The following is a 112806-nucleotide window of genomic DNA, read 5'->3' on the forward strand; positions in this document are numbered from 1 at the left end:
AGGATTTGGATCACGAGCGAAGTGACTGCAAAAAATCTCACTCGAGCGTCGACAGAGTGGGGCAATCGTGCGATGACGGCTTTCACGGCCGTACCTCCTGTTATTTCGGTCTTCTGCCTGTAGAATGGATCGCGTTCAGGAACACAGCCCATGCCGGGAAGTCAATGTTGACGGCGGGATAATCTCTCGCTTGTCCTGTTTCAGTCTAAGTTCGCCCGCGCAGTGTTATGACACAGCGCACGCGCACCTCCCGAAATATTCCCGGCAATGTGCTGTGCGAAGGAATGCCAACGCAGCCACCTTGGTTGATAGGGGTAGGAAAAGAGGTACCAATGTCTGACGTGCTGATCGATCGTCCGGAACTCAACGGCTTAGGCCAGTACGAGTTTGGCTGGGCTGACTCCGACGTTGCAGGAGCCTCTGCACGACGGGGCATCAACGAAGAAGTCGTTCGCGACATCTCTACGCTCAAGAACGAGCCCGAATCCATGCTCAAAATGCGCCTCAAGGGCCTTGAGCTATTCGGCCGTAAACCTATGCCGAAGTGGGGTGCCGACCTGTCGGGCATCGACTTCGACAACATCAAATACTTCGTGCGCTCGACCGAGAAGCAAGCCCAGACCTGGGAAGACCTTCCGGCTGACATCCGCGATACTTACGAAAAGCTAGGAATTCCGGAAGCCGAGCGCAATCGCCTCGTTTCCGGTGTTGCCGCTCAGTACGAGTCAGAAGTCGTGTTCCACTCCATCAACGCTGAGCTTGAAGCTAAAGGCGTTATCTTCATGGATACCGACACGGCGCTCCGTGAGCACCCCGAGTTCTTCGACGAGTACTTCGGCTCCGTTATCCCCGCCGGCGACAACAAGTTCGCGGCTCTCAACACGGCCGTATGGTCGGGCGGTTCCTTCGTCTACGTCCCGAAGGGCGTCCACGTAGAAATCCCACTGCAGGCTTACTTCCGCATCAACACGGAAAACATGGGCCAGTTCGAGCGCACTCTGATCATCGCTGACGAGGGTTCTTACGTTCACTACATCGAGGGTTGCACCGCACCGATCTACAAGTCGGACTCCCTGCACTCCGCAGTCGTAGAGATCATCGTGAAGAAGGACGCTCGCGTTCGCTACACGACGATCCAGAACTGGTCGAACAACGTCTACAACCTCGTAACCAAGCGCGCAATCGCTCACGAGGGCGCCACCATGGAATGGATTGATGGCAACATCGGGTCCAAGGTCACCATGAAGTACCCGTCGATCTACCTGGTGGGGGAGCACGCCAAGGGCGAGACTCTGTCCGTCGCGTTCGCTGGCCCCGGTCAGCATCAAGATGCTGGCGCCAAGATGATCCACATGGCTCCCTACACGACGTCGTCGATCGTTTCGAAGTCTGTCGCCCGTGGTGGAGGCCGAGCTGGTTACCGTGGAGAAGTCCGCGTTGACGAGAAGGCCCATCACTCGGCTAATACTGTGCGTTGTGACGCCCTGCTGGTTGACACTATTTCGCGTTCCGATACGTACCCTGCCATCGACATCCGAGTGGATGACGTACAGCTTGGACACGAAGCTACGGTCTCGAAAGTCAGCGCTGAGCAGCTCTTTTATCTCCAGTCTCGCGGTATGGAAGAAGACGAGGCCATGGCGATGATCGTCCGCGGCTTCATCGAGCCCATCGCGCGCGAGCTGCCCATGGAGTATGCCTTCGAACTCAATAAGCTCATTGAACTGAGCATGGAAGGATCCGTCGGCTAAATGACCGTCGTCACACCAGAACAACACGGACTCACAGCTCACAGCGACGGCGGATGGGACGCAAGCGACAAAGGCTTCGTTCCCGTCCAGACTCGCTCCGAGCGCCCCAAGTCATTCGCACACGGCGATTTTGCAGCGGTCAACGGGCTAGAAGCAGAGTGGAAGCTGACTCCGGTCAAGCTTGTCAAGCCGCTGATCGATGATGCCCTCGACGGTTCACCGTACGAGATCACCATCGACGCGCCAGAAGGAGCGACGGTGGAGTGGGTTCCACGGGGCGACTCCCGGGTCGCTTCCGCCGGGGCCCCAGAGGAACGTGCATCCGCTAACGCGTGGAGCACCTTCGAACAAGCGCTGGCGATTACCCTCACAGGCGAAGAGCACAGCACCGTGCGTATTTCGCGCTCAGCGCTCGGCGCCACTGCCCGCGGCGCTCACACCGTGATCACTGCCGGTGCGCACAGCAACACCACCGTGATCATCGAGTCCGCCGGCGAGGCACTATTGAGCGAGAACGTCGAGGTTGTCGTCGAAGAAGGCGCAACTCTCAACTTCGTGAGTGTTCAGGACTGGGCGGCAGATGCTATCCACCTGTCAAGTCACTTCGTGCAGGTAGGACGCTCGGCCACGCTGAAGCACACGATCGTGTCGCTCGGCGGCAAAGTCGTTCGCGTCAACCCGTCAGTTCATTTGTCGGGGGAGGGCGCCGACGGCGAACTCTATGGGCTGTACTTCGCTGACGCGGGACAGCACCTCGAGCAGCGCGTCTACCTGCACCACCAAGCGGCGCAAACTCGCGGCCGCGTCAACTACAAGGGCGCGCTTCAGGGCGAGGGCGCCCGAACTGTGTGGGTCGGTGACGTACTGATCGGCAGTGGCGGTGCCGGCACCGACAGCTACGAGCAGAACCGAAACTTGGTGCTAACCGAGGGCACGCGCGCTGACTCGATCCCGAACCTTGAGATCGAAACCGGTGACATCCAGGGTGCTGGCCATGCCAGCGCTACCGGGCGTTTCGACGACGAGCAACTGTTCTACCTCCAGGCTCGCGGAATTTCTGAGGCAGAAGCACGGCGCCTCGTCGTAATCGGCTTCCTTGCAGAGATCGTGCAAAAGGTGGGCGATGAACAACTCGAAGCTCGACTGACTACAGCGATTGAATCTGAACTCCAAGGGAGTCGCTCGTGACCGCGCATCGCGTCTGCGGCGTCGACGAGCTTGAACTCAACAAGGCGTACCGGGTTGAGCTCGATGGCACCGCAATCTGTATCGTCAAGGACTCTGCCGGTGCGGTGCATGCGATTGGCGATACCTGCACCCACGGCGATATCTCGCTTGCTGAAGGCTTTGTTGAAGATGGCGCGATCGAGTGCTGGGCTCACGGCTCACTCTTCTCCCTAGACACCGGGAAGCCCTTGAGCTTGCCTGCCTATGAACCTGTACCGGTCTTTGTAGTGAAGATCGACGACGACGGAGGGGTCCATATCGACCCCGAGGACACCGTCGCCATCGAGAGCTAACAGCTCTCTATACGAGACCACGAAGGAAAGAAATAATGTCAGTACTGTCAGTAAAAGACTTGCACGTCAGTGTCGAAACCGAACAGGGCACAAAGCAGATCCTCAAGGGTGTTGACCTTGAGATCAAGCAGGGCGAAACTCACGCGATCATGGGCCCCAACGGCTCAGGCAAATCCACTCTCGCCTATACAATCGCCGGCCACCCCAAGTACCACGTTGAGAGCGGTTCGATCACGCTTGATGGTGCTGAGGTTCTCGACATGAGCATCGATGAGCGCGCCCGTGCTGGCCTCTTTCTGGCCATGCAATATCCAGTGGAGATCCCCGGAGTCAAGGTCGCTGACTTCTTGCGCACCGCTAAAACTGCACTTTCCGGCGAAGCGCCAGCGCTTCGTCCCTGGATCAAAGAAGTCAACGGCGCGATGAAGGCCCTCCGGATGGACAAGGCTTTCTCAGACCGCAACGTCAACGAGGGATTCTCTGGAGGAGAAAAAAAGCGCAACGAGATCCTTCAGCTTGAGCTGCTCAAGCCCGGTTTTGCAATTCTCGACGAGACCGATTCAGGTCTGGATGTTGACGCGCTCAAGATCGTTTCAGAGGGTGTCAATCGAGCTCAAGAGTCGACCGGACTCGGGCTTCTTCTGATCACTCACTACACGCGCATCCTTCGCTACATCAAGCCGGACTTCGTGCACGTGTTTGTTGATGGTCGTGTTGCAGAAGAGGGCGGCCCTGAACTCGCAGATCGTCTCGAGAACGAGGGTTACGATCGATTTTTGACCGACACGAGCGTAGCCTAAGCGTATGTCTACCGTTCTGGCGCCCGCGCTCTTCGATGAAGTCGAAGAGGCCCTCAAAGATGTGGTTGACCCCGAGCTGGGTGTCAACATCGTCGATTTGGGACTCATTTACGATCTCAGCTGGGATCCCGAGAACAACGCCCTGATCATCAGCATGACGCTTACCTCAGCTGGCTGCCCGCTGACCGACGTGATCGAGGAGCAAATCGCTCAATCTCTCGACAACGTCGTAGAGGCTTTCCGCATCAACTGGGTGTGGATGCCGCCGTGGGGCCCCGAAAAGATCACTGACGACGGCCGCGACATGATGCGCGCCCTCGGCTTCTCGATCTAGACAAATTCTGCCGCTCGTGGCCGTCGCCGCAGCACTGCCTTCCACGTAAGTGAGAGCAGCGCTGCGGCGATCGTGAGTTTAATGATTGCTCCAGCGATGAATGGTGCGACGCCGATGTCGAAGAGGGCGCCGACGGTGAAGTCGCGGCCAGTGGTCGAGAAAACTCGGGCAATACCGATCATGCCCAACGCATAGATGAGAATGGTCCCCATTGCCGCAGCGGCAGCCGCTTGGGGGAATGTTTTGTACCATCCGCGCTCTGCCAGCATGCCCATCACCCAGGCCGCGCAGATATAGCCGACGATGTAGCCGCCTCCGGTGCCCAGCAGCACCTCGCTGCCTCCCTGCGCATTGCTGAAAACGGGCATACCGCTGAGACCCAGTAGTGCGTAAAGAAGCATTGCCAGTGCGGCACGAGTCGCTCCCAAGCTCAGACCGACGATCATCACCGCGAGCGTCTGGGCGGTGATCGGTACCGGATCGAGCGGGACCACAAATTGCGCCGCAATTGCTGTGGCAGCGGCTGCCGCGGTGATAAAAACGACACTCGTCGCGAGGCCCGGACCGAAAATCAGGTCGATCATTGTGGGTTTGAACAACCTCGCACTCACGCTCATAGCCACATCGGCCCCCTAGACTCGTCGTTCCTGCACCGATCTACCAGCACTAGGAAGTAGACTAGTTGGTTGGTGCTGTCGCCCACTTTCCCCAACCCCAAGATTTGGATGTTTTGCCGTGCTTGCTGTGCATGACCTCGAGTTGCGCGTAGGCGCACGCATGCTCATGCAGGGCGTTAACTTTCGTGTCGACCGCGGGGACAAAATTGGGCTCGTGGGGCGGAACGGTGCCGGCAAAACGACGCTGACTAAAACTCTCGCTGGGGAGCTCGAAGCCACCGACGGAAAAATCGAGCGCACTGGCGAGATCGGCTACTTGCCGCAGGACCCGCGCTCGGGCAATCCCGAAGATCTGGCCAGAACCCGCATCTTGGATGCTCGTGGGCTCGGAAGCATCGTTCTCAAGATGCGCCAGGCGCAGGATGAGATGGGCAGCAGCGACCCGGCCGTGAGCGCAGCGGCGATGGATCGCTATAGCAAGCTCGATGACCAATTCTTAGCGCTCGGCGGCTACGCGGCTGAAGCCGAAGCTGCTTCTATTGCCAGCAACCTCAGCCTGCCTGACCGCATCCTCGAACAACCACTCTCCACGCTTTCCGGTGGACAACGACGCCGTATCGAACTGGCGCGCATCCTGTTCTCGGGAGCCGACACGATGCTGCTCGACGAACCGACTAACCACCTCGATGCCGACTCCGTCGTCTGGCTTCGCGAGTTCCTCAAAAACTTCAGCGGCGGTCTGATCGTGATTAGTCACGATGTTGAGCTCGTGGAAGACACCGTCAACAAGGTGTTCTATCTCGACGCTAACCGTCAATTGATCGACCAGTACAACATGGGCTGGAAGCACTACCTTCGCCAGCGACAGTCCGACGAAGAGCGTCGAAAGAAAGAGCGTGCGAACGCCGAAAAGAAGGCGTCCACGCTTCAGGCTCAGGCCGCTCGCTTCGGTGCAAAAGCATCCAAGGCAGCCTCAGCTCACCAGATGGTGGCTCGTGCTGAGAAACTTCTGGCCGGGCTTGAAGATGTTCGCGCCTCCGATCGCGTGGCCGCGCTCCGCTTCCCGGATCCCGCACCATGCGGCCGCACCCCGCTCATGGGCTACAACCTGAGCAAGAGCTACGGCTCTCTTGAAATTTTCGCTTCGGTAGACCTTGCGATCGATCGTGGTTCAAAGGTCGTCATTCTCGGTTTCAACGGTGCCGGAAAGACGACTCTGCTTCGTATGCTCGCCGGTGTGGACAAGCCGGACACCGGGCATATCGAACCCGGTCACGGCCTGCGCATCGGATACTACGCCCAGGAGCACGAGACGATCGACGTCAAGCGCTCCGTGCTCGAGAACATGGTTTCATCGTCGCCCAACATCACTGAGATGGAAGCGCGCCGAGTTCTCGGTTCGTTCCTGTTCACCGGGGATGACGCGACCAAGCCAGCCGGAGTGCTATCGGGTGGAGAGAAAACGCGTTTGGCTCTCGCGATGATCGTGGTCAGCGGCGCAAACGTGCTGCTGCTCGACGAGCCGACTAACAACCTCGACCCCGCGAGCCGTGAAGAGATTCTTGGTGCTCTCTCCAACTACACGGGCGCCGTCGTGCTGGTGAGCCACGATGAGGGTGCCGTTGAGGCTCTCAATCCTGAACGAGTGTTGATTCTGCCCGATGGTATTGAAGACCATTGGAACAAGGACTACGCAGACCTCATCAGCCTGGCTTAAGCGTTAGTTAGCTCAGGAGTCGAGCAAAGCGTCTTCGATGTCGGCGTCAGTGGGGCCACGTTTCTCCACTTTAAGGCGACGCTTCTGTGCACGCTCCTGCTCAGCGGGATCGTCTTCGTTGATCAGGCGATACTCCTGGCGCACGGCCCAGCCCAGCCCGATGAACGCGAGCACTCCAAACGCCACCCACTGGAATGCATACGAGAGGTGCGCTCCCTCATCTAGCAGCGGCTTGGGGTAGGCGAGCGGTCGGACCCCAGCGTCGGGATCTTCCGTTGCGAGCAGCCCGTAAGCACCCGTGAAGGTCGGATCATCGAGCAACTCTGCGATCGCAGGCAAGTGGATGGTAGCAATTTGACCCTCCGGAGCGGAACGCCCGAACACGGTCGGTTCGCTCGGTTTGAGCCTCAGCACAACGTCCACACGGCCTGTCGGAGCCGCGGGCACGGAATCCGGTGCATCTTGGCTATTACCCGACGGCACCCAGCCGCGGTCGACCACGATGACCTGACCGTTGTCGAGCTGCAGAGGAACGAGGACTTCGAACCCGGGCTGGCCGCCATAAGGACGACCTCGAACGAGGAGTTGCTCATCTACGAGGTACTCGCCGCTCACTGCCACCGGCATCCACTTGTTGTCATCATCGAACTCGTTGAGTTCGGGCATAACCGCGTCGAGGGTGCGGGGAGCGGATTCCCAGTTCTCGCTCACGCGCGCAACTTCTGTGGCTGCCTCCTCCCGGCGATCGAACTGCCAGTGCGAGAGAAAGACGCAACCGATAGCGAACACGATGACCAGTGTGAGGTAGCCGAACCAGCGACTAGACAGTACGAAGCGCCATTTTTTCACGCGGCACCACCATCGGGAAGAACGCTCATGGGGGAGTCGAGATCACTGACGAAGACAGGGAACCCACGGGTGGCCAGATAGTCACGAAGGAATTCCTTATGCTCGCCGCAGGCAAGCCAGATTTTCACGCGCTCGGGACCGTGAATACGCGGATTGCGCCAGTTGACGTTGAACTGTGCTGGCACAACACACCCAGCGCGCGAACACTGCTGAATGCTCGGGCCACTCTCTCCGATCACCGAGCAGCCTCATCCGATCCGTTGCCAAGAAAAGAATCACGCGAATCGAGCGCGAACTGCCCGGGGACGCTCACTGCGCCTGAGCGCCGCGTCTCGACATTCGCCAGCACCACAGCGACATAGGGCAACACCACCGCACCGAGAACGGGAAGCACTAGCCACCAACCACGAACAAAGACGCACAGCAATACGCACACAACGCGAATCGCCATGGCGATGGAGTAGTTGATGACGCGGCGACGACGCTCATCATCCGGCCGCTCAGGGAGCGACGTGATCGACTCAGGAGTGTTCATTGGCTTTCTTAGGTTGCCGAGATTGTTCCCTAAGCCTACGCCGCCGTTGGCGACTATATGCTGGGAACCATGAGCAGCACAGCAACTGAATCACGAATCGTCCTTGTCACTGGCGGCAACCGCGGCATCGGTCGGGCCATCGCCGAAGAATTTGTGGCTCAGGGGTACCGCGTAGCCGTGACGGCACGCTCGGGCACCGGCCCCGAGGGGACCCTCACCGTGACGGCGGATGTCACAGATGCCGCGAGCATTGATAGCGCTTTCAGCGAAGTCGAAGCGAAGCTTGGCCCCGTGGAGATCGTCGTCGCCAACGCAGGAATCACTCGCGACATGCTGCTGATGCGCATGAGTGACGACGATTTCACCGACGTACTAGACACCAACCTCTCCGGAGCCTTTCGCGTCGTGAAGCGTGCCTCGAAAGGCATGATGAAGGCTCGCTTCGGTCGCGTCATCCTCGTGTCGAGCGTTGTGGGACTTCTCGGCTCGGCCGGCCAGGTCAACTACTCCGCGTCGAAGAGCGGTCTCATCGGACTCGCTCGATCGCTCACCCGAGAGCTGGGCAGCCGCGGAATCACAGCGAACGTGGTTGCTCCCGGTTTCATCGAGACCGATATGACCGCGGCTCTCGCCACCGAGCAGCAGGCTGCCTACCTGAAGCAGATCCCCGCCAACCGTTTTGCTAAGCCCTCTGAAGTAGCAAAGGCAATCACGTGGTTGGCTAGCGACGACGCTGGATATATCTCCGGGGCGGTCATCCCCGTCGACGGTGGTCTAGGAATGGGCCACTAACTAGCCGCGCAAGCCCAACAGCGGCAAGACGGCGCTCAAATCTCGAGCGTCGATGTGGACATCGGCATTAGCGCGAACGATGGGCTTTGCGGTAATGCCAATGGACAATGCTGCTGCCTCCATCATCCGGAGATCGTTCGCACCGTCGCCAATGGCGATGGTGCGCGAGAGGGGAATGCCGGAGTCGGCTGCCCACTCGCGCAAGGCCTCGGCTTTTGCCTGGGCATCGATGACAGGCCCGAGTACCGCACCGGTCAAGGCACCATTGGCGACCTCAAGTCGATTTGCTCGCGCATAGTCGAGCCCCAGTGTCACGGCGAGCGGATCGAGAAGCTCGTGAAAGCCACCGGAGACAGCGGCAACACGCCCGCCGGCATCCTTCACCCCGCGGATGAGGTCGTCAGCACCGTGAGTTACGCGAATTTCTCGAGCGCTTTCAGCGATAGCACTCACCGACAGCCCCGCCAGAGTCGCAACTCGCGCTCGAAGACTCTGCTCGAAATCGAGCTCGCCGTTCATCGCTCGCGCAGTGATTTCTGTCACTTGCGGCTCTGAACCTGCACGGGCCGCAAGAAGTTCGATGACTTCGTTCTCGATCAGCGTCGAGTCAACATCGAAAACTACGAGAAACTGTGCCAACGCGGGGTCCCTTCTCCGTCGTATTTCAGCCGTGGACGCGCTGTCCGGACGACTTCATCCGTCAGACTATCGGGATCGCCCTCCGCGCCTCGCCCACAGCCGGCTGCGAAGCCATAGAATGAACGCATCATGGCTAGCGTTCTTTCATTCACCGACGTCACCGTCACTCGAAGTGGCAACACGATTCTCGACTCCGTTTCTTGGAGCGCGGATGCTTCTGACCGGTGGGTGATTCTCGGCCCCAATGGAGCAGGCAAGACCACGCTGCTTCAGCTCGCGGCCGCTCAGGTTCATCCGAGCTCTGGCGAAGTCACCGTGCTCGACAGCACGCTTGGCAGTTCAGACGTTTTCGACGTGCGTCCGCGGATCGGGTTCTCTTCGACGGCTCTCGCCCGACGCGTGCCAGGCAACGAGCGAGTTATCGACGTAGTGCTGACCGCTGCCTATTCCGTCACTGGCCGTTGGAACGAAGAGTACGAGAACGTTGACATTCGTCGCGCTCGTCGCGTGCTCGCGGAGTGGAGCCTGTCTCACCTCGAGGAGCGTCGTTTTGGCGATCTCAGCGACGGTGAACAGAAACGCGTGCAGATCGCACGCTCGGTCATGACCGACCCAGAAATTCTTCTTCTCGATGAGCCGGCAGCGAGTCTCGACCTCGGCGCCCGAGAAGAGCTCGTTCAGTTGCTCAGCGGATACGCGCAAGCCGACACCGCCCCGGCAATCGTTATGGTCACCCATCACGTGGAGGAGATTCCTCGCGGATTTACCCACGCGCTGATTTTGACCGAAGGATCTGTGCACAGCGCCGGTAAGATTGACGACGTTGTTACCTCAGAGAACTTGAGTGCCGCTTTCGGCCTCGAACTCATCATCACGAAAGACGCCGGCCGCTACACCGCACGAGCCGCCTAATCCTCTGATAGGCTTGTGTGTCGGTCCGCGTGACCGCCTACGTCTTTTTTCATCCAGAATCCAGGGAAATCCAATGAAGTCCGAGATCCACCCCACGTACGCGCCCATCGTTTTCCGCGACCTCGCGTCTGGTTCCACGTTCCTTACCCGTTCGACCGTCTCGAGCGACAAGACGATCGAGTGGGAAGATGGCAACACCTACCCCGTGATCGACGTTGAAATCTCGTCGGAATCTCACCCGTTCTACACGGGCAAGCAGCGCATCATGGACTCCGCCGGACGCGTGGAGAAGTTCAAGAACCGCTACAAGGGCTTCGGCAACTAGTAGTAGTCAGTTTTGTCTGAAGGCGATCGGTTATCCGGTCGCCTTCAGTCGTTAAGACGCTACTCCAGGCCGAGTCGCGGGTCGCGCCCAACGACGAATGCGCAGCGCCCCAGGCTGCTGCGCACTTCGATCGTCGAAGCAGCTAAGGCTACTGGGGGAGTGAGCGAACCGGCCAGTCTGGATTAGCGACGAAGCTGTGGTCGCCCTTAGACGAGCGCATGTAATCCTGAAAACTCGCGGCTTGATCGGCGTACCAACGCTGCTGTTGCGAATGCAGCTCACCAAACGGGATGCTCAGTTGCTCGCCGTACTTGGCTAGTAACGCCAGAGCTACCCTGGCTGCGGCGATCGCATCTGATCCGGCGTCGTGTGCGTCGTCGAGCGAGACGCCGTAGAGCGCAGAAGTAACTTCGAGAGTTCGCTTACCTCGCCGATAACGGTCGACCGCCTTGTCGATGACCAGTGGATCGATCACGATGTACGGCTCGGCAAGGCTGTCGAGTGAGTGACGGCGGCACTCGCGATCGAGCAATGAAAGATCGTACGGCGCGTTGTAGACCACCAGGGGGATACCCAGAGCGCAGGTCACTTTGAGGGTCTGAACAATCTCAGCAACGACTAGGGCAGCATCCCGACCTTCAGCTTGAGCCCGTTCGGTCGAAATTCCGTGGATAGCCGCTGCTCCCTCAGGAATTTCGATGCCAGGATCGGCGAGCCAGTCCCAACGGGAAATGACCGAGCCAGAGGCGTCGACAATTGCTATACAGGCAGAGACGATACGGCTGCTCTCGACATCGACGCCGGTGGTCTCAAGGTCAAAGGTGGCTAGGGTGCCGGAGTTGCTCATGCACTCAGCGTAGGGCGAGACACTGACACCGGGAACTCGGCTCGCGGTACTCCTGACGTAAGCGCTAGCCCGTACGGTGATCAGTGGCGGTCCGGTCGCACTCAATGCGACCAACTGCCTCGCGACTGCATAAGATTGTCTGAATGAAGCCCGCATCGCCCTACGGAGCACTGCTCGACGCCAATCCGGCGAGACGCTCCGAGGTGGCAGTGCTCGGAGCGTCCACCCACTACTGGGAATACGGGCCCGCCGATGCCGACACGGTACTGGTTCTCGTCCACGGATTCCGCGGCGATCATCACGGCCTCGAAGCCGTCTGCGCCCACATCCGCGGCATCCGCATCATCAGCCCGGACCTGCCGGCTTTCGGCAGCTCCGAGCCGTTGGAGGGGTACGTTCACGATATCGACGGCTACGCCCGCTGGCTCGAGGCTTTCGTGGAACAACTCGGGCTCAGCGGCCGCGCCTACATTCTTGGGCACTCCTTCGGATCGATCGTTGTATCCGCGGCGCTTGCCCGTGGACTGAACACTCCCAAGCTCATACTCGTGAATCCCATTGCGGCCCCCGCGCTGGCTGGCCCCAATGGCGTGCTGAGCAGGATCACCCTCTGGTTCTATCAAGCTGCACGGGCTCTGCCCCTGGCAATCGGCTCGTCCATGCTCAGCAACTGGCTCGTAGTGCGCGTCATGAGTCTCGCCATGGTGAAGACCAAAGATCCCGAATTGCGTCGCTGGGTACACCAACAGCATCACGCCCACTTCAGCAGTTATGCCGACCGGGACAGTCTGCTCGAAGCGTTCGAAGCGTCAATCGGGTCGGATGTCAGCATGTACGCCGAGCAAATCACCGTTCCTACCCTCCTTATCGGCGCCCGCAACGATCCCATCAGCCCGGTTCCTGCTCAGGAGCGAGTGCACACACTCTTCGCCGACTCCCAACTCGCCATTTTCGACGACGTCGGTCACCTCATCCACTATGAACGGCCGCGTGAAGCTGCCGAACTAATCGTCAGGTTCCTCGGTGCAGGAACAGTTGCGGAGCCTCGCTCATGAAGATCGTTTTCGACTGCCGTTACACGCGCATCGGGCGCCACGACGGGATCAGCCGGTATGGCTCACGTCTCGTCGAAGAGATCAGTAAATTGCACGCCGTCACGATGCTCATCTCTGACACACGCCAGTTGGAGCTTTTACCCGACCTGCCGTGGGAAATGGCGTCGTCGCCGACCGGCATTCTCGAACCATTCGTCGCGCTGCAGGTCAACAAGCTGACGCCGGATGTCGTGTTTACTCCTATGCAAACAATGGGGCCCTTTGGGCGCAAATACGCGCTCGTCACCACAGTGCACGACCTCATCTACTACAAGCACCCCACTCCGCCCCACAACTTGCCCGCTGCGGTGCGCGTAATGTGGCGCCTTTATCACCTCACTTGGGCTTTCCAACGCGCGTTGCTGAATACAGCGGATGGGCACGTTACGGATTCCCACACCACCCGCGACCAAATGCTCGAGCACAACCTCACGCGCAACCCGATCGCTGTTGTCACTTTGGGCACAGATAGCCCGGAACAGTACGTGCCCCGGGCTGCGCCCACGACCCGCGAGCTTGTGTATATGGGCTCCTACATGCCGTACAAGAATGTCGGGCTCATTGCTCGCGCGCTTCACGACCTGCCCGGCTACACACTGCACCTCATGAGTCGCGTAGACGAGACCACCAAAGCGCAACTGGTGTCGCTCGCTCCGCCCGCAAGCCTGATCTTCCACAACGGCGCCAGCGATGAGGTTTACGCCGAGACCCTGTCTCGCGCGACCGCTCTCGTCTCTGCTTCTCGCGATGAAGGTTTCGGTTTGCCGCAAGTTGAGGCAATGGTTCTCGGAACCCCTGTACTGCTGAGCGACACAGAAATATTCCGCGAGATCTCTGGTCCGGCCGCCGGTTTCTTCAGCCCTGACGACGCTTCAGAATTAGTGCGCGAAGTGAAGAAGCTCGAGGACCCCGCGACGTGGCAGGCGCGCTCTACAGCCGCGCGAGCGCGGTCAGCGGAATTCACGTGGAAGAAGGGTGCCGCTACGTTGCACAAAGCACTCGAAGATGCGGTCGCTGCTCGCAAGGCAAAGAAGAAGAAGAAGAAGAAGAAGAAGAAGAAGAAGAAGAAGAAGAGCTAACGAAAACTGCTGTTAGGGAGCAGCGCTCTCGCGGCGAGCAAGAGCGTTCTGAGCAGTGAAGTCATCGCCGCCCTGGCGCTCCGATTCTTCTTCGATGGGATCGTCGAAGTCGATAAGCGTCAGCGAGCCGTCGTCGTGACGGAAGCTGTGCACCGACCCGTTTGCGATACGACCGTGCGGATGGTCGGATGCGACGGCCGCGAGAACGGCGGCGATGACGCCTCCGTGGGCAACCACGATGATCGACTCGCCGTGATGCTCCTCAGCGAGCGTCACGAGCGCGGGGAGGACCCGCTCAACAACAGACTCTCGCGTTTCGCGACCCGGAACCTCAACATCCGCGGAGTAGACAGCGTCGATCTCCTCGGCGGTGTGACCTTCTGCGACTCCATAATTGCGTTCGACGACGGCAGCAACGGGGGTGGGAGCAGGAAGCCCCACCGCTGTTGCGATGATTTCCGCGGTTTCCATCGCCCGTGAAAGTGGGCTGGCAAAGATTCCGTTCCACTGGCGCCGCGCCAGCAGCGCACCGGTCGTGCGCGCCTGAGCACGACCCGTCTCATTGAGCGGGATGTCGGTGCTGCCTTGAATGCGTCGTTGCAGGTTCCAGTCAGTCTCTCCATGCCGCACGAGATAGATGAACACGAAACTCCATTCTCAACACCGGACTCAGCGCGGGTGAGCTGAGCCGCGGAGGTTATTAGGCGGCGAGACGTTCCACGAGCTCGCAGAGAACCGCAGAAGCGCCACCGTCGATCTTAACGTCGGCCCGGCGATCCGCCTTCGTGGAACCGCGATTAATGATCACCAGCGGAATCTTCTTACGCATCGCTCGTTCGACTAGACGGATGCCGGAGTTCACCACCAATGACGATCCTGCGACGATCATTGCTTCGGACTGATCCACGAGTGCTGCCCCGAGCTGAAACTTTCGGGTCGGCACGAACTCGCCGAAGAAGACGACATCCGGCTTCAACAGTCCACCGCAGACAGTGCAGTCGGGAACGATGAAATCCTCGACGTTGTGTACGTCGGCGTCGCCATCCGGGTTCAGCGTATGAGAGTCGGATTCCTCGAGCCACGGATTGAGTTCAGAAATCCTGGCCGCGAGGGGAGTGCGGGCAAAATACTGACCGCACCGCAAGCAGCGTGCGCGGTCGATGCTGCCGTGCACATCGACGACACGCTTCGAGCCCGCTCGCAAATGCAAACCGTCAACATTTTGAGTGACAACGCCATTGCTGATCCCCAGTCGCTCGAACGCGGCAAGCGCCTCATGACCATTGTTAGGAGTAGAGGCCGCAAATCGCTTCCAGCCGAGATGACTGCCCGCCCAATACCGTTGGCGGAATTCTGCCGAACTCTGAAACTGCTGAAACGTCATCGGATTGCGCACAGCGGCACCTTCACCGCGATAATCGGGTATGCCCGAATCGGTGCTGATACCAGCGCCGGTGAGTACGCTAATGAGCTTGCCCTGAAGAAGCTCGGCAGCGCGATCAATATCGCTGCTGAGCGTAAGTGTGTTCACACTTCAAGCGTAAGCACTTCGAGCACGATAAGCGCCATGAGAGATTCACCTGATGGCGAAACCGCACAGTTGGGAACACACCGTGAACGTCATCCGAGTCACCGATCTCTCCGATCCTCGCCTCAGCGACTTTGCCAACCTCACGGATGTCGCCCTGCGTCGTCGCACCGAACCCGCCGGCGGTCTCTACATCGCAGAGTCGTCAAAGGTCATCGCCCGTGCACTGCGGGCCGGGCATCAGCCGCGCGCCATCCTCGTTCTTGAACAGTGGCTTGACGATGTGGCAGAGCTGCTCGGCGACTCCGATACACCGGTGTACGTGGGGGATTCTGACGTGCTTGAGCAACTGACAGGCTTCAATCTGCACCGCGGCGCTCTCGCATCGATGCACCGCCCCGTTCTCTCTACGGTTGCAGAACTGGTGAAGGATGCACGCCGCATCGTCATTCTCGAAGACATCGTCGATCACACCAACGTCGGCGCAATCTTCCGCTCCGCAGCCGCGCTGGGAGCAGATGCCGTGCTCATCACACCACGCTGCGCCGATCCCTTGTACCGCCGCAGCGTACGCGTGAGCATGGGCACGGTGCTGCAGGTGCCGTGGACCCGAATCCCGAACTGGCCCGAAGATGCCGCTGAGCTCAAGGCTGCAGGCTTCCATCTCGCTGCGCTCGCCCTCAACGACGACTCCGTCGATCTCGACGCCTTTGCTGCAGATCCACCGGAGAAGGTTGCGCTGATTCTCGGCACCGAAGGCGATGGTCTCTCGCTCAGCACCATCAATACGGCGGACACCATCGTCAAGATCCCCATGATGCATGGCGTCGATTCCTTGAACGTCGCTGCGGCTAGCGCGGTAGGCATGTACATGCTTCGAGCCCGCTAGCTTTTCGCCCGACGTCACCTGCTAGCGTTATCCGGTGCCGCTGACCCAACGCCAAATGTATCGCCGCCGCCGTATCGTCGTATTTTCCGCGGTAGCGGTCGTGCTGGCCATGACGTTCTACCTCCCGCTGACGTTGCTGGCTCCGCTCGGGGAGGTTTCGGCGACCATCCTGCCTGTGGAAGAACCCGTACTGGCTGAACCGGAGATCTCAACCCCCAGCTATGGTGCTTCGGCGATCGGCGCGCTCGACCGCCCCGGCGTACTTGCCCAGGGAGGGAGCGCCGACCCGGTTCCGATCGCATCAATAACGAAGATCATCACGACGCTGGTCGTTCTCGACTCGAAACCACTCCAACTCGATGAAGCAGGACCGACGATAACGTTCGACGAGACCGACGTCGATTTCTACTACGACCAACTCGCGCAGGGCGGTTCGATCGCGCCGGCGTATGCCGGTCAGCAGCTCTCGCAGCGGGACGTAATGACGGCCGTATTGCTTCCCTCAGCGAACAACTATGCTCAATCGCTCGCGAACTGGGCGTTTGGATCAGAGGGCGCGTTCGTTACCGCCGCGAACGCGTGGCTCACAGAGCACGGCCTCACGAACACCACCGTCACTGAACCATCAGGAATTCAAGAGACCAACCGAAGTACGGCAGCAGACCTCACCGAACTTGCCCGCTTAGCGATAAGCAACCCAGTGATCGCTCAGATCGTCTCCACGTCATCCGCCGAGATTCCCGGGATCGGTTCGGTGAGCAACAGCAACAAACTGCTCGGGATTGATGGTGTAGACGGAATCAAAACCGGAACCCTCGACGTGGGCTGGTCATGTCTGCTTTTCTCGGCCGATGTGACCGTGGGCGATAAGGTAATCACCCTGGTGGGCGCTGTTGTTGGGGGGCCAGATCATCCAACCATCAACACTGCGATTCGAGAGCTCATCGCTGATGCCACCGCAGGCTACACGGTGGTCACCCTCGCGAGCGATGGTGAAGAATTCGCCGAATATGACACGCCGTGGGGCGATGAAGCTGCGGCAGTATCCGAATCGACATTAGACGCCGTGGTGTGGGGTGAAGACGAGATCACCGCCACCGTGGCTCCGACGTCGATGCGCGCCGCGGATGCGGGGGAGAGCGCGGGAACAGTCGAGTTTCAGGTCGGTAGTGAGACTTTTAGCGTGCCTCTGGTACTGAGTGACGACGTCGACGACCCGGGTGTTTGGTGGAGACTGACAAATCCGGCCGCAATGTTTTAGTTATCGAATAAACACGCCGCTCACAGGCGTCCGCGATAAGGTGGAGTGTATCTGGAGCACCCGCTCGCTTGTCACATGACTGGGAAGTCATTCGAAAATATCTGAGGTCACGTGAGTAGTTCTCTCTCAGCCGATCCCGTACGTGTAATTAAGACTGGTCCCCGCGGCGTCGGTAGCCAGATGAGCGATTTTGCCTCGCTCTTGCGCACTGTGCGCGAGGCCGGCCTGCTGCGTCGCAGTAAGCGCTTTTACATCACCACTTTTGCCGTCATTACCCTCGCCATGGCTGGCGCTTGGGTCGGCTTCGCGATGCTCGCCGGCACGTGGTACATCCTCCTCATCGCAGCGGCGATGGGCATCATTTTCACCCAATACGCGTTCTTGACCCACGAGCTGGCTCACCGCCAAGTCTTCCAGTCGAGCAAGCTCAACGACACCCTCGGCCGATTGATGTCCGACCTTGTCGTCGGTATCAGCTATGCCTGGTGGATGAACAAGCACTCGCGTCACCACGCGAACCCCAACACAGTCGATAAAGACCCGGATATTGAAACCGACTTCATCATCTTCCAGAAGGAAAAGACTGTCGGGCTCAAGGGCATTACCAAGTTCATGGCTAAGCGCCAGGGCTACCTGTTCTTCCCCGCGCTACTGCTTGAAGGGTTCAACCTTCACTCCCACGCCTTCCAGGAAGTCTTCAACTTTAAGAAGAAGGTCGACAAGCGTTGGCTGGAGATCACGCTGTTGCTGGTACGCAACATCGGGTATCTCGCGATCGTGTTCAGTTTCCTCCCTCTCGGAATGGCCTTCGCCTTCCTCGGAGTGCAGATGGGAATCTTCGGTCTGTACATGGGCGCTTCGTTCGCGCCCAACCACAAGGGAATGCCGATTCTGCCCAAGGGCTCCAAAGTCGACTTCCTGCGTCGTCAGGTTTTGACGAGCCGCAACATCCGTAGTGGGCACTTCATGAACCACTTCATGGGCGGCCTCAACTACCAGATCGAGCACCACCTGTTCCCCACCATGCCGCGCCCGCACCTGCGACGCGCCCAGGAAATGGTGAAGGAATATTGCAAGACCAAGGACATCAAGTACACCGAGGTCGGTCTCTTCACGTCCTACGGCATCGTTATCCGCCATCTCAATGAAGTTGGTTTGAGTGCCGACGGCGATCCGTTCGACTGCCCCGCAGCAGGACGCACCGGCTACAGCGGCTAGTACTGCATAAGTTCAGAAAGAAGGCCCCCACCCATTCGGTGGGGGCCTTCTTTGCGTGCGGCTCAGGCTTTGAGGGCCGCTCAGAGGCGACGAGCGGCACGCACCGCCGCTCTGGCCTCAGAACCCGGGGCGCTTAGCCGTAATGTTGTCACCTGAGGACTGGTGGCGCACCCGCCGCAAGACCCAGGGCACCAGATGCTCCCGAGCCCACCCCATGTCTTCGACGCGCGCGTGGCGCCACCGACGCGGCGGCAGCGGCTCCGGCTGGAAGGGCTCTAGGTCGTTCTCAACATTGAGAGCCGCGAGAACCATGCGGGCGACCGTGTGGTGCCCCACTGCGGAGAAATGCAGTCGATCCGGCGCCCACATGCGGGGGTCTCCTAGCTCGCGGAGTGACCACATGTCGGCAACGATCGCGTCATGACGCTGCGCGACCGCACGAATGTTCTCGTTGTAGATCGCAACTTTGCCACGCATTCGATTCAGAACCGGAGTCATACCGATGTCTGGGCCAGTGAAAAGCACAACTGTGGCTCCATCGCTACGCAGCTTACCCACGAGCTCGTCAACTCGACCGGCGACCTCGTCCGCATCCGATCCGGGGCGGATGATGTCGTTACCACCCGCAGACACACTAATGAGGTCTGGTTTGAGCTCGAGCGCCGGTGTGAGCTGCTCGCTGGCGATTTGATTGAGCAGCCGGCCACGAATGGCGAGATTCGCATAGGCGAAGTCAGCTTTTTGTGAACCGAGCACTTCCGCCACGCGATCCGCCCAGCCGCGATTACCGCCGGGGGAGGCGGGCTCTGGGTCTCCGATGCCTTCGGTGAACGAGTCACCGATAGCGACATATCTGTTCCAAGGATGTTCGTGTTGCATATAACTACCCTGTCTCAAAATTTCACTGTGCGCTACCCGAGTAGTTCCTGAGAGCAGCCTGAGTTGGTTTGCCCCCCATGCAGGGCACGTGGTTAAGTCTTCTTTGTTGGTTTTCACATCGAAAACTACTTGAACACCGTTTGGAGAACACACAATGGGAATCATCGGTTGGATTGTCCTAGGACTTATTGCCGGCGCTATTGCTAAGGCTATTCTCCCCGGACGCCAAGGCGGCGGTTGGCTCGCAACGCTCCTGCTCGGTGTAGTAGGAGCTCTTGTCGGCGGATTCGTCGGAGGCGCCATCTTTGGTATCGGCCTCGAAGAGTTCTTCTCGATCGAAACCTGGCTCGTCGCTATCGGCGGCTCGGTGCTCGTGCTCTTCCTCTATGGTCTGATCACGCGCGGCTCACGTCGCTAAACACTCTTAGCTAGACAGCTTCACAAATAGGGCGGTGCACTTCGGTGCACCGCCTTTTTGCGTCCGCACAACGTCACCGGGCGCGGGCGCCGAGTCGATGGCGAAGCTCCAACGTCAGCGGCACCTGAGATAATAGGCACATGGGTAAGCAAGACGGTCGAACGCGGCACGTAACCGCGGCGGACGTCGATGACAGCACCGCCACGATCCTCCATGTAGACATGGATGCGTTCTTCGCCTCCGTGGAGCTTTTGGATCATCCGGAGCTCGTGGGTAAGCCCGTCATTGTTGGGCACAACTCGGTGCGATCCGTGGTCACCGCAGCAACATATGAGGCCCGCAAGTTCGGTGTGAACTCGGCAATGCCTATGGCGCTGGCACTTCGCCGGTGCCCCCACGCCATCGTGCTCGAGCCGCACTTCGAGCGTTACCAGCATTTCTCTTCGGTCGTCTTCGACATCTGTGACCAACTCACCCCCAAGGTCGAACGCCTCGGCATCGATGAAGCCTTTTTGGATGTTGCAGGAGCCCGTGCGATTTATGGTTCACCGATCGAGGTGGCCACTCTGCTGCGAAAGCGCGTGTTCGAAGAAACAGGGCTGGTGTGCTCGGTCGGAGCCGCCGCGTCGAAGTACGTAGCAAAAGTGGCTTCCGGGCTTTCAAAGCCTGATGGACTTCTGGTTATCCCGGCAGATAAGACCGTCGCTTTTCTTCACCCCCTTCCCATTTCAGCGCTCTGGGGCGTCGGCGGCAAGACTGCAGAGGCCCTTCAGCAGCGCGGGCTAACGACCATCGCGCATGTCGCGCACGCCGACCGTGACACTCTGATGCGTGCCGTCGGCGAAGCAGGAGCGGTTAAGCTGCACAATCTCGCTTGGGGCAATGACCCTCGACCCGTTGTCGAACGAGCAGCCGAGAAAAGCGTGGGTCACGAGACCACGTTCGAATACAACGTGCTCGATGCCGACGAGATCCGTCGTGAACTGCTTCGGCTCTGTGGAAAAGTCGCCGCCCGGTTGCGGGCTGGTGGAGTGGAAGCCCGCACCGTCGTGCTGAAACTGCGCTTCGAGGACTTCAGCACCATTACTCGATCTCGTAAGCTTGCCGACCCCACCGACCTCGGCCGCACATTGTACGAGACCGTGCGCGACATTTACGCTGACTTTGCGCGCGAGGGCCGCCCGGTGCGTCTCGTTGGCGTGCGCGGTGAGCAACTCGTCGAACCCGGAGGCGGGCAGATCAGCTTGTGGGATACGACCGATGGTTGGCGGGATGCCGAAGAGGCCATGGAGGCAGCATCCGCTCGGTTCGGCACCGGCGCTATCGGCCCCGCCCGGCTGCTCGGCTCCCAACGATCAGAGCGGCCCCGGCTTGGACAACGCGACTAGCTCTCGCCGCGAATCCCTCCCTCCTCGTCGAAATGCAGCCTGCCCGACCGCGGCTGTCAGAAGTGAACGGTAAAGTCTTATCAAGTGAGTACTCCATTGCCAGCCCCCACCGTGGGCACCTTCGCTGCGGAACATCTCTCGCCGTCGTACCCCGAGCGCGCCGCCCGCGGAACCGCGTCGAAACTGCGTGCGTGGCAGGCAGAAGCTCTCGACCTGTACTTCGACAAAGAACCGCGCGACTTTCTCGCGGCAGCAACACCGGGCGCAGGAAAGACGACCTTCGCGCTGCGGTTGGCCGTTGAGCTCATCGCCCGCCGTGAGATCGATCGCGTCACCGTTGTGGCACCGACTGATCACCTCAAGCGCCAGTGGGCAGATGCCGCCAACCGTGTCGGCTTGCGCCTCAACCCCTCGTTCTCCAACGGCGATGCATGGGGAGGCCGTCGTTTTCACGGCGTCGCCGTTACGTACGCGCAAGTCGCGATGAAAGCGTCATTCCACCAAGAGATCACTGATTCCGCCCGTACCATGGTAATTCTCGATGAGGTACACCACGGTGGAGATGCCCTCAGCTGGGGCGACGCGATCCACACTGCTTTCGGCCGCGCCACCCGCCGGCTTTCTCTCACGGGAACACCCTTCCGTAGCGACACCGCCCCCATTCCGTTCGTCACGTACGCGCCCAACCACGAGGGCATCCGCACGTCGGTAACTGACTACAGCTACGGCTACGGGCGCGCGCTCGAAGACGGCGTGGTTCGCCCTGTGATCTTTATGGCATACGCCGGCAAGATGAAGTGGCGCACTCGCATGGGCGACGAGATGGAAGCGCGCCTCGGAGAAGGCGACACGAAAGACGTCACGGCGCAAGCGTGGCGCACCGCACTCGATCCCAAAGGTGAGTGGATGCCGGCCGTTCTGCGAGCCGCGGATCGCCGTCTTAGCGAGATCCGCCATTCCGTTCCCGATGCCGGTGGGCTTGTCATTGCAACAGACCAGCTCGCGGCCCGCGCCTATGCCGCACTCATCAAAGACATCACGGGGGAGTCCGCGACAATCGTTCTCTCTGACGAGAAAGAGTCATCGTCGCGCATCGAGACCTTCGCTGAAAGCGATAGCCGCTGGATGGTAGCGGTTCGCATGGTGTCCGAGGGCGTCGACGTTCCGCGGTTAGCCGTTGGGGTTTACGCGACGTCGGCATCCACCCCGCTTTACTTCGCTCAGGCTGTTGGCCGTTTTGTACGTACCCGTCGGCGTGGTGAGACCGCGTCGATCTTCTTACCGAGCGTTCCGAACCTCATGAACTTGGCTGGCAAACTCGAGAAGGAACGTGATCACGCCCTCGATCGCAAAGAGACCGGCGATGAACTGCTTGATGACAGCCTTCTTGACGCGGAAAACCGTGAAGAAAAGACAAGTGACGAACTGGCGGATGAGTTCACGTGGGAGGCGCTTGAATCAGAAGCAAACTTCGACCGCGTGCTATTCGATGGTGCCGAATTCGGCTTTGCCGCCGAGCCCGGCAGTGACGAAGAGCTCGACTTCATTGGGCTTCCCGGAATTCTGGAGCCCGAGCAAGTACGCGAACTGCTCATGCAGCGTCAGAAACGGCAATCAAAGCGTGCCGAAAGCCGACCGAAAGCCGAACAACCCGCTCCGCTGTATCGCACGCTCAAAGAGCAGCGAACTCTGCTGAACAACCTCGTAGGCCGCAGGGCAAAGCTTTCTAACGAGCCGCACGGACTAATCCACGCGGAGCTCCGCCGCGTGTGTGGCGGTCCTGCGGTCGCCCAGGCCACTGTGACACAGCTGCAGACCCGAATCGATTACCTGCGCAAAGGCATCCACTCGTAGTAGCGGCGTTTCGTCACTCGGAGAGCTCTGAGAGCTATCCGAGGCGCTGAGGCTGAGGCTAAAGAGAAGTCGCGGATACCGCGTGCTCGCGAGTGTGGGCTTCGCTGTTAACAAGAAAACGCCCCCGGTATAGAACCGGGGGCGTCTTCATTACTGAACTATCAAGATCAGAGGGGGCGGATGTTCTCCGCCTGGGGACCCTTGGGTCCCTGTGTGATGTCAAACTCAACCTTTTGGTTTTCGTCGAGCGACTTGTAGCCATTTGTTGCGATGGCCGAGTAGTGGGCGAACACGTCAGGACTTCCATCCTCGGGGGCGATGAATCCAAAGCCCTTTTCTGCGTTGAACCACTTGACGGTACCTAGTGCCATTTAAAACTCCTCCAGGAGCGTTCTTCAGGCCCCGACAGTCGAGGCCGCATTCATGCCTTTATCTAGAACATGAACGATAAGACAAGGCTATAGCAGGAAAGCGCTGTATGTGGCATGTATTTCGAAAAAGTCACATAACGGTAATGAACTAGTCACTATTGAAAGTCCCGAGACCGGGTACGCGGGAGCCCTGATAGAGGTTCAAACCGGTCTGCCACCACGTTGATAACGCCGTCTACAGACCTCTCTAGCACCCCGCGCACAATGAGTGCAGGACTATCGCGAGCGAGACGGCGATAGCGCCCCCACACCCCGACGCTGCAAATTACGTTGATCAGCCCCGTCTCATCCTCAATGTTCATAAAAGTGATTCCGCTGGCTGTTGCGGGACGTTGGCGGTGGGTCACCACGCCCCCAATTTCGATGCGTCGCCCCGATTCTGCGGTCATGAGGTCACGGGCGCTCAGCACACCGCGGCCCGCAAGGGCGGGCCTTATATGAGCAACGGGATGGCTCGTGGGTGAAATTCCGGTCGACCAAAGATCAGCCATGAGGTCATCGACCGGGGTGGCCATCGAGAAGAGGGGAGGTTGCACCGCGACCATGCTGTGCGGCAAAAATTCTGCGCGATCCTGTGCCGCCGAGCCAGCGTTCCACATCGCTTCGCGCCTCGTGAGTTCGAGACTCTCGAATGCTCCCGCCGCCGCCAGCGCTTCTAATTGTTTCGTCGTGAGCCCCACTCGGCGCACCACATCGTTCATCGACGTAAATTCGCCGGCCTCACGAGCAGCCACAATTTTTTCGGCTACCGGCGTGCCGATGCCTTTAACTTCGTCAAATCCGAGGCGCACGGCAAAAGATCCGTCACGACGGTGGTCGTCGGTATCAAAGTGCGCAGAACGATCGAATGGACCGACCGGCGGTTGTTCGGCGGCAAGGCACTGATCATTGCCCGTGGCTCCCGAGCGACCTTCGTGTGACTCGAGAGAAGCAAAAACCCCCGAGAGCTGGATGTCGGGGCCATGCACCACCACACCATGGCGCCGAGCATCCGCCACCAACGATTGCGGCGAATAGAAGCCCATTGGTTGCGCCCGCAGTAATGCCGCCAGAAAAGCTGCGGGATAGTGCAATCGCACCCAAGCGCTGGCATAAACGAGCAGTCCAAAACTCAGCGCGTGGCTTTCAGCAAAGCCAAACCCGGCAAACGCTTGAATGCTCTCGTAAATACGATCGGCGTCTGCCCCCGTAATTCCGTTACTGGCCATGCCTGTGTAGAGCTTGGTGCGGAGCTTGTCGATTCGTTCGATACCGCGCTTAGAGCCCATCGCTCGCCGCAGCAGGTCCGCATCGTCAGCCGAGCACCCGCCCACCGCCACCGCAATTTGCATGAGCTGCTCTTGAAAGATCGGAACGCCGAGCGTGCGTTCGAGCGGTTCCACAAGATTCGGGTGCAAATAGGTAATCGGTTCGGCGCCCATCTTGCGCCGAACGTAGGGGTGCACAGCGCCGCCTTGAATCGGACCAGGGCGCACGAGAGCGATCTCGACGACCAGATGATAGAACTCGCGTGGCTGCAGGCGCGGCAGCAGCCCCATTTGAGCGCGACTCTCGACTTGAAAGACGCCGATGGCGTCCGCTCGACAGAGTTGGTCGTAGACGCCCTGCTCTTCGGCCGGAATCGTGGCGAGATCCCAGCGCTCACCGAGCGCTTCGTCAACGAGATTGAAACTGTAGTGCATGGCCGAGAGGATGCCCAAGCCGAGCAGGTCGAACTTGACCAGCCCCATCCACGCACAATCATCTTTATCCCACTGCACCACCGTGCGCTTTTCTTTACGCGCATGCTCAATCGGCACCACTTCGCCGACCGGACGCTGCGTCAACACCATGCCGCCCGAATGGATGCCCAAGTGCCGGGGAAACTTCATGACCTGCTGGGCTAGCTCCAACACCGAATCGGGGATGTCGTGGTCGATCCCCGAAATGTCGGAACCCCAACGCTCCATTTGTTTCGACCACGCATCCTGCTGCCCGGGGCTATGGCCGAGTGCTTTCGCCATATCCCGCACGGCGAATCGCGGACGGTACTGAATGACATTGGCCACTTGAGCGGCGTTCTCACGGCCATAGCGTTCGAAAACATACTGAATGACCTCTTCGCGGCGTTCGGAATCAAAATCGACATCGATGTCTGGTTCTTCTTCACGCATCGCCGAAATGAAACGCTCAAAGGGAAGTTTGTAGCGAATGGGATCAACCGCGGTGATCTTGAGGAGATAACAGACCACAGAACTCGCCGCTGAGCCACGCCCCTGACACAGGATTCCTCGCCCGCGCGCAAAAGCCACAATGTCGTGCACGATCAAGAAATAGCCGGCAAAACTCTTCTCCTCAATCACATCGAGCTCACGTTGGATGCGCGCCCGATTCTCGTCGGACAACTCAATGGAACGGTCTTTCACTCCCGCCCAGGTCAGCTCACGCAACCAGCTCGCCGGAGTGTGGCCTTCAGGAACGTCTTGGTCGGGCAGCGCAGGTTTAGCCTGCCGCAGCTCGAAAGCTGCCTCTTCAGCAATCTTCACCGTCTCGGCCACTGCTCCGGGATAGTGAGCGAACCGTGCCGCCATCTCCGCCCCCGACCGCAAATGGGCGGTGCCTGCTGCGGGGAGCCAACCATCCATCTCATCAAGACTGCGCCGGGCTCGTACCGCCGAGATTGCAGAATGTAAATGGTGTTGGCGGGGAGTGGCGTAGTGCGCATTTGAGGTGGCAACGACCCGCAGCTCCCGCTCGGTGGCGAGGCCATACAGGGCATCGTTGTAGGCCGAGTCGAGGGGGTAGCCGTGGTCGAAGAGTTCTACGACGATCGAATCGTGGCCAAACAGCGTGCACAGTGTGTCGAGCTCTGCTCCTGCCGCGATCATTGACTCCGCACTGGGAGCATTCGATCCCTCGGGGCCCGCCAGCGCTCGACGCACTGCTCCTTTGCGGCATCCGGTGAGAATGAACCACTGACCTGAAGCCAACTCGGCCAGTTCATCAAGGTCGTATCGTGGCCGCCCCTTTTCTCCGCCGGCAAGCTGGGCACGAGTAATCGCCAAAGCGAGGCGGTGGTAGCCCTCTTCTTTGCGCGCTAAAACCAGAAGGTGGTCGCCCTCGGGGTCAGCAATACCGTTTTGCGGACCACTGAGGCCCAGCGATAGCTCAGCTCCAAACAGTGTGCGCAGCCCCAACTCGGCCGCAGCCTCCGCCATGCGTACGATGCCATACAGCCCATCGTGATCAGTAAGAGCGAGTGCACTGAGCCCCAAGCGGGCAGCTTCTTCGGCAAGCTTTTCGGGCATGCTCGCGCCGTCAAGAAAACTGAAACTCGAGTGCGCGTGCAGTTCGGCGTAGGGCACCACATCAGTGTCGCTAGCGGATACCGTAGTCGCGTCAGTCGGCGGCCCCGCGGGTGCGATGTAGGGCGCTCGTTTGCTCGACACGAGAGACAGGGCACGCCCATCGCCGGCTTCGCCGATCGGAGTGACCGCACCGAACCCCGACAGGGTGCGCTCAAGCTGCTTCCACGGGATCGGGGGATTACTCCACGCCATTAGTCATACCTCGCTTCCGCCCACCAGCCGCCGTCATCGAGCACGAGAAGCCAGGCGCAGCCGGTGTCATCTACGGCCTGAAATCGCCACGAATTGCCCGACGAGCCCGCCTCCCACCAGCGCTCAGCCAGAGGCCACGGGCCGGCCCAGGCCGTGAGATTGCGCGATCGAGAGTCGCTAGTCGAGAACTGGGCGGGTGGCGCAAGAACGTGGCCCCGTTCATCCACCTCTACGGCAGAACCATCGGCGGCAAAAATATGCACAGCATGACGGCTCGAAAAGACGGTTCCCGGCAGCGGGTCGGGCAACGCCCCTGGCCACGGGCGTTGTGGTGATCGCTCAGCGACACTGCGGTCGCCCCACGCTGTAAGCCGCTGTCGCGAGGCGAGGGTGCGCCCGCCTTCAAGCGAGGGTACGAGAACGCCGCCATGGCCGAGCATGCTCTGCACTCGAGAAAGGCCGTGGTGAATGCGGGGTTCCAGCCCCGAACCCCAGAGCCCAGTCTCGTGGTGACCGATCTCATCCACTGTTTCGGGCACAATGCGCACTCGGCTAATGCCCGAACTCAGCCCTGCCTCGATGAGGCTGGAGCCCTGAACCTGCCACCGCACCCGGTCGACAACATCGCTGGCGCTGAAGGAACGCGGATGCAGCCACACGCGCTCGGCGACCTCACCCGATTCGGAATCGAGTTCGACCCGGATTGCCGTCGCCACCAGCTGTGCCCGCATCAGGGCATCAATAAAATCATCGGCCCGGCTGCGAACCGCAAATGCCACCTGGTCAACGCGGTCGAGCGCCGGTTCAAAGTCAAGGACAACATCGTGGTCGAGCGGGGGAGTGCGGGCCACAAACGCCTGCGGGTCGCTACCGCTGGCGAGAGCATGCAATCGCGCTCCCTGCTCGCCGAAGCGAACGCGCACATCGGTGCGATCAAGGTTCGCAAACTCACCGAGTGTGGAAATGCCGAGCTTCAGAAGAAGGGCAACAATCTGGGGTTCCTCCAGCACCGCCAGCGGAAATGGGGCGAGGAACGCGGCAGAGTCTCCGGCTGTTATCAGCCGCACCTGGCTCGCGCGCACACCAGGGTCGTGGGCGATCGTGCTGCGGGCAGCATGAACCGCGGTAAAGAGAGCATCCGCCACGCCTACCCGAGCATCAGAGGCCGCGATTTCATTTACCCGTGCGATCAATGTCAGCGCGGCAGCTTTCTCCCCGCCGTAATACTGGGCGGCGCCGCGCACTTTTACTGCGCACTTGCCGGGCCGCAACAGCTGCACCCCGGGAATCAACTCTTCTACTGCGGCTATCACCGGCTCAAAGGCGCGGCTATCAAGAGCAGGATCGTAGGGCCGGTCAATAATGCTGGGAAAACGCGACTGGGCCTCCCGCAACCGCAACCCCCTCGTCACACCCTCGGTGCGAGCGGATGCCGCTGCCGCAAATACGAGACCTTTCTCGACAAGGACAAGAGGAGCATCAGCCGGCAATTTCTCGTGCTGGCGAGCAGCGACAATGGGCCAGTCCGGAACCCACACCACAAGCACCCGCGGTAGCGCTTCGGGAACCGCTGAGGCCGCGCTCATGCTTTCACCACCTTCACCGTCAGCACCATCATGCCGACACCCGGTGTTGAACCGGCCTCAACTGCGGAGGAGCCACATCCGATACGGCAGGGGAATCGGCAGCGCTGTACGAACGAACGGTCTGCGCAGCATCCGGCAACCACACTCGGGCGCTGCGGGGGCGGCCCGCGCTCTTGCTCGTGACCGTGATCGTGACCTCGCGCGCCGCTAAGTGTCCGTGGCCATCACCAATGCCGTGCCAATGACTCTCGCCGAGAGACACCATCGCTTCACTCTGTGGCCAGGAGCCAACCATGAGCAGCGTTGACTTGCGCTGCCGTAGGCGCGAAGCGAGCCTGGCGACCGCAGAGTCTGATGCGCGCCGGGGTGGCCGCGCCACCACGACGTCGACTACGTCGGCGATCGCTGCTGTGACGGCCAACCATTGATCTCCCGGATGCGGCACCAACACGAGTCGCTCAAGGTCGACCCCGAAACGGTGGGCCGCTTCAATACCGAACTCGGGCACCCCCACAACGGCGCACCACGATCCGGCGGCGGAGGGCGCCGCCAAGAGTGTCATCAGGAGCATCGCCGAACTATCAACCGAATAGACGCTGCCTTGCTGCAAGCCACCGCCGGGCAGCAGTGAAGCAATAGCGGGGTGAGTGGGAATGAGCTTTGAGCTGAGCGTGCGAGATTGCATCTGGCCGATGCGAGCTTGCAACTCAGCCACGCGTTCCGCAGCAGAAAGGCCTTCAGCGGTCGCTGAAGCGACAGAGGCGGATACAGGGGACACCTGTTCATATTCGAACATATGTTCGAGTGTGTCAATTGCGTACGACATCCACCGGCGTGTCTTTCGGATGTCACCGCCATCGCTTACCGTTACTCCGTGAGTTATATCGAAGCAATAGGCCTCAAGAAGACGTATACGCCCAAAGGGGCTGCGCCGGTGCATGCCCTCGACGGACTGAATCTGGAGGTCCCTCAGGGCACAGTGACGGCACTTCTCGGCCCTAACGGGGCGGGAAAAACCACCACGGTCAAGGTACTCACCACGCTGACACGCCCTGATTCCGGCACAGCAACCATCAATGGTGTCGACGTGATCGCATCACCCGAACGCATTCGCCCCATGATCGGGGTCTCCGGGCAGTATGCCGCCGTCGATGAGAACCTCACTGGCTTCGAAAACCTCGATATGGTGGGCCGGCTCTACCATCTCGGCGCCAAGCAGTCGCGCGCGCGAGCACGCGAACTTATCGACCTCTTCGACCTCACCGAAGCCCAAAACCGCCCGGTCAAGGGATTTTCCGGTGGCATGCGTCGTCGCATCGACCTCGCTGGCGCCCTCGTGATGCGACCGCCGGTGCTCTTCCTCGATGAGCCGACCACCGGGTTAGACCCCCGCAGCCGCATCGGCATGTGGGACATCATTACGACGCTCGTGGGGGAGGGCACGACAGTTCTCCTCACTACCCAGTACCTCGAAGAGGCCGACCAGCTCGCCGACAGCATTTCCGTGATCGACGACGGTGCCGTCATCGCCCAAGGAACCTCAGACGAACTCAAAGCATCCATCGGCGGTCAGCGCGTCGAACTCAGCCTGGTGTCTCAGGATGACGCGCCCGCCGCCCGCGAGATTTTGACGCGCTTCGGCAGTACCGAACCCGCCGTGAGCCTCGACGGCCGCGGGTTCACCGTCAACGCAGAAGATGCCCCCGCCGCGCTGCAGCTCATCCTTACCGAGTTTGCCAGCCGTGGCATCCCGCTCTACGACGCGGGCATGCGACGCCCCACTCTCGATGATGTGTTCCTCAAGCTCACCGGTCACTCGGCTAGCTCTGATGACGACACAGCAACTACTGCGGACACCACGGAAGCCGCATCAGCACAGAAAGCCCAGAAATGACCGCCACCATTCCCACCGCGACACCGAGCACCGCCACAGCTTCGCCTTTGATGAATTGGCTCAACGACGGCTGGATCACCACCCGGCGTAACCTCATCAAGATCAAGCGCGTGCCTGACATCCTGGTCTTCACGACATTGCAGCCCATCATGTTCGTGCTGCTCTTTACCTATGTCTACGCCGGTGTCATCGATATCCCGGGCAGCACGTACGCCGAATTCATCATGGCCGGCATCTTTGCGCAGACCGTTGTTTTTGGCTCCACCTATTCCGGGTCGGCGATGGCGCAAGACCTCAAAGACGGCATCATCGACCGCTTCCGCACCCTACCCATGAGCCCCTCAGCGGTGCTGGTCGGCCGCACTAACGGCGACCTTCTCATCAACTCGATCTCCATGATCGTGATGATGGCGACCGGTTTGATCGTGGGATGGCGCATCAAATCGAGCCCGTTCGAGGCGATTGCCGCGATTGCTCTCCTGCTGCTCTTTGCCTACGCGCTCTCGTGGGTCATGGCCTATATCGGCATGAGCGTGCGCAGCCCCGAAGTTATCAACAATGTGTCATTTCTGGTGCTCTTTCCGCTGACGTTCATCTCCAACGCCTTCGTTCCCGCCGAAACGCTGCCTACTCCGCTGCGAATTTTTGCCGAGTTCAACCCGGTTTCCGCTCTCGTGCAAGCGGCTCGCGAGCTTTTCGGCAATACACCTGCCGGCTCAGCCCAGTCTGAGGTGTGGACGCAACAGCATCCTGTGCTCACGGTGCTCATCGGCATCACCGTCATGCTTGCGATTTTCGTTCCTCTCGCGGTGCGCAAATTTGCACACATCAGCAGCCGCTAGTGGAGCGCCATAAGAGCATTTCCTTATGCTTTGCGACAGCGGCGTGATCGGCGCACAACGCGACGTCTTTGCTTGAGCGCAGAGGTGAGAGCGCGATCATTTTGGGCTCTGCTCTAGGAATGGCGGTTTTTCGGTGATAATCTTCGCCTAATTAGAGCAACCCGTCCCGCCGGGAAGCTTCGTTGAACCTCACCCCTTCGACCCTCTCCGGCGCTACCCGAAACGGAGTTCGCGAAATGTTCGCCACCCTAGAACACGTCATCATGAAGATTTTCATCTTTATGTGGGTGCGCGTTTCGGCCAATTCTTGGCGCGGTTACCCACGCCCCAAGGACGCCGCCACGGTTCGCGCTGAAGGCCCCAATCCCCACAAAGTCGTACTGTGCGGCTCGGGAATCGTCATCGGATACGGCGTCGCGTCTCACGAACTAGCGTTGGGCGGCTCTTTTGCTCGCGCACTGACGTCACGAACGCAACGCGGAACCCAAGTCATCACCGTCACTGCTCCCGGGCTCCAAGCGAAGAGCGCCAGAAAGAGGCTGACCCCCCGCGTTCTCGACGACGCTGACATTGTCATTCTGTCGTTCGGAACCCTCGAGATTCTCTCGCTCACTCCTCCCAAGCTGTGGGGCAATCAGCTTGAAGCACTTGTCACCGACGTGCTCAAGAAATCAAGCACCACCACTCAAGTTTTCTTGGTTGACTGCAACACGCCGAAAATGTCGACCTTTACCGCGACCTATCAACGACGTATGGCTCACACCGCCAACGGGTTTAACGAGCAACTGCAATCAATCACGCGCGCCCACGATCGCGTTCACCGCATCGAGTTTGGGCCGGCAGCTGAAGACGCAGAAAATATCGAGGGTCGGTCGCGTTACCAGGAGTGGGCAGCAAGCCTTGTTCCTGCTGTAGTAGCACAGTTCCCCTCGCGCCCTTCCGGGAGCTAAGCAAACAACGTCAGCCCTTACGGCGTTTGTTTCGGTTAAATGCAGGCCGGTCTGGGCGCCTCGGCGCCGCTTTAGCCCCGGACGACCGGGCGGCAGCGCGCTGCGATGGAGCTTTCTTTGTACCGGATGCTCGGGGAGCCCGCTTCGGCGACTCCGCCTCCTCCGCTTCTGCTCCACCGGCGGTGCCACGCGAGCTTTTGGCGGTGCGTCCCCGCACGATCCCAATGAACTCTTCAACCAAGGGATCTACGGAACCATCGCGCCAGGCTACGGCGACTTGCCACTCTGGGCCGTCACTGATGATTCGCGAGACGACGTCCTTGCGCATGAGCGCGCGGGCAACCGCTTGGGGAATCACCGTGATTCCAACATTGGCCGCAACGAGGTCGACTGCGGCGCGCCACTCGTCATCGATAAGTTGCACAGCAGCAAGTTCAGCGAGAGCTATTTCGTCCCCTTGAGCCAGTTCGTGATCTTTAGGGATGACAGCAACGGCGCGCTCCGTATAGAGCGGGATTGCCGCCAACGGGCGGTCGCTGTCGAGAGCACGATCAATCGGCAAGCGCACGAGTGCTACGTCAGCAGTGCCTGCTGCGAGCATCGCCAGCGCCTCAGCTTGCTCGCTGGGCACCAACTCGATCGGGGTCTCCGGAAGCCGCTCCCTCCAGACTCGCGACCATTTGCCGGGCGTCGCCCCGAGGACAAAGGCGACAGTGAATGATGTTGGCATGTGTTCAGGTTAGTCTTGGGGGGTGCCAGTCCAGACCATGAAGCCCGCAACAGTCGCCAAGAAGCTAGGAATTTACCTTCCCGCCGCTCCGGAAGAGTTCCGTGATTCCGAAATTAGCCGCGAAGTATTTGCTGAACTTCTTGCCACTCCACCGGAGTGGCTCACAAAACTGCGCGCTGATGGTCCGCACCCTCGCTCGGTTGTAGCCCAGAAGCTCGGTGTCTCAGCGTCCGGGCTTGCTCGCGCTGGCGCACCCGACGTCATGACGACCGTTGAAATCAAAGCGCTCCTCGTTGAGATGCCAGAGTGGCTAGTTGCCGAGCGATCCGTTCACGCCGCCGTGAATGAGGAAAATGCTCGCGTGAAGACCGAGCGCGCCGCGAAGGCTGCACGCAAATAATCTCATTTTTCCTCAGTCTTGCTGGTACTGAAAAGTATTCAACTCTATACTGAGCAGCCTAGAGTGCCCGTGTCTGGGTATTCAGGTGGGGACTCGATTGTTTCGTAGCTATGCTGCGCTATTGGCGTGGCCGTTAATCACACTGTGGCTCGCGGTTTATCCGCAACGTTGGCGGGCGCTCATTGCGCCGAGCGACGATCCGCGCGCCGAATCTATTGGCCCAGACCCCGACAAAGTGCTGCTCGTGGGCCCCGGAAAGTCCTCCGGTCTCGGAGTGCATACTCATGAGCTCGGTCTTGGGGGCCATCTAGCCCGCGAGCTATCGACGCTAACGCGCCGGGGGTGCAGCGTCGATATCGTCTCAGATCCGACCATGTCTAACGCCGACGTTGGCGTCGTCATTAACTGGGCACGTTTGAATCGCTACGATGCACTCGTTCTGACCCTCGGTGGCGGCGAAGTTCTTCATTTTCGTTCGCTCTTCGGTTGGCGCCGCGCGGTCACAACCCTCCTCGACACCATCAGAGATTCCGGCGGTGGCGCTCTCCACACTTCGATCTTGGGCATCGCTCCCATCGATGGGTTTGTCTCGCTGCCCTCGCCACTTGTGGCAGTTATCAACCGCAACATCCAGAACCTGAACGACATTAGCGAGCAACTGTGTGCCGCTCGCGCCAGCGTCACTTTCGTTGCCGCGACCGCAAGAGAAGGCACGACTGAGGTTCTTCTTGACAGCCCGACCTACGCGCACTGGGCTCGAGAGGTCGCACCAGCCGTGGCTGCGCAACTCACTCGCGTTGCGCTGCCACCGGCTTCGATCCCTTCAACCGCAACGCCTCTCGCTGTACTCGACAACACGACTCTCACCACGACAGCAGTCTCGAACTCGTTGACCACGATCACACAATCCGCGCGAGTGCTTTTTGACACGACGGGAGCGGCGGTTACTTTCCATGATCAAGAAGCGCACTGGTTCACCTCCATATCTGGAGTAGGGGATATGCGACGCGAAGAGGCAGGCGCCTTCTGTAGCCGCGCTTTCACTACGCGCGGTCTCGTAGTGCTGGAAAACACACTGAAAGACGAGCGTTTCGCCGATCATCCCTGGGTGGTGCGAGGACCGCGTATCCGTTTCTACGCTGGCTTTCCCATTACCAATCCCCACGGCGACATCGTTGGAGCTATCTGCGTCTTCGATACCGAACCACGACGCTTCGACCTCAGCCATGAAACTCTTCTTCGAGAACTCGCTCGACGTGCAGAGTCGGCAATACAGCGTCGATAATTGCCGTACCTTGGATACGGAGGTCATTTCTGAACTCCGAGAGAGGACCCTATGTCTGGCACCGAGTGTATCCACGGCTTCGAAAATGGCCTGTGCGATTCCTGCTTCCCTAAAGCAGTCCCTGTCAAGCCTGTAACGCGCGCCAGCAGCCCTTCTCGTTCTAAGCGAGTTCCCGGTACGCCTCGGGCCTCCAGTGCGAAGGTCCCTTCACTCTCTGATCAGCGCGTCTACCACGTCACGCACATCAGCAATCTCGAGAGCATTCTCCGAGAAGGCCAGCTCGTTGCCGCGGCCTCGATCGAAGACGCAATCCTTGACATCAGTTCTCCACTCACTCGTGAGCTTCGAGAGTCTGCCGCGCTGACCACCGGCGAGCCCGTCAACCGCTATGTTCCCTTCAGCCTCGTGCCAGAATCCACGTCGTGGCGTGAACTGCGCGCCGGGGCCGTCGAGCCTCGTTGGTCGGATGCCGCCCGCACCGCTACCCCCACGGATTTCGTCTTTCTCGTGAGCACCGTTCGCGCTCTCGGCGAAGACGCTGTGTTAGCAGACGGCGATGCCGCAGCCAGCCTCACCCGCTTTGCGACCGATGAAACCGCAATCACGCGCATGCTCGGCAACCTTCGGTCTGACGAACTTACCGACGATGCCGAAGTGCTCATCCATGGCTCGTTCGCGTTCGACGATGTTCAGCTCGTGGGCGTGGCGAGCGACAAGGCTCGCGAGCGTGTTAAGGCATTGCTCGATGGCGCTTCGTTCAAGACCAAGGTGGCCGTTTATCCGCCATGGTTCATTCAGTAAAGTTCGCGATACCGTTGGTGCATGACCAACGACTTTGCTCACCATCCTGTTGATCTCACTTCGGCAGCTTCTCTTGCCGCAAGTGGGTTTCAGTACGACCTCGTAGACACCTCCGATCGAGCTGCCTTCGAGGCATGGTTCCAGGCTGACTCTCGCGGTTTTCACGGTCCAGCGATGTCGAAGGAGCAGGTCGACTCGGCTTTTGCTGGTGTCATCTATCGGCGCACCGTTGGTGTCTGGGATAAGCAGCTGGTTGCTCCGGAGATGCCGGTCGCCACGGTGAGCTCGTGGAGAGAACAGGTCACTGTCCCCGGTAGTCGCAGCATCGACGCGTGGGCTATTAGCTCAGTGACGGTGTCGCCCACTCACCGCCGTCGCGGAATCGCCCGTGCTCTCCTCGAGGGCGAGCTGCGTTCCGCGGTCGACATGGGCCTGCCGATGGCAACGCTCACAGTCTCAGAATCCACGATTTACGGCCGTTTCGGCTTCGGTCAGGCAGTCTTCGCGGCCGACCTCACGATCGACACGACACGCGCTGCTATTCCGGTACGCGAGCGTCGCGGCGTGCTTCAACATGTTGCACCATCGGTGTTCGTTGCCGAAGCCCCTACGGTCTTCGAGCGCGTCCGGCTCTCTCACCCCGGCCAGATCAAACCGTGGCCGCTTTTGTGGGAGCGGATTGCTGGAACTGCACCCGGCGAAGAGGACTACACCAAGCACACTCGCGTGGTTCGCTTTGACGATGAAGATGGCACTCCGCGCGGATTCGTCGTGTATCGCGTCGCTGGCGGCGGCCTCGATTTCTCGAACCACAAGCTCACGGTTGACTACTTGCTCGCCGAAACGCCGGAAGCGTACGAGGCACTCTGGCGCTTCGTACTCGAAGTCGATCTCGTCCGTGAGGTCAAGGCGGAGTTGCGCTCGGTCGATGAACCCTTGCTCTGGATGCTCTCCGACATGCGTTCTGCGCGCGTGTCGCCCATTGATCATCTGTGGCTTCGCATCCTCGACGTCCCGGCCTCGCTGAACGCCCGCACGTATTCCAGCGCCGGCCAGATCGGTTTCGAGGTCAGCGACGAGCTTGATTTCGCGAACGGTCGTTTCGTGCTCGAAACCGATGATGCGGGGATGCCGACCGTCCGCGCTGTAGAAGATCTTCCCGAGGGTATGCCAGCGGTGTCGTTATCGGTGAACGAGCTCAGCTCGCTCTATCTCGGGGGAGTATCCGTGTCGTCGTTGATTACCGCCGGCCATGTTGTTGAACTCACACCGGGTGCTGGCGCTGTTGTCGCGCGCATTTTTCACTCTGCAACGACTCCGTGGTTGAGCGTCTGGTTCTAACCGCTCTCGACGCGTGCCGGCGGGGCGCTGACGACCGCTCCGGCGGGAAAGGGGCTGCGAGTGGTGCGACAATAGTCGCATGACTGCTGCCCTGGAACATGTCCACGATCTTGCCTCTTTTGTCGCCGCTTCCCCCTCGTCATTTCACGCGGTAGCCGAAGCTGCTCGCCGATTGAGAGACGCTGGTTTCACGGAACTTCATGAAGCTGATGACTGGAACGGTTCGCGCACTCGCAAGGCCGCCAAATACTTCGTTATCCGGGATGGCGCGATCGCAGCGTGGGTGCAGCCAACCAAAGCGGTCGGCACTACGCCGTTTCGTATCCTCGGCGCTCACACTGACTCCCCAAGTTTTAAACTCAAGCCGAAGCCCACGACCGGGTCGGAAGGCGTGCTCCAGGCCGGCGTTGAGATTTACGGTGGGCCATTGCTCAACTCGTGGCTTGATCGCGAGCTCGAATTCGCGGGGCGAGTCACGTTCCGTGATGGCAGCACTGAACTGGTGCGCACCGGGCCGCTCTTGCGCTTCCCGCAGTTGGCCATTCACTTGGACCGCGGCGTCAACGACAAACTCACCCTCAAGCGCCAGGCGCACATGAACCCGATGTTTGGCCTCGGCGAACGCGACGATGCTGACGTGCTCGGCCACCTCGCATCCATTCTCTCGTCCAAAGCCACGAACCGCTCGGCGGAAGACATCGACGGCTACGACATTGTGGTCGCCGATACTGCCGCTGCCGCGGTCTTCGGTCTCGACGACGCTCTCTTCGCCTCTGGCCGGCTCGACAACCTGTCGTCGGTGCACGCGGGGCTCGTCGCGCTGATTGGGCTCGACACGAAGCTCGACCACATCCCGTTGTTCGTTGCTTTCGATCACGAAGAGATCGGCTCGGCGTCACGCTCGGGCGCCGGCGGGCCGTTCCTCGCCGACCTGATCGCGCGCATTAGCGCCGGTTTGGGCGGTTCTGAAACTGATCGGATGCGCGCCGTCGCAGGTTCATGGTGTCTGTCGTCTGACGCGGGCCACGCTGCGCACCCGAACTATCCCGAGCGCCATGATCCCGCCAACCGTCCGAGACTCGGCGGGGGCCCGCTACTCAAGATCAACGCCAACCAGCGTTATGCCACCGACGGCCTCGGCGCCGCTGAGTGGGCTCGCGCCTGCCGGCAAGCGGGAGTCGATTATCAGGAGTTCGTCTCTAACAACGACATGCCCTGTGGCTCGACGATCGGCCCGATCACGGCAACTCGCCTGGGCATCCGCACCATCGATGTGGGATTGCCGTTGCTCTCCATGCATTCAGCACGCGAGCTGTGCGGCGTTGCTGACCCGATAGCGCTGAGCCGCGCAATCGCCGCGTTCTTCGCTCCGGAATAGGCCACGAGCTAGGCGACCGGGTCGTCTGGCTCGGTTCTGCCGCGGGCACTCGCCCGCGGCAGAACCGCAACCTAAAACAGCGGAGCGATCTCGTCTGTTGCGCCGGGCAGGCTCGCATCTGTCGCAGAAGCACCGGGGTAACCGGGACCGACGGGACATACCGCTTTGCGCTGAAAAGCTTCAGCAGCTCCTCGGGCGCGTACATCTGCCGCTTCATTGAGGGGATGACCCACGTGGCCTCGCACCCACTCGAAGCGATAGCGACGACCAACGATGGCTTCATCGATCTGTTTGATCAGATCAACATTCATGACGGGCTTGCCGTCACCCTTGCGCCATCCCTTTTTCTTCCAGCCGGGCATCCACTTCGTCACCGAGTTAATGACGTATTGGCTATCGCACAAGATGAGCAGATCATCGTCGATATGAGCCGTCGCGCGAAAAAGTTGGAGTACTGCCATGAGCTCGCCCTGATTGTTGGTGGCGTGATCCCAACCACCAGCAGCCCACGTGTTGTCGTCGACATACCAGGCCCAGCCAGCAGGGCCCGGGTTGCCGAGCGCGGAGCCGTCAGCAGCAGCAGTAATCGTCATGACACCCTTTCGAGAAGCTTGCGACGTCAGAAAACTGCGTCCCCTCGACTCTAGTTGCTGGTTATCGTCCGAGATTGTGCGGCGATTGCTTCACTGAGCGTCGTTCGGTTTTAGGGTAGACCTGTGCCCGAAACCCGACTCATCTCCCCGCGCTCGAAATCATCGGACTTACTAAACGGTTTGGCGAGAAAGTTGCCGTCAACTCCGTCGATCTCAGCGTGCCGCGCGGTTCATTTTTTGGCCTCGTCGGCCCCAACGGTGCGGGGAAGACGACCACCTTATCGATGGCCACGGGACTTCTTCGGCCGGATCAAGGGTCGATCGCCGTTCACGGCCTCGACGTGTGGAGCAATCTCGTCAAAGCCAAGAAGAGAATTGGCGTATTGAGCGACGGCGTTCGGCTTTTTGATCGTCTCACCGGGCTGCAGCTCGTTACCTACGCTGGACTATTGAGCGGGATGGAGCGCTCAGTCGTCGCTGAGCGCGCTGCTGACCTTCTCGAGCTATTCGACCTCGACGCCGTGAGCGGAACGCTCGTTGTCGACTACTCGGCGGGCATGACCAAGAAAATCGCTTTAGCTTGCGCCCTGATTCACGCCCCTCAGCTGCTCGTGCTCGACGAACCTTTCGAATCGGTCGACCCGGTCTCCGGCGCCAACATCCGCGACATCTTGAATGGGTTTGTTGAATCGGGAGGCACTGTGATCGTCTCGAGCCACGCGATGGACCTCGTGCAACGTATGTGCGACCACGTCGCAGTTATTGCCGATGGCCGCGTGCTGGCATCAGGAACGACCGATGAAGTGCGCGGGTCGTCGACCCTCGAAGATCGCTTCGTGGAACTTGTCGGTGGCCGCCGCCAGGGAAAGGGCCCGGAATGGTTGCGCATCTCGTAAGGCTGCGCTTTCGCCTTCTCGCCAATGCGCTGACTCGCAGCCCGTGGCAAGCAGTAGCCGTCATTCTCGGCACCCTCTACGGCTTGTTCACGCTGCTGCTGGCTGTGGTCGGCCTTGTGTTTCTCAGCTCGGCTCCCTCAGATTTTGGCAGAACTGTCACGGTAATCGGCGGCGCGATTCTTATCCTCGGCTGGACATTCCTACCGCTATTAAGTTCGGGGATTGATGAGACTGTTGAGCCAGCGAAGCTCGCGACATTCCCCATCCCTGTAACGACGCTGCTCATTGCCCTTGCCGCAAGCGGGCTGCTCGGTGTGCCAGGGATCATCACAACGCTGGCAGCCTTTGCAACGAGTCTGGTGTGGTGGCAGACTCCGATGATCGCAGTCGTTGCAGTTTTCTGCGGTGCGATCGGAGCCCTGACCTGCGTCGTAGGGTCACGGATGCTCGCGGCGCTGACCGTGCGCATTTCGTCGGGGCGTCGAGCGCGCGAGGCTAAAACGGTGCTCGTGCTGATTCCTCTGCTGTTGCTCGGTCCTGCCGTGTTTGCCCTTTCTCGACTCTTCCGAGATCTGAGAGAGATTCTGCCCGTTATTTCCGATGTCATAGCCTGGACCCCGTTTGGCGCGATCTGGGCGGTTCCCGGCGATCTCGCAACAGGACATCCCGGAGCCGCTGCGCTCCACGCGCTCATCGGTCTCGCAACTCTGGTCGCTGCTACCGGGGTGTGGCGGTGGGCACTCGATCGTTCGCTTGAGCGACCCGCTGGCGCGACCACAACCGCCTCCTCTTCACGAGGGCTGGGTTTGTTCGCGGTATTCTCCGGCACACCCACCGGTGCAGTCGCTGCACGCTCGCTCACTTATTGGCTGCGCGATCCACGCTACGCTCAGTCGCTCATCAGCATCCCGCTTGTTCCCGCGATCGTTTTCTTCTATTCGGGCACTAGTGGGGATCTCACGGGGCTACTCTTTGTCGGGCCGATTGTTGCTGTGTTGCTCGGCATGTCGATTTACACGGATGTGTCGTACGACAACACCGCCTTCAGCCTGCACCTTCAGACGGCAGTGAGCGGTCGAGCTGATCGATGGGGGCGAGTGATCGCGGTCAGCGTGTTCGCGGTTCCCACGACGATCATCTTGACAGTGGCCAGCGTTTGGATCAGCGATAGCGGCGATCGGTTGGTCGGCATGCTCGGGATCTCACTGGGGTTACTCATCACCGGGCTCGCACTGTCATCTCTCGTGTCCGGACGATTCGCATTCTCGGTCCCTGCCCCTGGCGATAATCCGTTCAAGTCTCGCCCCGGTGGTGGTTTTACCCTCATGCTGTCGATGTTTGCATCGTGGACCGCGTTGGCTGTTCTCGCTCTGCCCGAGATGGTGATCGCCATCATCGGCTTTGCAACATTCAACGAGACTCTCGGTTGGGTTGCACTGGCGGTCGGACTGGCGCTAAGCACCGCACTACTGGTTGTAGGCGTTCGCGTGGGCGGAAGAATTCTCGACGAACGGGGCCCGGAACTACTCGTTCAACTGCAACGCCAGAAATAGCGGATGCGGGGATGCCTCATTCCCGAGCTGGGAGCTAGCGGGTCAGAAGCTCAGCGCGCTCCGGGTTGCGATCGAACCACTCGGCAACGTACCAGCACATCGGCACGATCTTCAGCGACGTCGTGGACTCGACGTCGTCGACGGCAAACTTCATGAGCTGGGCGGCATACCCTTTCCCGCGATGTGCGGGCTGGGTGTACGTGTGGTTGAACGAAATGGCGGTGTCGCTCGTGCGGTAATCCGCGACTGCGACAAGCAACCCGTCGACGTTCATGACGTAACGGTCAGCGTCCTTCTCGTGAATAAAGTCTGTAGCCATAACTCTCTAGCCTAGGCGGGAAGAGCAGCTTCAATTGCACCAATAATAGCCGGATCATCCGGAACGACCGTTGGGCGAAAACGCTTCACCTCGTCGCCGGGCGTGACCAAAAATTTCTCGAAGTTCCAGGACACGCGGCCAGCTTTACCGCCGCCGTCAGCAGTTTTCTTCAGCTCGGCGTACAGGGGGTGAGCGGACTTGCCATTGAGCTTGACCTTCTCGAACATCGGGAACGTCACACCCCACGTCATCGTGCAGTATTCCTTGATGGCATCTTCAGAGCTGAGCTCTTGCAAGAACTGGTTGCTGGGAAATCCCAGAACGGTGAAGCCGCGGTCACCATACGTCTTCTGGAGCTGTTCGAGTTGCTCATACTGCGGCGAGAGGCCGCAGCGTGATGCCACGTTGACGATGAGCACCACTTTGTCTTGATACTCAGCCAGCGTCGTTTCACTGCCATCGATAGTGGTGAGGGGAATATTTCGGAGGTCGGTCACGCTTTAAAACTACGCCCGCAGTCTGAATGCTCGCCGACGACATCCCGAAGGTTGCCAGCGAGGTTCGCTAAAGTAGGAGCTTCCTTGCTTCCGCTTCGAGCGGTACACCGAGAGTGAGTTCATGCCCGATAGCCCCATGTCAGCGAGTGCGTACGACGTACTCGGTGTTCAGGCATCGGCGACCGAAGCCGAGCTCAAGAAGGCCTTCCGTCGTGCGCTTCGGCAAACGCATCCCGACACCGGGGGAGACCCGACGCGCTTTGCTGCAGTTCAGGATGCGTGGGAACGCGTCGGAACCCCCGAGAAGCGACGCCACTACGATGCTGGGGCACGCTCACGCACGCATAGCTCCACGGCCGCGTCCTCACCTTTTTCGGCGCGACCGTCTACCGCAGCGCGCGAAGATTCCCGTCCGCGCGCACGCACCCATGGTCATCCCGGCGGATGGCGTCGCGAACGTTTTCTCGACAGTATGCGTGAGTGGGTAGGGCGTGGCGTTACGCTCGATGACCCTTACGACCCCGTCCTCGTTCGCAGCGCTCCTCGTGAAATTCGCCGCACCCTCGCAGACGCGCTGGCGGAGGAGGCCACTGCTCGCACGGTGAGCGATCTGGGCATTGGCTACACGATTTGGCACGATGTTTCGACTGGACCGCCCGAGCGCAAGCTCGATCACATTGTGCTGGGCCCCACCGGCCTGTTCGCGATGCTCTCGGAAGATTTTGGCGGCGAAGTAAAGGTGCGGCGCGGCGAACTCATCGGCCCCGCCGTCGCGCCAGAAAAACCAATGCATGAGCTCGCCGCACGCGCGAAGTCAATTAGCCGACAATTGAAAGTCAGTTTCACGTGCTACGTCATTGTCGTTCCCGATGATGCGCTCGCTCAGCCTCAGGCTTCACTTGGAACAGTGAAGGGGCAACCCGCCGTTGTCGTGCGTCAGAGTGTGCTGGCGCACCTGCTCCGCACCGGCCCCGAGCAGGGCCGCGGGCGCGACATCGGTGGCAACGAACTCTTTGATGTGCGCACGAGACTCACCAGCGGCATCCGCTTCGTCGAGTAGCGATCCTCCGGTTCACTCCGCAGCCGCTCGAGGTTCATCTTTCTCGGTCGCTACCGCCCTCTCGTCGTTTACCGCGGAGAGTAGGGTGAGCACGTGACGACCACCGCCCCGCTGGCACGACGGCTCAGCGTCTTCGACGCCACCGTGATCGGAATAGGGTCGATGGTCGGCGCCGGCGTGTTCGCAGCCTTTGCCCCGGCCGCTCTCGCTGCAGGCTCGGGATTACTCATCGGGCTCGCGATCGCGGCGCTAGTGGCGTGGTTCAACGCCTCAGCGAGTGCGCAACTCGCGGCGGTGTATCCGGTCGCCGGTGGTACGTATGTTTACGGGCGCGAACGTCTAGGTCCCTGGTGGGGTTTCTTCGCAGGCTGGTCGTTCGTCGTCGGTAAAACGGCGAGCTGTGCAGCCATGGCGTTGATCTGTGCCGCGTACATCGCGCCCGCGGGCTTCGAGAAGCTCGTCGGAGTGCTAGCTGTCGTTGTCGTGACCATCGTCAACCTGAGCGGGATAAGCCGCACCGCGGCAGCGACCAAGGTGATCGTCGTAATCGTCGTCGCCGTTCTGATTGGCGTCATCGTGCTGGCCCTCGTAGCCGCGGATTCCTCGACGACCTCGTTAGCCGTGCAGACGGAACACGCGGCGCCGAACGCTTATGGGATCCTGCAATCGGCCGGCATCCTCTTTTTCGCATTTGCGGGCTACGCGCGCATCGCCACTCTGGGGGAGGAAGTGCGCGATCCCCAGCGTTCCATCCCTCGCGCCATTATGGCGGCTCTCGCCATTGCTGTGGTTCTCTATGCGGCGATCGGAGCAACCCTTCTGACGGTTCTCGGTCCTCACGAGCTCGGAATTTCTCGGGCCCCGATAAGCGATCTACTTTCTGCTGCAGGTTGGGGCGACGCATCGGCGCTCGTAGCGGGCACCGCCGCCCTCGCCTCGTTGGGAGCGCTACTCGCGCTGATGGCCGGGATCGGACGCACCACGCTTGCCATGGCGCGCACGCGAGACCTGCCCCAGTGGCTGGATGCCGTGCATCCGAGATTCTCCGTGCCTCATCGGGCAGAACTCGTCGTTGCAGCGCTGGTTATCGTCATCGTTCTGATCGCCGACGTGCGTGGGGCAATCGCTTTCTCATCATTCGGAGTGTTGCTGTATTACTTCGTGGCAAATGTCGCTGCATTTACCCAACCGGCGGCGCAGCGACGGGTACCACGCGCCGTGAACATCGTGGGCGCGACAGCATGTTTATTGCTGGTTGCCACCATTCCGCCCGTCGGAATCATCGTCGGAGTCATTGTTGTGGCGACGGGGATTCCTGTACGTTTGCTTTCTCATCGCCAGTCTCGGCCAGTTTTCACCCGTGGAACATAGGCTAGTTTTCTCTTAAGAAAGAGGGTTATCGGTTCGTGATTCGCGCAATTAGTTACAACCTCCGCAAGCACAAGGCGGCGTCAGAGCTCGATGCTCTCGCTCAAACCCCCGACCTAGACGTGCTGTGCCTCCAAGAAGCCATCTCGTCGCAGCTGCCTGAAGAAATCGGCAACCTGCACTTGGCTGACTCCACGAAGAACAACCGGCTGGGGCTCGCGGTTTATTACCGTCGAGATCGCTATGAACACCGCAAGAGCCAGGCGTTCGAACTCAAGAAGTCACTTCACGATCGAGTATTCACTCCCACGACGGAACGCCTTGTCGGCTCTCAACTCGTCGATCGCGAAAACGGCAAAGAACTCGTGGTCGCGTCCTTTCATGCGGCGCCGCTGACAGCCCTGAACTCGCTCCGCCGCAATCAGATCAAGGCTGCCCACGGCATGCTCACAGAGCTGGGAGCGGGGGCACCGATGCTGATGCTCGGCGACTACAACTATCCGCTCTTCAAAGACGGGCTCACGCAGCGCGTCAATAAGACGGGCTACGACCTCTCGCTGAGCGACAGCACGACCTATACCAATTACAAATTCTTTCGTGGCCACTTCGACTTTGTGACGTCACAGGGCTTCACTATCGAAGGCGTCGAGACACTGCCACGCGGTTCATCAGACCATTTGCCGATTTTGGTGACCGCGTCCTACGGCTCCACGAATACGCACAAGTCCACGGTGTCACCCGCCGAAACCTTCTCTAACTAACGAAGAGGGGCGCAGCTTTCGCTGCGCCCCTCTTCGTTGGCATGGGCCTGTGGCCTGATCAGAGCTAGCCTTCGCCTCCGAGGTTGCCCGCCAGACGCTCGTGCATGTACTGGCTGGCTTCGTTCATGCCGATCAGCACGACGCGCTTTTCTAGGCGCTCGTATTTCGTTGTAATCGCATCGAGCGCGGCCACCGTCGAGGCGTCCCAGATATGTGAGTTCGACATGTCGATGATCACGCGGTCGGGGTCATCCGTGTATTCGAACTGGGTGGTGAGGTCGTTGCTCGAGGCAAAGAAGAGTTCACCGTTAACGCGGTAATACGCGGTCGGCACTGCTTCGTCTTCAGGCAGCGTGCGCTCCACAGTGGCGAAGTGCGCCACACGGCGCGCAAAGGCCACCATGGCTACGACAACGCCGACGAGTACGCCGATGGCGAGGTTCTCGGTAGCGACGACAACAATCACGGTCGCGACCATCACGGTCGTTTCGCTCTTAGGCATGCGCTTGAGGGTGGACCAGCTGACGCTGTGCCAGTTGAAGGTCGAGACGGCCACGATGACCATCACGGCTACGAGGGCAGCCATGGGGATAATCGCGACGATATCCCCGAGAACTACGACGAGGATGAGCAGGAAGACGCCCGCGAGGAAAGTCGAAATTCGTGTGCGAGCGCCCGATGCCTTCACGTTGATCATCGTCTGGCCGATCATTGCGCACCCACCCATTCCGCCGAAGAGGCCGGAGAGTACGTTGGCAACACCTTGGCCCCAGGCTTCGCGGGTTTTGCGCGAATGAGTGTCGGTGATGTCGTCGACGAGCTTGGCCGTCAGCAATGATTCAAGGAGACCGACGAGGGCCATCGCGATGGCGAAGGGACCAATGATCTGCAGCGTTTCCCACGTCAACGGCACATTGGGGATGAACAGCTCAGGCAAACTGCGGGGGAGTTCGCCCTGATCACCGACGGTAGGTACCGCGATGGCGAACGTCACGGTGACAACGGTCAAGAGCACGATGGCAACGAGAGGCGCGGGGATCACCTTGGTGAAACGTGGCATCACCACCATGATGACGAGACCAACCGCAACCAGCGGGTACACCATCCACGGCACGTCAATGAGATGCTCGAGCTGGGCCATAAAGATGAGGATCGCGAGCGAGTTGACGAAGCCCAACATCACGCTACGAGGAATAAAGCGCATGAGCTTTGCGACGCCCAGTACGCCCAGCAAGATTTGAAGCAGCCCGCCCAAGATCACGGTGGCGATGAGGTAGTCCATGCCGAACTCGCGGGCTACCGGGGCCACTACAAGTGCGATGGCTCCCGTGGCGGCGGTGATCATGGCCGGACGACCGCCGAGGAACGCGATCGAAATTGCCATCACGAACGAGGAGAACAGTCCAACGCGAGGATCGACCCCGGCGATGATGGAGAAGGAAATTGCCTCGGGGATAAGCGCAAGGGCGACGACGAGTCCCGCAAGAACTTCACGGGTCAGGATGCGGGGAGTTCGCAGCGCCGTCATGACGGACGGTTCCGCCCGATAACGGTCGGCACGGTTTGCTTGCGTGATGGCCATGAGGTTCTCCAACTAGAGGAGCCGCAGAAATACGCGACTGACGATGTGATGTGAGCCGCGCACCTGGTTATCCGGCACGGCTAAACGCCAGCAACACTGCCGACTACGAGTCGGCTGTTATCCGACTAGACAAGGGTGGTTGGCAGCACGAAAGCGCAAACCTTTTCCCACGATAGCCGATCACACAGATTCATGGGCTACTCCCAGCCTGAGCGAAGCGCTGGCGAACAACATCCAATCGACGTTAGAACAGGCGGTTTCGATTGAGCACTCCCGCGAAGAGAGCGTGGGCCAGGGGTAGCGCGGAGCCAATCATCAGAACTAGCCCGAGCGTGGGGTCCGTGCTTCGCAGCAAGATGCCTCCAAGCAGCAGCGCCGTGAATAAGACCGCCGACAGCACCCGGCGCACGAGCTGTTCAATCGCTCGCAGTCGCTTATCGGCGCTGGGAGTCTCGACGGCAAGCTGCCCGCGCTGCATGAGCGTCGCGACACTCTCGAGCTGTTGCGGCAGCCTAAGAAGTAGGCCGGCAGAGGAGAGGGCTTGCTTCGCGAACTCCCTTACGGTGCCGCCGCCCTCGTCTCGGGCCAAACGCGCCGCAAAGGGCTCGATGGCCGTCCACACGTTGTAACCCGGGTTGAGATCGCTCGCAACGCCGGACGTCACCGAGATAGCCCGAATGATCAGCAAGAAGTTCTCCGGCAACTGGAACGGCATGGTGCGCACGACTTCGCTGAACTCATTGCCAAAGGCTCGGAACTCTTGAGGGTCGACCTGCTGCAACTCGGTGAAGCCCATTCCACCGAAACGATCAAACAGTTCACCCATCGCGCGCTCGAGAGGCGCCGTCTCTGCCGTGCGCAGCAAGATTCCCATGTCACGCACGCTCGCGACCAGCCCCGGGGCATCTCGCGCTGCCGCCGCGATGATGAGACGTTGAAGGCCGCGGCTGAGGTTTTCTGGAACCTCACCCATCATCCCGAAATCAATGAACGTGAGTGTCCAATCAGGCGTGGTGGAATCCGCGCGCTGGGGGTCAGCCGGTGTCACGAAAATGTTGCCCGGATGGGGATCAGCGTGAAAGAACCGGTGCATGAAGAGCTGTTCAAACATTGCCCGCGATAACTCATCGGCGACTTCTGCCGGGTCGATCCCTGCCGCGCGCAGTCGTTCGTGATCGTTGATCTTGATCGCGGTCGCATCAGCGAGGGTCAGGATGCGGCGGGTTGAACGCTCCCACACCACTTCAGGCGCCTCTACTCGCGCATCATCGGCGAAGTTCTCGGCGAAACGTTCCGCGTTACTGCCTTCGTTGAGGTAGTCGATCTCGCGCAGACTAATGATGGCGAACTCTTCGAGGAGCGCCGGCAGATCGACGCGACTTGACACAAAGCGAACGCGGCTGAGCCACGCGGCAACGCGACGCAGCGCGGCAAGATCGACTTCGATGATGTCCGCAATCCCGGGGCGTTGCACCTTAACGACGACATCTGCGAAGCCGACGTCACTCGCCTCGGCACCCGTCAGTCGAGCACGGTGTACCTGGCCGAAGGATGCCGCAGCTACGGGAACGGGATCAAAGTGGGCGAAGGCGCGTTCGAGGGGGATGCCGAGCTCGCGCTCAGCACTCTCCTTGATGAGTTGAAAATCGACCGCGGGTACTTCGTCCTGAAGCCCCTCGAGTTCACGAGTAATTTCACTCGGCAGCACGTCGAGGCGCGACGACATAAACTGCCCCACCTTGATCATGAGACCGCCGAGATCGACAGCCAGCCCGTGAAAATTGCGGGCGATGTGAGCGGCACGAGCTAAACGGCGTCGGGCGGCGATTCTCTCGAGCCCGAAGCGCGGAAGCACGAGCTCGAACCACCACTCGAGAACCATGTACCGGGCAGCGAAGCGCAGAATCCGCCGGTAGCGGGCGCGCAGCTGTCTGGTGTCGGTCATTGAATCTCCCTTGAGCCGACGGTGCGGCGGATGCGATCAGTCCTGGGCGAGAATTGCGTACAGCTTACGTCTCGCATCATCGATGATCGCGATGGCGTCGTCGATTTGCTCCGGGGTGCCAGTACGCATGATGGGCACAACGGCTTCAGCCAGTTTGGCCGCCGAGCGGGGCAAAGCAGTTGGCCGCGTTGTCTCGTGGCTGTCCGAGTCTTTCCACGGAGCGGGACGCGCAGCCTGGGCCTCTTCGTGCCCCTTTTCGGTGAGCGTGTAGGTCTTTTTGCCTTCAGCCTCATGAGCCTCAATCAAGCCCTCGTCAGCCAACAGCTGAAGCGTCGGATACACGGAGCCCGGGCTGGGCTTCCAGGAGCCCTTACTGCGCTTGTCAATCTCGCGAATGATCTGGTAGCCGTGCATTGATTCTTCGGCAAGCAGAGAGAGGATGGCGACGCGCACGTCTCCACGCCCCATGCGCGGAGTTACCCGGCGCTCGAATTCTGATCGCACGTTGTCTAGTGCGTCCCACAGGCCTTGGCCCGCGGTGTCAAAAGCGTCAGAAAAGGAGCGGCGCGAGTTGTGGCCGCTGGTTCCGAATGAATTGTTCATGCTGATCCTCCTGTCGGTGGATGCGGGGCACACGTGGCCCTGCCGATAGTTAACGATACATCGTTGACTATCTCCAACCCGCGGATCCCAGCGAACTGGCAGACACAGAGGCCGCAAGCTGGCGGCGAGGAACCCACCCTCACCCACTGAGGAGAGCGCCTAACGCCTTAAACAAGTAAAGGCCGGCAATCAGATTTATCTGATTGCCGGCCTTTACTTTTCCTACTGACTCGGAGTCCGAATCATTCGCTGTGCGCGAAGGGGGACTTGAACCCCCACGCCTTTACAGGCACTAGCACCTCAAGCTAGCGCGTCTACCAATTCCGCCATCCGCGCGCATCTGCGACGCTCTAGGAGCACCGCCGAGATAAGAGAATAGCACCCTTTTTGAGTACCAAAACACACATCGCTTCCACGACCCCGATGAGGCCCTTTTTGCCCTGCCGTGGCATGCAGATTTTTGCTGGCGAGACGGCTAGCGTGGCCTTATGACTTCTGAGCCAGAACTCGAGCGCACCGCGCGTATCGCACAAGATCTCATCCGATTCGATACATCCAACTACGGGGAGGGGCGATCGAACGGCGAAACGGTGGCTGCCGAGTATCTGGGCGCGCTGCTCGAAGACATGGGTCTCACTACCCAGTACTTCAATGCTGCGGAGGGCCGCACCACGGTGATCGCCAAGGTAGAGGGAAGCTACGAGACGGAGTCATCAGCCCCTCACGCCGCCGAGCGCCCCGGCCTGATTCTGCACGGCCACACCGATGTGGTGCCCGCAGATCCCAAGAACTGGTCCGTTGATCCTTTCGGGGGAGTCATTCAAGACGGCCTCCTGTGGGGCCGTGGCGCGGTGGACATGAAGAACATGGATGCCATGATCGTCACCGCTCTCGGCGACATTCTGGGAGCAGGCAAGCGCCCCGCTCGCGACCTCACGATCGCGTTCTTCGCTGACGAAGAAAATGGCGGCGAATACGGGTCACACTTCATGGTTCAGAAGCACCCCGAAGTTTTTGCGGGTGCGACAGAAGCCATCAGCGAAGTGGGCGGCTATTCGGTCGATCTGCAAGGTCAGCGCGCCTATCTCTTGCAAACGGGCGAGAAGGCGCTCATGTGGATCAAGCTGACCGCCCGCGGCATGGCTGCCCACGGTTCGCGCGTCATCAGCGATAACGCGGTCACCAAGCTCGCCGAAGCAATCGCGATCATTGGCCGACAGGAATGGCCTGTTCGCCTCACCGACACCACCACGCTCCTCATCTCTGAGCTATCGCGGATTCTGAACATTGATCCCGAAGAGGTCGGCCCCGACCAGCTCATCCTCGCGACCGGCACGGCCTCCGGCTTCTTGCAGGCCACGTTGCGCACGACCAGCAACCCCACGCTGCTGAATGCTGGCTACAAGCACAACGTGATTCCCGACGTTGCGGAAGCGCTTGTCGACATCCGCACGCTTCCTGGCGAGGAGGATGAGGTGCTCGCCCAAGTGCGCGCGCTGCTGCCCGCTGAGATCGAGATCGAGATGATGCACCGCGACATCGGGCTCGAGACAAGTTTCGACGGCCCTCTGGTCGACGCGATGGTCAACAGCTTGGGAGTCTTCGACCCCGGAGCCCCCGTGCTGCCGTACTTGATGTCGGGTGGCACTGACAACAAAGCACTCAAGCTGCTCGACATCACGGGCTACGGTTTCGCGCCCCTCCAGCTGCCGCCAGAAATCGACTTCCCGGGGATGTTCCACGGTGTTGATGAGCGGGTGCCGCTAGACGCACTAGTCTTTGGCAGGCAGGTCTTGGGAGACCTGCTTCTCAAGTACTAGTTTTCACCTGATCGGGAGCGTTCCATGGGTTTTATCGAGGCCATTATTCTCGGGCTTGTTCAGGGCCTCACGGAGTTTCTTCCGATCTCATCGAGCGCCCATTTGCGCATCATGGGCGAGTTTCTGCCCTCGGCGAGTGACCCCGGAGCAACATTCACGGCGATCACCCAGTTGGGTACCGAGCTCGCCGTCATCCTTTACTTTCGCAAAGATATCGCGCGCATCCTGAGCCGATGGTTTCAGCAGTTTCAGAAGCCCCACGGCTCGCACGGCGAGAAGATCGACAAGAATCATCCGGATGTTCGGCTCGGGTGGCTTGTCATCATCGGCACCCTACCGATCGTGCTGGTGGGCTACTTCGCCCAGGAGTACATCCGTTCAACGTTCCGCTCACTCTGGCTCGTTGCCACAGTATTGATCGTGTTCGGCATCATCTTAGGAATCGCGGACTACCTCGGAAAACGAACTCGAGCGCTCGAGGATATGACCTACGGTCACGGCGTTACCATCGGGCTCGCCCAGATGCTCGCGCTCGTTCCGGGAGTGTCACGCTCAGGATCCACGATGACAGCGGGCCTTGCCCTCGGTTACACGCGGCCAGCGGCAGCTCGGTTTGGGTTCCTCCTGGCCATTCCGGCGGTGTTCGGCAGCGGACTATACGAACTCGTGCATAGCTTCGGTGAGCCCGCTCAGGTATTCACGTATGCCGAAACCGCAGTTGCCACGGTGATCGCATTCGTTGTCGGCTACGTCGTGATTGCGGCCCTCATGCGCTATATCGAAAAGCGGTCATTCTTGCCGTTCGTGATCTACCGCGTCGTGCTCGGCGTCACGCTATTCGTGCTGTTGTCGTTGGGCGTTATTCAACCCGTCTAGTCACAGACGCGTCGCGTATGGCCGGTTTAGGCGCAGAACGCTCGCGCGGCGCTATTCCTTGCCTCGCCACGGTTCATCGCCAGCGGCACCCTGATCGGGTTTATCGTCACCACGGCGAAGATACTTCTCGAACTCCTGAGCGATCGCTTCGCCGCTCGCCTCGGGCGAGTCAACGGTGTCGCGCGCTTTTTCGAGCTGCTCGATGTAAGAAGTCATGTCTTCGTCTTCGCCGGCAAGAGCATCGATGCCCGTTTCCCAGTCTGCTGCCTCGCTCACGAGTTCTCCGCGGGGGATCACGACATCCACAATTTCTTCGAGCTTGTCGATGAGCGCCAGCGTGGCCTTCGGCGAGGGTGCGTTGTGCACGTAATGCGGTACCGAGGCCCAGATCGACATCGTGGTGACGCCACTTGCCTCCGCCGCTTGACCCAGAATCGACAGGATGCCGACCGGCCCTTCGTAGGTGCTGCGTTCAATCCCCAGAGCCGTGCGAACGGCAGCGTTCTCGCTCGAGGTGAATACAGAAATTGGCCGAGTGTGTGGCACGTCGGCGAGCATGGCGCCGAGAAAGACGATCGAGGTGATTCCGTTATCAACAACGGTTTCAAGGACGTCGCGCGCGAAAGCTTTCCACGAGCGCGACGGTTCGGTGCCGAGCAAGAGATAGATGTTCGACTGGTTGTTGGCGCTCAACTGCAGTTCTGCATCCGCTGCGATGCTTTCCGGTCGCCCAGCGTTGGGCCGTGTCGGGCCATACATGGTGACTGAGGGCCACGTCAGAACCCGGTCACCGTCGTCGTCGTAAGAAAGTACAGGGCGGTTGAACTGGTAATCGAAATACTCTTCGGGGTCAACTTCAGAGATGGGATAAACGTCGAGCTGTTCTTTGAGCGATCGCACTGCGCCGCTGGCAGCTTCTCCGGCGTCATTCCACCCCTCGAAGGCAACGACGAGGAGCCGTCCGTTCGCAAATGGGGTGATAGTCACAGGTCTCCTTGAGGTGCGTGCCACGAATGTCGCTTAGTCAAGGATAGAACTACGATGGTGCGTTGTGACTCACTCCACTCCAGCGGCCGTCCTGTGGGACATGGACGGCACGCTCATCAACTCAGAACCGTACTGGATCTCGGCCGAAATCAAGGTCGTTGAGTCCTTCGGCGGAGAGTGGACTCACGAAGACGCCATGTCCTGCGTCGGTAACGGTCTTCTCGAGTCTGCCCGCGTTATGCAGGCCAAGGGCGTGACCCTTGACGCGCAGGACATCGTTGACCAGCTCACCGACAGCGTGATGGCCCAGCTCAAGGAGTCAGGGATTCCGTGGCGGCCAGGGGCGCGCGAACTCCTCACGGAGCTGCGTGAAGCGGGTGTTCCCACCGCGCTCGTCACAATGTCGATTGGCCGCATGGCTCAGCACGTTGTCGAGAACCTCGGATTCCACGGCTTCGATGCGGTCGTCACGGGCGACGACGTAGAGCACGCGAAGCCTCATCCGCAGCCCTATCGCCAAGGGGCCGCTGCGCTCGGGGTCGACATTACCGACTGTGTGGCTATCGAAGACTCGCCTCCTGGGGCGTCGTCCGCTCACGCAGCGGGCGCTACCGTCATCGGGGTGCCCTTTATGGTTGACATCCCCGAAGAGAAGACCCATGCACTCTGGCCGACTCTCGACGGCCGAACTCTTGACCACCTCTCCGAACTGCATGCAAAGGTAACCACGCGATGAGCGACGTATTCCGACGACAGAGCGGCCCCTTTCGTGAGGGCGACCGCGTTCAACTCACTGGACCCAAGGGCCGCCTCAACACCGTGACGCTCGAAGTCGGGGGAGCATTCCACACCCACCGCGGCGTGCTGAGTCACGATCTAATCATCGGACAGCCGGACGCCAGCGTAGTTATCAGCACGAACGACATCGAATATCTGGCGATGCGCCCCCTGCTCACCGACTTTGTCATGTCGATGCCGCGCGGTGCCGCCATCATCTACCCGAAGGACGCAGCTCAAATCCTCGGGCAAGCCGACATCTTCCCCGGCGCTCACGTGGTTGAAGCGGGAGTGGGTTCAGGTGCGCTGTCGCTGTGGCTGCTCCGCGCCATCGGGCCGAGCGGCCAGTTGAGTTCGTTCGAGCGTCGCGAAGAATTTTCCGAGATCGCCCAGTCCAATGTGCAGGCATTCTTGGGCGCGCAGCCCGACAACTGGTCGGTGACCGTCGGAGACCTCCAAGAGCAGCTGCCGGCATCCGTCGAGCCGGGCTCGATCGACCGCGTTGTGCTTGACATGCTTGCTCCGTGGGAGTGCATCGAGGAGTGCGCTGAGGCACTGACTCCCGGCGGAGTGCTGCTCTGCTACATCGCTACCGTGACTCAGCTGTCGCGCGTTGCTGAAGCGATCCGTTCTACGGGGCTTTTCACTGAGCCCGATTCCAACGAAACGATGGTTCGTGGCTGGCACGTCGAAGGCTTGGCTGTTCGCCCCGACCACCGCATGGTTGCCCACACCGGGTTCCTCATGACAGCCCGCCGTCTCGCACCAGGTTCAGTTCTTCCTGAGCTGAAGCGTCGCGCCTCAAAGTCGGACTTCAAAGACGAGGATGTCGAAGCCTGGACGCCCGGTGCTCTCGGAGACCGTAACTCCAGCGCGAAACGCCTCCGTAAGACGGCGCGCGAAGCGAAGAAGGCGGCCGATGCCGCTACGACTGACCGGTAGAGTGTTGGCGATGTCTGTGTCGATGAAAAGAGTGTTTGTGCGCAAGCTTGCAGTAGTGGCCGTGAGTGCCGGAGTTGTTGTTTCGTTAGCCGGTTGCGCTAATGGTCCTTTGACCTTCGCGGACTGCGCGCCGATGTACTCCTCGGGGACCAATACGGCTTTGGTATCGACCTCTGGAGAATTCAGTGCCGATCCCGAAGCGAATTTCCCCACTCCGATCATCGCAACTGACGTCGAAAACTCCATCACCATTGAGGGCTCCGGCGAGAAGCTCGATGCGGGAGATATCGCCACTCTTCAGATCACTATCTACGACGCCGCAACGGGTGCGCAATTGATCTCCACGGGGCACGACACCGCCGGGTTGAGGGTGTCAGTTACCGAACGCGAGCCACACTTCGGCGATATCGCGCAGTGCGCCTCGGTCGGGTCTCGCATCGTTACCGTTGGCGCCGCTGGTGACATCCTCGGTGCAGAGAACATTGCGCAGAACCAGCTCGCCCTAGCCGAAGACGACGCCATTGTCATGGTGAGCGACGTGGAGTCGCGCTACCCCGGCAAGGCAGATGGCGTCAGCCAACCTGCACCCTCGGGATTCCCCGCGATCGTTCTGGCCCCTAACGGTCAGCCCGGCTTCACTTTTCCTGCCGGAGATGCTCCGAGCGAACTGCAGTTTGCCGCGTTGAAAGTCGGTTCTGGCGAAGCGCTTTCGTCGGGGGACGCTGCGGTTATGCAGGTGAGTGGCATCGAGTGGGGCGCAGACTCCACCTTCACGAACAGCTGGGAAGAATCCGGCGTTCCCGGAACCTTCATTGTCGAAAGCACCGAAACTTCCGATGGCGGATTGCCTCCGGGGCTCGCTGAAGCGCTCATCGGTCAAACGGTTGGTTCGCAGGTGCTCGTGGTGCTAACGCCGGATGTCGGCTTCGCGCCGGGAACAGAGCCCACGGGCGTTACGAGCGGGTCGACTCTGGTCTTCGTGTTCGACATCCTCGGAATTCAAGCGCAGTAACGTTACCCACGACACGGCCGGGTGTCAGAGACAAAAGGATTTGACTCGTGCCAGTACCGAAAGTTCCTAACGAAGAGCGGCTCTTCAGCCTCGTCTTGGCTTTACTCTCTACCGAGAGCGGGCTTACGAAGAGCGAGATTTTGTCGACCGTGCAGGGTTATCGCCAACGATTCGTGCACTCGGGAGATAACGCCAATCTCGAACGGCAATTCGAGCGCGACAAAGACGATATTCGCGAACTCGGGGTGCCCCTCGAGACCATCGAGCCGCCCGAACAAGCGGGGAACAACCAGAACCTGCGATACCGCATACCTCGAGTCGATTACGAGTTGCCCGAAGACATCGCTTTTTCGGCTGAAGAATCGACACTGCTCGGTCTCGCTGCAATGGTGTGGCGCGAAGGTTCCCTCTCTGAGGGCTCGCGTCGGGCAATCGTGAAGCTACGGTCGCTGGGCATTGAGACTGCCGAGCCCGTTCTGAGCTACGCCCCTCAGGTTCGCGTGCGCGATGAATCATTTGAGCCGCTGCGCGAAGCCATGGATCGCCGGGTTCTCGTGAGTTTCGAGTACCTCAAGCCAGGGGAGCAATCATCGACGACTCGCCTCGTGGCTCCGCTCGCCCTCGTTCAGCATCAGGGCCGCTGGCACTTGTACGCGAAGGATCCCGCAACTGACACGTTCAAAACCTTCTTACTGCGTCGCATTGTCAGCAGCATCCAGCGCAGCAAGAAAAGCTTTGACTATCCGACCGACGATGCCGCAGCGCAAGCGCTTGCTGGGCTGAGCGACGTCTGGGAGTCGAATGTTGCTGTCGTGCGCGTTGAGCCAGGAACCGATGCAGCAACCCGTCTCGGTAAGCGCCGGGGCGCGGTAATGCACCCGGATTGTCAGCTCGAAGTGAATTTCACCGATCTCAACATCTTTGCCGATGAACTTGCAAGCTTCGGGCCTGAGGTAGAGGCGATCTCACCTCCTGCCTTGCGCTCCGCAGTGATCGAACGCCTCACACGAACGGTGGCAGACCATGGCTAACAAGATTCCGCCGCTGCGTGCGCAAGACAAACTGGTGTTTCTGCTCGCTCTCGTACCGTACTTGATGGACCGCGACCGCGTAAGCGTGGCCGAGGCTGCTCAGCACTTCGGTGTTCCCGAACAGCAGATACGGGATGCCGTTCGACTAATCGCCGTGTCCGGAATTCCAGGAGAGACGGCCACGTACCAGGCAGGCGATCTGTTCGATATCGCCTGGGACGATTTTGAAGACAATGATCAAATTGTCCTCACCCACTTGGTGGCGATTGACGATTCTCCGCGATTCTCCGCTCGCGAAGCATCGGCATTGATCGCCGGGCTGCAGTATCTTTCTAGCCTGCCGGAGCACGCGGATCGTGAAGCCATCGCGACGCTGACGTCAAAGCTCTCCCGAGGTGCCTCCGCGGCCCCGACAGCAGTAGCCGTCGAGTCGAGCGCGCTCGATGAAACGCTCGCCCTCATCCGCGAGTCCGTTGCAGCCGGCACTCAGATCGAATTCGACTATCGCAATTCACGAGGTGAGTCCGAACGACGTCGTATCGATCCGTTACGCGTTGAGTCCGTCGATGCCGACTGGTACGTGCGCGGCTGGTGCCATTCTCGCGAAGACGTCCGTACGTTCCGTCTCGACCGCATTTCGAAGCCTGCAATTACGTCGGAGGCGATCACTCACACCGCGGGCGACGTGAACCTTCCCGAGACGCTCTTCGACACCTCTGACAAAGACATCGAAGTGAGCATTGAACTCGCACCCAGCGCAATCGGCTTGCTGGGGGATTACGTCGCGGATGATGCACCCAGGGTTGCCTCTGGCGACCGCGTGCGCACCACGGTTCGCGTGCCCCACTTCCATGGGCTCAAGCGACTCATTTCTGGGCTGCCGGGCGTCGTCACCGTTGTCTCACCGCCCGAGGCTCGTGAAGCTGTCGCCCGGTGGGCACAGGCTGGCGCCGAGCAGTACGCCGAAGAACAGTAGGTGATGACGTGATTGCGTGGTGGGGTTGGCTACTGATCTGGGTGGGCCTGGTGCTCGCTCTCCTCATCATGCTTGCTGTGGTTGCGTGGGTGCTGTTCCGCAAAGCGATGGTGCTGATGAAAGATCTGTCGGATGTCGTAGACAAGACCGCGATTCTCGATGTCGAGACAGAGAAAATATCGAAGCCACAGATCGCTATTCTCGCCGAGATGGCGCAGAACAGGGATCGGCATGAGGCCCAGCGTGAACGGCGCCTTGGGCTCACAGCGGCGCGGCGCGAACGGCGACTCGAGCGCGGCAAAAAAATCACTAGGCGCGATGCGTCGCGCATGCAGTGGCCGGAGGGCTGGTCCTAAATGGGCTGGGTCTTTGCCGCTGGCTTCATTCTGATCGCGCTGCTCTGGTTCTCAACGTGGCTTCGACGACGAACCATTCGCGCATTGCTGCTCACGACCGGTGCGCAAACGACCGGATCGAGTAGCCTCCACCGTCGCGGCCGACGGCTACCGCGGATCGCCGTTCGCTACACCGACGATACGGGCTCGGAGCACGTCATCATCAAAACGATCGTGAGCGCGGGGGATGAGCAATTGCTCCAGAAACCCGCCCTCGTGCTCTATCACCCGAAACATCGCAGCCGTTCGGACTATGTCTTGATCGGCTTTGGCACACAGCCGAGACGATGGTTTTCCGGTGAGTTCAGCCGAAAGAAATAGCCCCGCGCTAACTCTCCACAGTGTGCCCAATCTCAACCAACCTAGGTATGATTGGCCTACGCAGCCTTCAATGTTTAAGGAAGTTCTCCATGCTCGGCAATCTCAGCGGTTGGCACCTCGTCATTCTTTTGGTCGTCATCCTCCTGCTTTTTGGTGCACCGAAGCTTCCCGGGCTCGCTCGTAGTGTTGGCCAGTCGATGCGTATTTTCCGCAGCGAGGTCAAGACGATGAAGGATGAAAACAGCTCTGAATCTTCGACCGACTCGTCGTCGGATTCGAGCAGCGACACTCCTCCTAAGCCGTAGCTCCTATGGCAGTTCGCGCCGACAGGTGGCGTTCAAAGAGTGAAGAACGCATGTCACTCGGCGCGCATCTCGTAGAGCTCAAGAAGCGGCTATTCATTTCGGCGATCGCGATTCTTGTGACCGCAATCGCCGGCTTCATTTTTGCGGATTTCTTTATTGACGCCTTGCGTGCCCCCATCACCGGCATCGCGGAGTCCTCCGGGCGTGGGGCTGCGCTCAACTATGACGCGGTGACTCAGGCGTTCGACATTCGAATGCAGATTGCTTTTACGGTCGCTATCGTCGCTGCCAGTCCTGTGTGGCTGTACCAAGTCTGGGCGTTCTTGGTCCCCGGGCTTGTGCGCAAAGAGAAGCAATACGCCATCGGTTTTTTGAGTACAGCGATTCCGCTCTTTCTCGCGGGCTGCGCCGCCGGCTGGTACGTCATGCCGAACATCATCACGTTGATGCTCGGCTTTGCTGGCGACCAAGATCTCTCCAATTTGAACGCTAAGTACTACTACGACTTCATCGTCAAGCTCCTGTTATCGGTCGGCATCGCCTTTGTACTACCCGTATTCGTCGTTCTCCTGAACCTCGTCGGCGTACTGTCGGCCGCGGCGATTCTCAAGGGATGGCGTATCGCCATCTTGACCATTTGCGTGTTTACGGCGATCGCTACTCCTGCAGCGGATGTGATCTCGATGTTCCTACTCGCCATCCCGATGATCATCCTGTATTTCGTCGCCGCCTTCATCGCCTGGATCCACGATCGCCGTGTCGCGAAACGCGCCGCGCTCATCGACCCCGACGTGAGCAGCGAACTCTAGACTCCGAGCGCTTAGGCTGTAGTCAATGAGTGAACTGTCTCCCGCCGAACGGTACGCCGCGGCGAAGAAGCGTCGGGGCTACCCCGTACTCGAAGCGTTCCGCGCGAGCCAGCGCTTTGACCTCGATGCTTTTCAGATCTCGGCCTGCGAAGTCGTCGAGTCCGACAAGAGTGTTCTGGTCGCGGCCCCCACCGGTGCCGGCAAGACGATCATTGCCGAGTTTGCTATTTATCGGGCCATGCAGCTGGATGGCCCCAAGGTTTTCTACACGGCCCCGATGAAGGCGCTCAGCAACCAGAAGTTTCAAGAACTCGTCGGCGAATATGGCCCCGAAGCTGTCGGCCTCCTCACTGGCGACACCAACGTCAATGCGGGTGCCCGCATCGTAGTGATGACCACAGAGGTGCTTCGCAACATGCTGTACGCGAAGTCAGATCTGTTGACGAACCTCAGCACTGTCGTGATGGACGAGGTCCACTTCCTCGGGGACCGCTTTCGTGGCGCCGTCTGGGAAGAGGTGATCATCCATCTTCCTGAAGACGTACGGATGGTTTCGCTCAGCGCAACGGTCTCAAACGCTGAAGAGTTTGGCGACTGGCTGCAGGCGGTGCGAGGCGACACTGAAGTAATCGTGTCAGAGGACCGCCCCGTGCCGCTGGAGCAGCACGTGCTGGTCGGCGGGAAGCTTATCGATCTCTTCGATTCATCCGGCCTCGCAGCAACGAACCGGGTGAACCCCGAACTCGCACAAATGGCACGCTTCGGCGGGCGCAGCCAGTCGGTCGGCAACCGTCGAAAGAGCAGTCGTCAGAACTCGTACCGTGGTGGCCAACCTCGATCACGTATGGACCGTGCGGATGTCGTGGCGATGCTGTCATCCAAAAACCTCGTTCCCGCCATCTTCTTCATTTTCAGTCGCATGGGCTGCGACCAGGCAGTGAATCAAGTCTTGCGTGCCGGTGTGCGCCTCACGACATCCGAGGAGCGCGATGAAATTCGCGAAATCGTCGAAGCGCGCTGTCGCACCCTCCTCGACGAGGACCTCGCCGTTCTGGGGTACTGGGATTGGCTCAGTGGTCTCGAGCGCGGCGTTGCCGCTCACCACGCCGGTCTGTTACCCGCGTTCAAAGAGGTTGTCGAAGAGCTCTTTCAGAAGAAGCTCGTCAAGGCCGTTTTCGCGACAGAAACGCTCGCTCTTGGCATCAACATGCCGGCCCGCACGGTTGTGCTCGAGAAGCTCGAGAAGTTCAACGGTGAAGCTCGCGTACCCATCACTCCGGGGGAGTACACGCAGCTCACGGGTCGCGCTGGTCGCCGCGGCATCGATATCGAGGGCCACTCGGTCATCCAGTGGGTTGATGGTCTCGACCCGCAGGCCGTGGCTTCGCTCGCGTCGCGCCGCACTTATCCGCTGAATTCCAGTTTTAAGCCGACCTACAACATGGCGGTCAACCTCATCGAGCTCTTTGGCCGCGAACATACTCGCGAGATTCTCGAGTCGAGTTTCGCGCAGTTTCAAGCAGATCGCGCCGTGGTCGATCTCGCTCGCAAGGTTCGTTCGCAGAAAAATTCTCTCGATGGCTATGCCAAGTCGATGGAATGCCACGTCGGCGACTTCGCGGAGTATTCTCGCATCCGCCGCGAACTCAACGATCTTGAGAAAAAGGCTCAGCCCCGAGGTGACGCCGGTCACCGTGGTGAGCGTGAGCGTCGCCAGCGCAAGCTTGGCGAACTGCGCAACCAGATGCGTAAGCACGATTGTCATGCTTGCCCCGAACGTGAATCTCACGCTCGCTGGGCAGAACGCTGGTGGCGCCTCAAGCGCGAAACCGATCAGCTCAGCCGTCAGATTCAGAACCGCACGGGCGCCGTTGCCAAGATTTTTGACCGCGTCACCGATGTTCTCACTCAGCTCAAGTACATCGAGCCGGGCAAGAACGGCGAAATGACGCTCAACGAACACGGTCGCGTTTTGCGTCGCATTTACGGCGAACGCGACCTACTCGTCGCGGAATCTCTACGGCAAGGCTTCTGGAACAGTCTGGATGCTGCCTCCCTTGCGGCGATGGCAACCACTCTGGTCTACGAACCGCGTCGAGACGAGGGTGATCTTGGCGACCGCTATCTTCCGCGCGGTGAATTCCGCGAGGCTTTCGACAAGACATCCACGCTGTGGGCTCAACTCGACGATCTCGAGCGAGATAACCGTCTTCCCGGTAGCCAACCGCTCGCAAAGGGCCTTGCTCTGTCAATGTATCGCTGGGCGAATGGCGCAAGTCTCGACTCGGTTCTCGACCTCGCCGAAATGGCCGCAGGCGACTTTGTGCGCGTCACTAAGCAGGTCATTGACCTGCTCGACCAGTTATCGGTCGTGGCCGACGGCGATGTCGGACGCACCGCCCGCAAGGCACTGGATGACATCCGGCGTGGAATCGTTGCCTACAGTTCTGTCGCTTAGGCTCGACTCGTGATGCCCGATAAACCTGTTGCTGTGCTGCCCTTATGGGCGGCGATCGTGACAGCACTGGCCTCCGGCCCAATCATGGATGCCGGGTTCCCCGATAAGAGCGTCTGGCCGATGACCTTTGTGGGCATCGCTCTCATGCTTGTCGCACTTCGCGGTCGACGCTCGTGGGCCGCGTTTCTCGTCGGTTTCCTCGGCGGGTTTGCGTTTTATCTCACACACATCTCTTGGGCATCGCTCTTCTTGGGCCCTGTACCGATGCTGGCGCTCTCGTTCTTAGAATCTCTCTTTGTGGCGCTCGGCGGCCTGGCCATCGCGCTTGCGTACCGGTGGATTCCTCGAGCCTTCGGTGTCGGCTGGGTAGCGACGCTCGGATTAGCTTTCGTCGTGGCGGGTCTCTGGACAGCCCGTGAAGCGTGGATGAGCGTGTGGCCCTACGGAGGCTTCTCTTGGGGCCGTGTAGCGCTCTCACAAGCCGAGAGCCCCCTCGCACCGCTCTTTCCCTGGATCGGCGTTTCCGGTGTGAGCTTCACGATTGTGCTCGTCGTTGCGCTAGCCCTTGCGGCGGTCGAATACTCGTGGCGTCACTACCGCGAGTTGCCTCTGGATGCCCGCGCTCAACACGTCTCGCGGGCGCTCCGCACGGTATTCGTGCCGGTCGCTGTCTTCGCCCTCATGCTCAACGTTCCTACCTGGCAGTCAACGCTCGACGGAACGCTTCGCGTCGGCGCCGTACAGGGCAACGGCAAGGCCGCCTACTTCGACGAGCGAGAGCGCGGCGATCTTCTCACCGCTCAACTCACCGCGACCGAGTCCATCTACGGCCAAGATCTTGACCTCGTCGTCTGGCCGGAGGGCGGCACCGATGTGTCACCACTCAGCAACTCCTACGCGGCGGCAGCATTCGACTACGTCGTCGAACAAGCCGACGCACCGCTGATTTCTGGTGACATCACCGAACGTGACGGCGAGATCTTCAACAGTCAGCTGTTGTGGATGCCGGGGGAGGGCGTGGTTGATATCTACGACAAACGCCACCCCATTCCGTTCGGTGAATATGTGCCGAACCGTGACTTCTGGGCGCAGTTCGCGCCTGATCTCATCGGCCTGATCGGCCGTGATTACTCCATCGGCACGACCGACATGGTGTTTGACGTCAACGGAGTCACGGTCGGCGTAAACATTTGCTTCGATATTGTTGATGATCAGATTCTGACTGAGTCGGTAGAGCAGGGCGCCCAAGTGATCATCGCGTCATCGAACAACGCTGACTTCGGTATGACGGACGAGAGCGCTCAGCAATTGGCTATGGCCCGTATCCGCGCACTCGAGCTGGGCCGCAGCGTTGTCAACATTTCCACGGTGGGACTCAGCGCGATCATCGGACCGGATGGAACGACGATCGCTGAGGTGCCGTGGTACACCGCGGCCACGATGGTCGAGGATGTACCGCTCTCCACGAGCATCACTCCCGCGGTTGTGTGGGGTCGAGAAATTGAATGGCTCGTGTCTGGGCTCGCACTCGGCGCCCTTATCGTTGCAAGGTTGGCCGGTCGGAGAGAGAATGCCTAACGTCATTGTGGTGGTTCCCACCTATAACGAGATCGAGAACATTTCCTCGATCGTCGGCCGTCTACGTCAGGCTGTGCCGCGGGCGCACGTTCTCGTGGTGGACGACTCCAGCCCCGACGGCACGGGCCAGCGGGCTGAGGAGCTTGCGGCTGCCGATCCGGGCGTTTCGGTGCTTCACCGCCCCGCTAAAGACGGACTGGGGACGGCCTACCTCGCCGGTTTCGCGCTCGCCCTCGAACGCGGGTACGATTACATCGTCGAGATAGACGCCGACGGCTCTCATGACCCGGTGGAGCTACCCGCGATGATTGCACTAGCTAAAGCGGGCAATGACCTCGTCATAGGGTCCCGCTGGGTGCTTGGCGGATCAGTCAAGAACTGGCCCTGGTATCGACACAGCATTTCGCAGGCAGGAAACAGCTACGCGCGGCGCGTCCTTCACTCCGACATCCGAGATCTCACCGCCGGCTTTCGAGTGTTTCGTGCGAGCGCGTTGAGAGAGCTTGGCCTCGACGGTGTTTCGTCGCAGGGATACTGCTTTCAAGTAGAGCTGGCCTGGAACTTCGAACGTGCGGGCTACCGAGTGGCGGAGCATCCGATCACCTTCGTTGAGCGCTCAACGGGCCGGTCAAAAATGCATGCAGGGATTGTTGCAGAAGCACTACTCAGGGTCACCGGCTGGGGAATAGCGGCGACCCTGAGTTCAGTACGTCGTTAGGCGCCGATCTTCTGCTGACCGCGACGGGCGCGCAAGAAGTCGAGGCGTTCTTGAAGAAGCTCTTCGAGTTCTGGGCGCGTGCGTCGCTCGAGAAGCATGTCCCAGTGGCTACGGGGAACCTTCACGTCGACCTCGTCGAGTTCTACCAGCTCGCCGTTGTCATCGAGGAGTGTTCCCTCTTGACCCGTCTTGGCGTCAAGCCACTGCTGGGGAACTTCAGCGTCAGACGAGAACATCACTTCAAAAGTGTTGCCGTCGACCGCCTTGTACACGCTCTTTTTCCGCGGGGAAAACTCGACACCCTCTTCGCTCTGTAGGCTCTGGGTACCAAGTCTCATGCCGCGCAAGCTGCGATCTGCCATCGTGTGGCCTCCTTCAATTCGCGGTTTCTACAAGTAATAAACCCTCTTGCTGAACGTATGCTTCCAAGCGTGCAGTCTTCACAGCGAGTTGTCAGCATTTACTAACAATTCCCGCTGCCATGAAGCGGAATGTGCGCGGTCTTGCTAGGCGCGCGATTTCACAACTTCGAGGGCGAGGTCTGCTCGATCGGTGACGATTCCATCGACGCCGAGGTCGAGCAGGTGACGCATTCGCTGCGGTTCATTGATAGTCCAGACATGCATCTCGAGTCCGAGATCGTGCACGCGTGAAATCATCCGCTGAGTGGTCACCCGCAACCCTAGCGCTTTCTCTGGCACTTGGATGGCAACGAGCCCAGAAAGTGCACGCCTCATGGCAGGCGAGATGCCCGCCTTCGCGCTGACGAGTGCCATCAGGAAGCGTCGGGCTGATGCTGAGCTCGCGATTCCCGGTAATTGCTCGACCGTCGCGGCACGGCGGGCTTCGTCGAACGAGGTGACGAGAACGCGATCTACCGCCTTGAGGTCACGAATCGCACGCGAGACGGGCAGGACAGCGCCCTTAGTCTTGACGTCGACGTTGAAGCGCGTTTCTGGGAATGCGTCGAGCGCGTCGGCGAGGGCGCAGAAACCTTGGCCATCACCCAGGTCGATGCGCCGCAGCTCCGCCATCGTGAGTTGTTCGACTTTGATAGCCCGGCCGGCGACGCGACTGAGACTCGGGTCGTGCGCCACAACGGCTACTCCGTCGAAACTGACGTGAACATCCGTCTCGACGAACTGCACCCCTGCAGCGACCGCTTTCGCGAAGGCAAGCATCGTATTTTCGGGTGCGTCGAGCGCAAGCCCCCGATGTGCAAAAACGCGGGGGCCTGCGGGGGAGAGATACGACGAGTTGGCGCTAGCGCGCGACTGGTCCCTTGCCACTAAAGAATCCTTCACCAATGCCCTTGAGCGCTTCCGTCAGTTCTGACGGGATGATCCACATCTTGTTGGAGTCACCTTCTGCAATCTTAGGCAGCGTCTGGAGGTACTCGTACGCCAACAGCTTCGGGTCGGGATCGCCTTCGTGAATCGCCGCGAAGACAGTTTTGATTGCGGCAGCTTCACCGTCGGCGCGGAGCACCGCAGCTTTGGCTTCACCCTCAGCCTCGAGAATGGCGGCCTGACGTGAGCCCTCTGCTTCGAGAATGGCGGCCTGCTTGGTTCCTTCAGCGGTCAAAATCTGCGCACGGCGGTCACGCTCGGCTCGCATTTGCTTTTCCATCGAGTCTTGAATCGAGAGGGGCGGGTCGATGGCCTTGAGCTCAACACGTCCAACACGAATGCCCCACTTGCCGGTGGCTTCGTCGAGAACGACTCGCAGCTGCGAGTTGATGTTGTCGCGACTCGTGAGCGCCTGCTCGAGATTGAGGCCACCCACTACGTTTCGCAACGTCGTGGTCGTCAGCTGTTCGACGGCTCCAAGGTAGTTACCGATCTCGTACGTCGCAGCGCGCGCATCCGTCACTTGGAAGAACACCACGGTGTCGATCGAGACAACGAGGTTGTCTTCGGTGATGACCGGCTGCGGAGGGAACGAGACGACCTGCTCACGCAAATCGATGAGAGGCAACATCCGATCGATAAAAGGTACGAGGATATTGAGCCCCGGCAACAGCGTTTTGCGGTACTTTCCCAGGCGCTCAACTACGCCGGCGCGCGCCTGCGGCACAATGCGAATCGCGCGGAACAGCGTAACGATAACGAAAATGGCAAGAATAACGAGCAGAATCACCACGAATATCTGGCCTACGAAGCTAGCGGGATCAGTCACTTTTCTTCCTTTCTCGGCGGCTGCGTAGTCGCTCGAGGCTTGGTGGTGCTGGGGTGGGTTTTCTCAAGAACGACGACCGCAATGGCACCTTCGATTGCCAGCACAGAAATTCGCTTTCCTACGGGCATTGTGGAGGGAGCAGCACCGTCACCGATGCGCGCGGTCCAAGTCTCGCCGTTGTCGAGCTTGACTTCGCCGATGCCCTTCGTGAAAGACGCGGTGACAAAGCCACCGAGTTCGTACAGCGCCTCGACATTGCTCTTCGCCGGATCGGCGCCCTTTTCGAGGTTCATCAGCAACACAGGCCTGATCGTGAAGATCAGGAGGCCCGCAATGGCAGCCGCCAACGCGATCTGCACGTACCACGGCCACCCCAAGAGATTGGAGCCGAGACCGCCGATGAGCGAGCCGGCCGCGATCATGAGGAAAGTGAACTCGAGAGTCAGCACTTCGATGACGATGAAGAGCACAACAAGCGCCAGCCACAGAATCCACAAATATTGGGTGAGGTCTACGAGCATTAGCTGGCGCCCTTCATCGTTGCGCTGTTCGACAAATCTTCATTCACGACGCTAGCACTTAGATCACTGCAGAGCGCTCCTTCGACCGCTAAAGTCGAAGCGTGAATAGCGATAATTCGAATCCTCTGGCCGCTCACTCGCTCGATGGCGCTCGCGCGCTCATCACTGGATCTTCGCGGGGGATCGGCGCCGACACTGCCGCCTACTTTGCGCAGGCGGGTGCTCGCGTTGCCGTGAACTACCGCAACAAAGAGGCTCGAGCCCTCAAGCTAGTAGCCCAGCTCAACGAAACCGACGGTTCCGCTATTGCTATCGGTGCTGACCTCACCGACCCCGAGACTGTCTCTGCCCTTTTCGCGACCGTCAAGGAAGAGTTCGGGGGCCTCGAGATTCTGGTGCTCAACGCATCCGGCGGCATGGAGGGCGGTATGGCTGAGGACTACGCCATGCAGCTCAACCGTGACGCCCAGGTCAACTTCTTGAAGACCATGATGCCGCTGCTGCACGAGGGTTCGCGCGTCGTATTTGTGACCAGCCATCAGGCCCACTTCATCCGCACTGTGGAAACCATGCCCGAGTATGTTCCGGTCGCACTGAGCAAGCGTGCAGGCGAAGATGCACTGCGCGAATTGATCCCCGAACTCGAAGCACAGGGCATCGGCTTCGTTGTCGTCTCAGGCGACATGATCGAAGGCACCATCACGGCAACCCTGCTACAGCGTGCGAACCCCGGCGCGATCGAGGCACGCAAGGAGGCCGCCGGCCGCCTGTACAACGTGAGCGAATTCGCGGCAGAGGTCGCTTCTGCCGCCGTTGACCCCGTTCCAGAGAACAACACCCGCTACGTCGGCAACGTCTCCGACTTTCTCAACAAGTAGCGGTCTTCGGATGCCGGTGAACCGGGCCACCAGCCGCGTGCTGCTGTTCGACCGCGAGCAGCGATTCCTGCTGTTTCTGACGAAGGCACCCGACACGAGCGGTATTGCGCGCTGGCTAACACCGGGCGGAGGAGTAGACGCGGGGGAGTCGCATCACGACGCCGCCGTGCGGGAACTTCGGGAAGAGACAGGTCTCGAGATCGGCGATCTTGGCGAGCCCGTGTGGACGCACGATTTCGTCACCGAGTGGGACAGGGCGAACCATGACACCGGTCACGCCGTGTTTTACGAGGCTGAAGTCGATGCCTTCGTGCCGTCACAGGAGTTGTGGACGGACGACGAGCGTGTCGACGTGCTCGAGTATCGCTGGTGGACTCGCGACGAATTGAGATCGACATCCGATCGCTACGAGCCTGCCGAGCTCGAGCAACTGATAAGTATGCGGCTGGGAGCCTGAGGCTGTCGCCAGTTGAGTGGCTACGCCGCGGGCTGCCAGTCAGATTCGAGCTGATCTGCCCACTCGCTGAACTGCGGGTCACCCGTGAGCTTCGCCAGCGTGTTCAGCTGCCATGAATGGATCACGTGGTACTTCTGATCCTGCCAACGCGCGCGCGCACAAAAGTCGACTTGCACGCAGTAGTAGGAAATATCTCCGGCGTTACGGATCTCCGGCATGATGCTCAGCACCGTAGTCGCTCCACCGTCTACGTATCGGGCAACTTCGGGATCTTGGGTTAAGCGCCAGTAGTCGTAGAGACCAAAAATTGCGAAAATCTGCCCGTTAAGCACCATGAGCGGGGGTTGGTCTCCCGCGTATTCTTCGAACCAAAGATGCTCATCATCGATGAAGGTTGACCACGGTTCGGATGCCGATGGCTCCTGCCGAAAGCTAGCCCAGGTGTGATCGGCAGCGGTTGCCCATTGCTCGTCGCCCGTCACCTGTGCGAGTCGCGAGAACAAGCTCAACGCCTGGCCTTGCGCCATGCCGGACCACCACGGAGCGGTGAGAGTTCGGTCGTCGTAAGTCCAGTCGAATGAGTACGGATACCACCAGCCGTCACCACGCTCGGTATGCATCGTAACGAGCTGCTCCGCCTGCCGGGCCGCCCGCTCGAGCCACTGTTTTTGCCCCGTACGCTCGTATTCGATTAACGCAGATATTCCATACTGCGCGTAGACCACAGGATGATCCGCCCGCACCTTGTCGGAGTTGCGTTCGTAATAGATAGCGAGCCCGGTGTCATCGAGATCACGAGACGTGAGATTTGCCGGGGGCCGATCCATGTACGGTGCATCGGCTTCAGTATTGAGCGACCAGCCAGTGGTGGCCCACGACCATTCTTCGACTGAGGGCGGGGTTAGTGCCGCGGTGTCTGTCGGTGTGGGCACGGCTGAACAGCCGGCGAGAACGAGGAGAGCGAGGGCGAGGGCGAGGGCGAACGATGTACCAAGAAGAGCACGAGGTGCTCGACGCTTTCGGGTCATTCGCTAAGAATACAGGTTTCCTCACTATCCCACCGGTGGACTGTGCACTGTTTTCGACTCCTAGACTTGAGAAATGACACGCTCCCTGCCTCACTACACCGTGGCCGATCTTGAGTACCTGAACCTCGTCGATTGCATTCGTCTCTCGAACGACGATGCCGTGGCGTTAGGGCTATTCGCCGTTCAGGTCATCAAAGAGCAGGAACTCAATCTCGCCGTGGAGATCGTGCTCGACGGCGATGTCGTTTTCAGGGCAAAGCTCAAGGACACTAACCCGGACAATGACCCTTGGCTCACTGGCAAGGCTGCGGTTGCGGTGAGGTTTGAGGAGCCGTCACTGCTGGTGAAACTCCGCCATCTGGCCGCTGGTGCCGCGTTCGAAGACCGCAGCGACGTCGACCATGAGACATTCAAGGCACACGGAGGTTCGATTCCGTTGCGCGTGGACGGCACGGTCGTCGGCACGCTCACGATGTCGGGGGAGCCGGACGTACTCGATCACCAGGCGGCAGCGGAAGCACTCGCTCGCTTTTTGGATAGCCGGAAACTGACCTCTTAGGCCGCTCGCCCCTCAATGCGAGATATTGTCTTTATTTCTGAGTAGGCTTGTATTTGTGAGCGAACCTCGAACCTTTCCCCGCGGCCCGAGGTGCACCATCTCGAGCCAGGGGAGCGGCACGAGCTCTGCGCGCAGGGGAGCCGTCGCTGCGCTGGCGCTGCTGGCTTTCGTTACCCTCGCTGGCTGCACCTCAACCGACGATCTCAGCACTACTGACAGCCCTGAACCATCCGGCACGAGCTCGAAGTCGAGCACAGACGCGGAGGCGGGAGCGAACACGGGCGACGGCGATACACCTCACGTTATGTCAGAAAATCTCATGCTGATCGAGTTCGATGTGGACGATGAGCGCGTATTGGCCCAGAGCTCGAACGAGAACGAATTCATCGACACCTCGGCCTTCACCCCAACGACGGGGCGCATCGCCATTTATTCCGACTGCATCGGATTCGGAAAAATCACGATTGCCCTCGACGACGACATCGAAACATCGCGCGTGTGCAGAACGAACGCTGAGGATGCCGCCCACAAAGATGACTTAGTCGTCGACGCGTCGACGAGCTATTCGGTTTCCGTCTCGTTGACGGAGAATCAGCCGTGGGCGGTTACCGTCACTGAACTGCCGCCAGAATGATGCGATTGGCCCCGCTCGGGCCGGACTACATCAGTATCCGATAATGCACATTATGTCAGCTTAGCGAAAAACTGGCTCCTCGCACCGCCAGCGTGAACAGCTGGCGGAGAAGCCAACGAAAAGAACCCAGAATGGATTTCGTTATCGCCGTCGTTCTTATCGGCGTGTTCCTGTACGTGCTCCACGGTGTCATCCGCAGCGCCGTTCGCGACGGCATTTTGCTGGCCGCCGAAGAACGTGAATCGGACGACATAGCTAGTACTGAATAGTTCTCATGCTTGCTGCCGAAAAGGGAGCAGGCGGCTCACCGAACCGCCCACTCCCCTGCCCTTTTAGTACTTATATGACTGACCGCCATCGATGGGCAGAACGGTCGCGTTGACGTAACTCGCGTCATCGCTCAGCAGGAACGCCACGACTGCAGCGATCTCGGGAGCTTCACCGAAGCGCTTCGTTGGGTTGCCCTGGATGAACTGCTCGGCGGCTCCACGCGGGTTCTCAGCATCCAGCTGCTTCATCGAGTTTTCGACCATGGGCGTCCAGATGGCACCTGGAGCAATGGCGTTGATCCGGACGCCGTGCTCAGCGTATTCAATACCCGAGTTGCGGGTGAGCCCCACAACGCCGTGCTTGGCCGCGGCGTAACCGGACTGGTTTCCGATTCCACGGATGCCACCGACGCTGGCCGTGTTCACGACCATGCCGGATCCCTGTTCACGCATGACCTTGAGAACCTTCTCGAGACCCAAGAACACGCCACGCAGGTTGATGGCGACGACCTTGTCGAACTCCTCTGCGGAGAAGTTCTCGGTGAGGTTCTGCTTTCCTTCGATGCCAGCGTTGTTGAAGAAGCCATCGATGCGCTCAAAGCGAGCGATCGTCTCTGCTACGTAGCGGTCGACATCCGCTTCCTGGGAAACGTCAGCAACGACTGTCAGCACCTCGGCGTCAGGAGCAGCTTCAGCCACTGCTTTCACTGAGTCAGCCAGGCCAGCCTCCGAGATGTCGACGAGCGACAGTTTCGCGCCTTCCGAAGCAAGACGAACGGCAGCGGCACGGCCGAGGCCGGATCCCCCACCAGTGATGAGAACGACGCGATCTGAGAAGCGATTCATGAGTAACCTTTCGAGTGGAGACTAATCTTTATACAAGTTTGACTATACGGTTCGAAGCTGAGCGCCGGCTCAACGGATGACAATGATGCCGTGAGCAAATCAGGGTATGGACCTACGGCATCGTAATGACGATGGAGCCCGATGCGTGGCCCCTGCGGAGATCTGAAATCGCTGTGTCGACGTTCTCGAACGGATACGTAGTGACCGTCGGGCGGATCGCTAAGTTGTGGGCAAGAGTGAGGAAAGCTGCGCCATCGGCACGGGTATTGGCGGTCACCGTGCGCAAATCTCGCTCGTTAAAGAGGGCAGCCTGATAATTCATGGCAGGAATGTCAGTCATATGGATGCCCGCTAGCACCACAGTTCCGCCACGTTTCGTCGCGGCTAGCGCTACCGGCACGAACTCCCCCACCGGTGCAAACACAATTGCGGCATCCAGTTCGTCTGGCGGTTCTTCGGTTTCGTCGCCGACAAATGCCGAACCGATACTTCGCGCCAAGTCCTGGTTTGCCACACCACGGGTCATCGCGTAGATCGTCGCACCGGCGGCCTGAGCAATCTGAGCGGTGATATGGCCGCTCGAACCATAGCCATAAATTCCGAGCTTTCCGCCATCGGGCAATGCCGCTCGGGAGAGCGCCCGGTAGCCAATGATGCCGGCACAGAGCAACGGTGCGACCTCAATCGCATTGACGTTGGCAGGCAAGAGGTAGGCGAACGCTTCGGGAACAGTGGCGTATTCGGCGAAACCACCATCAGCATCCCACCCGGTGTATTCGGAGTTGGGGCAGAGGTTCTCACGCCCACTTCGGCACCACTCGCAGACACCGCACGTGCGTCGAAGCCAGGCGACTCCGACGGTGTCGCCGACATTCAGTTGTTTCACTTGGTTGCCAAGGGCAACCACCGTACCCACTATCTGGTGACCCGGCGTTATGTGAGACGCGTGGGGTTGAAGTTCTTGGTCGACCACATGAAGATCAGTGCGGCAGAGCCCGCACACGATCACTCGCACGACGACTTCATCGGGATGAGGGAGAGGTTTCGGCTTCGAACCGAGACTGATGGTTCCTGGCGACTCTCCTGTGCTCCACGCCTTCATCTGTTCCACTGGATGTTCCCACTTCGCAACTCAGAGCGGGACACGTGCACACGTGTTCCCACTCGCTTGACCGGATGGCCAGCCCACGGGACCGGGGGCTGGCCATCCGAGGTAAGGGTTAGAACGCCGCGTTGATATCCACGACGTCGATAACCTTCTTGTTCACGAATTCCTGGATACCAAGGTTGGTCAGTTCGTGACCGTAGCCAGAGTGCTTGACGCCACCGAAGGGAATGTCGGCCTTCACCATCGTCGGGTGGTTGACGTAGACCATGCCCGTGTCGATCTTTCTCGCCACTTTTTCACCGTTAACGGTGTCTCGCGTGAACACAGAACCACCGAGGCCGAACGGCGAGTCGTTGGCGACCGCGATCGCTTCGGCTTCGTCCTTGACGCGGATGACAATCGAAACCGGGCCGAAGAACTCTTGGTAGTACGAAGGATTCTTCGAGTCGATCTCGGTGAGAATCGTCGGCTGGTAGAAAGCTCCGGTCGATGGCACGGGGTCACCGAGGGTTTCGGCCTTTGCTCCCCCAGCGATCGCATCCTTAACCTGACCTGCGAGCTTGTCGGCAGCGGCCTGAGATGACAACGGTGCAAGCGCCGTTGTCGGGTCCATCGGGTCGCCTGCCTTCAACGCTGCAACACCGGCACGATACTTCTCAAGGAACTCATCGAAGACCGCATCGACCACGATCATTCGCTTTGCCGAAACACAGACCTGACCGGCGTTCCAGTGGCGACCGAACACGGCCCACTCGACTGTCTTATCCATATCAGCGTCCTCAAGAACAACAAATGCATCGGAGCCACCGAGCTCGAGGGTGCTCTTCTTCACCGCTTTCGCCGCGTAAGCGGCAATAATCGAGCCCGCTTCTTCGCTCCCCGTGAGCGCTACGCCGCGAACGCGAGGGTCAGCGATCACGTGCTCAGTGAGGTTGTGCGGAAGAAAAAGGTTCTTGAATCCGCCGGCAGGAAGTCCGGCGCGCGCAAACAGGTCGTCGAACATCGCCGCTGACTGAGGAACGTTGCTCGCGTGCTTGAGCAGGATCGTGTTGCCTGCCACTAACTGCGGTGCCGCAACACGAACAACTTGGTAGTACGGGAAGTTCCAGGGCTCGACGGTAAGGAGAACGCCAAGCGGCTCATTCACAATCTCGACTTCACCTTCCGCGGCATACGCGACCGGAACTTTCTCCGTCTCGAGCAATGCGCCACCACGTTCCGCGTAGTACTCGAGGATGTCGGCCGACAGATCCACCTCAGCCTCAGCCTCGGCGATCACCTTACCCATTTCCAAGGTGAGCAGCTCCGCGTAGCGACGCTTATCCGCGCGCAGCAGTTTCGCTGCTTTGGCGAGCACCTCCATCCGAGTTGAGTAAGGAGTTTCACGCCAAGACAGGAACGCTTGATGCGCCGCAGTGATGGCCTCGTCGACTTCCTGAACCGTTGCATCGGGGAACGTCGCGACTACTTCATTCGTATACGGGTTAATGGTTTGGTACGCCATTGTGGGGATCCTTTCGTGTGTTGTTTATTGCGGGGCGGGAACGCTGCGGCCAATCAGGTCGCGGGAACCAGCACGGGTGGAAACCGGAAGACGGCGCGCACGTCGCCGAACATCCCGACCAGTTCGGTCGGGACGAGAGCGGCCGCCGGCGCGGCGAGAAGGGACCGCGGATCAGCTTTCGCGGACTCTATACGAGGGCCTACGCGAAGCGCTAAAACTGGGGCGGCGAGTGTTGCGGTCATAACATTCCTCTGGCGATAGCGAAAGATATTCGCTGCCGAGGACTGGAGCAACAGAAACAACGCTACTCCTCACCGCCACCGACTTTTTCCAGTTTCGGTAAATTGCCAGAAAAAACGTGCTGAGGTTTCTCCGCGCCTTTACGGCGCCGCGAAAGGGCACAAAAAAAGACTCGGCGTGCCGCACCGGTTTCCCGGATACGGACTCACGTCGAGCCTGGCCGTGCAGGGTGCTGTCCCACCCCGTAGTTGCTTAGTTTGCTACCACTTCTCTTCTCAGTCGCGTGGTCCATCCTCCGAATTGAGGTCATGCTCGTCATACACCGGGGACACTTCGCGGAGCTCCGAGCCTTCGGGCGCTCCCTCCTTCGCGAAAGGAACTACTGGTTCGCCAGCGACGGCATCGTTGGTCACCAGCTCATCGGCATCGATTGCGTCATTCGGATATTCGAATCCGGAGTCGGTGGAATCTGAATTCATGGTGCGGCCTTCCTCAGTAAAGCGATTGCCCGCGAGCGACCTCGCGCGTCTGCGTCTATTGAACGCCGCCAGGGAGCCAGAAACAAGCGCGATTCTTTACCGGGGCGAAACGCCCGCCTCGCGGCGACGAATCATGACCATCGCGAATCCAGCGATGAGCATTATCAACGGCAGCTGAATCGGTAACGCTGACCCTGAACCGGTGAACGCTAGCAAACCAGGTTCCAGCGCAGTGATCGTGATATCGGCCCAACCGATTAAGGAGCCATCTGTCGCGGTCACTACCAACCGGTGAGCACCGGGTGACAGCGCCAATGGAATGGTGGCTGAGACGGTGCCGGCGGCGCTGACTGTAGGCGATCCCAGCAGAGTCGGCGTGGAGTAGATCCACGTGTTCACGACAGTGCCAGCAGGTGACGCGCCCATAGTGATCGTGATCGTTTCTCCGGGTTTCGCGCTTGCCGGTACTGTGATCGCACCTCGGTTCGCCTCTGCGAGGCTCGCGGCCGGTACTGCAACGGGAGTCGTCGGAATGGTTGGGTCGGTCGGGTCGGTTGGGTCGGTTGTCACGGTGCAGTCGATGGTGCCTGACCGCAGCGCGATGCCGCCCGTGTTCGAGTCATCCGACCAGTAAACGTTCGTAGAACCGGAGACACACTCCGAGTGGGGCACCACAGCGAAGCCCTCGTTGTTGAGATTCAGCAGGCCAGAGGGACGCTCAAAGACAGTGGCGACTTCGAACAAGCCCTTGGCGGCACCATCTTGGACGATCTCGAGCAGTGCGCTGCGTCCCTCACACGTGTCGTCGCAGACGGCCCAAAGTGCACCCATCGCGGCATCGAACTCGAGCTCCATCACGCCAACGAAACCACTCTCGATCGTCGCAACGCGCTGATACGAGCCAGAGGTTTGGTCCAGGGCGTAGGCGTAGATCGCGCCGTTTGCTTCGAGACCAACGAAGAAGAGCCCGTCACCGTGATCTGCGTACGTCGCGGGGCTATAGAGAGCGTTAGTACTTTCGTCGACGAATCCTTCAGCCACGAGGTAGCTGTCGGGAATCCACGCGATGCCCTCGAGCCCCGAGTTTGCTGCAGTAACCGGCAGGTCGGCCGTGAGGTTCCATTCCTGGCTAGCCGTCAGCTCCGAGGCGGAACCCGAGACGTCGTAGCGAAGAATCGTTGGGCGGCTAACACCACTGTTGGAGTTGTCGCGCTCGCTGGCGATGAAAACCCCCTCGGATGCTCCCGCCGCCGTCAACGCGACGCCTTCGGCATCCACATCGCCGGATCCATCGGAGTAGTGCAGGCGCTTGCTATCGCTCCACGAGTCGCTCGTCGCAGGCACCCAGTTAGCGCCGTCAAAGACGAGCTTGTAGAGCGAGCCTGGCCCGTTCTTGGCAGCCCACAACACGTCTCCAGAAGGCGCGGCTTCGAAAGCGAGCCCGCTCATATTGTCGCTGAACTCGTCTAGCTCGTTGACCGCAGTGACGGTCGAGCCGCCCGGCCACGGCGCGGTTTCGAGTTCGCCAACGCAACTGTTCGCAGCACCCTTGGTCGATGCCTTCGACGTCTCGAAGTCGCCCGTTCCGTCGGGGCAGCGCGCGTAGGTCGTGATGGCGTGCGAGGTCCACACGTAGCTATCCACGAGCGTGACACCGTCAGGGCTGAAAAGTCGTGCCGAACCTCCCCCGCCGAGCCCAAAGTCAGGCTCGACCACGAGATAATCGCCCGCGGCAATGGTGGTGCCGGCAGCAAGAGTAAAGACGTGACTGTCGTCGTTGTCCTTGAGGATGAACCCCGAGACATCCGCTTCATCAGAACCGTTGTTTTTCAGTTCGATCCAGTCGCTGGAATCGCCACTGGACTCGACCTCGTTGATACGGATCGGCGGGCTACAGTCGTTGGCTGCGCCCTTTGTCGCGCTGGTCGTGTCACCAAAATCCGCGCCGCACACTCCAAGCGTCGTAGGCGAATGGCCACTCCAGCTACGCGAGTCGATCGCGGTGAAGCCATCGGCCGCAAAGACGCGCACCGAGTCTGCCGTACCGAGCCCGAAGCTCAAGGTGGGCTGGTCGAAGACGTAGAAGTCTCCCGCAGCAAGAACCGTGGCGGCGGGGATGCGTGCGAGGTGACTGTCGTCGTTGTCCTGAATGATCCAGCCCGAGATGTCGACCGCGCTGCTGCCGCTGTTGAAGAGTTCGACCCAGTCGGTCGCGTCGCCGTTCGATTCGATTTCGTTAATGCGAACGCCCGGGAGTTCAGGGGCAACACAATCGTTGGCGGCCCCCCGAGTGGTGCTGTTCGTCGTCGCGAACTCGCCGAGTCCGTCGGGACAGCGGCCGTAGCTCGTGCTCGCATGGGCAGACCAGCTGTGGCTATCGATCAGTGTGGTTCCGTCGACGTCGAAGACGCGCGCGGCATCTGAACCGCCTAAGCCGAATGACGGCTCGAACACGAAGAAAGCGCCTGGCTCAATCGTCGTTCCGCTCGGAAGCTCGTCGGTGCGACCGTCGTTGTCGTCCTTGAGCACGAGGCCCGAGACATCGACGGTGAATTCGGAAATGTTCGTGAGTTCGATCCAGTCGCTGGAGTCGCCGTTCGATTCAACCTCATTGATTCGCACCGCGGCATCCGCAGTAATCTCACAGGCGTTTGCCACGCCCTTGGTCGAAGCCACCGTGTCGCGGAACTCGCCGGTGCCGTCGGCGCAACGCCCATAGGTGACCGCGGCGTGTCCATCCCAGGCGTACGAATCGACCAAAGTGACCCCGTCAGCGAGAAAAACCCGCGCGGTATCTGCCTTGCCGAGCCCAAAGTTATCTGGGTTAGCGTCGTCATTCACGTCGACCGCCAGATACCCGCCGGCCAGAATCGAAGAGTCGGTAGGGAGCGTCAGTGTGCGGTCGTCTTTGTCATCCTTGAGGACCCACCCCGAGACATCCACTGTTTCTGTTCCCGTGTTAATGAGCTCGACCCAGTCGAACTCATCGCCGTTCGACTCGACTTCGTTGATGAGGATGCTTGGCACTGCCGCTGCGATAGCAGGCACTTGGGCTCCTACCGCCGGCAGAGCTACTAGCGGTACTGCCACAGCAAGGGAAGTGATTAGGGCGGCAAAGGGCCGTCTGCGCATGAGGGATGCCCTTCAAGGCTTCGTCGATAGATGCCCGTCCGGGTGGCGAGGCAAGCGCAGTCTTGAGGAACTGCGTAAACCCCGGGTGAACGCGAGCTAACGACGCGGTGCTCGAGCGTGCGTCTGACGCAGCCGCGTTAGTCTCTCATCGCGTCGAGCAACGACACAACAGTGGAGTTGCGCGAAGAATGCGGATTCCAGACTGCTTCGTAACTGATGAGCAACGGGGTTCCCTCCCGGAGCACCGGCTGGGATCGCGCATCCGGAGAGAACTGCGATCGCGGAAGCAAAACCCCTCCCAGCCCAAGCTCGCCCCACTTCTGCAGCGTGCGGTAGCTGTCAGCCTCCCCGGCGTAACGCGACAAGGGGCGGTTCGACTCTGTGAATAGTGCCTCGGTGAATGTGGTGAGCCCACAGGCGTCACCGACCAAGACGAGCGCCTGAGCGGCGAGCGTCGAGAACTCAATCGCCTCGCCATTGCCCCGAGCGGCGCCCGACGGCAGATAGTGCAGGGGTTCGCTCTCGAGAACGCGGTTTGCGAATTGCCCGGCAGGTGCGACCGAGGGAATGAACAAGACGTCCAATTCTCGTTGCGCAAGGGCTTCTCGAAGTGGAATCATATTGTCTTCGTGAAGGACGAGAGCGCCCAGCTGTTCGCGACTGGCTGCCTCGAGCGCTCGACCAATGAGCGACGACGCGAGGAGTGGAGACACGCCAACGCGGAGCGGTGGAGCGCTATCGCGAGCACTCGCAATCTCGTGCGCGATGCTTTCCACTGAGCCGAGCATGTGGAGAACGTGAGGCAGAATCGTGCGTCCCAGCGTGGTGACCGCCACCCCACTGGGTGAGCGATCGAAGAGCTGCGTTCCAATCGTGCGCTCGAGGGTAGCAATCCCCACCGACAGTGCGGGCTGGGTAACGCCGAGAGAGAGTGCCGCCTGCGAGAAGGAACCGAAGTGAGCGGCGGCCCGAACATAAGCGAGCTGCACAACGGTGATCGATTCGCCATACATTTTCTTTATAGCCCCCATGATCAAGTTGCGGGTTCACGCGAACCCGCTTGCTTGCAATCATAGGTTCTACGAGCTCGGAGCCCTCATCGGGAGCCGCCTGATCAAAGGAATTATTATGGCGCAGTTACAGATCACTCTCGTTGTCTCTGACGAGAATCGCGCGGCCGCCGCAGCCGTGTATGCCAAGTACAAGCAAGAATTTCTCGACGGTGCGGCGGGGGCAACATCGAAGCAGCTCCTCATCCGCTCCGAAGACGTGCAAGTACTGCACGTCTTCGACACTGCCGAAAACGCCAACGCTTACCTCGCGAGCGAGCTGTTCACGAATGATGTCGTGCGCGAACTAAGTCCGTTACTCGACGCAGCTCCCGAGGTGCGCATTTACGACGAGGTGTAGCCCCCACGACCGGGCGACGTATTCGTGCAAAACTCATTTCTGTTACGCTTTCCACATGGAAAGTGAATCTCACGACTCCCCCAGTATCCCCAACACCAGCCTAGCCCCGACCATCAAAGACGCTTCTCAACTGCTTGAGCAGCACGCCGACGTGCGGGATTCCGTTCAGCAGCGGGGCCCCTCACGCGGCTTCGCGTGGTTCCAGCTTTGGGCCGGGCTGATGACTCCGATCTACATAGCGGTCTTTCTGTTCGCGTTCTCCGCGGATGCCGGCACGGCAGGCGAGAATAACCCCGGTAATTTTTCGCAGACGTCCCTCCTCATCGTGCCCATACTGGCCTTCAGCGCCTTGGCCACCGGCGCTCGCGAACGGTTCGGCATCCGCACAGCGCTGCCGCGCCTCATCTGGATTCCCCTGGGTGTGGCGCTTCTCGGCATGTTCGTTCTCTCTGGCCTGTCGGTGTTCGACGTTCTCTACCCCAGTTGGCTCATCGTGCTGGTCGCCCTGACCGTGCTCATTCCGCTTGTTGCCCCAGCGATAGTTCAATTGGTGCGCGCACCTACCCCTCAGAATCACGCGCCGACGGCGTACGCGCGCCTCAGTAGGGCCGTGCAGATTACTACGGCAATCATGGGGGCGGTTGCTGGGTTGCTCGTCGCATCCGGCACCAATGTGATCGTCTCGATGCTCGTGATGCTCGCGGCACTCGCGGGCATCATGCTCGCCTTCGTTCTGAACGAATCCCCCTGGACTCTGCCGCGAGCCGGCTACGAATGGGGCTGGATTCAGTGGACAGCATTCGCTCTGGCAACCAGCACGCTCTTCCTATTCGCCGCGCTCAACCCGCTGTCGGTCTCCGTCTCCCCCGCAGTCTCTGTGATGTCAGGAATCGCAGTATTCGCGATCATGCTCGTGGCCGCCGCGCTGCCGGCACCCGCGATTGAAGAACCTGTCGACGCAACGCCCCTCGCCACAGAGCCAGCCGAAGTGCCAGCGCCTGCGCCGGATGCGTCATGAAGCATCCCCGCCATCAGTTGGATGACGCGTTCCTCACGCCCGTGAGGCTCTCCCTCATGGCAGCGCTCGGGCGCAGCAATGAGATCGACTTCGCCACACTCAAGACGCTGCTGGAGGTTGAAGACTCCGCCCTCAGCAAAGCGATCAGCTACCTAGTGGATGCCGGCTACGCAAAAGCGCTGAAAGGAACGGTCGGTAATCGCCCCCGCACCTGGGTGACGTCGACAGCAGCTGGCTACCGATCGTACGAGCGGCATTTACTGGCGTTGCGCGCCATTACGGCCCCCAATTAGTCGACCAACTGCCACAGGTCAACGCATTCGAGGGCCCCGATGTCACCATAATGGTCGATAGCATCCGCGATTTCGCAGAGCCGCGACATCCGCACCCTCAGGGAGACACCCACCATGGCCAGCACGAGCACCCCCGCCTCCCCCAGCGCCCACGCGGCGGATAGCCACGACCTCATACGGGTGCGCGGCGCTCGCGAAAACAATCTCGCCGATGTGAGCGTCGACATCCCGAAACGCAGGCTCACGGTCTTCACAGGAGTCTCGGGCTCTGGCAAGAGTTCGCTTGTCTTCGGCACGATCGCAGCCGAGTCGCAGCGCATGATCAACGAGACCTACAGCGCGTTTTTGCAGGGGTTCATGCCCTCGCTCGCACGCCCCGACGTCGATGTACTTGAGGGCCTCACGACGGCGATCATCGTCGACCAAGAACGCATGGGCTCGAACGCTCGCTCCACTGTCGGTACCGCGACCGATGCCAATGCCATGCTGCGCATCGTGTTCAGCCGGCTCGGCGATCCCCACGTGGGCTCACCGCAGGCATTCTCGTTCAACGTGGCATCCATCTCCGGCGCCGGCGCAGTCACCTTCGAGAAGGGCGGCGTCACAACCAAAGAGCGTCGCGAGTTCAGCATTACCGGCGGTATGTGCCCCACGTGCGAAGGTCGCGGCACCGTCAACGACATCGATCTCACCCAGCTCTACGACGACAGCAAATCGCTCGCCGAGGGCGCCCTCACCATCCCGAACTACACGGCTGATGGTTGGATGGTGCGCATCTTCACCGAGTCAGGCTTTCTCGACCCCGACAAGCCCATCAAGAAGTACACCAAGATTGAGTTGCACGATTTTCTCTACAAAGAGCCGGTCAAGGTCAAGATGCAGGCGATCAACATGACCTACGAGGGTTTGATCCCCAAGATTCAGAAGTCGATGCTGTCGAAAGACCGCGAAGCGATGCAGCCGCACATCCGGGCGTTCGTCGATCGGGCCGTCACATTCACGGCCTGCGCCGACTGCGGGGGCACTCGGCTCAACGAGGGCGCTCGAGCATCCAAGATCGCCGGCATCAATATTGCGGATGCCTGTGCCATGCAAATCAGCGACCTCGCCGAGTGGGTGCGTGGTCTCAAAGAACCCTCCGTTGCGCCGCTGCTCGAAGCACTGCAACAGACACTGGACTCGTTCGTGGAGATCGGCCTCGGTTACCTCTCGCTCGACCGGCCCGCCGGCACGCTCTCGGGCGGTGAAGCCCAACGCACCAAAATGATCCGCCACCTCAGTTCGTCGCTCACCGACATCACCTACGTCTTCGATGAGCCCACCATTGGCCTCCACCCGCACGATATTCAGCGGATGAACGAACTCCTGTTTCGCCTGCGTGACAAGGGCAACACCGTGCTCGTTGTCGAACACAAGCCGGAAACCATCTCGATTGCCGACCACATCGTCGACCTCGGACCAGGCGCGGGCACGGAGGGCGGTCAGATTTGCTTCGAAGGCAGCTTCGCCGAGTTGCGCCAGAGCGATACCGTCACCGGCCACCACATCGACGACCGGGTCTCGGTTAAGAGTGAGGTGCGCTCCCCCACGGGTGTCATGAAGATTCGTGGCGCCGACACCCACAATCTCAAGAATGTCGATATCGACATCCCGCTCGGCACCCTCGTCGTCGTGACGGGGGTTGCGGGGTCGGGCAAAAGCTCGCTCATCCACGGATCAGTAATACCCCGCGACGGAGTCGTCTCTGTCGATCAAGCCGCCATCAAGGGATCACGCCGCAGCAACCCCGCTACCTACACCGGGCTACTCGAGCCCATTCGCAAGGCGTTCGCGAAGGCCAACGGGGTGAAACCTGCGCTGTTCAGCGCCAACTCCGAAGGCGCCTGTCCCAACTGCAACGGCGCCGGCGTGATTTACACCGACCTCGGCGTCATGGCGACCGTCTCCACTCCGTGTGAGGTGTGCGAGGGCAAGCGCTTTATGGCCTCCGTGCTCGAGTACAAGCTCGGCGGGCACGACATCAGTGAAGTTCTCGGAATGTCCGTTGCCGAGGCCGAAGCGTTCTTCGGCGAAGGCGAGGCTCGCACTCCCGCCGCCCACGCCATTCTCGACCGACTCGTCGATGTTGGGCTCGGCTACCTGCGGCTAGGCCAGCCGCTCCCCACGCTCTCGGGCGGCGAACGCCAACGCCTCAAGCTCGCCACCCAAATGGCCGATAAGGGTGACGTTTACGTTTTGGATGAACCAACCACCGGTCTGCACCTGGCCGATGTCGAGCGGCTGCTCGGTCTGCTCGACCGGCTCGTCGATTCGGGAAAGTCTGTGATCGTCGTTGAGCACCACCAAGCGGTCATGGCGCACGCGGACTGGATCGTCGACCTCGGCCCCGGTGCCGGAAACGACGGCGGTTCGATCGTTTTCGAGGGCACTCCTGCCGACCTTGTCGCCGCGAAGTCAACGCTCACGGCACAGCACCTCGCGGCCTACGTAGCGCAGGAGGACTAGCCAGCCCGCAACGCTCGCCGCGCTCGCAGCACACCGCATTTTTGCGTGCCGCGCTACCAGCTGTAGATCCTCGGGATGATGCTGTGCCGCACCGATTCATCGGGCCCCGGGAACACCACCATGATCGCGAGATGGTCGGGGTCACGCCCCTCAACGACGTCGTAGTCGTCCAGCCGCTCACGGCGCACGTGGGTGGATTCTCGCCGCAAGACGTCTTCACAGCGCTGAAGTTCATCCATGCTGTCGGCACTCCAGATCAGATACTGAATGCCGACCGATCCGAGTACCCGGCTCGGTTGGGCGTGCTTACCTCGCAAGTACAACTCATAATTGTCGGGTCCAACCAGCAGCGCCGCCGATTCGCTGCGGAGAGAGCACGTCACCTGCAGCAGCTCGCAATAGAACGCAACAGATCGATCGAGATCCGAAACAAAAGTGACTGCGGATGAGAGACGCACGATAGCTCCTCGCCGAACGTCGGCAGGGGACGGCCGTTTGGCGAACCCCTCTGGCGACTTCAACGAACGCCAGTAAGCCGTTCGAGTGCAAGGCTACGCCTCCGGCCCACCTACCGCTGCTGTCTTCATCAACTGCTCAGGAAGAGGCACCCCGCCGGGTCTCCCATCAGTATCTCTAGTACGCCGCCGAACCTACGCCGTAAGCTTGCCGCTAACCACCATCACGCTGGAGCATCCATGACATTCTTCGAATCCATCACCACCGTCTTTCGCAAGTACGCGGAGTTCGGTGGCGTCGCCAGTCGTCCCGAATACTGGTGGTTCGCTCTGTTTTCGTTCATCACAACGGCAATCGCCGGTTCGCTCGATCCTTTTGCCGGAACCGAAATGGCCAATGTTGGATTCTCGATGGGCTTGAGCAGCGCCTGGTCTCTCGCACTCCTCCTGCCGCAGCTTGCTGTCACGGTGCGCCGACTCCGCGATACCGGCCGCCACTGGGGCAATATCTTCTGGATCCTCGTGCCTGTTGCCGGTCTCGTGGTTCTTATTGTCTTACTGTCCCAGCCGGGCATCGCGTGGCAGCAAGAGACCATTCGCCCGCAATCTCCAGCTGCTCCATAAGCTTTTCATAGGAACCATCGCCACCATGATTCTCCTCACGATGAGGAGAAACCATGAGACGACGATTTTCCACGGTGGCCGCGACGAGCGTGCTGCTCCTTGCTCTCGCCGGCTGTACGGCCGCCGAGAGCACTGACGCTGAAACCAGTACGCCTACGGTCGAGGCAACCGAGAGCGCCACGACCGCGACCACGGCAACTTTTGCCGCGTCGAACGGTGACTGTGACGCGATGGCAGCGACGCTGCGCGACGTCGAAAGCGCGAACGCTGACCTCGCGGATCCCGAACTCGCGGCAGTCTGCGATGGTGACACCCTCACGATCAGCAGCAACAGCATCCCCGACTATCTCTACATCGCGACCACACCAGGATCGCCCAAAGTTTCCGAATTGACCATGACCATCCCGGTCACCCCTACCGAAGCAGACGAGCCAAGCGCTGTGCCCTATCTTGGTGCCCTCGGCGTTGCGGTCAACGGAGTACCGATCTACGGGCCTACAGAAGGCACCGGCGGAGATGTGCAGTCCCTCGAGGGTGCCCTTTCGGTCTGCGGCAGCCACAGCGGTCCAACCGACTTCCACATCCATTGGTTTGGCTACGCGGATGGTGTCGATTGTCTCTATGACGCTGACGAGGCAGAAACCGGTGAATCACTCGTCGTGGGCTGGGCCGCTGACGGCTACCCCATCATGTCTGGAGTCGTGTGCTCGGATGACGAGTGCAGTAAAACGACTCAGCTCACGAGCAGTTGGGAACTCACCGACGAATCACAATTCGCCACCGACACCTGGGCCGCCCACAGCTATGTCGAAGGCTCTGGCGACCTCGACGAATGCAACGGACGTGTCGACAGCGACGGACAGTACCGTTACTACGCCACCCCTACGTTCCCGTACTTCCTCGGTTGCTACCACGGTGATGTTGCGGATGACGCTCTGAGCGGTAACAACGCCGCCGCTCCCGGTGGTGGCCCGGCATGATCCCGGCGACAGAGCGTGTGGCAGGTGCGGTGAATCCCGCCCGCCGCAGCTTTCTCGCGTTCGGGATACTCGCCGCAGCCGGCTCAGCACTCGCCGCCTGCGCGACCTCTACCGCTACCGAGGACGCAAGCGCCGCCGAAGACACGCCCAGCGACACTGATATCGGCTTCTTTAAAGACATGGCGTTGCACCATGAGCAGGCCCTCGCCATGTGCCAGCGCGTGATCGGACGCGACAATGGCGACTCTGTTCAAGCGCTGGCCGCCGACATCCTGCAAAATCAATCGTTCGAGCGAGGAGTGATGCACACCTGGCTTACCGTGTGGGGCGAGAGCACTGCGCCTCCCGAGACAGTGATGGCATGGATGGGGATGGAAATGCCGGCCGCCGATATGACCGGGCTCGCGACCGACGAGCAAATGACCTCCCTTTCCACCACCACAGGGATGGCGCAGGGCCGACTGTTTCTGAACCTCATGCGCGCCCACCACGTCGGCGGCGTCCACATGGCCGCTTATGCGAACGAACACGCCGCCGTGAGCACTGTGCGAGCAACTGCTGAACGCATGAATGTCATCCAAACCTATGAAATCGGCATCATCGATCAGCTACTCTCAACCACCTATCTTTAGCCGGGCGTACACTTTCGCGGTGATAAACTGTCACCCTGAAGGTAAGCACTTTCCGAACTCGTCCACACCCTGCCTGAGTTCTTGATTGAGTGACCAACTCGTTGAAGGCCATTATGCTTTCGAATCCAGAAGTTTCAGCAACACCGGCGCCAGCTGACGATTGCCTCTGCTCGCCTTTCGCAACGACGCTCAACGTCACCGGCGTGGCAATTTCAGTCATCGATGAATACGGAAACCAATTGACCGTCTGCGTCAATGGCCGCCTTGCTGCACGATTGGATGCTCTTCAATTTGAGCTTGGTGAGGGACCAGCGCGGCAAGCACTTTCTAGCCGCTCCCCCGTGTTGTGGCCTGATCTCGATCAGGACTCTGAGACAGGATGGCCCGTTTTCCAGAATGCCGCGCGCGAGCTCGGTGTCCGCGGAGTTTTCAGTTTTCCGCTCGTGCTCGGCAACGCCGTCGTCGGAGCAGTCAACTTGAGCACAACCACGCCTCACGCGGCCGACGCCGATTTCGTTTCGAATGCTCAAAGCATGGCGAATAATGTCGCGCTCACGGCCGTTGAATGGGCACTTCACGCTGCTCAACGACACAGTTCGCCAGAGACTGAACAAGCACCAGCCCTTCGGCGCGAAGTCCATCAGGCCACGGGCATCATTATTTCGCAGTTAGGTCTCTCCGCTCCGGATGCCTTTGCCCGGCTGCAAGCCCATGCATTCTCTACTGGGCGCCCCGTCGATGATGTAGCACGTGACATAGTTACGCGCGTGCTTGAGTTCGATCCCGTCACCGAATAACCACCTCCCCCGCAGGAAAGAAGGATCAGATGGATGGCACAACCCGCGAGGCCCAGATCAGTGCAGCGTTCGTTACCGTTGCAGAAACGCTTACCGCCGAACACGACATGGTGGATGTTCTCCACACCTTTGTGGAACGGTGCGCAGAGATTGTGCGCATGGATGCCGGCGGCCTAGTGCTGGTCGATGATGCTGATGATCTCCAACTCATGACGTCGACAAGCGAAGCGGCGATGATGCTGGAGAGTATGCAGCTCGCTGACGCAGCAGGCCCATGCATCGAGTGTTTTCGCACAGGAGAAGCGGTCGCCATCAACGATATTTCTACGTCAGTGGCGTGGCCCGAATTTTGTGCTACTGCCGTTGATCAGGGGTTCAATTCGCTGTTGTCGATCCCAATGAAAGTTCACGGCAGGGTTATGGGCACGATGAACCTCTTTCGTGCGGCGAGTGAAGCGGTCAGTTCACGCGATGCGGCTGTGGCTCAGGCCCTCGCCGACGTTGCGACAATCGGAATCACTCACGAGCGAGCCCTTCACCAAGCGCAGGTCGTCGAAGAGCAGTTGCAGAACGCTTTGAACAGTCGAATTGCCATTGAGCAGGCCAAGGGAGTAATCGCGAATGGGCTATCGCTCAGCATGGATGACGCGTTCGTTCTCCTCCGCAAATACTCCCGGGACTGCAATCTCACGCTACGGGCGGCGTCAGAGATGGTGAGCCGACGCGAGATCACGGTGCAACACATTGTCGCCGCGGCGACCAGAGGCTAACCCTCTCAGCATCTATTCAGATTCGGGCGGCGAACCCGGGTGTACGCTTTAACTAGTTGCTCCAGACCTTGGCAGCGGAATTTGTTCCGTTTCGACCAAGGATGGCAATGGCCAACTCAGATACAAGCCTGACCATCGGGGTTCTCTCCGAAAAAACCTCGCGTGAGCACCGCGTCGCTCTCGACCCGAGCGCCACCAAGCAGCTCATTCAGGCAGGGTTCTCGGTGCTTATTGAAGCCGGGTGCGGTTCAGACGCGAGCTTTACCGATGAGAGCTACCTCTCCGCCGGGGCCACTCTCGCCGCGCGATCTGAGATCATCGCGTCGTGCGATGCACTCGCCGCCCTATCCCTCCCCGCGTCAGACGTCACTAACGCTCTTTCGTCGGGCAGCGCTGTCATTGGGCTTCTTGACCCTCTCAATAACCTCGACCGAGTCTCTACGTTGGCGGCTCAAGGGCTCACGCTCGTGGCGCTCGAATTGCTTCCCCGGACTCTGAGTCGTGCCCAGTCGATGGATGCGCTCAGCTCTCAGTCGAGCGCGGCAGGATATCGAGCGGGCATCGTGGCCGCCGAAAAATTCGGTCGCTACTTGCCCATGATGATTACAGCATCCGGAACCGCGACTCCTGCGAAGGCGATCGTGATTGGTACCGGTGTTGCTGGGCTCCAGGCCATTGCCACGACCAAACGCCTCGGTGCCGTGGTCACCGGCTACGACGTTCGCGCAGCCTCCCACACCGAAGTTGAATCGCTCGGCGCCAAGTTCCTCACGTCGTCCGTTGCGGCCGGCGCTGGTGAAGGCGGCTACGCCCGCACAATGACCGCCGAAGAGCAAGCGATCCAACAGAAAGAACTTGCGGATGCTCTCGTCGCCTTCGACATCATCATCACGACCGCAAAAGTGCCGGGCCGCACTCCCCCGCTGCTGGTCTCGCAAGACACTCTCGCCGAGTTGAAGCCCGGTACCGTCTGCGTCGACCTCGGTGCGAGCGACAAGGGTGGAAATGTCTTCGGCTCAATCGATGGGGAGACTTTCACGACGGCGAACGGCGTCGTCGTGGTCGGCGGTGGCAACCTCGCCGCCGATCTTCCTGCCTCGTCCTCGCTAATGTATGGCCGCAACATCACCGCTGTCGTCGAAGCACTCGCCCCCGCGGGCACCATCGCGATCGATCCGGCTGACGACGTGCACAAAGCCATCGTCGTTTGTCATTCGGGAGATGTGACGAATGTGGCGGTACGCACAGCCCTCAACCTTGATTCCCTCGACTCCACCGAAACTGTGAAAGCTCAGGCCAACTGATGGAAACCTTGTACAGCAACCTCGCGATCTTCGTTCTCGCGCTTCTCGTGGGCGTCGAAGTGATCGGCAAGATTCCCTCGACGCTGCACACCCCGATGATGTCGGGCTCTAACGCCATCCACGGGGTCGTAATCGCTGGTGCCGTTGTCACGGCATCACTTGCTGACTCCCCTACCGGCTACATCCTGACCTTCATTGCGGGTGCCTTTGCTGCCGCGAACGTATTCGGAGGCTATGTCGTCACTGACCGGATTCTGAAAATGTTCACGCGGCCCACACCTCCTAAAACAGTCGACACCACCACAACGGAGGACGCATCGTGACCGGTTTCCAGTTCCTCGTCGGAATTCTCTATTTACTGTCGGCATCGCTCTTCGTCGTGGGGCTCCACATGATGCGGGCACCCGCGACTGCCCGAAACGGTAACCGCCTCTCTGCTGTCGGCATGGTTATTGCGGTCCTCGCGACGATTGTGCTTGCCCTCGTTGTCGATGGCGGCGAATGGATTGCGTGGGTTGCCCTCACCGCAGGCGTGCTCGTCGGTGCAGTGTTCGGGGTTTATCGTGCTCGCACCGTAAAGATGACCGATGTCCCTCAACTCGTAAGCGTGTTCAACGCCGTCGGAGGCAGCGCGGCTGCCGCAATTGCCTTCGCCGCGTTCATTCTCGCGACGAGTGCCGATCCCCTTGAATTGACGGTCTCCATCCCCGTCGTGCTCGATGTCCTCATCGGCTCAATTACCTTCTCCGGTTCGCTGATCGCGGCCGGAAAGCTCCAGGGCATCATCCCGGGCAATCCCGTCACGTTCCCCGGTTCGCGTCTGCTCAATGCGCTGGTTGCAGCGATCGCGCTCGGTGCGAGTGTTGCGGCAGTGATGCTTCCCCACAACACGCTGTTGCTCTTGGTGGTGCTCGTGACCGCACTCATCCTCGGCATTCTTATGGTGCTGGCGATTGGTGGCGCCGATGCTCCCGTCGTCGTGTCGCTCCTCAACGCGCTGACCGGCCTCGCCGTGGCCATGGCTGGCTTTGCGATCGACAATCAGGCGCTCATCATCGCGGGTGCCTTGGTCGGCGCAGCGGGCACCATCCTGACGCTGCAAATGGCACAAGCGATGAATCGCTCCGTGCTTTCGATCATCGTCGGAGGCTTCGGCACCGGCGAGACTACGGCGACGGCAGGACCTGCGGCTGAGGATCTCACCAATGTGCGGAGCCTCACCTCCGATGATGTCGCCATTCAACTCGCCTATGCGCAACACGTGCTGATCGTGCCTGGCTACGGACTCGCCGCAGCCCAAGCCCAACACGAAGTCGCGGAGCTTGCTGCCCTGCTCATGGCGCATAACATCGACGTCAAGTACGCGATTCACCCGGTTGCCGGCCGTATGCCAGGCCACATGAATGTGCTCCTGGCCGAAGCCAACGTGCCCTACGAACAAATGCTCCAGCTCGACGAGGCAAATGCAGCGTTCGACAACTGCGATGTTGCTCTCGTAATCGGCGCCAACGACGTCTGCAACCCGGATGCTCGAAAGCCAGGCAATGCCGTGTCCGGGATGCCCATTCTCGACGCCGACCATGCCAAAGCCGTTGTCGTCATCAAGAGGTCGATGCGGCCTGGCTACGCGGGCATCACGAACCCGCTGTTCACCGATCCCAAGACGGGGATGCTCTTTGCGGACGCCAAGAAGGCGCTCAAGGACATCACCGTCGCTGTCAAAGAATATGTCTCGGCCTAAACCGAGCAGGAGCCGCCCGGCTTCGTTTTGTCTCCATTCGCTCTCCGTACAGAAAGAAGAAAACCATGAAGGCAGCACGTTTCCACGGTCGCAAAGACATCCGCATCGATGACATTCCGAAACCAGAGCTTCGCCCCGGCGCAGTCGCTATTGATGTCGCGTGGTGCGGCATCTGTGGCACAGACCTTCACGAATATCTCGAAGGCCCGATCTTCATCCCCGCAGCGGGGCATCCGCACCCGCTGACTCACGAAGAAGTACCCGTGACTATGGGTCACGAATTCTCAGGAACAATCACTGCACTTGGCGAAGGAGTCACCGATCTCACCGTCGGCGAGAACGTTGTCGTGGAGCCGTACTTTGTGTGCGGCGAGTGCGCCCCCTGTCGCGCTGGCAACTACAACCTCTGCACCAAAATGGGCTTCATTGGGCTGGCTGGCGGGGGCGGTGGTTTGAGCGAAAAGATCGTCGTTGAACGTCGCTGGGTCCACCCCATCGGTGACATCCCCCTCGATCAGGCCGCGCTCATCGAACCCCTTGCTGTCGGCCATCACGCTTTCGTACGCAGTGGCGCGAAAGCCGGAGATGTCGCTTTCATCGGTGGCGGAGGCCCTATCGGTCTTCTCCTCGCTGCTGTGCTCTCTGCCGAAGGAATCACCGTCATTATGTCTGAGCCAGGCACGGCGCGGCGCGAAATGGCGCTCTCTACAGGGGTCGCCGATCACGTGATTGACCCCAGCGTTGAGGATGCCGTAGCCAAGGTCATGGAATTGACCAACGGCGTGGGCGCCGACGTCGCATTCGAGTGCTCGAGCATCAATGCGGTGCTCGATCAGCTCTTCGATGCGGTGAAGCCGACTGGAGTGATTGTTAACGTCTCGATCTGGGGTCACCCGGCACAGCTGGATATGCAAAAACTGGTGCTCAAGGAGATCGATCTGCGCGGAACCATCGCCTACGCGCACGATCACCCTGCAACCATCAAGCTCGTTCAAGACGGCAAGGTTAATCTGGAGCCGTTCATCACGGGTCGGATCCACCTCGACAAACTCATCGACGAGGGTTTCATGACGCTGATAGATCACAAAGAAACTGCCGTCAAAATCATCGTTCGCCCGGAGGTCAGCAATGTCTCATGACATGAGTGAAGCCGGCTGGTCCCCGCAGGGGCCCGTCATCGAGTTGTCCGATCAGGCAAGCCTGGATCTGCTTGCCAGCAAGAACTTTGGTCATCTCGCTCTCAGCAATGAGGGCCGCCCAGACATCTTCCCGGTCAACTATTACTGCGACAAGAAAACAATCCTGTTTCGCACCGCATCGGGCTCAAAACTTCACGAACTTACTGAGAACATGCATGTCGCGTTCGAAGTTGACGTGAAGACTCCGGATGACGTGTGGAGCGTTGTAGTTCGAGGGCTGGCGACAGTACTCGATGACGCCTCGCAGGTAACGGCTCAAGCTCTCAAGACGCTGCCCGATTGGGTGCCGATCGAGTCCTTCGTCTACATCCTGATCGAACCAGAATCCATCCGCGGCCGCCTCTTTGAGCGCCGCCTACCGATAGGACACAGCTAATGGCAACAGAAATGCTCTTCTGCGTGGACCACAACGGCACTTGTGAGCTCACCACTCCCACGTCCGGCGACGGTGAGGCCGACGAGAACGACTAAACGCACGGCACTCCACAACTGGTTACGCTGGGGGGATGAAAGCATGCCCCTGTCAGTCGTTGGAAACCTACGACGATTGCTGCAGCCGCTTTCACCACGGCGAGGCACTCGCTCCCACCGCTGAACGGCTGATGCGGTCCCGCTACAGCGCCTACACTCTCGGTGAAACCGAGTACCTGCTGAAGACGTGGCATCCGTCTACTCGCCCGGCAACGCTCGAACTCGATGCGGATGTGCGCTGGTTTCGCCTCGAGATCGTCGCGCGCACCGGCGGCAGCATGTTCGATACCACCGGCACAGTCGAGTTTCGCGCGCACTATCGGCACGATGGTGGAGCCGACCAGCAGCACGAGAACAGCAACTTTGTGCGCGAAAATGGCGCCTGGCTTTACGTTGACGCTGTCTAATGAGTGAGAACCAAGGAGAACCGGTGAACTACATACTCTCGATTGATCAGGGCACCACGAGTACCCGTGCGATCATTTTCGATCACGATGGCAAGCCGGTCACCTCGGGCCAGCTGGAGCACGATCAGATTTTCCCCAGGGCGGGTTGGGTCGAGCACAACGCCACCCAAATCTGGAACAACACGCGCGAGGTCATCGGTCAAGCGCTCTCCAAGGCAAACATCACCCGGCACAGCATCGCCGCGGTCGGCATCACCAACCAGCGCGAAACGGCCATCATCTGGGACCGCGCCACCGGCAAGCCCGTTTACAACGCCATCGTCTGGCAAGACACCCGCACTCAGGCCATCATCGATCGCATCGCCGATGGCGACACCGACAAGTTCAAGAAGATCACCGGGCTCCCCCTAGCGACATATTTCTCAGCTTCCAAGATCGTGTGGATGCTCGACAACGTCGACGGAGTGCGCGAGCGGGCCGAGGCGGGCGAGCTCGCCTTCGGAACCCCCGACACCTGGATTCTGTGGAATCTCACCGGCGGCCCCGACGGTGGAGTGCATGCCACCGACGTTACCAACGCGAGTCGCACGCTGCTGATGGATCTCGAGTCGCGCACGTGGAGCGAAGATATTCTCGCCGAACTGGGCATTCCCGCCTCGCTCCTGCCCGACATCCGCAGTTCGTCTGAGGTGTACGGCACCGTGTCGAGCTCGAGTCTGCTCCGCGAAGTTCCCGTCGCGGGCATCTTGGGTGACCAGCAGGCGGCTACCTTCGGCCAAGCTGCCTTCGACGCCGGCGAATCGAAGAACACCTATGGCACCGGAAACTTCCTTCTCACTAACACGGGCACCGACATCGTGCACTCCGTCAACGGACTCATCACGACCCTCGCCTATCAACTCGGCGACGATGCGCCCCGCTACGCGATTGAAGGATCGATCGCCGTCACGGGCTCGCTCATCCAATGGCTGCGCGACAACCTCGGCATTATTTCTCGTTCTGAGGAGGTCGAGACTCTCGCCGCTTCGGTCGACGACAACGGTGGCGTCTACTTCGTTCCCGCGTTCTCAGGCCTTTTCGCACCCCATTGGCGACCGGATGCTCGCGGAGCCATCCTCGGACTCACTCGTTTCGCCAATAAGGGTCACATTGCTCGCGCCGCGCTCGAAGCCACCGCATTCCAAACCAGCGACGTGATCGAAGCCGCCAATGCGGATGCCGATGTCGCGATGACAGAACTGCGGGTGGATGGCGGCATGGTCGCCAACTCCACGCTCATGCAGTTTCAGGCGGACATCCTTAACATGCCCGTCGTTCGCCCGGAAGTTGCGGAGACCACCGCACTCGGTGCTGCCTATGCTGCCGGGCTTGCCGTCGACTACTGGAGCGGGCTCGACGAACTGCGCGATCGCTGGAATGAAGGCGAACGCTGGGAGCCTCAGATGGATGCTGCCGAACGTGAGCGCCTCATCCGTAACTGGAAAAAGGCCATCACCAAAACGTTGGACTGGGTCAACGAAGACACCGACTAGGCAGCTCTCGCCCGTCTAGCGATTAGTGGCGGCGACCCATTCGTCGAGTTTGGCGCTCGCGCGCCCGGAGTCGACGAGGTCTTCGGCGCGCTCAAGCTGTTCGCGCAGTCGCTGCACGAGAGGTCGCCGGCTTTCGTCGGCATCCTTCGCGAGTTCAAATGACGCCAGGCCCGCAGCAGCGTTGAGTAGGACGACGTCGCGCGCGGGCGACCTCTCCCCTGCCAAAATTGACCGGATCACTTGCGCGTTGTACTCCGGGTCCTTACCTAAAAGCGCTTCGATCGGCGCGCGGGGAATGCCTAACTCAAGCGGGTCGAGGTCGTGTTCGGTCACCGACCCACGCGATACTTCCCAGACATGGCTGTGGCCAGTAGTTGTCAGCTTGTCGATTCCATCGTCGCCGCGATAAACCAAAGCTGTAGCGCCGCGCGTTTGGAACACTCCTACCAGCAGGCTCACGCGTTCGCGGCTTCCTACGCCGACGGCTGAAGCCTGCGGACGCGCCGGGTTGCACAGCGGTCCGAGGATGTTGAAGAGAGTAGGAATGCCCATTTCACGGCGGGTCGGACCGGCGTGGGCGAAGCCGGGATGGAAGAGCGCAGCATAAACAAAAGTAATACCCACTTCATCCAACACTTCGGCAACGCGTTCCGGAGTGAGGTCAAGTTTGAGGCCTAGAGCACTGAGAACGTCGGACGCCCCGCTCTTGCTGCTGGCGCCGCGGTTGCCGTGCTTAATCACGGGCACGTCCCCCGCCGCGGCGATAACCGACGCTACTGACGAGATGTTCAGCACCGCACCGTAGGGGTCGCCACCGGTCCCAACGATGTCCAGTGCCATCGGATCGACAGGCAACGGTAGAGCGCTAGCTAAGGCTGCGTCACGGAATCCCACGATCTCGTCAACGGTCTCGCCCTTGATCCGAAGCGCAATTAACATGGCAGCCAACTGAGCGGATGTTGCTTCACCGACCATCACAGAATTCATCGCCCAAGAAGCTTGGCTGATCGACAAATCCTTGCCGGAAACAAGCGTTGAAAGGATTTCTGGCCAAGTTGGGGATGCAGACATGAATGAAATCCTACCGATCCTGAGCCGACAGGCCGGAGATTGAAAAACTTACGCCGAGTTATCAGCCATAATAGATACGTGACCACAGCTGCCCTCAACCGCTCTCTTGGAGCCCAGTCTGTCCAGCGACCGAACACTGTTGCGGTCGGTACCATCGTTTGGCTTGGTAGCGAGGTGATGTTCTTTGCCGGCCTCTTCGCTATTTACTTCACGTTGAAGTCGACGTCCCCCGGATTGTGGGCGGAACAGACCGAAAAGCTCAATGTGCCATTCGCGACGACCATCACGATCATCCTCGTGCTCTCGTCGGTGACCTGCCAGTTCGGCGTCTTCGCCGCTGAGCGCATGCAAGTGAGCCGCACCGGCTCGCTATTCGACATGCGCAAGTGGGGCATGACCGAGTGGTTCTTCATGACGTACGCCATGGGCGCCGTCTTCGTCACCGGCCAGGTCTGGGAGTACGCAACACTCGTCTCCGAGCACGTCAGCCTCTCGAGCGATTCCTACGGCTCGGCCTTCTACATCACCACCGGGTTCCACGGACTCCACGTCGCGGGTGGCCTCATCGCCTTCCTTCTCGTGCTCGGCCGCGGATTCGCCGTCAAAAAGTTCGGACACAAAGAGGCAACGACTGCAATCGTCGTTTCCTACTACTGGCACTTTGTCGACGTAGTGTGGATCGGCCTCTTCCTCATCATCTACGTGCTCAAATAAGAAACGGAATAGACGTAATGGCCTTAAAGGCAGCTCGCGCGTCAGGCGGATCTCAATCTGCTGGGCGACGCCATCCCCTTGCGACTGTAGCCCTCCTGCTCGTCGGGCTCTTGGGTACGGGCGGCGCGTATGCGCTGTTCACCTCGAGTGCGACAGCAGAGACCAGCGCATCCGCTGAAGCTCTCGTCGAAGACGGCGGAAAGCTCTTCGCCGCAAACTGTGCAACGTGTCACGGTCTGAACCTCCAAGGAACGACTCAGGGCCCCACGCTCGTCGGCGTGGGTGCGGCAGCAACTGACTTCCAAGTTGGTACCGGTCGCATGCCGATGGCAATCACCGGCCCGCAGGCTGAAGTCAAGCCCGTTCAGTTCACTGAAGAGCAGGTTCAGGCCCTCGCGGTTTTCGTTGCTTCCAAGGGCCCGGGTCCTGCAATCCCTGCTGACGTGTACCTCACGGGTGACGCAGATGTTTCCAACGGTGCCGAGCTCTTCCGCGTCAACTGCGCCATGTGCCACAACGTTGCTGGTGCTGGTGGAGCGTTGACCGAGGGCAAGTACGCACCGCACCTCTCCGGAGTCACTTCGAAGCACGTCTACGAGGCCATGCTTACCGGCCCGCAGAACATGCCGGTCTTCAACGACACCAACCTCACTCCCGAAGAGAAGGCCGACGTCATCACGTACCTCAAGTACCTCGATGAGACTCCTTCCGTGGGTGGATTCACGCTTGGATCACTCGGCCCCGTTTCTGAGGGTCTGTTCATCTGGATCTTCGGCCTTGGCGCGATCGTGGCAATCACGGTCTGGCTCACGGCTAAGTCAAACTAGTTAGCGACCGCTTCACAGCGGACGGTTGAAGGGATAAGAATGGCAGACGACCACGGCGACACCGCCGGCAGCACGGCTGCGGGTAAGGACGTCGAGCAGCACGGCGCTCCTGCACACAGTGCAGGCACCGCCGTCGTCGCAAGTGACGAGGTACCCAACCCGGGGTTCCTTCCTCATCGCCCCCGCGTCACGGACCTCGACCCCAAAGTCGACAAGCAGCAAGAGCGTCGCGTTTCGACGCTCTTCGTCCTGTCGATCGTCGGAAGCGTTCTCGCAGTAGTCGCCTACTTCGCGTTTCCGATTGAGCCGGGCAACATGCAGTCGGTGCGTAACAACACCTTGTTCCTTGGTCTGGGAATCACGCTTGGCCTTTTGGGAATCGGTATTGGTGCCGTTCACTGGTCCAAGGCGCTCATGCAGGGTCACGACCTTGTCGAACAGCGCCACGGAACACGCGGCAGCGAAGAAACTCGAGCCAAGGCTATTGAAGTGTTCACGCTGGGCAACAAGGACTCCGGCTTTGGGCGTCGTACGCTGCTGCGGAACACTCTCATCGGTGCCCTCGTCGTTACGCCCCTTCCCGCCATTGTGCTGTTCCGTGACTTGGCTCCCGCCGAGAACCCGGTGGGGCTGCTCAAGCACACCTTCTGGGAAAAGGGTATGCGCCTGACGCGCGACCCGAGCGGAACGCCGATCAAGGCATCTGACCTCACGATCGGTTCTGCCTTCCAAGTCATTCCCGAAGGGCTCAACGACTCCGAGCACCGCATCGAGGAGAAGGCGAAAGCCGCTGTTCTCCTCGTTCGTTTGAAGCCCGAAGACCTGCAGGTTTCTGAAGGACGCGAAGACTGGAACTACGACGGAATCGTCGCTTACTCCAAAATTTGCACCCACGTCGGATGCCCGGTTGCGCTCTACGAACAGCAGACACACCACTTGCTGTGCCCGTGCCACCAGTCGCAGTTCGACATCACCCGCGAAGCAGCCGTTATCTTTGGCCCTGCAAAGCGTCCACTTCCGCAATTGCCGATCACCGTCGACTCTGAGGGTTACCTCATCGCACAGAGCGACTTCGAAGAACCCATCGGTCCAAGCTTCTGGGAGCGCAAGCTATGACAACCACCCCCACCCAGGACGCACAGCCCAAGACACGCGGACAGCGTTTCACCGGAGCTGCAGCGAACTACATTGACGAGCGCACCAGCATCTCAGGGCTCGTCAAAGAGGTAGGTCGCAAGATCTTCCCCGACCACTGGTCCTTCATGCTCGGTGAGGTAGCTCTTTACAGCTTCATCGTCATCCTGCTCTCAGGAACGTTCTTGACGTTCTTCTTCGAAGCATCGATGGTCGAAGTCCACTACGAGGGTTCTTACGCACCGCTCAAGGGAATCGAGATGTCGGCGGCTATGGCCTCCACACTCGATATTTCCTTCGACATCCGCGGTGGACTCCTCATGCGCCAGGTTCACCACTGGGCAGCGCTGCTGTTCGTGGCTTCCATCGGCCTGCACATGCTCCGCGTGTACTTCACGGGAGCATTCCGCAAGCCGCGTGAGATCAACTGGTTCATCGGCTTCGTGCTCTTCATCCTCGCGATGGCTGAAGGCTTCACCGGCTACTCGCTCCCCGATGACCTGCTCTCCGGTAACGGTCTGCGCATCATCGACGGAATGGTCAAGGGAATCCCGGTCATCGGAACCTGGATCTCCTACCTGTTGTTCGGTGGAGAATTCCCCGGCGTTGACATCGTGAGCCGTCTTTACATCCTGCACATCATGTTGCTGCCAGCGATTATCATCGCTGCTATCGGTATCCACATGCTGCTGCTCGTGATCAACAAGCACACGCAGTTCGCTGGCCCCGGTCGCACCAACGACAATGTTGTGGGCTCCCCCGTTATGCCTGGCTTCGCAGCCAAGGCCGGTGGATTCTTCTTCATCGTCTTCGGTGTCATTACGCTGATCGCATCGACGTTCTCGATCAACCCAGTCTGGGTCTACGGACCGTACGACCCCTCGCCGGTTTCTGCGGGTACTCAACCTGACTGGTACATCGGATTCGCCGACGGCGCCCTCCGACTCGTTCCACCAGGGTGGGAAACCGAGTGGTTCGGCTTCACGTGGTCCTTCAACATCATCGCTCCGCTGGTGATTCTGGGGCTGTTCATTGCGATCGTTGCCTTCTACCCCTTCATTGAGGCGTGGATCACCGGAGACAAGCGCGAACACCACATCGCTGACCGCCCGCGCAACGCTCCGACCCGTACCGCTGTCGGTGCTGCCGGTGTCACGTTCTACGCAGTCCTTTGGGCCGCCGCGAGCTCCGACCTCTTGGCAACGCATTTCAAGCTGTCGATCGAGGGAGTTATTCACTCCTGCCAGGCTCTGCTCATCTTCGGACCGATCATCGCGTACTTCATCACGAAGCGTGTCTGCCTCGGCCTACAGAAGAAGGACCGCGAGATTGCCCTCCACGGGTACGAGTCGGGCCGAATCGTACGCTTGCCGCACGGCGAGTACATCGAGGTTCATGAGCAGCTCTCCGAGTACGAGCGGTGGAAGCTTGTCAGCTACACGGACTACAAGCCGTTGATGATCCGCCCGGATGACCAGGGACGGATCGGCTTCGGACAACGTCTGCGTGCTTCGGCTTCGCGTTGGTTCTTCGAAGACCGCATCGCTCCTGTGTCGCAACAGGAGATCGAGCAGTCAAAGGACGAGCACCACTAAGGTTGCTCCCCGTTCTAAACAGTGTGGGCCTCACCGAATTTATTTCGGTGAGGCCCACACTGTTTTAACAACGGTGCTGCTGCTCTCTGCGACATCTGAGTTGAGTAAGTTGGGTTAGGTTTGCTTCATGAGAGATGGGCGTTCTGATCTGATCCCCGATCAGCCGCAGAGCAATCAACCGATGCGGGCCTCGCCGCCAGAGAAACGCTTACTCTTCCTTCTGGGGCCAGCATTTGTTGCTGCAATCGCCTACGTTGACCCCGGCAACGTCGCCGCGAACCTCACAGCGGGTGCAAAGTACGGCTATCTGCTCGTATGGGTGCTCGTTGTGGCCAATGTTATGGCAGTGCTGATCCAATACCTGTCCGCAAAGTTGGGACTGGTAACCGGCAAGAGTCTGCCCGAGCTCTTAGGCGAGAGACTCCCCCGGCGTAGGCGCCTGATGTTCTGGGCACAGGCCGAGCTCGTCGCCGCAGCGACAGATCTCGCCGAAGTCATCGGCGGCGCAATCGCCTTGCAGATTCTCTTCGGCCTTCCCCTCCCGCTCGGCGGACTCATCATGGGGGTGATCTCCACCGTCCTGCTCTCGGTACAGTCACGACGGGGGCAACGACCGTTCGAGTTCGTGATTATCGGACTTCTGGCGGTCATCACCGTTGGTTTTATTGCCGGCCTTTTCGTAAGTCCGCTATCGCTGAGCGAACTTGTTGGAGGGCTGGTCCCGAGATTCCAGGGCACGGAGACAATCCTTTTGGCCGCCAGCATGCTCGGCGCGACCGTGATGCCACACGCCATCTACCTGCATTCGGGGCTGGCCCGTGACCGTCACGGAGCCAGCGTCGACCCGGCACGAATACCTCGACTCCTCCGCGCAACGCGCTGGGATGTCGCGATCGCGCTCGTTATCGCTGGTTCAGTAAACATCGCGATGCTGCTCCTCGCCGCCGCTAGCCTCCGTGGAGTGGCCGGCACGGATAGCATCCAGGGGGCCCACGCTGCGATTGTGGCGGCACTCGGCCCGGCGGTGGGCATCATCTTCGGCATTGGCCTTCTCGCCTCCGGACTCGCCTCTACATCAGTGGGTAGTTACGCCGGCTCCGCGATCATGGCAGGACTACTCCACCTTCGTGTCCCGCTGCTCACCCGCCGCGTCGTAACGTTGATACCGGCTCTGATAGTTCTGGCGATCGGCTTCGACCCCACCAGCGCATTGGTGCTGAGTCAAGTGCTCTTGAGCCTCGGCATCCCATTTGCGCTAGTCCCGCTCGTCGCCTACACGCAGAACAGTACGATCATGGGCGAATTCGCGAACCCACGTATCGTCACCTGGATCGCGTGGCTCGTCACGGGGCTTATCGTGCTGCTCAACGTAGTGCTGATTGTGCTTGTCGTCGCAGGTGGAGCGTAGAATCCGACACGACAATCACGACGTCGTTCTTGCGGCCCCACGCGATGACGAAATGGCGTGGAATTTTAAACGGCCGCGCTAACGGAACCGCACGGGCAAACAGCGGTGGGCGCCTAGTCGAAAACGCGTTTGAGGAAGTCCGCGGTCGACATGTAGCCGATGCGCTCGAAGAAGTTGGCTGAACCGCGGCTGGGCACCGTGAGTTGGCGTACGCCACGCTCGAGGCACACTGCCTCCACGGCTTCTACCAGGCGGGTACCGATTCCAGAATTGTGCACACTGCTATCGACTACCAGCTCTTGCAATTGAGCGGAGCATCCGTTGGTATGAAGAAGATGTGCGATGGTCGCGAAGGCATAGCCCACGACTGCGCCGTCCGACTGGGCGGCCACCAACATAAGCGTGGTGGCCCCGTCGTCTACGGCGTGCGCGAAAGCGGAATCGAAGGCTTCCCGATCGGGCGCGTACTCAGTGCCGAGCTGTTTGAGAAGCTCAAATACTGAAGACGCGTCGAGAGCGGTCGCCGCCCGAATCTGCGTCGCGTTAGTGAGCGAAGTATCCGCGGTAATACTCATACGTCCACCCTACGAGGCTAACGACGAGAATTCCTGCGCCGATGAATGCGATCCATGGACCAATAGCTACACCAAGGAAAACGAGCGAAGCGGCACCGGCCAGAATAATGGGCCACCAGCTCCAGGGGCTGAAGTGCCCCTGCTCCGCGTCACCGTCTTCGATGTTGGCGTCCATACGGTCTTCGGCCAACTCAGCACCCTGTGCCTTGTGAACCTTATCGAGATAGAACGCGATCAGCGCCCAGAGCATCCCGCTCAAAAGCAGGGTGATAGTACCTACCCACTCAATGCGCTGGTGAGCAGCATCGAGGAGAGACCAGACGGTGTAGAGCGCCGAGAGGAAGAAGAAGAAGACCGTGAGAATCCAGTAGAGCTTGACGTTCGCATTCATTGGTTACTTCACCTTTTCATCTGCAAGGTCGTAGACCGGAGCGTCGGGCGCATCCTTGCCTGGACCGATGCCTACGGGGATACCCGCTTCGGGGTGATTCAGGTCGAAAGCCGGGGATTCCGAACGGATCCGAGGGATCGACGTGAAGTTGTGTCGAGGCGGCGGGCAACTTGTGGCCCACTCGAGCGAGCGACCGTAGCCCCACGGGTCATTGACCGTGACCTTGGGCGCCTTGCGTGCGGTCATGTAAACGTTGAAGAGGAATGGAATCATCGACACCGCCAGAATGAACGCACCAATTGTCGAGACCTGGTTCATCCACGTCACGCCGTCTTCGGCGAGGTAGGTACGGTAACGACGCGGGAGAGCGACGACACCGGCCCAGTGCTGAATGAGGAACGTCATGTGGAAGCCGATGAACAGCAACCAGAAGTGGATCTTGCCGAGCTTCTCGTTCAGCATCTTGCCAGTCCACTTCGGCCACCAGAAGTAGAAACCGCTGAACATTGCAAATACAACGGTTCCGAAGACCACGTAGTGGAAGTGAGCTACAACGAAGTAGGTGTCCGATACGTGGAAGTCGAGCGGCGGGCTGGCGAGAATAACACCCGTGAGGCCACCGAACGTAAAGGTGACGAGGAATCCGATAGCCCACAGCATGGGAGTTTCGAAGGTGATCGAGCCGCGCCACATTGTGCCGATCCAGTTGAAGATCTTCACGCCCGTCGGCACCGCGATAAGCATCGTCATCAGCGAGAAGAACGGAAGCAGCACAGAACCGGTGACGTACATGTGGTGAGCCCACACCGTTACCGACAGGGCAGCAATCGAAATTGTTGCGTAGATGAGGGTGCTGTAACCGAAGATCGGCTTGCGGCTGAAGACCGGGAATACTTCAGAGACGATCCCGAAGAACGGGAGCGCAATGATGTAGACCTCAGGGTGACCGAAGAACCAGAAGAGATGCTGCCAGAGCAGAACACCGCCATTTGCCGGGTCATAGATATGAGCATCAAAGACACGGTCCGCGCCGAGGCCGAACATAGCCGCCGCCAAAACGGGGAAGGCCATCAGGATCAGCAGCGACGTCACGAGGGTGTTCCACGTGAAGATCGGCATGCGGAACATAGTCATACCCGGAGCACGCATCGTGATGATCGTGGTGATGAAGTTGACCGCACCGAGAATGGTTCCAAACCCGCTCATCGCAAGGCCAAAGACCCACAGGTTTCCGCCGATACCGGGTGAGAACGTGGTGCTCGACAACGGCGCATACGCAAACCAACCGAAGGAGGCCGCCCCCTGAGGGGTGAGGAATCCGGCGACCGCGATTAACGAACCGAAGCTGTAAAGCCAGTATGCGAAAGCGTTAAGACGCGGGAACGCAACGTCGGGAGCACCGATCTGAAGCGGCATCAGAACATTCGCGAAGCCAGCGAACAACGGCGTAGCGAACATCAACAGCATGATCGTGCCGTGCATCGTGAACAACTGGTTGTACTGCTCACCAGTCGCGACGATCGAGAGACCCGGCTCAAAGAGCTGAGCGCGGATGACCAGAGCCATCACACCGCCGAGGAGGAAGTAGAAGAATGACGTGATCAGGTACATGTACCCAATAGTTTTGTGGTCCGTCGAGGTGATCCAGTTCACCATGACGTTGCCCTTACGTTCGACGCTCATGAGCCCTATTCCTCGTCGTTGCTGCCGTTGCCGGGCAAGTTCTGGTTGACGTTGTATTCAATTCCGATTTGACCCTCGAAGCCGGCGTCGCGCTGGCTCTCGATGTACTCGTCGTACTCGGCCTGAGACACGACCTTGACCGTGAAGAGCATGAGCGAGTGGTATTCACCACAGAGCTCAGCGCACTTTCCTTGGTAGGTGCCTTCCTTGGTGGGGATGAAATACATGTAGTTGCTCTTACCGGGGATCATGTCCTTCTTGTAAAGGAAGTCCACCACCCAGAAAGAGTGAATGACGTCGCGAGACTCAATCTTGATCTCGACCTTCTTATCAACGGGAAGAACCAGTTGAGGAAGGTTGTCGACGTCAACAGTGCCGTCGGGGTTGAAGTCTGCTTGAACACCGGCGCTGTAGACATTGTCGTCCACGTAGTTGAAGTCCCATGCCCAACGCTTGCCGATGACCTCGATGGTGACGTCGGGGTTTGCATCAACTTGTTCGATAGCGGCCTGGTCACGCGCGGTGAACGCGAAGAACCCGATGACCAAAATGAGGGGAACGATCGTGTAGAAAACTTCGATCGGCATGTTGTAGCGAAGCTGAACCGGCAAGCCGGTCTGTCCACGGCGACGTCGGTAAACGACTGCAGCCCAGATGATGAGGCCCCAGGTAATGACACCCACAATGAGCAACACGATCCACGACGTGACCCACAAGCCAATGATGCGACTTGTGTGGTTGGTGGTTTCGGGATCTCCCGGGAGCCAGCCCTGCAACTGCTCTTGAGTACAGCCGGTCAGCACCAGCATCGTAACTAGAGCTAGTGGGATCGCTGCCCATCGAATTCGGCGGTTAGAGCGCACCTGTGACCTCTCGAAGAACACGGACTAATACCTTTCCAGTGTATATGCAGCGAGAGGGGGTATTGATTACCGCCTCGCCCCGCACAAGCGAAAAGGTGCACCAAATCGGCGCACCTTCTCTCAAAATTGCTATGAAATTAGTGGAAACTGTCGCCGCAGGCGCAGCTACCTTCAGCGTTCGGGTTATCAATAGTGAAACCCTGCTTCTCAATCGTGTCTTCGAAATCGATGCTCGCACCGTCAAGGTACGGAACACTCATTTTGTCGACGACAACTTCAACGCCCTCGCCGAAGTCACGGCTAACGTCTCCGTCGAGGAACCGCTCGTCAAAGTAGAGCTGATAGATGAGCCCTGAGCATCCGCCCGGCTGAACAGCCAAACGAAGACGAAGGTCATCGCGGCCCTCTTGCGACATGAGGCTACGAACTTTGTTCGAGGCAGCCTCCGTCAGTGCAACACCGTGGGTGTCAATTTCAACAGCGGAATCAGTCATGAACTAATTCTACGCCCGTCGTTCCAACTTTGCGAGCAGCAACGCTTCCGTGAGGATGGCCCGCTTGAATACGCCGAGGTGCAAAGATTCATTCGGGCTGTGCGCCCGCGACTCGGGGTCTTCGACTCCGGTGACGAGAATCTGTGCCTCCGGAAACACTTCAACAAGGTCGGAGATAAAGGGGATTGACCCGCCGATTCCTGTCTCGAGAGGTTCGTTTCCCCACGCCTCATGCATGGCAGTCTTGACGACCTCAACGGCCCAGCCACTCGTGTCGACGAGAAAGGGACTGCCCTTGTCGACATCGGAGATCTCAAGGTGGGCGCCAAAGGGCGCGTTAGCCTCGAGATGATCGCGCAGCGCCACAAAAGCGTCTTCAGGATCTTGGCCTGGCGCAATCCGAGCGCTCAGCTTGACGGTCACACTCGGTGTCAACGTGTTGGATGCGTTAACGACCGTGGGAGCGTCAATGCCCGTGATCGTCACTGCCGGCTTATCCCAGAGTCGACTCAACACCGTGCCATCGCCGATCGAGGAGACTCCGTCGAGCAATCCAGCTTCGTGACGAAGCTTGTCTTCGCTGTATTCCGGAGTCGGCGACTCACGACTGGTGAGACCGTTGACCGCGACAGCGCCGTCTTCTCCGTGCAACGTCGCGAGCAGCTTGATTGCAGCGAGCATCGCATCCGGAACCGCTCCCCCGAACATGCCTGAGTGCGACGCGTGCGCCAGCGTAGAGATCGTGAGCTTGAACGTCACATTTCCGCGCAATCCGACGGTCAGGGACGGGGTGTTGATGTCCCAGTTGTCTGAGTCGGCAACCACGATCACGTCGGCCGCGAGTTTCTCGCGATTCTCGGTGATGAAGTTCGCGAACGAACGCGAACCAAACTCTTCTTCGCCTTCAAAGAACGCCACAAGCCCCAGATCGAAATCACTACCCACCGTTTCCACGAAAGCACGGATCGCGGCGACGTGAGCCATGATTCCCGCTTTATCGTCTGCTGAACCACGGCCGTACAGCCGATCACCGCGCACCGTGGGCTCAAAGGGCGGCGAGTCCCAATCAGCGTCGTGGCCGGGAGGCTGCACGTCGTGGTGCGCGTAGAGCAAAATAGTGGGTTTGCCGTTTTTGGCTTTGCGTGTGGCTAACAGCGCGGGATGCCCGAGAACATCGCCTTCGATCGGCGCTTGAGCAAGCTCCACGGTGTCAAACACACCGATCCCCTCTATGAGAGCCTGAGCTGCTTCCGCGCTGCGCTTGACCTGGTCTGCGTCGAAGCCATCCCAGGAAACTGAGGGGATGCGAACGAGCGCGCTCAACTCTGCGATGGTCGCCGGCAACGCAGCCTCCACGGCTTCGGTGAGGGGAACGAGCAGAGGATCGGGAGTCGTCGACGCTGACGTCGGCTGCGGCGTATGAGTCATACGAGTAATCTTAGATCGACACCAACGCAAGGAACCCCGTGGCAAAAGCATCTTCGACCGAAAACACCCCCACTCCCGAGAACTCTGGCGAGCACGAGATCGTGTCCGCCGGCAAAGGGCGTCCCACCCCCACTCGTAAGGAGCGCGAGGCCGCGAACCTGCGCCCGCTCGTCTCTAACGACCGCAAAGAAGCGCGTCGCACGGCTCGCACTCAGATGCAGGCTGAGCGTGAAAGAGCTCGCATCGGCATGGCGAACGGTGAAGAGAAGTACCTTCCGATTCGCGATCGGGGTCCGCAGAAGCGTTTCGTGCGCGATTATGTAGACGCGCGCTTCAACGTTGGTGAGCTTCTCGTGCCGATGATGTTCGCCGTCATCATCATGACGTTCTTCCCTCAGCCCGAAGTGCAGGTCATCGGTCTCATGGCGCTGTGGGGCTTCTTCATCGTTGCGACTCTCGACGCGGTACTGCTCGGTCTTCGACTGCGCAAGAAGATCAACGAAAAGTATGGCGAATCGCGCGCCGAGCGCGTGCGTTGGTACGCGGCCATGCGCTCGCTTCAACTGCGCATCATGCGCCTGCCCAAGCCGCAGGTTAAGCGCGGGCAATTCCCCGCCTAAGCTCCGTTCGAACGCTGCGCCGTTAGGCGGAGTGTGAACGCATGAGGTTTGCGAGCTTCGTATTGATCGATCGCGCCCAGAATGGGCCGCGGTAGATGAACCCGGTGTAGCCCTGAACGAGCGTGGCTCCCTCCCGGAGTCGCTCCGCAACGTCTTCAGCGGTTTCGACGCCGCCAACGGAGATCACACAGAACTCCGCAGGCACAACCGTGCGAATGATTCGCAGTAGTTCAAGAGAACGTGCGGCGACCGGCTTTCCCGATACTCCTCCGGCTCCCGCTGCTTCAACCGTCGCGGCGGGCGTCGAAAGACCCTCCCGCGAAAGCGTCGTGTTCGTCGCGATAATTCCGTCAAGTTCAACTGCCGCAAGGTGCGCGATTGCTCGAGCTTCGTCATCCGTGACGTCAGGTGCAATCTTTACCAACACCGGAGTATCTCCCGCTGCAGATTTCACCGCGGTCAGCAACGGCTTGAGCTTGTCGATCTCTTGCAAGCCCCGCAGGCCCGGGGTGTTGGGCGAGCTGACGTTTACGACGAGATAGTCAGCGAGGGGCGCCAACGCTCGAGTGCTCGTTAGGTAATCGGCTACAGCATCGTCGACCGTGACGACACGCGATTTACCGATGTTGACGCCGATCACTGGACGCCCGGCGCGACGACGGGCACGTTCGATCACGCCAGCGGCGCGAATCGCACCCGCATTGTTGAAGCCCATGCGGTTGATGACGCCACGGTCTGCTACGAGACGAAAGAGCCGAGGCTTGGGGTTGCCGGGCTGCGGAAGCGCCGTGATCGTACCAACCTCGACATGGCTGAAACCCAGCTGGCCTAGGCCTTGGATACCCACGCCGGACTTGTCGAAGCCAGCGGCGACCCCGAATGGCGAATCGAACGTGAGCCCCAAAGTTTCTACACGCAACGAGGGATCGACCGAGCGCTGCAGCAGCTTCCCAACCCCGATGGCGGGCAACACACGAATGACGGAAAACGCGAGTGAGTGTGCGAGTTCTGGATCGAGTCGTTTGAGAACAGTGCGGAAGAAAAAGTCGTACATAGCTAACGGTGCTCTCAGCGGTAGAAGGTGGGGAAAATCGTCACGTCACCGAGGCAACTAAGCGCCGGTGCCGTGATCCAAACGAAGTTGACTGATCGCGGCGTCAAAGTCGTCGAGCGAGTCAAAGGCTTGATAGACACTGGCGAAACGCAGGTACGCGACCTCATCGAGATCGCGCAGCGGTGAAAGAATCGCGAGACCAATCTCATTCGCGTCGATCTGCGCGGCACCCGTCGCTCGAATCGACTCTTCGACCTTCTGCGCGAGAACGGCCAGATCAGTATCGGTAACCGGACGCCCCTGGCACGCTTTACGCACGCCGCTGACTATCTTCTCGCGACTGAACGACTCCACGACTCCGTTGCGCTTAATCACGTTCAACGATGCGGTCTCGGTCGTAGAGAAGCGGCGCCCACACTCGGGGCACTGCCGACGACGACGAATCGAAAGGCCATCGTCACTGGTTCGTGAGTCGACGACCCTGCTGTCAGGATGCCTGCAAAAAGGGCAATACATAGTGTGTCAAGAGTACCCGGTTAGCGGTCGCTGAATCGCTTACTCACAGCAGCGCCATGAGCGGGAAGATCTTCGGCCGCGCTCAGTGCCACGATGTGAGGCTCAAGCTCACGCAAAGCCTCGTGGCTGTAACGAATCACCTGCTGCGGCCGGAGGAAAGTGTAGGCACCGAGGCCCGAGGAGAATCGTGACTGACCACCGGTCGGCAGCACGTGATTCGAGCCCGCCAGGTAGTCGCCCAGGCTAACGGGAGATTGATCACCGAGGAATATTGCTCCGGCGTTGTCGATCATGTCGAGCACCGCGCCTGACTCTTCCGTTTGGATCTCGAGGTGCTCGGGGCCGTACGCGTTGCTCAAGGCAGCAGCAGCAGCCATGTCGTTGACCAGCACAATTGCTGACTGCTGACCGTCGAGTGCGACGGCAGCGCGCTGCGAGTGCGGTGTAACCGCTAGTTGCTCGGCAAGGTGGATTCGTACCGCATCCGCTAACTCTTCTGAATCGGTGACAAGTACAGCTGCGGCGAGCTCATCGTGCTCGGCTTGACTGAGCAGATCCGCAGCAACGAGCCGCGGATCGGCCGCCCCATCAGCGATGATCAAGATCTCGGTCGGGCCTGCTTCAGAGTCGATACCAACGATGCCACGCACGGCCCGCTTCGCTGCGGCGACGTAGACGTTTCCCGGGCCCGTAATGATGTCAACGGGGTCGAGGCCGAGCTCTTGAACGCCATAGGCGAATGCCCCAATGGCGCCGGCTCCCCCCATGGCATAGACCTCATCGACCCCGAGGAGACCGGCAGCACCCAAGATCGTGGGGTGCACAGCTCCCCCGAAGCCGCGCTGTGGTGGCGATGCTAACGCGACTGACGAAACGCCGGCGACCTGGGCGGGAACCACATTCATGATCACGCTGGAGGGATACACGGCTTTGCCGCCGGGCACATAGAGACCCACGCGGTTGACAGGCTGCCAGCGCTGAACAATTTCAGCGCCGTCGCCCAGTTGCGTCATCATGGGCGATGGAATTTGAGCCTTGCTCGCCGTGCGAACGCGGTCAATGGCCAACTCGAGAGCCTCGCGAACGGCCGGCTCAAGCGCTCGGGTCGCCCGGGTAATCTCGTCGGCGTGGATTCGAACGCGCTCGGGAAGAACGCCGTCTAGCCGCTCTGCCTGATCAAGTAGCGCTTGCTCGCCGTGTTCTCGCACATCGTTGATGAGCTGAATAGCAGCGGCGGAGGCCACCGACACGTCCATCTGGGCACGTGGGATGACACGAGAAAGTTCCGCACGGCTGAGAGCGGCGGACCGGAGATCAATAATATTCAACGACATGGCTTGACTATGCTAGTTCGTTCTCGCTTGGAATTCGCCCGAGGCAATTAGGGTTGGGATGAGCATATGGATAATTCAGACCTAGCAAACGGAATCGACGCCTTCAAAGCCGCCTTTAGGCGTCACGCGGCAGGAGTTGCTGCCATCACATCGGTGGCGCCAGACGGGCGTCCGGTGGGATTTACGGCGACTTCTCTCGCGTCGCTCGCCGCTGTGCCGCCGCTGGCTACGTTCAACATGGCTCAGGCCTCGAGCTCGTGGCCGGCGATCACGGTGGGCAACCATATCGCCATCCACATGTTGGGCCCCCACAGCAGACATCTCGCTGAAACCATGGCCGCTGATCATGACCTTCGGTTTGTGGGCGACCACTGGCGAGCAAGCGAGAACGGGCTTCCGCTGCTGGAGGGTGCTACGGCCATCATGATTGGGCGCATCGTCGACGTGCATCCGGTGCACAACAACGCGGTGGTTGTCGTCGAAATCGAACACGGCATCCTCGGCGCCGAAGATGAAGCGCTGCTGTACCACGAGCGCACCTACATGCGCCCTCTCGCTCTCGAGAGTGACTCGCCCAGCGTTTAGCCGAGCGACCCCGGACCCAGCAGCGACTTGACTTCGCCATAGAGGTCAGCGGAAACCTTGACTCGGTAGGGCAGTTCGAACACCCGCGCAACATCGCCGCGCACGAGGCGCAGACGAACTTCGACATCGCCGGCATGCCGGATGAGAACCTCACCAAGGCCCGAAACGACATCGGTGGTCGCCCGCTGCTCTTTCACCGTCAACACGATTGGCCCCGAGCCCAAGCTGGGCCCGAGATCCGGCGAGAACATACTCACCGCGTGAAGGTTCATGCCGTCGTCTCGAGCACTGGCTCGACCGCGCACCACGACGATTGAGTCGTTCACTAACCCCGGAGCGAACTCTTGATAGGTCTTGCCCAAGAACATGACGTCGATCTCGCCTGCAAAGTCTTCTACCGTGACGATGCCGTACTGGTTTCCGCTATTGCGAGCAACGCGGTGCTGCACGCTTGTTACCAGTCCCGCGATAGACACGTGCTCGCCGTCGGCAACAGCATCCCCCGCTAAGACTTCGGTGATCGTGAAGTCTTGATGCTTCGCAAGCTGAAGCTCGAGGCCTGAGAGCGGATGATCGGAGACATACAGCCCCAACATCTCGCGCTCGAAGGCAAGCTTGTCGCGTTTCGACCATTCGGGACGATCGGGAACACCGTCGTCATCCTCGTCAAAATCGAAGATTCCGCCAAAGAGGTCAACTTGACCGTTGGCCTCGTTGCGCTTGAGGCTCACCGCAGAATCACACGCACCCTCGTGAATCTCTAGCAGCCCGCGACGCGTTGCTCCCAAGGAGTCAAACGCGCCGGATTTGATCAGCGATTCAACGGTGCGCTTATTGGCGACCTGAATCGATACTTTGCGCAGGAAATCGTGGAAGGACTCGAAACGGCTCTTCTCGGTGCGCGCCCGTACGATTTGCTCGACGACGGCAGCGCCAACGTTACGCACTGCACCGAGGCCGAAGCGGATGTCGCCGGAGACAGCAGTGAAGTTCACGGTCGATTCGTTGACATCTGGCGCCAGCACCTTGATGCCCATGCGCCGGCACTCACTCAAGTACATTCCGAGCTTGTCTTTGGAATCCCCGACGCTCGTCAGGAGCGCCGCCATGTACTCGGCTGGGTAGTTTGCTTTGAGGTATGCAGTCCAGTAACTCAGTACGCCGTAACCTGCGCTGTGAGCCTTGTTGAAGGCGTAGTCGGCGAAGGGCATGAGCGTTTCCCAGAGCACCTTGACGGCTTCTTTGCTGTACCCGTTGGTCTGCATGCCCGTTTCGAAGCCCAGGAACTGCTTGTCGAGCTCTTCCTTCTTCTTCTTACCCATGGCGCGGCGAAGAACGTCAGCCTGCCCCAAGCTGAAGCCAGCAACTTTCTGAGCAACCGACATGACTTGCTCTTGGTACACGATGAGACCAAAGGTCGTACCAAGAATCTCGCGCAGGGGCTCTTCGAGCTCGGCATGAATAGCGTCAATGCTCTCAAGACCGTTCTTGCGAAGGGCATACTTCGTGTGCGAGTTCATTCCCATGGGGCCCGGACGGTACAGGGCAATCACCGCGGAAATATCTTCGAAGTTGGTGGGCTTGAGCTGCTTAAGCAGGGCACGCATCGGCCCACCATCGAGCTGGAACACTCCAAGAGTGTCTCCGCGCGCGAGCAGATCGTACGTTTTTTGGTCCGCGTCGAGATCGAGATCCTCGATGATCAGCGGCGACCCAGTGTTGGCCTCAATCATCTTGAGCGCATCTTCAATAACCGTGAGGTTTCGAAGACCCAAGAAGTCCATCTTGATCAGGCCGAGGCTCTCCAGCGGTGGCTGGTCGAACTGGGTAATGATGGCGCCATCGTCTTCACGGCGCATGATGGGAAGTACATCCAGTAGCGGCTCAGCCGAAAGAACAACACCGGCGGCGTGAACTCCCCACTGACGTTTGAGGCCC

Annotated in this window: 118 protein-coding genes and 1 tRNA gene (2 of these 119 cut by a window edge); 72 read left to right on the forward strand and 47 right to left on the reverse strand. The window is 59.9% G+C overall.

The features are described 5' to 3' along the window. Positions 1-86 carry the 5' portion of a heme A synthase gene (locus I6E58_RS08370; protein ID WP_197132202.1) on the reverse strand. It extends 847 nt beyond the left edge of the window, so the window shows 86 of its 933 coding nt (coding positions 1-86); the start codon lies at positions 84-86; its stop codon lies beyond the left edge, outside the window. A 246-nt stretch (positions 87-332) separates the two neighbouring features. Here I6E58_RS08370 and sufB point away from each other — a divergent pair, with 246 nt between their 5' ends. Genes sufB through I6E58_RS08395 form a run of 5 tightly spaced genes read left to right on the forward strand, consistent with a single transcriptional unit; the run spans position 333 to position 4405 of the window. Next, positions 333-1751: a Fe-S cluster assembly protein SufB gene (gene sufB, locus I6E58_RS08375; protein WP_197132204.1), complete on the forward strand. Its 1419-nt coding sequence runs from the start codon at positions 333-335 to the stop codon at positions 1749-1751. Further along, complete coding sequence (gene sufD / locus I6E58_RS08380) at positions 1752-2939, forward strand: Fe-S cluster assembly protein SufD (protein ID WP_197132206.1); 1188 nt, start codon at positions 1752-1754, stop codon at positions 2937-2939. Further along, entirely contained in the window at positions 2936-3271 is a 336-nt protein-coding gene (locus tag I6E58_RS08385; protein WP_197132209.1) for a non-heme iron oxygenase ferredoxin subunit, read from the forward strand. The genes sufD and I6E58_RS08385 overlap by 4 nt, the downstream gene beginning before the upstream one ends. Positions 3272-3306: 35 nt before the next feature. Further along, positions 3307-4071 (forward strand): Fe-S cluster assembly ATPase SufC, encoded by a 765-nt coding sequence (gene sufC, locus I6E58_RS08390; protein ID WP_197132212.1) that lies wholly within the window; start codon positions 3307-3309, stop codon positions 4069-4071. Between the two features lie 4 nt (positions 4072-4075). Next, positions 4076-4405: a metal-sulfur cluster assembly factor gene (locus I6E58_RS08395; protein WP_100388990.1), complete on the forward strand. Its 330-nt coding sequence runs from the start codon at positions 4076-4078 to the stop codon at positions 4403-4405. Here the strand turns inward: I6E58_RS08395 and I6E58_RS08400 are convergent. Next, positions 4402-4989 (reverse strand): biotin transporter BioY, encoded by a 588-nt coding sequence (locus tag I6E58_RS08400; protein WP_231595179.1) that lies wholly within the window; start codon positions 4987-4989, stop codon positions 4402-4404. The two genes, I6E58_RS08395 and I6E58_RS08400, sit on opposite strands and share 4 nt — an antisense overlap. 151 nt (positions 4990-5140) lie before the next feature. Here I6E58_RS08400 and I6E58_RS08405 point away from each other — a divergent pair, with 151 nt between their 5' ends. Then, positions 5141-6739, forward strand: a complete 1599-nt coding sequence (locus I6E58_RS08405) for an ABC-F family ATP-binding cassette domain-containing protein (protein WP_197132214.1) — start codon at positions 5141-5143, stop codon at positions 6737-6739. Between the two features lie 12 nt (positions 6740-6751). Here the strand turns inward: I6E58_RS08405 and I6E58_RS08410 are convergent, their stop codons facing one another. From I6E58_RS08410 to I6E58_RS08420, 3 genes are read right to left on the reverse strand one after another with little or no spacing between them, the layout of a single operon-like run. Continuing rightward, positions 6752-7588, reverse strand: a complete 837-nt coding sequence (locus tag I6E58_RS08410) for an SURF1 family protein (protein ID WP_197132218.1) — start codon at positions 7586-7588, stop codon at positions 6752-6754. After that, a complete protein-coding gene (locus I6E58_RS08415; protein ID WP_307842044.1) occupies positions 7585-7773 on the reverse strand; it encodes a hypothetical protein in 189 nt (62 codons plus the stop codon). Before I6E58_RS08415 ends, I6E58_RS08410 begins: the two co-directional genes overlap by 4 nt. 50 nt (positions 7774-7823) lie before the next feature. Continuing rightward, complete coding sequence (locus tag I6E58_RS08420) at positions 7824-8123, reverse strand: DUF3099 domain-containing protein (protein WP_197132221.1); 300 nt, start codon at positions 8121-8123, stop codon at positions 7824-7826. A 69-nt stretch (positions 8124-8192) separates the two neighbouring features. On the opposite strand from I6E58_RS08420, the gene I6E58_RS08425 reads away from it, so the two are divergent. Next, a complete protein-coding gene (locus I6E58_RS08425) occupies positions 8193-8915 on the forward strand; it encodes a beta-ketoacyl-ACP reductase (RefSeq protein ID WP_197132224.1) in 723 nt (240 codons plus the stop codon). Here the strand turns inward: I6E58_RS08425 and serB are convergent, their stop codons facing one another. Beyond that, the gene (serB, locus tag I6E58_RS08430) at positions 8916-9554 is read right to left on the reverse strand and encodes a phosphoserine phosphatase SerB (RefSeq protein ID WP_197132227.1); all 639 of its coding nucleotides are present in this window, start codon (positions 9552-9554) and stop codon (positions 8916-8918) included. Positions 9555-9683: 129 nt separating this feature from the next. Here serB and I6E58_RS08435 point away from each other — a divergent pair, with 129 nt between their 5' ends. Continuing rightward, positions 9684-10466: an ABC transporter ATP-binding protein gene (locus I6E58_RS08435; protein ID WP_129071409.1), complete on the forward strand. Its 783-nt coding sequence runs from the start codon at positions 9684-9686 to the stop codon at positions 10464-10466. A 73-nt stretch (positions 10467-10539) separates the two neighbouring features. Then, positions 10540-10791, forward strand: coding sequence for a type B 50S ribosomal protein L31 (locus tag I6E58_RS08440; RefSeq protein WP_100388998.1), 252 nt, complete (start codon positions 10540-10542; stop codon positions 10789-10791). Positions 10792-10939: 148 nt separating this feature from the next. On the opposite strand, the gene I6E58_RS08445 is transcribed toward I6E58_RS08440, so the two are convergent. Beyond that, positions 10940-11638, reverse strand: coding sequence for a 3'-5' exonuclease (locus I6E58_RS08445; RefSeq protein ID WP_129071408.1), 699 nt, complete (start codon positions 11636-11638; stop codon positions 10940-10942). A gap of 143 nt (positions 11639-11781) precedes the next feature. On the opposite strand from I6E58_RS08445, the gene I6E58_RS08450 reads away from it, so the two are divergent. Beyond that, positions 11782-12693 carry an alpha/beta fold hydrolase gene (locus I6E58_RS08450; RefSeq protein WP_197132230.1) on the forward strand — a complete coding sequence of 304 codons (912 nt, stop codon included), beginning with the start codon at positions 11782-11784 and terminating at the stop codon, positions 12691-12693. Beyond that, a complete protein-coding gene (locus I6E58_RS08455; RefSeq protein WP_197132232.1) occupies positions 12690-13811 on the forward strand; it encodes a glycosyltransferase family 1 protein in 1122 nt (373 codons plus the stop codon). The genes I6E58_RS08450 and I6E58_RS08455 overlap by 4 nt, the downstream gene beginning before the upstream one ends. A gap of 12 nt (positions 13812-13823) precedes the next feature. On the opposite strand, the gene I6E58_RS08460 is transcribed toward I6E58_RS08455, so the two are convergent. Together I6E58_RS08460 and I6E58_RS08465 are read right to left on the reverse strand one after the other, a co-directional pair. Then, positions 13824-14456, reverse strand: a complete 633-nt coding sequence (locus I6E58_RS08460) for a histidine phosphatase family protein (RefSeq protein WP_197132235.1) — start codon at positions 14454-14456, stop codon at positions 13824-13826. Positions 14457-14511: 55 nt separating this feature from the next. After that, positions 14512-15342, reverse strand: a complete 831-nt coding sequence (locus tag I6E58_RS08465; protein ID WP_197132238.1) for a Sir2 family NAD-dependent protein deacetylase — start codon at positions 15340-15342, stop codon at positions 14512-14514. Positions 15343-15394: 52 nt separating this feature from the next. On the opposite strand from I6E58_RS08465, the gene I6E58_RS08470 reads away from it, so the two are divergent. The 3 genes from I6E58_RS08470 to I6E58_RS08480 all read left to right on the forward strand — a co-directional run bounded on the left by I6E58_RS08470 (position 15395) and on the right by I6E58_RS08480 (position 18707). Continuing rightward, a complete protein-coding gene (locus I6E58_RS08470) occupies positions 15395-16228 on the forward strand; it encodes an RNA methyltransferase (RefSeq protein WP_231595180.1) in 834 nt (277 codons plus the stop codon). Between the two features lie 34 nt (positions 16229-16262). Beyond that, positions 16263-17489: a D-alanyl-D-alanine carboxypeptidase gene (locus tag I6E58_RS08475; protein WP_307842045.1), complete on the forward strand. Its 1227-nt coding sequence runs from the start codon at positions 16263-16265 to the stop codon at positions 17487-17489. 111 nt (positions 17490-17600) lie between these two features. Next, positions 17601-18707: an acyl-CoA desaturase gene (locus I6E58_RS08480; protein ID WP_197132241.1), complete on the forward strand. Its 1107-nt coding sequence runs from the start codon at positions 17601-17603 to the stop codon at positions 18705-18707. A gap of 117 nt (positions 18708-18824) precedes the next feature. Here the strand turns inward: I6E58_RS08480 and I6E58_RS08485 are convergent, their stop codons facing one another. Further along, positions 18825-19586 (reverse strand): SGNH/GDSL hydrolase family protein, encoded by a 762-nt coding sequence (locus I6E58_RS08485; protein WP_197132244.1) that lies wholly within the window; start codon positions 19584-19586, stop codon positions 18825-18827. A gap of 154 nt (positions 19587-19740) precedes the next feature. Here I6E58_RS08485 and I6E58_RS08490 point away from each other — a divergent pair, with 154 nt between their 5' ends. The 3 genes from I6E58_RS08490 (at position 19741) to I6E58_RS08500 (ending at position 23246) form a co-directional block, all read left to right on the forward strand. Further along, a complete protein-coding gene (locus tag I6E58_RS08490; protein WP_197105618.1) occupies positions 19741-20004 on the forward strand; it encodes a GlsB/YeaQ/YmgE family stress response membrane protein in 264 nt (87 codons plus the stop codon). 140 nt (positions 20005-20144) lie between these two features. After that, a complete protein-coding gene (gene dinB / locus I6E58_RS08495; protein WP_197132247.1) occupies positions 20145-21392 on the forward strand; it encodes a DNA polymerase IV in 1248 nt (415 codons plus the stop codon). A gap of 84 nt (positions 21393-21476) precedes the next feature. Further along, positions 21477-23246: a DEAD/DEAH box helicase gene (locus tag I6E58_RS08500; RefSeq protein ID WP_197132250.1), complete on the forward strand. Its 1770-nt coding sequence runs from the start codon at positions 21477-21479 to the stop codon at positions 23244-23246. A 167-nt stretch (positions 23247-23413) separates the two neighbouring features. On the opposite strand, the gene I6E58_RS08505 is transcribed toward I6E58_RS08500, so the two are convergent. The 4 genes from I6E58_RS08505 to I6E58_RS08520 all read right to left on the reverse strand — a co-directional run bounded on the left by I6E58_RS08505 (position 23414) and on the right by I6E58_RS08520 (position 29598). Beyond that, positions 23414-23617: a cold-shock protein gene (locus I6E58_RS08505; protein ID WP_100389010.1), complete on the reverse strand. Its 204-nt coding sequence runs from the start codon at positions 23615-23617 to the stop codon at positions 23414-23416. A 155-nt stretch (positions 23618-23772) separates the two neighbouring features. Continuing rightward, complete coding sequence (locus I6E58_RS08510; protein WP_197132253.1) at positions 23773-27216, reverse strand: error-prone DNA polymerase; 3444 nt, start codon at positions 27214-27216, stop codon at positions 23773-23775. Continuing rightward, the gene (locus I6E58_RS08515) at positions 27216-28802 is read right to left on the reverse strand and encodes a DNA polymerase Y family protein (protein WP_197132255.1); all 1587 of its coding nucleotides are present in this window, start codon (positions 28800-28802) and stop codon (positions 27216-27218) included. Before I6E58_RS08515 ends, I6E58_RS08510 begins: the two co-directional genes overlap by 1 nt. A 28-nt stretch (positions 28803-28830) precedes the next feature. Beyond that, on the reverse strand, positions 28831-29598 hold the full coding sequence (locus I6E58_RS08520) for a hypothetical protein (RefSeq protein ID WP_231595182.1): 768 nt from the start codon (positions 29596-29598) through the stop codon (positions 28831-28833). Positions 29599-29676: 78 nt separating this feature from the next. On the opposite strand from I6E58_RS08520, the gene I6E58_RS08525 reads away from it, so the two are divergent. The 3 genes from I6E58_RS08525 (at position 29677) to I6E58_RS08535 (ending at position 32488) form a co-directional block, all read left to right on the forward strand. Further along, complete coding sequence (locus tag I6E58_RS08525; protein WP_197132257.1) at positions 29677-30696, forward strand: ATP-binding cassette domain-containing protein; 1020 nt, start codon at positions 29677-29679, stop codon at positions 30694-30696. Next, positions 30693-31538, forward strand: a complete 846-nt coding sequence (locus I6E58_RS08530) for an ABC transporter permease (RefSeq protein ID WP_129071393.1) — start codon at positions 30693-30695, stop codon at positions 31536-31538. Before I6E58_RS08525 ends, I6E58_RS08530 begins: the two co-directional genes overlap by 4 nt. 236 nt (positions 31539-31774) lie before the next feature. Continuing rightward, complete coding sequence (locus tag I6E58_RS08535; protein WP_197132259.1) at positions 31775-32488, forward strand: GDSL-type esterase/lipase family protein; 714 nt, start codon at positions 31775-31777, stop codon at positions 32486-32488. Positions 32489-32498: 10 nt separating this feature from the next. Here the strand turns inward: I6E58_RS08535 and I6E58_RS08540 are convergent, their stop codons facing one another. Beyond that, positions 32499-33218 carry a LysR family transcriptional regulator substrate-binding protein gene (locus tag I6E58_RS08540; RefSeq protein WP_197132261.1) on the reverse strand — a complete coding sequence of 240 codons (720 nt, stop codon included), beginning with the start codon at positions 33216-33218 and terminating at the stop codon, positions 32499-32501. Between the two features lie 37 nt (positions 33219-33255). Between I6E58_RS08540 and I6E58_RS08545 the strand changes: the two genes are divergently transcribed. The 5 genes from I6E58_RS08545 to I6E58_RS08565 all read left to right on the forward strand — a co-directional run bounded on the left by I6E58_RS08545 (position 33256) and on the right by I6E58_RS08565 (position 38423). Further along, the gene (locus I6E58_RS08545) at positions 33256-33618 is read left to right on the forward strand and encodes a DUF5997 family protein (protein WP_129073465.1); all 363 of its coding nucleotides are present in this window, start codon (positions 33256-33258) and stop codon (positions 33616-33618) included. A gap of 121 nt (positions 33619-33739) precedes the next feature. Then, complete coding sequence (locus tag I6E58_RS08550) at positions 33740-34903, forward strand: GAF domain-containing protein (protein ID WP_231595183.1); 1164 nt, start codon at positions 33740-33742, stop codon at positions 34901-34903. A gap of 51 nt (positions 34904-34954) precedes the next feature. Next, positions 34955-35704: a DarT ssDNA thymidine ADP-ribosyltransferase family protein gene (locus tag I6E58_RS08555; RefSeq protein WP_197132263.1), complete on the forward strand. Its 750-nt coding sequence runs from the start codon at positions 34955-34957 to the stop codon at positions 35702-35704. Positions 35705-35725: 21 nt separating this feature from the next. Further along, positions 35726-37045 carry a GNAT family N-acetyltransferase gene (locus I6E58_RS08560; protein WP_197132266.1) on the forward strand — a complete coding sequence of 440 codons (1320 nt, stop codon included), beginning with the start codon at positions 35726-35728 and terminating at the stop codon, positions 37043-37045. A 79-nt stretch (positions 37046-37124) separates the two neighbouring features. Beyond that, a complete protein-coding gene (locus I6E58_RS08565) occupies positions 37125-38423 on the forward strand; it encodes a M18 family aminopeptidase (RefSeq protein ID WP_197132269.1) in 1299 nt (432 codons plus the stop codon). A gap of 71 nt (positions 38424-38494) precedes the next feature. Here I6E58_RS08565 and I6E58_RS08570 read toward each other — a convergent pair whose 3' ends face one another. Further along, positions 38495-39016 (reverse strand): RNase H family protein, encoded by a 522-nt coding sequence (locus I6E58_RS08570; RefSeq protein ID WP_197132272.1) that lies wholly within the window; start codon positions 39014-39016, stop codon positions 38495-38497. 158 nt (positions 39017-39174) lie between these two features. Here I6E58_RS08570 and I6E58_RS08575 point away from each other — a divergent pair, with 158 nt between their 5' ends. Further along, entirely contained in the window at positions 39175-39912 is a 738-nt protein-coding gene (locus I6E58_RS08575; protein WP_197132965.1) for an ABC transporter ATP-binding protein, read from the forward strand. After that, positions 39894-41465: a transporter gene (locus I6E58_RS08580; protein WP_197132273.1), complete on the forward strand. Its 1572-nt coding sequence runs from the start codon at positions 39894-39896 to the stop codon at positions 41463-41465. Before I6E58_RS08575 ends, I6E58_RS08580 begins: the two co-directional genes overlap by 19 nt. Before the next feature lie 34 nt (positions 41466-41499). Here I6E58_RS08580 and I6E58_RS08585 read toward each other — a convergent pair whose 3' ends face one another. Beyond that, entirely contained in the window at positions 41500-41784 is a 285-nt protein-coding gene (locus tag I6E58_RS08585; protein WP_129071383.1) for a GNAT family N-acetyltransferase, read from the reverse strand. Between the two features lie 11 nt (positions 41785-41795). Then, positions 41796-42281: a glutathione peroxidase gene (locus I6E58_RS08590; protein ID WP_197132276.1), complete on the reverse strand. Its 486-nt coding sequence runs from the start codon at positions 42279-42281 to the stop codon at positions 41796-41798. A 121-nt stretch (positions 42282-42402) separates the two neighbouring features. Between I6E58_RS08590 and I6E58_RS08595 the strand changes: the two genes are divergently transcribed. From I6E58_RS08595 to I6E58_RS08605, 3 genes are all read left to right on the forward strand, one after another. Then, a complete protein-coding gene (locus tag I6E58_RS08595) occupies positions 42403-43341 on the forward strand; it encodes a DnaJ domain-containing protein (RefSeq protein WP_197132278.1) in 939 nt (312 codons plus the stop codon). Between the two features lie 93 nt (positions 43342-43434). Next, complete coding sequence (locus tag I6E58_RS08600) at positions 43435-44712, forward strand: APC family permease (protein WP_197132280.1); 1278 nt, start codon at positions 43435-43437, stop codon at positions 44710-44712. A 38-nt stretch (positions 44713-44750) separates the two neighbouring features. Continuing rightward, entirely contained in the window at positions 44751-45470 is a 720-nt protein-coding gene (locus tag I6E58_RS08605; protein WP_129073464.1) for an endonuclease/exonuclease/phosphatase family protein, read from the forward strand. Positions 45471-45534: 64 nt separating this feature from the next. On the opposite strand, the gene I6E58_RS08610 is transcribed toward I6E58_RS08605, so the two are convergent. The 4 genes from I6E58_RS08610 to I6E58_RS08625 all read right to left on the reverse strand — a co-directional run bounded on the left by I6E58_RS08610 (position 45535) and on the right by I6E58_RS08625 (position 49936). Beyond that, complete coding sequence (locus I6E58_RS08610; protein WP_129071379.1) at positions 45535-47052, reverse strand: SulP family inorganic anion transporter; 1518 nt, start codon at positions 47050-47052, stop codon at positions 45535-45537. A gap of 244 nt (positions 47053-47296) precedes the next feature. Next, positions 47297-48997, reverse strand: coding sequence for an AarF/ABC1/UbiB kinase family protein (locus tag I6E58_RS08615; protein WP_197132282.1), 1701 nt, complete (start codon positions 48995-48997; stop codon positions 47297-47299). Positions 48998-49033: 36 nt separating this feature from the next. After that, on the reverse strand, positions 49034-49600 hold the full coding sequence (locus I6E58_RS08620) for a PadR family transcriptional regulator (protein WP_129071377.1): 567 nt from the start codon (positions 49598-49600) through the stop codon (positions 49034-49036). 252 nt (positions 49601-49852) lie between these two features. After that, positions 49853-49936, reverse strand: a tRNA-Leu gene (locus I6E58_RS08625). 152 nt (positions 49937-50088) lie between these two features. On the opposite strand from I6E58_RS08625, the gene I6E58_RS08630 reads away from it, so the two are divergent. Next, positions 50089-51420: a M20/M25/M40 family metallo-hydrolase gene (locus I6E58_RS08630; RefSeq protein WP_197132285.1), complete on the forward strand. Its 1332-nt coding sequence runs from the start codon at positions 50089-50091 to the stop codon at positions 51418-51420. A gap of 24 nt (positions 51421-51444) precedes the next feature. Further along, complete coding sequence (locus tag I6E58_RS08635) at positions 51445-52296, forward strand: undecaprenyl-diphosphate phosphatase (protein WP_197132288.1); 852 nt, start codon at positions 51445-51447, stop codon at positions 52294-52296. Between the two features lie 51 nt (positions 52297-52347). Here the strand turns inward: I6E58_RS08635 and I6E58_RS08640 are convergent, their stop codons facing one another. Next, on the reverse strand, positions 52348-53283 hold the full coding sequence (locus tag I6E58_RS08640; protein WP_197132290.1) for a proteasome assembly chaperone family protein: 936 nt from the start codon (positions 53281-53283) through the stop codon (positions 52348-52350). Positions 53284-53347: 64 nt separating this feature from the next. Between I6E58_RS08640 and I6E58_RS08645 the strand changes: the two genes are divergently transcribed. The 12 genes from I6E58_RS08645 (at position 53348) to I6E58_RS08700 (ending at position 64605) form a co-directional block, all read left to right on the forward strand. Next, on the forward strand, positions 53348-54019 hold the full coding sequence (locus I6E58_RS08645) for an HAD family phosphatase (RefSeq protein WP_307842048.1): 672 nt from the start codon (positions 53348-53350) through the stop codon (positions 54017-54019). Beyond that, positions 54016-55002, forward strand: coding sequence for a tRNA (adenine-N1)-methyltransferase (locus I6E58_RS08650; RefSeq protein WP_197132292.1), 987 nt, complete (start codon positions 54016-54018; stop codon positions 55000-55002). The genes I6E58_RS08645 and I6E58_RS08650 overlap by 4 nt, the downstream gene beginning before the upstream one ends. A 10-nt stretch (positions 55003-55012) precedes the next feature. Further along, positions 55013-56014: an FKBP-type peptidyl-prolyl cis-trans isomerase gene (locus I6E58_RS08655; protein WP_231595184.1), complete on the forward strand. Its 1002-nt coding sequence runs from the start codon at positions 55013-55015 to the stop codon at positions 56012-56014. A gap of 47 nt (positions 56015-56061) precedes the next feature. Further along, positions 56062-57045 (forward strand): YafY family protein, encoded by a 984-nt coding sequence (locus I6E58_RS08660; protein WP_129071372.1) that lies wholly within the window; start codon positions 56062-56064, stop codon positions 57043-57045. Further along, on the forward strand, positions 57038-58021 hold the full coding sequence (locus I6E58_RS08665; RefSeq protein ID WP_197132294.1) for a YafY family protein: 984 nt from the start codon (positions 57038-57040) through the stop codon (positions 58019-58021). Before I6E58_RS08660 ends, I6E58_RS08665 begins: the two co-directional genes overlap by 8 nt. A gap of 8 nt (positions 58022-58029) precedes the next feature. Next, the gene (locus I6E58_RS08670) at positions 58030-58377 is read left to right on the forward strand and encodes a hypothetical protein (RefSeq protein WP_197132296.1); all 348 of its coding nucleotides are present in this window, start codon (positions 58030-58032) and stop codon (positions 58375-58377) included. Further along, complete coding sequence (locus tag I6E58_RS08675) at positions 58378-58737, forward strand: hypothetical protein (RefSeq protein ID WP_197132297.1); 360 nt, start codon at positions 58378-58380, stop codon at positions 58735-58737. An 89-nt stretch (positions 58738-58826) separates the two neighbouring features. Continuing rightward, on the forward strand, positions 58827-59042 hold the full coding sequence (gene tatA / locus I6E58_RS08680) for a Sec-independent protein translocase subunit TatA (protein ID WP_197132299.1): 216 nt from the start codon (positions 58827-58829) through the stop codon (positions 59040-59042). 50 nt (positions 59043-59092) lie between these two features. Then, entirely contained in the window at positions 59093-59851 is a 759-nt protein-coding gene (gene tatC / locus I6E58_RS08685) for a twin-arginine translocase subunit TatC (protein ID WP_129071367.1), read from the forward strand. 25 nt (positions 59852-59876) lie between these two features. After that, positions 59877-62309 (forward strand): RNA helicase, encoded by a 2433-nt coding sequence (locus tag I6E58_RS08690; protein ID WP_197132301.1) that lies wholly within the window; start codon positions 59877-59879, stop codon positions 62307-62309. A 12-nt stretch (positions 62310-62321) separates the two neighbouring features. Further along, entirely contained in the window at positions 62322-63887 is a 1566-nt protein-coding gene (lnt, locus tag I6E58_RS08695) for an apolipoprotein N-acyltransferase (protein ID WP_197132304.1), read from the forward strand. Beyond that, positions 63880-64605 carry a polyprenol monophosphomannose synthase gene (locus I6E58_RS08700; RefSeq protein WP_197132306.1) on the forward strand — a complete coding sequence of 242 codons (726 nt, stop codon included), beginning with the start codon at positions 63880-63882 and terminating at the stop codon, positions 64603-64605. Before lnt ends, I6E58_RS08700 begins: the two co-directional genes overlap by 8 nt. On the opposite strand, the gene I6E58_RS08705 is transcribed toward I6E58_RS08700, so the two are convergent. The 4 genes from I6E58_RS08705 to I6E58_RS08720 all read right to left on the reverse strand — a co-directional run bounded on the left by I6E58_RS08705 (position 64602) and on the right by I6E58_RS08720 (position 67304). Continuing rightward, on the reverse strand, positions 64602-64967 hold the full coding sequence (locus tag I6E58_RS08705; protein ID WP_129071364.1) for an RNA polymerase-binding protein RbpA: 366 nt from the start codon (positions 64965-64967) through the stop codon (positions 64602-64604). The two genes, I6E58_RS08700 and I6E58_RS08705, sit on opposite strands and share 4 nt — an antisense overlap. A 144-nt stretch (positions 64968-65111) precedes the next feature. Beyond that, complete coding sequence (locus I6E58_RS08710; RefSeq protein ID WP_197132308.1) at positions 65112-65894, reverse strand: glycerophosphodiester phosphodiesterase family protein; 783 nt, start codon at positions 65892-65894, stop codon at positions 65112-65114. Continuing rightward, the gene (locus I6E58_RS08715; RefSeq protein ID WP_129071362.1) at positions 65869-66783 is read right to left on the reverse strand and encodes an SPFH domain-containing protein; all 915 of its coding nucleotides are present in this window, start codon (positions 66781-66783) and stop codon (positions 65869-65871) included. Before I6E58_RS08715 ends, I6E58_RS08710 begins: the two co-directional genes overlap by 26 nt. Next, positions 66780-67304, reverse strand: a complete 525-nt coding sequence (locus I6E58_RS08720) for an NfeD family protein (RefSeq protein ID WP_129071361.1) — start codon at positions 67302-67304, stop codon at positions 66780-66782. The genes I6E58_RS08715 and I6E58_RS08720 overlap by 4 nt, the downstream gene beginning before the upstream one ends. Before the next feature lie 101 nt (positions 67305-67405). Between I6E58_RS08720 and I6E58_RS08725 the strand changes: the two genes are divergently transcribed. Together I6E58_RS08725 and I6E58_RS08730 are read left to right on the forward strand one after the other, a co-directional pair. Further along, the gene (locus I6E58_RS08725; protein WP_197132310.1) at positions 67406-68182 is read left to right on the forward strand and encodes an SDR family oxidoreductase; all 777 of its coding nucleotides are present in this window, start codon (positions 67406-67408) and stop codon (positions 68180-68182) included. 10 nt (positions 68183-68192) lie between these two features. After that, positions 68193-68639, forward strand: a complete 447-nt coding sequence (locus I6E58_RS08730) for an NUDIX hydrolase (protein ID WP_197132312.1) — start codon at positions 68193-68195, stop codon at positions 68637-68639. A gap of 20 nt (positions 68640-68659) precedes the next feature. Here the strand turns inward: I6E58_RS08730 and I6E58_RS08735 are convergent, their stop codons facing one another. Further along, complete coding sequence (locus I6E58_RS08735; protein WP_197132314.1) at positions 68660-69667, reverse strand: D-glucuronyl C5-epimerase family protein; 1008 nt, start codon at positions 69665-69667, stop codon at positions 68660-68662. 73 nt (positions 69668-69740) lie between these two features. On the opposite strand from I6E58_RS08735, the gene I6E58_RS08740 reads away from it, so the two are divergent. The 3 genes from I6E58_RS08740 to I6E58_RS08750 all read left to right on the forward strand — a co-directional run bounded on the left by I6E58_RS08740 (position 69741) and on the right by I6E58_RS08750 (position 71129). Then, positions 69741-70226, forward strand: coding sequence for a heme-degrading domain-containing protein (locus I6E58_RS08740; protein WP_197132316.1), 486 nt, complete (start codon positions 69741-69743; stop codon positions 70224-70226). A 304-nt stretch (positions 70227-70530) separates the two neighbouring features. Next, complete coding sequence (locus tag I6E58_RS08745; protein ID WP_197132318.1) at positions 70531-70860, forward strand: hypothetical protein; 330 nt, start codon at positions 70531-70533, stop codon at positions 70858-70860. A 131-nt stretch (positions 70861-70991) separates the two neighbouring features. Then, positions 70992-71129, forward strand: coding sequence for a hypothetical protein (locus tag I6E58_RS08750; RefSeq protein WP_168187175.1), 138 nt, complete (start codon positions 70992-70994; stop codon positions 71127-71129). 63 nt (positions 71130-71192) lie between these two features. Here I6E58_RS08750 and I6E58_RS08755 read toward each other — a convergent pair whose 3' ends face one another. From I6E58_RS08755 to I6E58_RS08785, 7 genes are all read right to left on the reverse strand, one after another. Then, entirely contained in the window at positions 71193-71975 is a 783-nt protein-coding gene (locus I6E58_RS08755) for an SDR family oxidoreductase (RefSeq protein WP_197132321.1), read from the reverse strand. 112 nt (positions 71976-72087) lie between these two features. Then, on the reverse strand, positions 72088-73077 hold the full coding sequence (locus I6E58_RS08760) for a zinc-dependent alcohol dehydrogenase family protein (protein ID WP_197132971.1): 990 nt from the start codon (positions 73075-73077) through the stop codon (positions 72088-72090). Positions 73078-73195: 118 nt separating this feature from the next. Continuing rightward, complete coding sequence (locus I6E58_RS08765; RefSeq protein ID WP_197132324.1) at positions 73196-74587, reverse strand: NAD-dependent succinate-semialdehyde dehydrogenase; 1392 nt, start codon at positions 74585-74587, stop codon at positions 73196-73198. 53 nt (positions 74588-74640) lie between these two features. Beyond that, a complete protein-coding gene (locus tag I6E58_RS08770; RefSeq protein ID WP_197132327.1) occupies positions 74641-74829 on the reverse strand; it encodes a hypothetical protein in 189 nt (62 codons plus the stop codon). 273 nt (positions 74830-75102) lie between these two features. Next, positions 75103-75306 (reverse strand): hypothetical protein, encoded by a 204-nt coding sequence (locus I6E58_RS08775; protein WP_129071352.1) that lies wholly within the window; start codon positions 75304-75306, stop codon positions 75103-75105. Between the two features lie 96 nt (positions 75307-75402). Further along, a complete protein-coding gene (locus I6E58_RS08780; protein WP_197132330.1) occupies positions 75403-78354 on the reverse strand; it encodes a lamin tail domain-containing protein in 2952 nt (983 codons plus the stop codon). A 221-nt stretch (positions 78355-78575) separates the two neighbouring features. Beyond that, positions 78576-79451 (reverse strand): LysR family transcriptional regulator, encoded by an 876-nt coding sequence (locus tag I6E58_RS08785; protein ID WP_197132333.1) that lies wholly within the window; start codon positions 79449-79451, stop codon positions 78576-78578. Between the two features lie 115 nt (positions 79452-79566). Here I6E58_RS08785 and I6E58_RS08790 point away from each other — a divergent pair, with 115 nt between their 5' ends. From I6E58_RS08790 to I6E58_RS08805, 4 genes are all read left to right on the forward strand, one after another. Continuing rightward, positions 79567-79848: a hypothetical protein gene (locus I6E58_RS08790; RefSeq protein WP_129071349.1), complete on the forward strand. Its 282-nt coding sequence runs from the start codon at positions 79567-79569 to the stop codon at positions 79846-79848. A gap of 55 nt (positions 79849-79903) precedes the next feature. After that, on the forward strand, positions 79904-80866 hold the full coding sequence (locus tag I6E58_RS08795; RefSeq protein ID WP_197132335.1) for a hypothetical protein: 963 nt from the start codon (positions 79904-79906) through the stop codon (positions 80864-80866). After that, positions 80863-81159, forward strand: coding sequence for a transcriptional regulator (locus I6E58_RS08800; protein WP_197132338.1), 297 nt, complete (start codon positions 80863-80865; stop codon positions 81157-81159). The genes I6E58_RS08795 and I6E58_RS08800 overlap by 4 nt, the downstream gene beginning before the upstream one ends. A gap of 114 nt (positions 81160-81273) precedes the next feature. Further along, the gene (locus I6E58_RS08805) at positions 81274-83664 is read left to right on the forward strand and encodes an excinuclease ABC subunit UvrA (protein ID WP_197132341.1); all 2391 of its coding nucleotides are present in this window, start codon (positions 81274-81276) and stop codon (positions 83662-83664) included. A gap of 53 nt (positions 83665-83717) precedes the next feature. On the opposite strand, the gene I6E58_RS08810 is transcribed toward I6E58_RS08805, so the two are convergent. Further along, positions 83718-84122: a VOC family protein gene (locus I6E58_RS08810; protein ID WP_197132344.1), complete on the reverse strand. Its 405-nt coding sequence runs from the start codon at positions 84120-84122 to the stop codon at positions 83718-83720. Positions 84123-84359: 237 nt separating this feature from the next. Here I6E58_RS08810 and I6E58_RS08815 point away from each other — a divergent pair, with 237 nt between their 5' ends. The 12 genes from I6E58_RS08815 (at position 84360) to glpK (ending at position 94576) form a co-directional block, all read left to right on the forward strand. Beyond that, positions 84360-84743, forward strand: a complete 384-nt coding sequence (locus I6E58_RS08815; protein ID WP_197132347.1) for a DUF805 domain-containing protein — start codon at positions 84360-84362, stop codon at positions 84741-84743. A 53-nt stretch (positions 84744-84796) separates the two neighbouring features. Then, on the forward strand, positions 84797-85723 hold the full coding sequence (locus tag I6E58_RS08820; RefSeq protein WP_197132350.1) for a YHYH protein: 927 nt from the start codon (positions 84797-84799) through the stop codon (positions 85721-85723). 17 nt (positions 85724-85740) lie between these two features. Continuing rightward, entirely contained in the window at positions 85741-86355 is a 615-nt protein-coding gene (locus I6E58_RS08825; RefSeq protein WP_307842050.1) for a DUF305 domain-containing protein, read from the forward strand. A 113-nt stretch (positions 86356-86468) separates the two neighbouring features. Beyond that, complete coding sequence (locus tag I6E58_RS08830; RefSeq protein WP_231595186.1) at positions 86469-87152, forward strand: GAF and ANTAR domain-containing protein; 684 nt, start codon at positions 86469-86471, stop codon at positions 87150-87152. 29 nt (positions 87153-87181) lie between these two features. Continuing rightward, positions 87182-87922, forward strand: coding sequence for a GAF and ANTAR domain-containing protein (locus I6E58_RS08835; RefSeq protein ID WP_197132359.1), 741 nt, complete (start codon positions 87182-87184; stop codon positions 87920-87922). 107 nt (positions 87923-88029) lie between these two features. Further along, a complete protein-coding gene (locus I6E58_RS08840) occupies positions 88030-89226 on the forward strand; it encodes an NAD(P)(+) transhydrogenase (Re/Si-specific) subunit alpha (protein WP_197132362.1) in 1197 nt (398 codons plus the stop codon). Further along, positions 89226-89549: an NAD(P) transhydrogenase subunit alpha gene (locus I6E58_RS08845; protein ID WP_231595187.1), complete on the forward strand. Its 324-nt coding sequence runs from the start codon at positions 89226-89228 to the stop codon at positions 89547-89549. The genes I6E58_RS08840 and I6E58_RS08845 overlap by 1 nt, the downstream gene beginning before the upstream one ends. After that, the gene (locus tag I6E58_RS08850; RefSeq protein ID WP_307842051.1) at positions 89546-90967 is read left to right on the forward strand and encodes an NAD(P)(+) transhydrogenase (Re/Si-specific) subunit beta; all 1422 of its coding nucleotides are present in this window, start codon (positions 89546-89548) and stop codon (positions 90965-90967) included. Before I6E58_RS08845 ends, I6E58_RS08850 begins: the two co-directional genes overlap by 4 nt. Before the next feature lie 65 nt (positions 90968-91032). Further along, complete coding sequence (locus tag I6E58_RS08855; protein WP_197132365.1) at positions 91033-92106, forward strand: 2,3-butanediol dehydrogenase; 1074 nt, start codon at positions 91033-91035, stop codon at positions 92104-92106. Then, entirely contained in the window at positions 92096-92542 is a 447-nt protein-coding gene (locus I6E58_RS08860; protein WP_197132368.1) for a pyridoxamine 5'-phosphate oxidase family protein, read from the forward strand. The genes I6E58_RS08855 and I6E58_RS08860 overlap by 11 nt, the downstream gene beginning before the upstream one ends. A gap of 130 nt (positions 92543-92672) precedes the next feature. Continuing rightward, the gene (locus I6E58_RS08865; protein ID WP_197132371.1) at positions 92673-93044 is read left to right on the forward strand and encodes a YchJ family protein; all 372 of its coding nucleotides are present in this window, start codon (positions 92673-92675) and stop codon (positions 93042-93044) included. Then, positions 93044-94576: a glycerol kinase GlpK gene (glpK, locus tag I6E58_RS08870; RefSeq protein WP_231595188.1), complete on the forward strand. Its 1533-nt coding sequence runs from the start codon at positions 93044-93046 to the stop codon at positions 94574-94576. The genes I6E58_RS08865 and glpK overlap by 1 nt, the downstream gene beginning before the upstream one ends. 15 nt (positions 94577-94591) lie before the next feature. Here glpK and trpD read toward each other — a convergent pair whose 3' ends face one another. Beyond that, positions 94592-95647, reverse strand: a complete 1056-nt coding sequence (gene trpD / locus I6E58_RS08875) for an anthranilate phosphoribosyltransferase (RefSeq protein WP_197132376.1) — start codon at positions 95645-95647, stop codon at positions 94592-94594. Between the two features lie 78 nt (positions 95648-95725). On the opposite strand from trpD, the gene I6E58_RS08880 reads away from it, so the two are divergent. The 5 genes from I6E58_RS08880 (at position 95726) to I6E58_RS08900 (ending at position 101325) form a co-directional block, all read left to right on the forward strand. Continuing rightward, entirely contained in the window at positions 95726-96361 is a 636-nt protein-coding gene (locus tag I6E58_RS08880) for a heme-copper oxidase subunit III (protein ID WP_100389062.1), read from the forward strand. A 17-nt stretch (positions 96362-96378) separates the two neighbouring features. Continuing rightward, positions 96379-97188: a c-type cytochrome gene (locus tag I6E58_RS08885; RefSeq protein ID WP_129071332.1), complete on the forward strand. Its 810-nt coding sequence runs from the start codon at positions 96379-96381 to the stop codon at positions 97186-97188. Between the two features lie 39 nt (positions 97189-97227). Then, positions 97228-98304: a ubiquinol-cytochrome c reductase iron-sulfur subunit gene (locus tag I6E58_RS08890; RefSeq protein ID WP_197132378.1), complete on the forward strand. Its 1077-nt coding sequence runs from the start codon at positions 97228-97230 to the stop codon at positions 98302-98304. Continuing rightward, the gene (locus I6E58_RS08895) at positions 98301-99917 is read left to right on the forward strand and encodes a ubiquinol-cytochrome c reductase cytochrome b subunit (RefSeq protein WP_197132380.1); all 1617 of its coding nucleotides are present in this window, start codon (positions 98301-98303) and stop codon (positions 99915-99917) included. Before I6E58_RS08890 ends, I6E58_RS08895 begins: the two co-directional genes overlap by 4 nt. A 181-nt stretch (positions 99918-100098) precedes the next feature. Further along, positions 100099-101325, forward strand: coding sequence for an Nramp family divalent metal transporter (locus tag I6E58_RS08900; protein ID WP_197132977.1), 1227 nt, complete (start codon positions 100099-100101; stop codon positions 101323-101325). Between the two features lie 113 nt (positions 101326-101438). Here the strand turns inward: I6E58_RS08900 and I6E58_RS08905 are convergent, their stop codons facing one another. The 6 genes from I6E58_RS08905 to I6E58_RS08930 all read right to left on the reverse strand — a co-directional run bounded on the left by I6E58_RS08905 (position 101439) and on the right by I6E58_RS08930 (position 106759). Further along, positions 101439-101900, reverse strand: a complete 462-nt coding sequence (locus I6E58_RS08905; RefSeq protein ID WP_129071329.1) for a GNAT family N-acetyltransferase — start codon at positions 101898-101900, stop codon at positions 101439-101441. Next, positions 101869-102291, reverse strand: coding sequence for a cytochrome c oxidase subunit 4 (locus I6E58_RS08910; RefSeq protein WP_197132382.1), 423 nt, complete (start codon positions 102289-102291; stop codon positions 101869-101871). Before I6E58_RS08910 ends, I6E58_RS08905 begins: the two co-directional genes overlap by 32 nt. Positions 102292-102294: 3 nt before the next feature. Continuing rightward, entirely contained in the window at positions 102295-103974 is a 1680-nt protein-coding gene (gene ctaD, locus I6E58_RS08915; RefSeq protein ID WP_197132384.1) for a cytochrome c oxidase subunit I, read from the reverse strand. A 5-nt stretch (positions 103975-103979) separates the two neighbouring features. Beyond that, positions 103980-104858: a cytochrome c oxidase subunit II gene (coxB, locus tag I6E58_RS08920; protein ID WP_307842052.1), complete on the reverse strand. Its 879-nt coding sequence runs from the start codon at positions 104856-104858 to the stop codon at positions 103980-103982. 116 nt (positions 104859-104974) lie between these two features. Continuing rightward, positions 104975-105331 (reverse strand): iron-sulfur cluster assembly accessory protein, encoded by a 357-nt coding sequence (locus tag I6E58_RS08925; RefSeq protein ID WP_129071325.1) that lies wholly within the window; start codon positions 105329-105331, stop codon positions 104975-104977. Between the two features lie 9 nt (positions 105332-105340). Beyond that, entirely contained in the window at positions 105341-106759 is a 1419-nt protein-coding gene (locus tag I6E58_RS08930) for a dipeptidase (RefSeq protein WP_197132386.1), read from the reverse strand. 38 nt (positions 106760-106797) lie between these two features. Here I6E58_RS08930 and I6E58_RS08935 point away from each other — a divergent pair, with 38 nt between their 5' ends. Beyond that, positions 106798-107379, forward strand: a complete 582-nt coding sequence (locus I6E58_RS08935) for a DUF3043 domain-containing protein (RefSeq protein ID WP_197132389.1) — start codon at positions 106798-106800, stop codon at positions 107377-107379. Positions 107380-107401: 22 nt separating this feature from the next. Here the strand turns inward: I6E58_RS08935 and I6E58_RS08940 are convergent, their stop codons facing one another. The 3 genes from I6E58_RS08940 to hisD are packed head-to-tail and all read right to left on the reverse strand — an operon-like array spanning position 107402 to position 110283. Further along, positions 107402-108433 carry a quinone-dependent dihydroorotate dehydrogenase gene (locus I6E58_RS08940; RefSeq protein ID WP_197132392.1) on the reverse strand — a complete coding sequence of 344 codons (1032 nt, stop codon included), beginning with the start codon at positions 108431-108433 and terminating at the stop codon, positions 107402-107404. A 57-nt stretch (positions 108434-108490) separates the two neighbouring features. Further along, complete coding sequence (gene nrdR, locus I6E58_RS08945; RefSeq protein WP_197132395.1) at positions 108491-108949, reverse strand: transcriptional regulator NrdR; 459 nt, start codon at positions 108947-108949, stop codon at positions 108491-108493. Positions 108950-108969: 20 nt separating this feature from the next. Further along, entirely contained in the window at positions 108970-110283 is a 1314-nt protein-coding gene (hisD, locus tag I6E58_RS08950; RefSeq protein WP_197132398.1) for a histidinol dehydrogenase, read from the reverse strand. Between the two features lie 66 nt (positions 110284-110349). Here hisD and I6E58_RS08955 point away from each other — a divergent pair, with 66 nt between their 5' ends. Next, positions 110350-110868 (forward strand): flavin reductase family protein, encoded by a 519-nt coding sequence (locus I6E58_RS08955; protein ID WP_197132401.1) that lies wholly within the window; start codon positions 110350-110352, stop codon positions 110866-110868. Here I6E58_RS08955 and dnaE read toward each other — a convergent pair. After that, a protein-coding gene (gene dnaE / locus I6E58_RS08960; RefSeq protein ID WP_197132404.1) for a DNA polymerase III subunit alpha crosses the window boundary here: on the reverse strand, positions 110865-112806 show its 3' portion. Its footprint extends 1577 nt past the window's final position; 1942 of the gene's 3519 nt are visible here — the last part of the coding sequence; its start codon lies beyond the right edge, outside the window — the gene reads right to left on this strand; it ends in the stop codon at positions 110865-110867. The two genes, I6E58_RS08955 and dnaE, sit on opposite strands and share 4 nt — an antisense overlap.

It is taken from the genome of Salinibacterium sp. SWN1162 (assembly GCF_015864675.1).
Classification (GTDB): Bacteria; Actinomycetota; Actinomycetes; order Actinomycetales; family Microbacteriaceae; genus Rhodoglobus.

What these genes read in the sequence shown, in the direction of transcription:
- sufB (WP_197132204.1), top strand. Translation starts at nt 333, where the DNA reads ATGTCTGACGTGCTGATCGATCGTCCGGAACTCAACGGCTTAGGCCAG.
- sufD (WP_197132206.1), top strand. Translation starts at nt 1,752, where the DNA reads ATGACCGTCGTCACACCAGAACAACACGGACTCACAGCTCACAGCGAC.
- sufC (WP_197132212.1), top strand. Translation starts at nt 3,307, where the DNA reads ATGTCAGTACTGTCAGTAAAAGACTTGCACGTCAGTGTCGAAACCGAA.
- I6E58_RS08395 (WP_100388990.1), top strand. Translation starts at nt 4,076, where the DNA reads ATGTCTACCGTTCTGGCGCCCGCGCTCTTCGATGAAGTCGAAGAGGCC.
- I6E58_RS08400 (WP_231595179.1), bottom strand. Translation starts at nt 4,989, where the DNA reads ATGATCGACCTGATTTTCGGTCCGGGCCTCGCGACGAGTGTCGTTTTT.
- I6E58_RS08420 (WP_197132221.1), bottom strand. Translation starts at nt 8,123, where the DNA reads ATGAACACTCCTGAGTCGATCACGTCGCTCCCTGAGCGGCCGGATGAT.
- I6E58_RS08425 (WP_197132224.1), top strand. Translation starts at nt 8,193, where the DNA reads ATGAGCAGCACAGCAACTGAATCACGAATCGTCCTTGTCACTGGCGGC.
- I6E58_RS08435 (WP_129071409.1), top strand. Translation starts at nt 9,684, where the DNA reads ATGGCTAGCGTTCTTTCATTCACCGACGTCACCGTCACTCGAAGTGGC.
- I6E58_RS08440 (WP_100388998.1), top strand. Translation starts at nt 10,540, where the DNA reads ATGAAGTCCGAGATCCACCCCACGTACGCGCCCATCGTTTTCCGCGAC.
- I6E58_RS08445 (WP_129071408.1), bottom strand. Translation starts at nt 11,638, where the DNA reads ATGAGCAACTCCGGCACCCTAGCCACCTTTGACCTTGAGACCACCGGC.
- I6E58_RS08450 (WP_197132230.1), top strand. Translation starts at nt 11,782, where the DNA reads ATGAAGCCCGCATCGCCCTACGGAGCACTGCTCGACGCCAATCCGGCG.
- I6E58_RS08455 (WP_197132232.1), top strand. Translation starts at nt 12,690, where the DNA reads ATGAAGATCGTTTTCGACTGCCGTTACACGCGCATCGGGCGCCACGAC.
- I6E58_RS08470 (WP_231595180.1), top strand. Translation starts at nt 15,395, where the DNA reads ATGGCGAAACCGCACAGTTGGGAACACACCGTGAACGTCATCCGAGTC.
- I6E58_RS08485 (WP_197132244.1), bottom strand. Translation starts at nt 19,586, where the DNA reads ATGCAACACGAACATCCTTGGAACAGATATGTCGCTATCGGTGACTCG.
- I6E58_RS08490 (WP_197105618.1), top strand. Translation starts at nt 19,741, where the DNA reads ATGGGAATCATCGGTTGGATTGTCCTAGGACTTATTGCCGGCGCTATT.
- dinB (WP_197132247.1), top strand. Translation starts at nt 20,145, where the DNA reads ATGGGTAAGCAAGACGGTCGAACGCGGCACGTAACCGCGGCGGACGTC.
- I6E58_RS08505 (WP_100389010.1), bottom strand. Translation starts at nt 23,617, where the DNA reads ATGGCACTAGGTACCGTCAAGTGGTTCAACGCAGAAAAGGGCTTTGGA.
- I6E58_RS08510 (WP_197132253.1), bottom strand. Translation starts at nt 27,216, where the DNA reads ATGGCGTGGAGTAATCCCCCGATCCCGTGGAAGCAGCTTGAGCGCACC.
- I6E58_RS08515 (WP_197132255.1), bottom strand. Translation starts at nt 28,802, where the DNA reads ATGAGCGCGGCCTCAGCGGTTCCCGAAGCGCTACCGCGGGTGCTTGTG.
- I6E58_RS08520 (WP_231595182.1), bottom strand. Translation starts at nt 29,598, where the DNA reads ATGTTCGAATATGAACAGGTGTCCCCTGTATCCGCCTCTGTCGCTTCA.
- I6E58_RS08530 (WP_129071393.1), top strand. Translation starts at nt 30,693, where the DNA reads ATGACCGCCACCATTCCCACCGCGACACCGAGCACCGCCACAGCTTCG.
- I6E58_RS08535 (WP_197132259.1), top strand. Translation starts at nt 31,775, where the DNA reads ATGTTCGCCACCCTAGAACACGTCATCATGAAGATTTTCATCTTTATG.
- I6E58_RS08540 (WP_197132261.1), bottom strand. Translation starts at nt 33,218, where the DNA reads ATGCCAACATCATTCACTGTCGCCTTTGTCCTCGGGGCGACGCCCGGC.
- I6E58_RS08545 (WP_129073465.1), top strand. Translation starts at nt 33,256, where the DNA reads ATGAAGCCCGCAACAGTCGCCAAGAAGCTAGGAATTTACCTTCCCGCC.
- I6E58_RS08555 (WP_197132263.1), top strand. Translation starts at nt 34,955, where the DNA reads ATGTCTGGCACCGAGTGTATCCACGGCTTCGAAAATGGCCTGTGCGAT.
- I6E58_RS08560 (WP_197132266.1), top strand. Translation starts at nt 35,726, where the DNA reads ATGACCAACGACTTTGCTCACCATCCTGTTGATCTCACTTCGGCAGCT.
- I6E58_RS08565 (WP_197132269.1), top strand. Translation starts at nt 37,125, where the DNA reads ATGACTGCTGCCCTGGAACATGTCCACGATCTTGCCTCTTTTGTCGCC.
- I6E58_RS08570 (WP_197132272.1), bottom strand. Translation starts at nt 39,016, where the DNA reads ATGACGATTACTGCTGCTGCTGACGGCTCCGCGCTCGGCAACCCGGGC.
- I6E58_RS08580 (WP_197132273.1), top strand. Translation starts at nt 39,894, where the DNA reads ATGGTTGCGCATCTCGTAAGGCTGCGCTTTCGCCTTCTCGCCAATGCG.
- I6E58_RS08585 (WP_129071383.1), bottom strand. Translation starts at nt 41,784, where the DNA reads ATGGCTACAGACTTTATTCACGAGAAGGACGCTGACCGTTACGTCATG.
- I6E58_RS08595 (WP_197132278.1), top strand. Translation starts at nt 42,403, where the DNA reads ATGCCCGATAGCCCCATGTCAGCGAGTGCGTACGACGTACTCGGTGTT.
- I6E58_RS08610 (WP_129071379.1), bottom strand. Translation starts at nt 47,052, where the DNA reads ATGGCCATCACGCAAGCAAACCGTGCCGACCGTTATCGGGCGGAACCG.
- I6E58_RS08615 (WP_197132282.1), bottom strand. Translation starts at nt 48,997, where the DNA reads ATGACCGACACCAGACAGCTGCGCGCCCGCTACCGGCGGATTCTGCGC.
- I6E58_RS08620 (WP_129071377.1), bottom strand. Translation starts at nt 49,600, where the DNA reads ATGAACAATTCATTCGGAACCAGCGGCCACAACTCGCGCCGCTCCTTT.
- I6E58_RS08630 (WP_197132285.1), top strand. Translation starts at nt 50,089, where the DNA reads ATGACTTCTGAGCCAGAACTCGAGCGCACCGCGCGTATCGCACAAGAT.
- I6E58_RS08635 (WP_197132288.1), top strand. Translation starts at nt 51,445, where the DNA reads ATGGGTTTTATCGAGGCCATTATTCTCGGGCTTGTTCAGGGCCTCACG.
- I6E58_RS08650 (WP_197132292.1), top strand. Translation starts at nt 54,016, where the DNA reads ATGAGCGACGTATTCCGACGACAGAGCGGCCCCTTTCGTGAGGGCGAC.
- I6E58_RS08655 (WP_231595184.1), top strand. Translation starts at nt 55,013, where the DNA reads ATGTCTGTGTCGATGAAAAGAGTGTTTGTGCGCAAGCTTGCAGTAGTG.
- I6E58_RS08665 (WP_197132294.1), top strand. Translation starts at nt 57,038, where the DNA reads ATGGCTAACAAGATTCCGCCGCTGCGTGCGCAAGACAAACTGGTGTTT.
- I6E58_RS08675 (WP_197132297.1), top strand. Translation starts at nt 58,378, where the DNA reads ATGGGCTGGGTCTTTGCCGCTGGCTTCATTCTGATCGCGCTGCTCTGG.
- tatA (WP_197132299.1), top strand. Translation starts at nt 58,827, where the DNA reads ATGCTCGGCAATCTCAGCGGTTGGCACCTCGTCATTCTTTTGGTCGTC.
- tatC (WP_129071367.1), top strand. Translation starts at nt 59,093, where the DNA reads ATGTCACTCGGCGCGCATCTCGTAGAGCTCAAGAAGCGGCTATTCATT.
- I6E58_RS08690 (WP_197132301.1), top strand. Translation starts at nt 59,877, where the DNA reads ATGAGTGAACTGTCTCCCGCCGAACGGTACGCCGCGGCGAAGAAGCGT.
- lnt (WP_197132304.1), top strand. Translation starts at nt 62,322, where the DNA reads ATGCCCGATAAACCTGTTGCTGTGCTGCCCTTATGGGCGGCGATCGTG.
- I6E58_RS08700 (WP_197132306.1), top strand. Translation starts at nt 63,880, where the DNA reads ATGCCTAACGTCATTGTGGTGGTTCCCACCTATAACGAGATCGAGAAC.
- I6E58_RS08705 (WP_129071364.1), bottom strand. Translation starts at nt 64,967, where the DNA reads ATGGCAGATCGCAGCTTGCGCGGCATGAGACTTGGTACCCAGAGCCTA.
- I6E58_RS08720 (WP_129071361.1), bottom strand. Translation starts at nt 67,304, where the DNA reads ATGCTCGTAGACCTCACCCAATATTTGTGGATTCTGTGGCTGGCGCTT.
- I6E58_RS08730 (WP_197132312.1), top strand. Translation starts at nt 68,193, where the DNA reads ATGCCGGTGAACCGGGCCACCAGCCGCGTGCTGCTGTTCGACCGCGAG.
- I6E58_RS08735 (WP_197132314.1), bottom strand. Translation starts at nt 69,667, where the DNA reads ATGACCCGAAAGCGTCGAGCACCTCGTGCTCTTCTTGGTACATCGTTC.
- I6E58_RS08740 (WP_197132316.1), top strand. Translation starts at nt 69,741, where the DNA reads ATGACACGCTCCCTGCCTCACTACACCGTGGCCGATCTTGAGTACCTG.
- I6E58_RS08745 (WP_197132318.1), top strand. Translation starts at nt 70,531, where the DNA reads ATGTCAGAAAATCTCATGCTGATCGAGTTCGATGTGGACGATGAGCGC.
- I6E58_RS08750 (WP_168187175.1), top strand. Translation starts at nt 70,992, where the DNA reads ATGGATTTCGTTATCGCCGTCGTTCTTATCGGCGTGTTCCTGTACGTG.
- I6E58_RS08755 (WP_197132321.1), bottom strand. Translation starts at nt 71,975, where the DNA reads ATGAATCGCTTCTCAGATCGCGTCGTTCTCATCACTGGTGGGGGATCC.
- I6E58_RS08760 (WP_197132971.1), bottom strand. Translation starts at nt 73,077, where the DNA reads ATGAAGGCGTGGAGCACAGGAGAGTCGCCAGGAACCATCAGTCTCGGT.
- I6E58_RS08765 (WP_197132324.1), bottom strand. Translation starts at nt 74,587, where the DNA reads ATGGCGTACCAAACCATTAACCCGTATACGAATGAAGTAGTCGCGACG.
- I6E58_RS08770 (WP_197132327.1), bottom strand. Translation starts at nt 74,829, where the DNA reads ATGACCGCAACACTCGCCGCCCCAGTTTTAGCGCTTCGCGTAGGCCCT.
- I6E58_RS08775 (WP_129071352.1), bottom strand. Translation starts at nt 75,306, where the DNA reads ATGAATTCAGATTCCACCGACTCCGGATTCGAATATCCGAATGACGCA.
- I6E58_RS08785 (WP_197132333.1), bottom strand. Translation starts at nt 79,451, where the DNA reads ATGTATGGCGAATCGATCACCGTTGTGCAGCTCGCTTATGTTCGGGCC.
- I6E58_RS08790 (WP_129071349.1), top strand. Translation starts at nt 79,567, where the DNA reads ATGGCGCAGTTACAGATCACTCTCGTTGTCTCTGACGAGAATCGCGCG.
- I6E58_RS08795 (WP_197132335.1), top strand. Translation starts at nt 79,904, where the DNA reads ATGGAAAGTGAATCTCACGACTCCCCCAGTATCCCCAACACCAGCCTA.
- I6E58_RS08800 (WP_197132338.1), top strand. Translation starts at nt 80,863, where the DNA reads ATGAAGCATCCCCGCCATCAGTTGGATGACGCGTTCCTCACGCCCGTG.
- I6E58_RS08805 (WP_197132341.1), top strand. Translation starts at nt 81,274, where the DNA reads ATGGCCAGCACGAGCACCCCCGCCTCCCCCAGCGCCCACGCGGCGGAT.
- I6E58_RS08815 (WP_197132347.1), top strand. Translation starts at nt 84,360, where the DNA reads ATGACATTCTTCGAATCCATCACCACCGTCTTTCGCAAGTACGCGGAG.
- I6E58_RS08820 (WP_197132350.1), top strand. Translation starts at nt 84,797, where the DNA reads ATGAGACGACGATTTTCCACGGTGGCCGCGACGAGCGTGCTGCTCCTT.
- I6E58_RS08830 (WP_231595186.1), top strand. Translation starts at nt 86,469, where the DNA reads ATGCTTTCGAATCCAGAAGTTTCAGCAACACCGGCGCCAGCTGACGAT.
- I6E58_RS08835 (WP_197132359.1), top strand. Translation starts at nt 87,182, where the DNA reads ATGGATGGCACAACCCGCGAGGCCCAGATCAGTGCAGCGTTCGTTACC.
- I6E58_RS08840 (WP_197132362.1), top strand. Translation starts at nt 88,030, where the DNA reads ATGGCCAACTCAGATACAAGCCTGACCATCGGGGTTCTCTCCGAAAAA.
- I6E58_RS08845 (WP_231595187.1), top strand. Translation starts at nt 89,226, where the DNA reads ATGGAAACCTTGTACAGCAACCTCGCGATCTTCGTTCTCGCGCTTCTC.
- I6E58_RS08855 (WP_197132365.1), top strand. Translation starts at nt 91,033, where the DNA reads ATGAAGGCAGCACGTTTCCACGGTCGCAAAGACATCCGCATCGATGAC.
- I6E58_RS08860 (WP_197132368.1), top strand. Translation starts at nt 92,096, where the DNA reads ATGTCTCATGACATGAGTGAAGCCGGCTGGTCCCCGCAGGGGCCCGTC.
- I6E58_RS08865 (WP_197132371.1), top strand. Translation starts at nt 92,673, where the DNA reads ATGAAAGCATGCCCCTGTCAGTCGTTGGAAACCTACGACGATTGCTGC.
- glpK (WP_231595188.1), top strand. Translation starts at nt 93,044, where the DNA reads ATGAGTGAGAACCAAGGAGAACCGGTGAACTACATACTCTCGATTGAT.
- trpD (WP_197132376.1), bottom strand. Translation starts at nt 95,647, where the DNA reads ATGTCTGCATCCCCAACTTGGCCAGAAATCCTTTCAACGCTTGTTTCC.
- I6E58_RS08885 (WP_129071332.1), top strand. Translation starts at nt 96,379, where the DNA reads ATGGCCTTAAAGGCAGCTCGCGCGTCAGGCGGATCTCAATCTGCTGGG.
- I6E58_RS08890 (WP_197132378.1), top strand. Translation starts at nt 97,228, where the DNA reads ATGGCAGACGACCACGGCGACACCGCCGGCAGCACGGCTGCGGGTAAG.
- I6E58_RS08895 (WP_197132380.1), top strand. Translation starts at nt 98,301, where the DNA reads ATGACAACCACCCCCACCCAGGACGCACAGCCCAAGACACGCGGACAG.
- I6E58_RS08900 (WP_197132977.1), top strand. Translation starts at nt 100,099, where the DNA reads ATGCGGGCCTCGCCGCCAGAGAAACGCTTACTCTTCCTTCTGGGGCCA.
- I6E58_RS08905 (WP_129071329.1), bottom strand. Translation starts at nt 101,900, where the DNA reads ATGAGTATTACCGCGGATACTTCGCTCACTAACGCGACGCAGATTCGG.
- I6E58_RS08910 (WP_197132382.1), bottom strand. Translation starts at nt 102,291, where the DNA reads ATGAATGCGAACGTCAAGCTCTACTGGATTCTCACGGTCTTCTTCTTC.
- ctaD (WP_197132384.1), bottom strand. Translation starts at nt 103,974, where the DNA reads ATGAGCGTCGAACGTAAGGGCAACGTCATGGTGAACTGGATCACCTCG.
- I6E58_RS08925 (WP_129071325.1), bottom strand. Translation starts at nt 105,331, where the DNA reads ATGACTGATTCCGCTGTTGAAATTGACACCCACGGTGTTGCACTGACG.
- I6E58_RS08930 (WP_197132386.1), bottom strand. Translation starts at nt 106,759, where the DNA reads ATGACTCATACGCCGCAGCCGACGTCAGCGTCGACGACTCCCGATCCT.
- I6E58_RS08940 (WP_197132392.1), bottom strand. Translation starts at nt 108,433, where the DNA reads ATGTACGACTTTTTCTTCCGCACTGTTCTCAAACGACTCGATCCAGAA.
- nrdR (WP_197132395.1), bottom strand. Translation starts at nt 108,949, where the DNA reads ATGTATTGCCCTTTTTGCAGGCATCCTGACAGCAGGGTCGTCGACTCA.
- hisD (WP_197132398.1), bottom strand. Translation starts at nt 110,283, where the DNA reads ATGTCGTTGAATATTATTGATCTCCGGTCCGCCGCTCTCAGCCGTGCG.
- I6E58_RS08955 (WP_197132401.1), top strand. Translation starts at nt 110,350, where the DNA reads ATGGATAATTCAGACCTAGCAAACGGAATCGACGCCTTCAAAGCCGCC.